Source organism: Demequina silvatica (assembly GCF_000971215.1).
In the GTDB taxonomy this organism is placed as follows: Bacteria; Actinomycetota; Actinomycetes; order Actinomycetales; family Demequinaceae; genus Demequina; species Demequina silvatica.
This window is the reverse complement of sequence record NZ_BBMA01000002.1, coordinates 225,478-338,905: the sequence shown is the minus strand read 5'-3', so window position 1 is coordinate 338,905 and position 113,428 is coordinate 225,478. Positions and strand designations below refer to the sequence as shown.

The window sequence follows — 113,428 nt, the reverse complement described above, 5'->3', positions numbered from 1 at the left end:
TCGGGTGACGCCGACTCGGAAGGGGTCGGGCTCGGTGTGGCGGGAGCCGGTGACGCGGCGATGATCTCGGCGCCGCCGACCGTCTCCTGCTGGTAGCTCAAGGCGACCGGTATCGCCACCGCAGCGCCCAGAGAGGCGAAGAAGCCTCCGATCATGACGCCCCCGATGACGATGAGCGCGACGCCCCACCCCGGGACGTCGCGGCGACGCTCAGTCGCCTCACCCATCACCGAGTGCGGGGGAGCCATCGCGACAGGGTCGGCGAACGGATCGTGGCTCATGGTTCCCCCAGGTGGAGCGGGCGTCGGCTGCTGCCGGGAGTCTAGGGCGCACCGACCCTCACGACGGACCGTCTCGCCGCTCGCGACCTCAGCGCGCGACGATCCCCTGCGCGACGGTGCGCGTGACGTCGGTGCAAGGCAACGAGGTGAGGTCTGCGGAGCCGTAGACGAACACCAGCGAGTCGCCCGCGTCGATCGTGACGAGGCAGTCGTGCGTCGGCCAGCCGTCGTACGTGACGTCGGCCTCGATCTCGTAGGCCGTGTAGCCCTGCGCCGTGGTCACGGCGCGCTCGGCCGTGACCTCCATCGAGTCGGCGTCGGTGACCCAGGTGTCGAGGAAGGTGTGCCCCTCGATCTCGGCGCCCGCGCTCGCGAGCGCATCGTGAGACGCGTAGATCTCGACCCAGGTGGCCGGGTAGTCGATGTCGCCGTCGGCGACCATGGACGCGACGGACTCGATCTGCCCCGTGAGGACGTTGCCCTCGTCGACGCTCGCGAAGTCCTCCCACTGCTCCCACGTCGGGTCGAACGAGTAGGCGAGCCGCCCGGACACGGAGTCCGCCTGATCCCAGCCCGCCGGCACGGCCTCGGACAGCGGCACGGCGTCGGGTGCGGGAGAGCTCGCGGCGGCGATCCCCTGCTCCACGCCCTGCATGAAGGGCACCGCCACCAGCGCGGAGGCGACCCCGAGGCCGCCCTGGAGCACCAGGCCGCCGACGACGATGAGCGCGACGGACCAGCCAGGGATGTCGCGGCCGGGACGCGGGGGCGGCGGCGCGTCGAGGTCGACCGGCGCGTGGCCCGGTTGCGCGGCCATGCGGCCCGAGGCCGCAAGGCCCGTGAACAGGTCGCTCATCAGATGTCGATGCGGTGGAAGTTCTGGAAGCTCTTCGACGCGGTGGGGCCCCGCTGGCCGCGGTAGCGCGATCCGTAGCGGTCCGAGCCGTACGGGTGCTCGGCGGGCGAGGACAGGCGGAAGAAGCACAGCTGGCCGATCTTCATGCCGGGCCACAGGTTGATCGGGAGCGTCGCGGTGTTGGACAGCTCGAGCGTGACGTTGCCCTCGAAGCCGGGGTCGATGAAGCCGGCGGTCGAGTGGGTGAGGAGGCCCAGCCGCCCCAGCGAGGACTTGCCCTCGAGGCGGGCCGCGATGTCGTCGGGGAGCGTCACGGACTCGTAGGTGGACCCGAGCACGAACTCGCCGGGGTGCAGCACGAACGGTCCCTCGCTGATGTCGACCAGGCGCGTGAGCTCGGGCTGCTCGGCGGCGGGGTCGATCGCCGCGTACTTGTGGTTGTCGAACACGCGGAAGTAGCGGTCGAGGCGCACGTCGATGGAGGAGGGCTGGATCATGTCGGGGTCCCACGGGTCGAGGGCGACCCTGCCCGCCGTGATCTCAGCGCGGATGTCGCGGTCCGAGAGCAGCATGGTGCCCAACCTAGTGCGCGCGCCCGGACGATGCGAGGACCGCCGGAGATCGGGGCGACCGTCAGGGCGATCCCCGATGCGGCGGGACGGCGTCCTTGGCTACGGTCTCCCCGTGCAGCCGGTCCTCCTGTCCTTCCTCCGTGTGGTGTTCACCGCGTGGGTCGCGCTCATCCTTGGCGGGCTGACCCCGGTGGCGCAGGGTGTGCTGCCCGATGAGGTGGCGTCGCTCGCCAACTCGGTCGCCGGGTGGACGGTACCTACGGCGGCGCTCGTCTGGTGGCTCGCTCGCTCGCGCGTCGAGGCCGCCTTGGGCGGCGCGGTCGCGTTCGTGGCGCTCACGCTCGGCTACTCCGTGGTGTCCGACTGGCGCGGGGAGCACTTCGATCCGACCTTCTGGGCGACGCTCGGGCTCGTGGCGGGTCCCGTGATCGGGCTCGCGGCTCACGCGCTGCGGAGCACCGCGCGGGAGGCGGCGGTCGGCGCCGGCGTGCTGGCCGGGGTGCTGATCGGAGAGGCGGTCTACGGCCTCACCGTGATCGCGGACACCACCAGTCCGGTGTTCTGGTGGATCTGCGCTGCCGCCGGGGTGGTCCTGCTGGGCGCGATGTGCGTGAGGCTCGCGCGCCCGGGCGTCATCCTGCTGGCGTGCGTCACCACCGTGGCCTTGGCGGGGGCGTTCGTGGTCGCGTACCGGATGCTCGGAACAGTCGGCACCTGACGGTCGCGCCGCGAGATGGCTACTCGCCGCCGAGCCGCCGGCGCCGCTGCTGCTCGTTCAGCCACACCTGGTAGGCGGGGTCGTCATCGGGGGCGATCGGCGCGGGCGGCCGCGGGCGCTGCGTGGGTCCGCCGAGCATCCGCAGCAGGATCCACGCGCCCGCGCCCACCCACGGCACCAGCAGGATGATGAGGATCCACGCCGCCTTGGGCAGGTGCTGCGGGTGGTCGGACGGCTGCTGGACCACATCCGCGAGCGCGTAGACCGTCATCGCGATGTACAGCAGCACGGGTAGCAGGCGCATGATCGGAATGTAGCGCCCCACTCCGCCTCTGACCAGGGACGTTCGTGGCGGGACGCGCGCGCCCCGGACCGAGGCCCGGGGCGCGCGTGCAGGGATCAGGCGTGCCTGACGCCAGGGAGGTCGGGCTCGTCGGCGGCGGGACGGGCGTCGCGCCCCGCTCCCGCCTCGACCGCCGCCCGCCCGGCGGCGGCACCGCCCACCGCGCCCTTGATGAGGTCGCTGATGCCGAAGCCCGTGACGGACGTCATGACCTCCTCGGTCTCCGTGAAGAGGTTCGCGGCCTGGCGGGTGACCGCCGACGCGCCCTCCGTCGAGACCACGGTGAGGCTGTCGATCGACGCCATCGCCTTGCCCATCTCGCCCACGATCGCGGGCATGCCGTCGAGCGCGATCTCGAGCACGCCCACCTGCGGCATGTTCTCGTACGCGGCCTTCTTGGCGTCGATGCCCTCCGCCTCGGCCTTGCCCTTGGCGGCGATCGCGGTGGCCTCCGCCTCGCCCTTCGCGCGCACGGCCTCCGCCTCGGCGAGTCCCGTCGCCTGGACCACGCGTGCGGCCGCGGATCCGCGGGCCTCGTCGGCCGAGGCCTCCGCACGGCCCCGAGCTTCCTCGGCGGCCGCCTCCGCGCGGCCCCGCGCCTCGAAGACCGCGGCGTCGGAGAGGCCTCGAGCCTGGTTCGCGGCAGCCTCCGACTCGCCCGCCTGGCGCGTCGCCTCGGCGACGCCCTTGGCCTTGGAGATGGCGGCCTCGCGCTCGGCCTCCGCCTCCACCTTGGTGGCGTACGCGGTCGCGTCCGCGGGCTTGCGGACCTCGGACTCGAGGCGCATCTCGGTCACCTCGGCGCGCTTCGCCTCGGCCAGGCGCTCCTGCTCGTAGATCTCGACGTTGCGCTGGGCCTCGGCGATGGGGCCGGCGGCCTTCGCGTTGGCCTCCGCGGTGTCCGTGTCCTGCTGGATCTCCGCCATGCGGAGCGCGAGGGTGCGGTTCGCCTCGGCGATCTGCTGCTCCGCGGCGGCGCGCTTCTGCTCGGACTCGCGCCGCGCCTCGGCCTCGGCGATCTCGGCGTCGCGTCGCGCGATCGCCGCCTGGCGACGGCCCAGGTCCTGGATGTACCCCGACGGGGTGGTGACGGACTGGATGTTGAGGCCCTCGAGCACGAGCCCCCACTCCGAGCACGCCTCGCCCGTGACCTTCATGACGCGGTCCTTGAGCGCCTCGCGGTCGGAGTTGATGTCCTCGACGGACATGGTGCCCACGATGGCGCGCATGTCGCCTTCGATGTTCTGCTGGACGAACCCCTCGATGTTGGCGGGGTTGACGTTGAAGCGCTCGATCGCGGCGCGGACGGACGCCTCGTCGCCGCCGATCTTCACGTTGGCCACGCCCTCGAGGTTCACCAGGATGTTCTGGTTCGACGGCGACTCCTGGACCTTCCAGTAGATCTGGCGCGTCTCGAGCGAGATCTTGTTGTAGCGCTGGGTGAAGGGCACCACGAACACGCCGCCGCCGCCGAGCACCACCTTCGACGGCACCGGACGCGACTCGTGCGTGACGGTGCCGTCAGCCGCGCGGATCGCGACCTGCGTCTTCGACTTCGAGCCGGACACCACGAAAGCCTCGTCCGGGTCGGAGACCTTGTAGCGCGACGCGATGGCCCAGACGACCACCACGGCAGCGACCACCGCCGCAGCGATCGCGATCAGAGTGAGCGCGTCTCCGTCGAGACCGAACATGTACTGCCCCCTTGGTGAGTGACGGCTCCCTAGCCGGAGTGGCGGGAGACCTTGATCTGGTGGGTCGAGAGCACCGCGTCGATGACCACGTCGTCACCGACCGCCAGCTGCTCGTCGCTGCGGAAGCCCATGCGGCGGTTCTGCCCGAGGAACGGGACCAGCGCGGTCCCCAGGCCGCCCGGCGTCGCGGGTGCCTCGATGACGGTGACGACGCGGCCGACGACGGTGCCGAGGTCCGTCGCGCCGTCCTCCTGCTCCTGGCCGCGGAACACCCGATGGGCGCCGAAGGCCAGCAGCCAGCCGGCGATCGCGCCCGCGAGGCCGATGGCGATGACGGTGCCCAACCCGGCGTCGTCGATCCCGAACGCCGCGGCGGCGCCCGCGAACCCGAAGCCCGCGACGGTGGCCGCGATGGTGGTCGAGCTCAGCGCGCCGTCGGGCAGCACGTCGAGCGCGACGTCGAAGAGGTCGCCGACGATGGCGGAGACCAGCGCGAGGATCAGGGCGAGCCCTCCGAGCCCCAGCAGCATGTAGCCGACGGTCGCGGTCTCGAATCCCATGTCGCTCGCCTCTCGAATGCGGCCGGTGCGCCAGCGCCCCCGCGCGGCCGGGCCTGCCCGAACCCTAGCGTCGCGCCTGGTCCTCACGTGGCACGCCGCGCCCGCGGCCCACCGGCCCCGCGCGAAGGGACGATGCGCCGGTCACCCGGTGCGCGCATCGTCCCCCGGCCGTGTGGCGGGCCTCCCCGCCCGGCCGCGCGAACTCGTGAGAGCGCTCTCTCGCATTTAACGAATCGTTTCGATAAGGTGGATCCCGACACTCAGCCGGAGGCGCCGCACGGATGCGCGCGCCCCGACACGAAAGGCACCGCCCATGCAGTTCGGCCACTTCGACGACGAGGCCCGCGAGTACGTCATCACGACGCCGCACACCCCCTACCCGTGGATCAACTACCTGGGCGCCCAGGACTTCTTCGGGCTCGTGTCGCACACGGGCGGCGGGTACAGCTTCTACCGCGACGCGAAGCTGCGCCGCCTCACGCGCTACCGATACAACAACGTGCCGGTGGACGACGGCGGCCGCTACTTCTCGATCAACGACGGCGGCGACGTGTGGAGCCCCGGCTTCCGCCCGTACAAGACGGAGCTCGACAGCTTCGAGACGCGCCACGGCATGGGCTACACGCGCATCACTGGCAGCCGCAACGGCCTCGAGGCCTCGGTGCTGCTCTTCGTGCCCGTGGACGTCAACGCGGAGATCCACCGCGTCGCGCTGACCAACACGAGCGACGCCCCTAAGAGCTTCTCGCTGTTCAGCTTCCTTGAGTTCAACCTGTGGAACGCGGAGGACGACCAGACCAACTACCAGCGCAACCTCTCGATCGGCGAGGTCGAGGTGGTCGACGGTGCGATCTATCACAAGACCGAGTACCGCGAGCGTCGCGACCACTACGCGGTCTACGGCGTGAACGCGGAGATCGCGGGCTTCGACACCGACCGCGACACGTTCCTCGGGTTCGGCAACGGCTTCGACGAGGCCGCCGTCGCGCACGCGGGCAAGGCTCAGAACAGCGTCGCGTCGGGCTGGTACCCGATCGCGTCGCACCAGCTCGAGGTCACCCTCGAGCCCGGCGAGTCGAAGGCCTTCACGTTCGTGCTCGGCTACCTCGAGAACCCGCGCGATGACAAGTGGGAGGCGCCCGGCGTCATCCGCAAGGACGGCGCGCGCGAGCTGCTCGCGAGGTTCGCGACCGACGAGCAGACGCTCGCGGAGTTCGCGAAGCTCAACGAGTACTGGGACGGCCTGCTGGGCTCGTACACGGTCGAGTCGGGCCACGAGAAGCTCGACCGGATGGTCAACATCTGGAACCAGTACCAGTGCATGGTGACCTACAACATGTCGCGCTCGGCCTCGTTCTTCGAGACCGGCATGGGCCGCGGCATGGGCTTCCGCGACTCGTCGCAGGACCTCCTCGGCTTCGTGCACCTGGTGCCCGAGCGCGCCCGTGAGCGCATCATCGACATCGCGTCGACCCAGTTCGAGGACGGCAGCGCGTACCACCAGTACCAGCCGCTCACCAAGCGCGGCAACCACACGCTGGGCTCCGGCTTCAACGACGACCCGCTGTGGCTGATCCTCGGCGTCGCCGCCTACATCAAGGAGACCGGCGACTTCGCGATCCTCGACGAGATGGTGCCGTTCGACAACGACGAGTCCAAGGCCGCCTCCCTCATGGAGCACCTCAAGCGCTCGTTCGACCACCCGCTCAACAACGTCGGTCCGCACGGCCTGCCGCTCATCGGCCGCGCCGACTGGAACGACTGCCTCAACCTCAACTGCTTCTCCACCGAGCCCGGCGAGTCCTTCCAGACCACCGGCAACCGCACCGGCGGCGTCGCCGAGTCGATCTTCATCGCGGGCATGTTCGCGGCGATCGGCCCGGACTACGCGGCGCTCGCGCGCCGACGCGGGGACGATGCGGAGGCCGAGCGGGCGGAGAAGGCCGTCGAGGAGATGAGGGCCGCCGTCATCGAGCACGGCTGGGACGGCGAGTGGTTCCTGCGCGCCTACGACTACTTCGGCAACAAGGTGGGCTCGGCCGAGAACCCCGAGGGCCAGATCTGGATCGAGCCGCAGGGCTTCTGCATCATGGGCGGCATCGGCGTCGAGGAGGGCCTCGCGGAGAAGGCGCTCGACGCGGTGGAGGAGCGGCTGGGAACCGACCACGGCATCGTCCTGCTCAACCCCGCCTACACCGAGTACCACGTCGAGCTGGGCGAGGTCACGTCCTACCCGCCGGGCTACAAGGAGAACGCGGGCATCTTCTGCCACAACAACCCGTGGGTGATCATCGCGGAGACCGTGGTGGGCCGCTCCGAGCAGGCGTGGGACCACTACAAGCGCATCACCCCCGCGTACCGCGAGGAGATCTCCGAGGTCCACCGCCTCGAGCCCTACGTCTACGCGCAGATGATCGCCGGCAAGGACGCGGTCCGTCACGGCGAGGCCAAGAACTCGTGGCTGACCGGCACCGCGTCGTGGAACTTCGTCACCGTGTCCCAGCACCTGCTGGGCGTGCGTCCGGACTACGACGGCCTGGTGGTCGACCCGTGCATCGGCGCCGAGGTGTCAGAGTTCACCGTCCGCCGTGTGGTCCGCGGCGCGACCTACGTCATCAAGGTCGCCAACTCCGGCGGCAAGGGCGCGTCCCTGGTGGTCGACGGCGAGGCCATCGAGGGCTCGCTGGTGCCGTACGCGGCGCCGGGCTCCGTGGTCGAGGTGGTCGCCACGGTCTAGCAGTTCCTTCTCGGGTCGCGAGGGCGTCGCAGCGGGTGCGGCGCCCTCGCTCATACCCCCAGGGGGTGCCGGGTCCCGGTGCGGGCGTGGCACACTTCGCGTGAACAGGGAGGGTCATGGTCGAGCCGAACGTGGAGGAGGCGTACCGGGAGTCCGGTGCGCTGGTCCACACGCTCGCGCTCCGGGCGCTCGGCTCGGTCGAGGAGGCCGAGGACGTGGTGCGCCGCGTCTTCGCGTCCGCCGCGGCCGGAGGATCTCTCGACCCGCAGGACCTGCTGCGCGACGCCGCCGACCGCATCACGGGCGACCTCGAGCGCCGCGTGCGCGCCAAGCTCGTCGCGCTCGACGACGCGCCGGTCACGGCCGAGGGCGTCACCGATGACCGTGCCGTGATCGCGGAGGCCGACCGCATCCTGGTGCGCGCGTCGCTCGACCGCCTCCCCGGGGAGGACCGCGACGCGCTCGAGCGCGCCCTGATCCACGGCGTGCCGCGCTACGAGCTCGCGCTCGCTACGGGAGTCTCCGAGGAGGAGCTGGAGGTGCGGCTGCGGGACGCCCTGCTCGCGCTGTGGCACGGACGCGCCCCCGGCGAGGGGCACGCGCCGATCGAAGGTCTCGCGTCGCGCGCCCTGGGGATCCGGATCGCCGACGGCGGCCAGCAGCACATCTCCGGGTGCGCCGAGTGCCGCGCCGCGTGGCGGTCCCTCAACGACCTGGTGGGCTCCGTCACGCGGCTCCCCGCGACGGGTCCCGTGGTGGAGCCGCGCGCCGGGCTGTGGGACGAGGTGCGGCGGGCCGTCGACGCCGGACCGCCCGAGCCCGAGGCCGACTGGCGCGAGGAGGCGCGCGGCGACGCGCGCCGCGCGCAGCGGCGGCGCACCCTCGTCATGGCGGCGGCCGTGGTGGCCGCGAGCGTGTTCGCGGGCGTCGCCGTGGCGCTGTCGCAGCTGCTGACCGAGCCCGAGGCCGCCGCGATCGCCCAGGCGACGCTGGAGGACCCGCGTTCGGGCGGCACCGACGCCGGCACCGCGCGGCTGGTGGAGACGGACGATGGCTCCCAGGCGATCGTGGTCGACGGGCCCTACTCGGAGTACCCGGACGCGAACCTCGAGCTGTGGGTGACGCCCGAGGGCGGCGAGGCCGTCTCGCTGGGCCAGGTGACCTCGGGCCACTACGAGGTGGCGCTGCCTCCGGGGCTCAGCGTCGGGGACGGCACCGTGGTCGAGATCAGCCGCGAGCCGTGGGACGGCGACCAGTCGCCGAGCGGTGACGTGATCGCCCGCGGCGTGCTCGAGCCCTGACCCGCCGCCCGCCACCCAGGTTCGCTCAGCACGGTCTGACGCCCGACACGCGGGGGCGACCCGCGCATCGTCCCCTCGCAAGCCGCGTGTCGCCGCCGGGACCGTGCGCAGCGAACCGTGGGGGCGCCGAACATGATGTTCGCCATGAGCGAAATCTCGGCGACCGTGCATCCGTGGCGGCCCCTCGGCCGGAAGTACGGGGTGACGGCACGCCGCACCCCGGCGGCGGCCTCGACGGAAGGAGCAGGACATGCGCACCTCGATCCTCGCCGGCATCGCCGCCGGCACGCTGCTCGCGGCGGGCACCGCGGCCCCCGCGCTCGCGGTGGACGACGGGATGGCGGACCTCTCGGTCCTCCACGGCGTCCCGGATCTCACCGTCGACGTCTACGTCGACGGCGAGCTCACCCTCGACGACTTCGCGCCCGGCGACCTGGCCGGCCCGCTGTCGCTCGCCCCAGGCACGTACTCCGTGGCGATCACGGCATCCGATGCTGCAGACGACTCGGAGCCGGTGCTCGGCCCGATCGACCTGCCGCTCGAGGAGGGCATGAGCTACACCGCGGTGGCGCACCTCGATGAGGGCGGCGACGCGACGGCGACGCTGTTCACCAACGACATCTCGGCGACCGCCTCGGGCGAGGGGCGCCTCACGGTCCGCCACGTGGCGGCCGCGCCAGCCGTGGACGTGTGGGCGGACGGCGACGTGGTGTTCGAGAGCCTCGCGAACCCTGACGAGGTCATGGCGGACCTTCCCGTCAACACCTACTCCGCCGCGGTGTCGGTGGCCGGCGAGGAGGACCCGGTGCTCGGCCCGACGGACGTCGCGATCGAGGAGGCCGTCAACACGATCGTGTACGCGTGGGGCTCCGCCGAGGACGGCACGCTGGCCGTCGCCGCTCAGACCGTAGCGACCCACTCCGACATGCCGGGCGCGGTCGCTGCCGGCACCCAGGGCCTCGCGGCTGACGATCCGGGCGTGCCCGCCGCGGCGATCGTGATCGCCGTGGTCGCGCTCGCCGGCGCCGGCCTCGCGACGCGCGCGGTGCTCGCGCGCCGCTGACGTCCCCTCCCGGGGCGGGGCGCGACACCCCCTCGTCGCGCCCCGCCCCGACCTTCACGCCTGAGGAGGATCCGATGCTCAGCATCCGATGCGCCGTCGCTACCGTCCTGATCGCGGCGGCGATCGCCGCGTGCACGCCGGCGGGCGCCCAGGTCGAGCCCGCGCTGCACCGGTCCCCGTCGGACGTGGTGCTTGAGGCGGCGGCGCCGACCCCGGCCTCGGCGGGCGCCGAGCCGGGCGCCCCTCCACGCTCCCCGGCCCTCGGGACCATCCCGGTCCGGTCCGCCGACGCCGCCGCGCTCGCCCCCGCGCCGCACCCCGAGCGGCTGCGCATACCCCGGCTCGGCATCGACATGACGGTTCAGGGCGTCGGGATCGACGCGGGCGGCGCGATGGAGCTGCCCGCGAGCGCCGAGGTCGCGGGCTGGTTCCGCGCCGCGGGCAACCCGGGCGGCGGCCCGCGCGCGGGCCGGAACGCGGTGATCGCCGCGCATGTGGACGATGCGGTGGTGGGCCTCGGGCCCTTCGCCCGCCTTCGCGAGGCGCGCCCGGGCGACGCGGTCCGGGTGCGCCTCGACACGGGGCGCGTGGTGGTCTACCGGGTCGCGGCGATCGAGCAGACGGACAAGCGCGAGGTGGACCTCGCGGCCGCGTTCGCGGGCCCGGACGGCGCGCTGGTGCTGGTCACGTGCGGTGGACGGTGGGATGCCGACGTGCGACATTACGAGGACAATGTCCTCGTCTGGGCCTACCCGGAGGGCACTGCACGGTGAGCGTGAGGACGGCGATGGTGGCGGTGGCGACGGAGCGCGGCGACGCGTCCGACGGCCTCGACCACGCCTTCGCCGCGGGCGTCGACGGCTCGCTGGAACGGCTGTACCGCGAGACCTCGTCGCTGGTCTTCACGCTCGCGCTGCGGGCGCTGGGCGACCGTGCCGAGGCGGAGGACGTCACGCAGCAGACCTATGTCGCGGCGTGGCGCGGCCGTGCAGGCTACGACCCCGAACGAGCGCCGGCCCGTGCGTGGGTGGTCGGCATCGCGCGCAGGACCATCGCCGACGCGCTCGCCGCGCGCGGGCGGGAGAGGCGGCGGCTCGAGGCGGTGCGCGACGTCCCGGCGGCCGTCGAGCCGGATCCCTGGGCGGGCGAAGCGGAGCGGATCGTGGTGCGCTCCGAGGTCGAGAGCCTGGGGCCGCCGCGCTCGACGATCGTCGCGCTCGCGTTCTTCGAGGGGCGCACCCACGAGCAGATCGCGGCGGAGCTCAAGATGCCGCTCGGAACGGTCAAGAGCCACCTGCGGCGGTCCCTGCTGGCGCTTCGACACGGATTGGAGGCAGCCGATGCAGCACTGTGACGACGAGTCCCTCGCCGCGATCGCGCTCGGCGAGCCGCTCAGCGCCGCCGACGGCGAGCACGCCGCCACGTGCGAGCGGTGCGCGAGCGAGGTGGAGGCGCTGCGCGCGACGCTCACCCGCGCGGGCCTGGGCGCCGGCGTCGAGCTGGTGGCCCCTCCCGCGCGAGTGTGGGCGGGCATCGAGGGGGAGATCGCCGCGGAGGACGATGCGCCGGCTGGCGCGGTCGTGCCGCTCACCCGCGCGCGCGGGCGGCGCGAGCGCCGCGTGCCGGGCCACACGTTCCGCGGCTGGGTGGTCGGTGCGGCCGCCGCGGTGGGAGTCGTGATCGGCGGGGTCGGCGTGGCGCTCCTCGGCCTCGGTGGAGACGGGTCGGGAGGCGACACGGTGGTCGCGCAGGCCGCCTTGGCCGACCTCGCGACCGAGGCGGACGCGGGCACGGCGCGCGTCGAGCAGCGCGCGGACGGCACCGAGGTCCTGGTGGTCGACACGGTCTACGACGCGTCCGCCGACGGAGCGCTCGAGGTGTGGCTGATCGATCCCGACGTGATCGGGATGGTGTCGGTCGGCTTCCTCACGGGCGACCACGGCGAGTTCGAGATCCCTGCGGGCTACGACGTCGCGAGCTTCCCGATCGTGGACATCTCCGTCGAACCGGCGGACGGCGACCCGACGCACTCCGGAGACTCCATCACCCGCGGCGTGCTGGAGACCTGACCCGCCGCCCGCCACCCCGGTTCGCTCAGCACGGTCTGACTCCCGACACGCGGGGGCGACCCGCGCATCGTCCCCTCGCAAGCCGCGTGTCGCCGCTGGGACCGTGCGCAGCGAATCGCGGGGAGGCTACGGGCGCTGCGAGAAGCGCTCGAGCAGCTCGCCCTCGCCCGCGACCACCAGCAGGTCCTCGGGGCCCACGAGCGTGTCGGGGGTGGCGTACTCGAACTCCTCGCCCGCGCGCTTCACGCCGATGACGTGCACGCCGTACGCCGCCTGCAGGCCGAGCTTGTCGAGCGTGAAGTGGTGCGTCTCCTTGGGGGCGCGCATCTTCACGACGGTGAAGCCGTCCTCCACCTCGATGTAGTCGAGCATGTTGCCGCCGACGGAGTGGGCGATGCGGGCGCCGGCCTCCGCCTCGGGCAGGACCACGTGGTGGGCGCCGATGCGCTCGAGGATGCGCTTGTGCTCGACCGAGGTCGCCTTCGCCCAGATCTCGGGGATGCCGATGTCGACCAGGTTGCCCGTGATGAGCACGGACGCCTCGAGCGAGGTGCCCACGCCCACCACGGCGGCCGCGAAGTCCGCGGCGCCGATCTGCTCGAGGGCGCGCGGGTCCGCGCCGTCCGCCTCGACGCAGGGGATGCGCTTGGACCACCGCTCGACGACGTCGGCGTCGCGCTCGACGCCGAGCACCTCGACGTCCATGTTGTCGAGCGTGTCCGCGATCGCGGAGCCGAACCGGCCGAGCCCGAACACCAGGACCCCGGCGCGGGACGAGTCGTTGCTAGCCAATGATCGGCCTTTCTGACGGGTACCGGATGACCCGGCGCTGGCGGTTGAGCATGAGGGCGGAGGCGAGCGTGAGCGAGCCCACGCGGCCCAGGTACATGGTGATGATCAAGGTCATCTTCGCATCGGCGTCGATGCTCCCCGTGATGCCGGTCGACAGGCCGCAGGTCGCGTACGCGGAGACCACCTCGTAGAGGGCCCTGTCGAGCGCGATGTCCGTCTGCCACATGAAGATGCCGGTGCCCACGATCACGACGAGCAGTCCGAGCAGCGTGATGGAGACCGCGACGCGCAGCACCTCGGTGCCGATGCGCTTGCCGAACGCCTCCATGTCGCGACGTCCGCGCGCCTCGGCCCATGCGGCGAGCACCAGCACCGCGAGCGTGGTCACGCGGATGCCGCCCGCCGTCGAGCCGGAGCCGCCGCCGATGAACATGAGCACGTCCTCGAGCAGCCACGTCTGCTCGCGCGCGAGCCCGATGTCGAAGGACGCGAAGCCGCCGGATCTCTGGTTGATCGACTGGAAGAACACGTTTCCGATGGTCTGGGCCGTGCTCGCCGACCCGAGCGTGTCGGGGTTGGTCCACTCGAACAGCGCGAGGAACGACGCCGAGATGAAGGAGAGCACCGTGATGGTGACCAGCGTGAGCTTGGTGTGAAGCGACCACTTCGTGGGGTTCCGCTGGCGCAGCACGTTGAGGTAGACGGGGTAGCCGAGCGCGCCGATCAGGACGCCGAAGCCGATGGGCACCAGCATCCACAGGTCGCCCGCGTACGGGTACAGGCCCACCGGGTCCGGGCTGAAGCCGGCGTTGTTGAACGCGGAGACGCCGTAGAACAGCGAGTAGCCCACCGACTTCGCCCAACCGTAGTCGAGCGTGAGGAAGCGGGGGATGAGGATGGCGGCGATGGTCAGCTCGACCGTGGTGGACACGATCACCACGGTGCGCAGCAGCGAGCCGAGGTCGCCCAGGCCCGAGGCACGCGACTCGCCCGCGGCGAGGATGCGCTGGGTGAGGCCCAGGCGGCGCGAGACGGCGAGGCCCGCGAGCGATGCGAGCGTCATGATGCCGAGACCGCCCACCTTGATCCCGAGGCCGATGATCGCGAGGCCCCACGGCGACCAGTAGGTGCCCGTGTCGACGGTGCTGAGGCCCGTGACGCAGACCGCGGAGGTGGCGATGAACAGCGCGTCGATGAACGGTGCCGACTTGCCGTCCGCGGTCGCGAACGGGAGCTTGAGCAGGCCCGTGAACAGCAGGATGGTGAGGGCGAAGGCGCCGAGGGTGAGGCGTGCCGGCGACTCGAGCGCGACGCGGTCGAACCACTCGCCGACAACGTCGCGAGCCGTGCGCAGGCTTGCCATCGATCTCCTCACCGCCGGGGCGTGTCCGCCCTGCTTGATGCCCCGCGCGCGAGCCTATCCCTCACCACCATCTTCGGCAGGTTCCCCACACTTCACAATGGTCACTTCTGCCCCTACAGTTGAGAGTGCATCCGGCCGATGAATGCGCAGGACGCTTCGAGAGGGACGAGACGACATGGCCGAATCACCGCGCACCACCTTTCTCACCGTTGCCGAGGTGGCCGAGATGGTGAGGGTGTCGCGCATGACGGTGTATCGCTGGGTGCACTCGGGCGAGCTGCCCGCCGTGCGCTTCGGCCGGTCGTTCCGCGTCCCCCAGCAGGCCGTCGAGCAGTTCATGGAGCAGGCGGCCCTCGCGGGCGGCTACATCGTCGAAGATGACGACAAGGGCACCGGCACGGTAGGCTAGGTCCTTGTCTGTCGCGTCCAGCGCGGCCTGGACGCCGGCGTGCTACGGCACGCCTCGCACTTAGTGTCAAAGAACGAGGTAGGTTCCGTGGGTTCCATCATCAAGAAGCGCCGCAAGCGTATGTCGAAGAAGAAGCACCGCAAGCTGCTTCGCAAGACGCGCCACCAGCGTCGCAACAAGAAGTAAGCGCCTCGCGCTTCGCACGCCCGTTCCACCTCACGGTGGGGCGGGCGTTTCGCGTTTCCGGGGCGCAGGCGGGCGCCTCTCCACCAGGGACGATGCGATGGCGGGCTCGGGCGGACGTGTGCCGTTCACATCGGGCGGGTCGTGTGGAGCAGTGTCCGATCCGTGTGGATGAGCGCCCGGGGCCGGGGCGCCGGGCCGGCTACAGGTCGCGGGCGGCCTCGGCGTGGGAGTCGGTCCCGGGGGAGCGGCGCGGCCTGCGCAGCAGCCCGCGGCAGGCACCCTTGACGCCGCGCGTGACCTGGATGGTCACCCAGGCGGCGCCCGTGACGGAGGACTTCACGATCCCGCGGCGGCCGCTCTTGCGGCGCTTGCGGAACTCACGCGACGGCCAGCCGCGCTCGGCGGCGAGGCGCCGCATCTTCGGGTCGGGGTTGATGGTGCACGGGTGGCCCACCACCGCGAGCATCGACGCGTCGTTGACCGAGTCGCCGTACGCGTAGCTGTCCTCGAGGGACAGTCCGCGCTCCTCGGCGAGCGCGCGCACGGCCTTCGCCTTGGCGGGTCCGTGGAGGAAGTCGCTCTCGAGCTTGCCGGTGTAGTGGCCGCCCGTGTGCTCCGCGACGGTGCCGAGCGCCCCGGTCGCGCCGATGCGCCGCGCGATGAGCCGCCCGATCTCGACGGGCGAGGCGGTCACGAACCACACCTCGTGGCCCTGCGCGAGGTGCTCGTCGATGATCGCCTTGGTGCCGGGGTAGACGCGGCTGGCGAGCAGCTCGTCGTAGACCTCCTCGGCGACCGCGGTCATCTCCGCGACGGACCAGCCCTTGATGATGTCGAGGCCGTGCTCGCGGATCCGGTCCATCTGGTCCTTGGACTCCCCGAACAGCACGTACGTCGACTGCTCGTAGAACAGCGCGAGGATGTCCTTGAGGCTGAAGTAGTCGCGCTGCCACAGGCCGCGCGCGATGTGGAACGAGCTCGCGCCGCGGATCACCGTGTTGTCGACGTCGAAGAACGCGGCGACCCGGGTGCCAGCGTTCTCGTTGTCCGGGGTCACGCCTCAACTGTAGCGAGACGCGCGGGGAGTGCCCGTGCGGTCCTTATCCTGGACGCATGCCCGCCCGCGTCATCCTGTACACCCGCGAGGGCTGCCATCTGTGCATCGACGCCCGCCGCATCGTCCGCGAGGTCTGCGAGGAGGCGGGGGAGGACTGGGCCGAGGTCGACATCGACTCGGACCCGGCGCTGCGCGCCCGCTACACCGACGACATCCCGGTGGCGACGGTCGACGGGCAGACCGTGGGCTTCTGGCGCATCGACCCCGACCGGCTGCGCGGAGCGCTCGCGTAGCCGGGTGACAATAGGACGCATGTCCCGCGTGCACGTCCTCCGCCACGGCCATGTCCACAACCCCGACGGGGTCCTGTACGGCCGGCTGCCGGAGTTCCGCCTCTCCGAGACCGGGGAGCGCATGGCGCAGGCGGTCGCCGACCACCTGCTCGCCACCGGCGCGCAGGTGGGCCGCGTGATCGCCTCCCCGCTCCTGCGTGCGCAGCAGACCGCGGCGCCGGTCGCGGCCGCCTACGGGCTCGAGATCGTGACCGAGGACCGCGTCATCGAGGCCGACAACGCCTTCGCGGGCGGGCCCACGCCGTCGCCGCGCACCCTGCTGCACCCCCGGAACTGGTGGCTGCTGCGCAACCCGTGGAAGCCGTCGTGGGGCGAGCCGTACAAGGAGCAGGCCGCGCGGATGCGCGCCGCGATCATCGACGCGGCCGCCGCCAACCCCGGCTCGGAGACCGTGATGGTGAGCCACCAGCTGCCCATCTGGGTCGCCCGCTGCTCCGCCGAGGGCCGCTCCTACCTTCACGATCCGCGCTCGCGCGAGTGCGCCCTCGCGTCGCTCACCACGTTCGAGGTCGACGGCGACGCCATCCGCTTCGCGGGCTACCAGGCGCCGGCCGCCCACATCGAGGTGCCCAGGTGAGGCCCGCCGCGCGCCTCGCGATCTTCGCGGCGGTCCTGCTCGCGATCGTGCTCACGCTGGTGGGCTGCGCCCCCGGCGACGCCACGGAGTCCCCCGGCTACGTCTCGGGCGACGGCACCGTCACCGTGATGGACGACGGCCCCGTGGTCGAGCTCGCCGGCACGGACTTCGCCGGTGAGCCCGTCGACATCGCGGACTACCGCGGCCAGGTGGTGCTGGTGAACGTCTGGTACGCGTCCTGCCCGCCGTGCCGTGCGGAGGCGCCGGACCTCGCGGAGCTCGACGCGCGCGAGGACGTCCAGCTGATCGGCGTCAACGGCCGGGACGATGCGCCCACCGTCGACGCCTTCGACCGCACCTTCGGCATCGAGTACCCGTCGATCGACGACACGGACGGGGCCGCCACCGCGACGCTCCAGGGCCTGGTCGCGATGAACGCGGTGCCCACCACGCTGGTGGTCGACCCCGCGGGGAACCTCCACGCGCGCGTCATCGGCACCGCCGACCCGTCGACGCTCAAGTCCCTCATCGAGGAGGCCGCCGGGGGCGCGGCTGAAGCGGCCGCCGAGGGCGCCGCGTGACGCCCCTCGCCGCCGACGCGACCTTCTCCGGCATCGCGCTCTCGGGCTCGATGCTGCTCGCGATCCCCGTCGCGGTGCTCGCCGGGCTGGTGAGCTTCGCGTCCCCGTGCGTGGTGCCGCTGGTCCCCGGCTACCTGGGCTACGTCTCCGGCATGGCCGGCGCCGGCGGCACGGGCAAGGCGTCGAAGCCCAGGCTGGTGATCGGCGCGCTGCTCTTCGTGCTCGGCTTCTCGGCTGTGTTCGTCACGTTCGGCTTTCTCGCGTCCTCGCTGGGGGCGGCACTCGCGCCGTACCTCACGCTCATCACCCGGCTGCTCGGCGTGGTGATCATCCTGCTCGGCTTCGCGTTCATGGGCGCGCTGCCGTTCCTCCAGACGGAGAAGCGCCTGCACGTCAGCCCGACCGCAGGCCTCGCGGGCGCCCCCGTGCTCGGCGTGGCGTTCGGGCTCGGCTGGACGCCGTGCATCGGCCCCACGCTCGCCGCCGTGTACACGCTCGGCCTGTCCGAGGCGACCCAGGGTCGCGGCGTCGCGCTCGCGGTGGCGTACTGCGTGGGTCTCGGCCTGCCCTTCGTGCTGCTCGCCGTGCTGTTCGAGCGCTCGGGCAAGGTCCTGGGCTGGCTGCGCCGCCACCGGCTCGCGCTCATGCGCATCGGCGGCGCCATGCTGATCGTCCTCGGCGTGCTGCTGGTGACCGGCATGTGGGACAGCCTCACCGCTGAGCTGCAGGGCTGGATCGACTCGTTCTGGGTGGCCGTCTGATGGCGCGCGTCAAGCTCGACAACTACGTGGTGCCCGCCGCGCCGCGCCTGGGCTTCAAGGGCTGGCTGCGGTGGATCTGGCGCCAGGTCACCTCGATGCGCGTCGCGCTCATCCTGCTGCTCCTGCTCGCGCTCGCGTCGATCCCCGGCTCGGTGCTGCCGCAGTGGCCGCAGGACGCCGCGGCCACCCGCAACTTCATCGCCGAGAACCCGTTCTGGGGCCCCGTGCTCGACGCCACCGGCTTCCTCGACGTGTTCGGCTCTGCCTGGTTCACGGCGATCTACCTGCTGCTGTTCGCGTCGCTGATCGGCTGCATCGCCCCGCGCGCGCTCCACCACTGGCGCGAGCTGCGCCGCCCCATCGCCGCCACCCCGCGCTCGCTCGCGCGCTACACGGGCGCCGGTCCCGAGGCCGCCGAGGTGACGGTGGACGATGCGCTGGGCAGGGCACGCGCCGAGCTCCGCCCGCGTACGGGCAGGCTGGGGGCGCTCACCGGCTACCGCGTGCGGATCGATCGCCGCAAGGACGGGTCGGTCGCGCTCGCGGCGGAGACGGGCCACGTGCGCGAGCTCGGCAACCTGGTGTTCCACGCCTCGCTGGTCGCCGTGCTGATCGCCGTCGCGTACGGCACTCTCTTCACGTACCGCGGGCAGGCGATCGTGGTGGAGGGGCGCTCCTTCACCAACGCCGTCGCGGCGTACGACACGTTCTCCTCCGGCTCGCTGTTCGACCCCGCCGACCTCGACCCGTTCACGCTGCGCCTCGACTCGCTGGACGCCGAGTTCTCCGACACGGGCCGCCCCCTGCACTTCCAGGCGAACGTCACCTTCACCGAGCCCGGCGAGCAGGCGGTCGCGGAGACCATCGCGGTCAACCACCCGCTCGAGTCGGGCGACGCCAAGATCTACCTCCAGGGCAACGGCTACGCGCCCGTCATCACGGTGCGCGACGCGTCGGGGGAGATCGCGTTCTCGGGTCCCGTGGTGTTCCTCGCGCAGGACGCCGCGTACACCTCGACGGGCGTCATCAAGGTGCCCGACGTCACCACCGGCGAGCAGCTGGGCTTCAAGGCGACGCTCTACCCGACCTTCCTCGAGGGGCCGTTCGCGGTCGCCTCGATCCACCCGGACCCCGCCAACCCGGTGATCGAGATGCTCGCGTACACCGGCGACCTGGGCCTCGACGAGGGTGTCCCGCAGAACGTCTACACGCTCGACGAGTCGCAGCTCAGCCCCGTGCAGGACGAGGACGGCCAGCCGGTGACCCTGCGCCTCGCGCTGGGCGAGACCGTCGAGCTCCCCGACGGCCTGGGCACCGTCAGCTTCGACGAGCTGCCGCGCTACGGCGCGTTCGACCTGCGGGCGGACCCGTCGCTGCCGTGGCTGCTCGCCGCGGCCGTGCTGACGCTCGCCGGGCTCGCGACCTCGCTGTTCGCGTCGCGCCGCAAGATCTGGCTGGTGGCGACGTCGGAGGACGGAACTACAGTGGTCACCGGAGCCGCCTACGCCCCCGCGCATGACACGGGGGTCGGCACGGTCCTCGAACGCGCGTTGGCCGCGGCCGTGGGCCGCGCGCCCGCCCCGGGCGCGCAGGAGAGGGAAGACGCATGAACAACCTGAGCGACCTGAGCGTGATGGCGCTCGGCGGCGCCACGGTGCTGTACGCGATCGCGATGGTCGCGCACGCGATCCGGCTGGCCCGCGTCGCCGACGACAAGGCGGCGGCCCGCGCCGCCGCGCGCGAGACCGTCGCCGTCGGGGGCCCGACCCCCGACCAGGGGCTGCCGGTCGCGGAGGCGCCCGCCGCATCGTCCCCCGCGAAGCGCGCCGCGAAGGCGGCCGGCATCGCCCGGGCGACCACCTTCATGGGCGCCGTGCTGCACGGCGTGGGCCTGGTCGCCCGCGGGATCGATGCCGGTCACGTGCCGTGGTCGAACATGTACGAGTACACGATCTCGGGCTCGTTCTTCGCGGTGGTGGCGTACCTGGTGCTGCAGCGCAAGCGCGACGTCGCGTTCCTGGGCGCCGGCGTGACGGGCCTCGCGACGGTGTCGCTGGGGCTCGCGCTCACGGTCCTGTACAAGGACGTCGACACGCTGCCGCCGGCCCTGCAGAGCTACTGGCTGGTCATCCACGTGTCGATCGCGACCATCGTGACGGGCATCTTCGCGGTGTCCTTCATCGCGACCGTGCTGCAGCTGATGCGGGACTCCCGCGACCGCGGCGTGCGGTGGCGCGGGACGCGTGCGCGGTGGCTCGAGGCGGTGCCGTCCGCGGCGAACCTCGAGGCGCTGTCCTTCCGGCTCAACGCCGTCGGGTTCGTGCTGTGGACGTTCACCGTGATGGCCGGCGCGATCTGGGCCGAGCACGCATGGGGCCGCTACTGGGGCTGGGACCCCAAGGAGGTCTGGTCCTTCGTCATCTGGGTGCTGTACGCGGCGTACCTCCACGCGCGCACCACGCAGGGCTGGGCCGGGCGGCGCAGCGCATGGCTCGCGATCGCGGGTTTCACGGCGCTCATCATGAACTTCACCGTGGTCAACCTGTTCTTCCAGGGCCTTCACACGTACGCGGGGTCCTGATCGCATGAAGATCGCGCTGGTGCTGGACGACTCGATCGACCGGCCCGACGGGGTGCAGCAGTACGTGCTCACGCTCGCGGGGTACCTGACGCGGGCCGGCCACGAGGTGCACGTGCTGTGCTCCTCGGCGTCGCCGCGCTCCGACGTCACGGTGCATTCGGTCGCACGGAACGTGGGCGTGCAGTTCAACGGGAACGGGCTGCGGATCCCGCTGCCCACGTCGCGGAAGGCGATCCGCGTGCTCCTGGAGCGGGAGCGCTACGACGTCATCCACGTCCAGATCCCGCACTCGCCGCTGTTCGCGGCGCGCGTGGTGGACGAGGCCCGGCGCCTGCAGGCGCGGTCCGTGCGGATCGTCGGGACGTTCCACATCCTGCCGGACGGCGCGGTGTCCTCGTGGGGCACGCACGCGCTCGGGCGGTGGCTACGGGGCAACCTGCGGAGGTTCGACGCGTTCATGGCCGTTTCCGAGCCGGCGCGCGAGTTCGCCGCCTCCGCGTTCGGGATCGCGCCCGTGGTGGTGCCCTGCCCGGTCGACGTCCAGGGGTTCGCGGCGGCGGCCGGGGCGGCGGCGCCGGTGCCGGGCGACGACGGCAGGCTGGTGATCGCGTTCCTGGGTCGGCTGGTCGAGCGCAAGGGCGTGCTCGAGCTGGTGCACGCGCTCGACGCGCTCCCGGTCGAGGTGCAGGAGCGGCTCGAGGTGCGGATCGGCGGCCGCGGGCCGCTGATGGGGGCGGTCGAGTCGGCGGTCGAGGTGAGCGCGCTTGAGCGGGTGTCGCTGGTCGGGTTCGTCGCCGAGGAGGACAAGGCGGCCTTCTACGCGGACGCGGACATCGCGGTGTTCCCGGCGACGGGCGGCGAGAGCTTCGGGATCGTGCTGGTGGAGGCGATGGCGTCGCTGGCGGGTCGCGGCGACGGCGTGGTGCTCGCGGGAGCGAACCCCGGGTACCTGTCCGTGATCGGGGCGCGGCCCGAGGTCTCGGTGGATGCGCGCGACGCCAACGCGTTCGCGGAGGCGCTGCGGACGCTCATCGAGGATCCCGCGCTGCGGGCCGAGATCCACGCCGAGCAGGCGGAGCACGTGCAGCAGTTCGACGTCGAGGTGGTCGGCGCGCGGGTGCTGGAGGTCTACCGGGGCTGAGCGCGGTTGCGCGCGGCGACGGCGTCGCTCAGTTCCCCGCAGCGCGCGAGCATCTGCCGAAAGCGTTACTGGCTTCCCCATGGCGCGCCCGGGCGGGGTCGAGGCGGGGGAGGCGTCAGCGGGGCGGGGCCGTCGAGCCTCGCACCACCAGCTCCGTGTCCATGCGGACGTGCTGCTCGCACTCCTCGCCGCGGACCAGCAGGAGCAGCATCTCCATCGCCTCCGCGCCCATGGCCTGCAGCGGCTGACGCACGGTGGTGAGCGGTACGGGCGCGCCGGCTGCCTCGGGGATGTCGTCGAAGCCGACCACGGAGAGCTCGTGGGGGACGGAGATCCCGAGATCCGCGGCCACGTCCATGACCGCGAGGGCCGTGGTGTCGTTGGCGGCGAAGATCGCGGTGGGCGGGTGCGGGAGGCTGAGCATCGACTCGGCGGCCGCGGCGGCGAGCTCGGGCTCGTAGCTGGTCTCGACGGCGAGGTCCTCGTCCACCTCGACGCCCGCGGCGGCCATGGCGTCGCGGAAGCCGTCCTCGCGCCGGCGGCCCGAGTCGAGGTCGCGGCGGCCGCCCAGGAAGCCGATGCGCCGGTGGCCCAGCGCGAGCAGGTGCTCGGTGGCGGCTCGCGCGCCGCCGTAGTTGTCGGAGTCGACGGTGGGCAGCGACGACGGCCCGTAGTGGGGGTCGATCGCGACCACGGGCACGCCGGTCGCGGTGTTGAGCACCGTCGGGGTCACCAGGATCGCTCCGTCGATGAGCGTGCCGCCCAGCCGCGCGAGCGAGCGGCGCTCCCAGCCGTGGCCGTGGCCCCCGGAGTGGGCGAGCAGCTCGTAGCCGCTGCCCTCGGCGCCGGCCCAGGCGCCCTTCATCAGCTCGGCGGAGAACGGCTCGAAGCCGCCCACGAGGATGCCGAGCACGTTGGTGCGCTGACCGCGCAGGGCGGCGGCGGAGAGGTTGCCGGCGTAGCCGAGCTCGTCGATCACCTGCTGGACGCGGGCGATGGTGTCCTTCGAGACGCCGTAGCGGCCGTTGACCACCTTGGACACGGTCGCGACCGAGACCCCGGCCCTGCGGGCGACGTCGGCGAGCTTGACGCGGGCGACCGGTTCCATGTCCGCATGCTACCTGGCATGGGGGCCCGGCAATGCGCCCGCAACCACCGTTGCGAAAACGTTATCGATAACGTTTGACCAACGCGACGCGGAGGTGCCACACTCGCCACTGTTCGGCCTGAGTCAACGACGACTGAAAAGGGGAGATCATGGCGAACATGCGACGAGCCGCTGCAGGGGCAGCGGTCGCGGCATCCATGGCGCTGCTGGCAGCGTGCAGCTCGAGCGACCCGGAGGGTCCCGGCACGTCCGCGGACGCCACATCCGGCGGATCCGGAGACGCACCGGTCACCCTCACGTGGTGGCACAACGGCGTCGCCGGCGACACCGGCGAGAACTCGCTGGGCGACTACTGGGACAAGGTGGCGGCCGACTACACGGCCGAGCACCCCAACGTCACCATCGAGATCGAGCAGATCCAGAACGAGGACCTCCAGCGCACGCGCATCCCCACCGCGCTGCAGTCGGGCGACGCGCCCGACCTGTTCCAGCAGTGGGGTGGCGGCGAGATGGCCGCGCAGGCCGAGGCGGGCTACCTCATGGACCTGTCCGAGACCCTGTCCGCGGACATCGAGCGCCTTGGCGGCGGTGTGGCCCCGTGGCAGGTGGACGGCACCACCTACGGTCTGCCGTTCCAGTTCGCGGTCGAGGGCATCTGGTACCGCCCCTCGCTCTTCGAGGAGGCGGGTATCACCGCCGAGCCGACCACCATGGCGGAGCTCGCGGACGCGGTGCAGAAGCTCAAGGACGCCGACATCGTGCCCATCGCGGTGGGCGCCTCGGACGGATGGCCGGCCGCGCACTGGTGGTACAACTTCGCGCTGCGCTCCTGCTCGCAGGACGTGGTGGCGAACGCCGGCACCAGCCTCGACTTCACGGACCCGTGCTGGCTCGACGCCGGCACGCAGCTCGAGGACTTCATCGGCACCGAGCCGTTCCAGCCGCAGTTCACGTCGACGGTCGCGCAGACCGGCGCGACGTCCTCGGCGGGCATGGTCGCGAACGGCAAGGCCGCCATGGAGCTCATGGGCCAGTGGAACTACTTCGTGTACGAGGGCTTCACGGACGGCTCGGAGGAGGCCATCGCGGCCCTGCACGAGGACCTCGACTGGTTCCCGATGCCCGCGACCGAGGGCGGCTCCGGTGACCCGTCGGCCGCCATGGGCGGCGGTGACGGCTTCTCCTGCTACGTGGACGCCCCGGTCGAGTGCGCGGACTTCCTCGCGTACATCGTCAGCGACGACGTCCAGCGCGGATACGCCGAGGCCGTCGGCGGACTGCCCGTGGCCCCGGCCGCGGCGGACGCCATCACCGACCCGGTGCTGCAGAAGATCGCGCAGACCACGTCCAGCGCCGCGTACGTCCAGCTGTGGATGGACACGCTGCTCGGCCCGAACGTCGGTGGTGCCATGAACGACGGCATCGTCAACATCTTCAACGGCACGGGCGACGCCCAGGGCGTTGTCGACGCGATGATCGCCGCCGCGGCCACCGCCTGACCGATCGCTCCCGAGACCCAAGAAAGCGAGGCTCCCTGGTGACCGCACTGGAGGCCTCGGGTCGGAGCGCGAGCCCCGCCGTCGACAGCTCGTCGGCGGCGGGGTCGCGCCCCGTGACCCCTGCATCCGAGCACACCCGTCGCGCGACGGTCCGCAAGTGGGCGGAGATCGCCCTCTTCGTGGGACCCGCGATGGTGCTGTTCCTCACCTTCGTCGTCTACCCGGTCGTGTCCGCGGCCCGGTTCAGCCTGTACAAGTGGAACGGCGTCTCGCAGTTCTCCGACGCCGAGTTCATCGGCCTCGAGAACTATGCGCGGGCGCTGTTCGGCGGCACCGACCCCGTCACGCAGCAGGCGTTCACCACCGCGTACTCCCAGCCGTTCTGGGAGGCGCTCAGCCACAACGTCGCGATCATCTTCCTGTCGATGGCGGTGCAGCTGCCCATCGCGCTCATCGTCGCGCTCACCCTCAACCGCAGGTTCCGCGGCCGCGCCTTCACGCGCGTGGTGATCTTCGCCCCCTACGTGCTGAGCGAGGTCATCGCGGGCACCATGTGGCTCATCATCTTCGACCCCAACGGCATCGCCACCGAGCTGATGCGCTCCGTCGGGCTCGACATGCCCGCCGGCGGCTGGTTCGAGGACCAGACCTGGGGTTTCTGGACCGTCTTCTTCATCATCACGTGGAAGTACGTGGGCCTCGCGATCATCCTGTTCCTCGCCGGCCTGTCCGGCGTGAGCGAGGACCTGCAGGAGGCCGCGGCCATCGACGGCGCGAGCTGGTGGCAGATCCAGTGGCGCATCAACATCCCGCTGATCGGCCCCACCATCCGCATCTGGGCGTTCCTGTCGATCATCGGCTCGATCCAGCTGTTCGACATGGTGTGGGTGCTCAACCGCGGCGGCACCGCGGGCCAGTACTCGACCATCGCGAGCTACATGATGGAGATCGGCTTCTTCCGGGCGGACTGGGGCTACGGCTCCGCGATCGCCGTGATCATGTTCTTCCTCTCGTTCGTCATCGCGCTCGCCTACATGGCGACCATCCTGCGCCGCGACAACGCGCACCCCCGAAAGGCCCGGTGACCACGATGTCCGTCGACACGTCGACCCGCGCAACCCCCGCATCGTCCCCCCACCGCCGTCGCCAGGGGCTGCTGCCCGAGGGCTCCACCTACGTGGCCGTGGGCATCGCGCTCGTGGGGGTCGGGCTCACGCTCGGCCCGATCCTGTACCTGATCCTGGGCGGCTTCCGCACCCAGGGCGACCTCGCGGCGAACCCCACCGGCCTGCCCGACCCGTGGATGTGGCAGAACTACTGGGAGATCCTGTCCCAGCCGCTGTTCTGGCGGCAGCTGCTCAACTCGACGCTGGTGGCCGTCGCGACCACCGCGGGCGTGGTGCTGTTCGGGACCATGGCGGCGTACCCGCTCGCGCGGTACTCGTTCAAGGGTCGCGAGCTGGTGTTCGTCATCTTCACCACGGGCCTGATGTTCCCGCTCACCGTGGCCGTGCTGCCGCTGTACCTGCTGCTGCGCGACATGGGCATCAGCGGGCTGTGGGGGCTGGTGATCCCGCAGATCGCGTTCGGGCTGCCGGTGACCATCATCATCCTGCGCCCGTTCCTCGCGGCGCTGCCCAAGGAGCTCGAGGAGGCGTCCTTCATGGACGGCATCTCCCGGATCGGGTTCTTCTGGCGCATGCTGCTGCCGCTCGCGCGGCCCGCGATGGTGACGGTGGGCGTGCTCGCGTTCATCGGCTCGTGGAACGCGTACCTGCTGCCGCTGCTGCTGCTCACCGGCGACCCGGCGGGCATGACGCTGCCGCTGGGCGTCACCACGTTCCAGGGCCAGCACTCCGCCGCGACCACCATGATCATGGCGTACACGTCGCTGGCGATGCTGCCCGCGCTCGCGTTCTTCCTGCTCATGGAGCGGCGGATCGTGGACGGTCTCACCGGGGCGGTGAAGGGATGACCGCGGTGGACGCGCGCGTGTCCGGCCGGGTGGCCGCCCTGGTCGCGGAGATGACGCTCGAGGAGAAGCTCGCGCAGATCACCGGATTCTGGGAGGACGAGAAGGGCGACGTGGTCGCGCCCCTCCAGGGCGAGGTGTCCGTCACCGGCGGCCTGGACGATGCGACGGCTCACGGCATCGGCCACTTCACCCGCATCTACGGCACCACCCCGGTGGACGCCGATGCGCGGGCACGGGTCCTCTGGGAGCGCCAGCGGGCGCTGGTGACCGGGACCCGGCTGGGCATCCCCGCGATCGTGCACGAGGAGATCCTCACCGGGCTGTCCGCCTGGAAGGCCGCGACGTACCCCGGCCCGCTCACGTGGGGCGCGGCGTTCGACCCGGAGCTGGTGGCGCGCATGGGCGCGCTGATCGGCCGCGACTGCCGTGCGCTCGGGATCCACCAGGGCCTCGCGCCGGTGCTCGACGTGGTGCGCGACCCGCGCTGGGGACGCACCGAGGAGTGCATCGGCGAGGACCCGTACCTGGTGGCCGAGATCGGCACGTCCTACGTCGAGGGCGTCCAGTCCGAGGGGGTCGACGCGACCCTCAAGCACTTCGTCGGCTACTCCGCGTCGCAGTCCGGGCGGAACTTCGGGCCCGTCGCGATGGGCCCGCGCGAGCTGCGCGACGTCATGATGGTGCCGTTCGAGATGGCCGTCATCGACGGCGGCGTCCGCTCCGTCATGCACGCCTACACCGAGATCGACGGCGTGCCCACGGCCGCCGACGGGTCCCTGCTCACCGGCGTCCTGCGCGACGAGTGGGGCTTCGACGGCGTGGTGGTCGCCGACTACTTCGGGGTCGCCTTCCTCCACCTGCTCCACGGCGTGGCAGCCGACCTGGGCGAGGCCGCGGGCCTCGCGCTCGCGGCCGGCGTCGACGTCGAGCTGCCCACCGGCGACGCCTACCTCGCGCCGCTCGCGGCCGCCGTGCGGTCCGGGGCGGTGCCCGAGGAGCTGGTCGACCGCGCCGCCGGACGCATCCTCGCGCAGAAGGAGCGGCTGGGCCTGCTCGACGCGTCCTTCGACGGACCCGCGCCGTCCGGCATCGAGCTCGACGGGCCCGAGCACCGCGAGGTCGCCCGCCTGCTCGCCGAGCGCGGCGTGGTGCTGCTCGCCAACGACGGCACCCTGCCTCTCGAGGCCGACCCGGCCCGCGCATCGTCCCCCTCGGGCGCCCCGCGCATCGCGGTGATCGGCCCCAACGCGGACCGCTACCAGGCCATGTTCGGGTGCTACTCGTTCGCCAACCACGTGCTCGACAAGCGGCCGGGCACCGAGCTGGGCCTCGACGTGCCGACCGTGCTCGACGCCCTCCGCGACGAGCTGGGCCCGGTGCTCACCGCGCACGGCTGCGACGTCCAGGGCGACTCGCGCGAGGGCTTCGCGGAGGCCGTGTCCGCCGCGAGCGCCGCGGACGTCGCGGTCGTGGTGGTCGGGGACCAAGCCGGATTGTTCGGTCGCGGCACCTCCGGCGAGGGCTGCGACACGGACTCGCTCGAGCTGCCCGGCGTCCAGCGCGCGTTGGTCGAGGAGGTCCTCGCGACGGGCACGCCGGTGGTGCTGGTCCTGGTGACGGGGCGGCCCTACGCGATCGGGTGGGCGCTCGAGCGCTGCGCCGCGGTGGTGCAGGCGTTCTTCCCCGGCGAGGAGGGGGGACGCGCGATCGCGGGCGTCCTGTCGGGGCGCGTCAACCCGTCGGGCCGCCTGCCCGTCTCGATCCCGCGCGACACGGGCGCGCAGCCGCACACGTACCTCCACCCGCGCCTGGGTGAGGACTCGGACGTCACCAACCTGTCCTCGGCGACGCCGCGGACGTTCGGCGAGGGGCTCTCGTACACGACCTTCGCATACGCGGGGTTCTCTGCGACGGGCGCCGCCTGCGACGGGACGATGCGGGTGTCGGTTCGCGTCGAGAACACGGGCGAGCGTGCGGGCGACGAGGTGGTGCAGGTCTACGCGCGGGTGCGCCGGGGGTCCGTCACCCGGCCGGTCGCGCAGCTGGTGGGGTTCGCGCGCGTGCCGCTCGCTCCGGGCGAGGCGCGCGACGTGGTGCTCGACATTCCCGCGGCGCGGCTCGCGTTCTCGGGGCGCGACCTGATGCGGGCGGTCGAGCCCGGCGAGGTCGAGCTGTGGGTGGGAACGCCGCGCGTCCGTCAGGCGGAGGCCGTGGTGGCGCTCACGGGTGAGCGGACCCCGGTCGGGCGCGAGAGCGCGAGGCGGGTGCGCGTCGAGGTGAGGTGAGGGCGGGCGTCGGGCGCGTCAGCGCCCCTCGCCGCTCTGCTTCTTGCGGCGCGCCTGGTCGCGCAGCCAGGCGAGGTACTCCGGGTCGTCGTCGGGAGCGACGGGCTCCGCGCGGCGCTCGGAGCCGCTGTCGGGGCGGAGCCGGCTGAGCAGGATCCACCCGATCGCGCCAACGAAGGGCAGCAGCACGATGATCGCCGCCCACATCCACTTGGACACGCCGTACGGGGCCTTCTCGGGGCGCTGCAGCGCGTCCGAGAGGGCGTACGTGACGAGGCCCAGGTAGACCAGGAGGGGAAGGATGCGGCCCATCGGTCAAGCCTACGCCGGGTACCGTTGAGGCATGAGCGTTCTCGCGTACTGGGGTGTCCGCACGGGCATCTTCGCCACCATCGTGTTCGGCCTCTGGCTGGTCGGATGGTGGGACGTCATCGCGATCATCGCCGCGTTCGTGCTCGCCTGGCTGGTGTCCTACCTGATGCTGCCCGGACTGCGGGTGCGTGCCGCCCAGCAGATGGACGGCTGGATCTCCCGCGGCGAGAAGGGCCTGCGCGAGGCCGACGCGGAGGAGGACGCGGAGATCGGCGCGGACGCCGACCGCGACGCCGACGCGAAGAGCTGACCTACAGCGCCAGCCCGACCGCAATCAGCAGGCCGTAGGCCAGGCCCACGCCGCTGATCCCCTGGAACATCACGCCGAAGTTCCTGCCGGACGCCCCCATCCGCATCCCGAACGCGATCACCACGGACGGCAGCGCCACCACGGTCGAGATCAGCACCCACGGGTGCGCGAACGCGACCACCACGGACAGCACGATAGGCAGCGTCACGGACGCCGCGAACAGCTGGCGCGCGCGCAGCTCGCCCACCTTCACGGCGAGCGTCCGCTTGCCCGCGAGGGCGTCCGTCTCGAGGTCGCGGATGTTGTTGACCAGCAGCAGCGCGACCGCGTACAGCCCCACCCCGGCGGAGGCCACGGCCGCCCACCAGGTGACGTGTCCGGCCTGGGTCAGCATGGTGCCCAGGAGCGCGACCGGACCGAAGAAGATGAACACGCTGATCTCGCCGTAGCCCGCGTAGCCGTAGGGACGCGAGGACCCGGTGTACGTCCACGCCGCCACGATCGCGATCGCACCCACGGCCAGCAGCCACCACATCTCGACGTAGACCACCAGCGCGAGACCCAGCAGGGCGCCCACCGCGAAGGACAGGTACGCGGCGCGCTTCACCGAGGACGGCAGCGCCTTGCCCGACGCCACCAGCCGCTCGGGGCCGATCCTGTCGATGTCGGTGCCGCGGATCCCGTCCGAGTAGTCGTTCGCGTAGTTGGACCCGATCTGCAGCGCGAGCGCGACGCCCAGCGCGAGCAGCGCGGGGACCAGCCGGAAGCCGCCCTCCGCGATGGCGGCGGCGGTGCCCACGATCACGGGCACGGCGCCGGTCCACAGCGTCCGTGGGCGGGCGCCCGCGATCCAGTCGGCGGTGGTGGTCATCGGTCCTCCTCGCTTGCCAGCGCACGCGCGGCCGGCCGGTCAATCTTCCCACCCGCGGTGCGCGGCACCCGCGCATGGACGATGCGCTTGGGACGCTCGTACGAGGCGAGACCTTCCAGCGCGGCGGCGACCGCCGCATCGTCCACCCGTCCCTCGACCACCGCGACCACGGCCTCGCCCCACTCCGCGTCGGGAACCCCGACCACCGCGACGGCGGTCGCGCCGGCGCGCTCGAGAGCGAGCTCGATGCGCTGCGGGTGCACCTTGACGCCGCCGGTGTTGATGGCGTGGTCCGCGCGGCCGAGCACGGTCAGCCGCCCGTCCGGCCGCCGCTCGCCCAGGTCGGAGGTGCGGAACCAGCGCACGCCGTCGATGTCGAGGAAGTCGGAGGCGTCGCCGTCCGCGTAGCCGGCCGCGAGGGTCGGGCCGGACAGCAGGATGCGGCCGTCCTCCTCGATCCGCACGCCCACGCCGTCGAGCGGGACGCCGTCGTACACGCAGCCGCCGGACGTCTCGCTCATGCCGTACGTGCGCACCAGGTTCGCGGGCGCGTCGTGCTCGGGCAGCGCCGCGCCGCCCACCAGCACCGCGTCGTAGGTGGCGAGCGCGTCGCGGCCCGCGGGGTCCGCGAGCAGGCGGCGCACCTGGGTGGGGACCAGCGACACGTGACGGCGGCCGGCCGGCAGGGCGGCGGTCGCGTCCGCGAAGGACGATGCGGTGAACGGCCCCGCGGGCAGGGTCGCCAGAGGCGTCCCGGCGAGTCGGGCGCGCGCCACCACCATCGCGCCGCCGATGCGCGTGGGCGGGATCGCGAGCAGCCAGGACGCGTCGCCGCCGAGCCTCGCGGCGGTCAGCTCCGCGGAGGCGCGGATCGCGGTTCCCGGTATGAGGACCTCGCGCGGCGCGCCCGTGGACCCGGACGTCGCGGCGGCGACGCCGTCCGCCCGCCCGGCCAGCGCATCGTCCACCGCGGCGAACGGATCGTCGGCGAGGCGCGCGTAGGTCACGCGGATCAGCCTACGGCCGTGCCTACACTCGTCGGCATGATGACCACCCGCCTCGCCGGCGCGCTCGCGGCCGCGGCCGCCATGGTGACCCTCGCGGCGTGCTCGCCGTCCTCGCAGAGCGGGCCCACCTCGACGGTCTCGATCGACTCGTCGCCCGCGGTGTCCGCCGTCGCGCTGCCGCCCGCCCCCGAGGACCCGCGCCCCGAGGTCGCGTGGCCGCTCACGGGGCTGGACGCGTCGAAGGCGAGCAAGGCCGCGCTGTCGCGTCCGGCGCTGTCGATCAAGATCGAGAACACGGTCGAGGCGCGCCCGCAGGAGAACCTCGACAAGGCGGACGTGGTGTTCGAGGAGTACGTCGAGTACGGCATCTCGCGGCTCATCGCGGTCTACCAGTCCGAGTACCCCGAGTCGGTGGGCCCGATCCGGTCGATGCGGCCCATGGACCGCAACATCATGGGATCGTTCGCGGGTCCGCTGGTGTTCTCGGGGGCGCAGCCGCGGTTCATCGCCGACACGGCCAACTCGGGCCAGGTCATGGTGACGGAGGACCTGGGCGACTACGGCTTCTACCGCAGCTCCGACAAGGCGGCCCCGCACAACCTGCACGGCTACCCGACGGACTTCGCCGCGCAGTCCGAGGGCGCGAAGGCGCCCGACCAGCAGTGGGACATCGCGTACCCGGCCTCCGAGGCGACGGCGCGCGAGTCGGGCAAGAAGGCGTCCACCATCGACATCACCATGTCCTCGATGGCGCACCCGCAGTGGCGGTGGCACGCGGCGTCGAAGACGTGGAAGCGCTACGAGGCGGGCACGCCGCACGTCACCACCGACGGCACGCAGCTGTCCGCGACCAACGTGGTGATGCTGTGGGTGACGGTGCAGTACACGTCGGGCTCGTCGACGTCCTCGGTGCCGGAGACGCTGGTCGCGGGTCGCTCGGGTGAGGGCTACGTCGCGACCGGGAACTCGTACATCCCGATCACGTGGAGCAAGAAGGGCCAGTACGACCCGTTCGTGCTCACCACCACGAAGGGCGACCCGGTCGAGCTCGCCGCGGGCCAGACCTGGTTCGAGCTCATCCCCAACGAAGGCATCTACAACGCGACGTCGATCAACATCTCGTAGCCGGGGCGGCCGTCTTCGGCGCTTGGTCGCGCGCGGTCAGCGCGGTCAGCGCGCGTAGTAGGACGTCCAGGCCTTCTTCTGCACCAGCAGCGCGTTGCCGTGGAACTTGACCGCGACGCGGCCGGCGGGCAGCTTCCACGTGGTGATCTTCGCCTTGTAGACGGACCCGGACCTCACCAGCGTGACCTTGCCCGACACGGCCTGCTTGCCCACGGAGACCTGCACCTGGCCCGTCTCCGGGGCGACGCCGCTGGCGACGGTGGCCACGAACGTGGCGCGCGCACCCTTCCGGATCGCGGTCTTCCTGACCGCGGTGACCTGGGGCTGCGCCTTGATGACGGTCGCCTTCACCGTGGTCTCGGAGGGACGCGAGGCGAGCGAGCCTCCGTAGCTCGCGGTGAGCGTGCGGGTGCCGGGCTTCCACGTCTTGGGCAACGCGAAGGTTGCCCTGCCGGAGCCGTTGAGGGTCTTGGTCCAGGTCTGCGATCCGGAGGAGAGCGTGACCTTGCCCGTCGCGCGGTACGCGCCCGCGACCGCGACGGTGACCTTGCCCGCAGTGCCGAAGGCCGCCGTGGTCGCGGTGGCCTTGGTGGCGGACCACTTGCGCGGGCCCGGCGTGATCGCGACGGTCGCGGCCTCGGCGGTCAGCGAGGTGATGTCGAGGGTGAAGCGGCCCATCGGGTCCACGAAGGTATCGCCCGCGCGGAACGACGTCCGAAGGGTTCCCGTTCCGTTGTCCTCGCCGATGAGGAGCTGCTCGTTGTAGCCCGGGTCCATCGCGGTGATGACCACGCCGGGGGCGTAGCGCGCGACATACCCGCTGGCCGGCCTCAACCAGGAATCGGCGGCGGCGAAGAACGCGCCCGCGTCGGTGCCGGCGCCGTCGCGGTACTCGAGGAAGTACTGGAGGCCCTGGTCGTCGGCGAAGGTCACAGCGGAGATGCCCTCCGTCGCGTCCGAGGTGCCCAGGGTGATCACGGACGGCTCGGTGCCGCCGGGCTCGAGCGTGACGGTCTGCGTCTGGGCCTCGGCGCCGGGGAGGTCGAGGAACGAGCGGTAGCCCGCGTCCAGATCCGCGGGGTCGTAGGTGCCGATCGCGCCCGCCATCGGGCTGTACACGCCGTAGTACTCCGCGAACCCGAAGTCGGAGCCGAAGCCGTCGCCCCACACCAGGCTGCTGTGCCCGAGGCCCAGGTTGTGCCCGATCTCGTGCGCGGTCACCGCGAGTCCGCGGTCCGCGATGTGGACGAAGCCGCCCCGCGCCATGGTGCCCACGTTCGCAACACCCGCGTAGGGGTAGCTGCACGTGGTGGGCGTGTACACGATGAGGTGGTTGCGCTCTGCGGAGAAGGTCACGTCGGGGAACAGCGCCGCGGCCTTGTTCCACAGGGCCTGGTAGCCCGCCTCGCACGAGTACTTGAGATTCAGTGTCGCGGACGCCGCGAGGTCGAAGGTCGGGATCGCGCCGCGGCTCTCGCGGACCCAGTAGCCCAGCGCCGCCTCCGCGTCCGCCGTGGCGTCCGCGAGCGCCACATCGCCGGTCACCGTGGTGTCGTCGACCGTCACCACGTACGCGGCGTGGTCCGCGATCGTCGCGGTCGCCTCGACGGGCTCCACCACCGTCGCGGCGAGCACCTCGGTGCCGTCGACGGTCTCCTCGACGGTCGCGCGCACCTCGGAGCCGGACTCGATGTCCTCGAGCGCCTCGCCCTCGACCTCGGTCACCGTGCCGCCGGCGTCCACCAGGACGTGCCCGGTGGTGCTCTCGCCCTCGGTCTCGATGACCACCTCGAGCAGCTCGCCGTTCACGGTCTCGGGGCCCTCGGTCGCGAGGTCGCGTGCCGAGGCGCTCGCCACCGCGGTGGCGGTCAGCGCGAGCGCGACGGTGGCGGACAGGAGGGTGCGGGCGGCGGGCCGGGCGGTGCGGGTCACGCGCCGAGGCTATCGGCATCCCGAACAGGGGTGATGCACGGTGTGGCGCATGCCTCACCCGGCGTCAGCGGGCGTAGAGGCCGGTGGCTGCGCGCTTGTGCTGAAGGAGAGCGTTGCCGGAGTACTTGATAGCGATCCGTCCCTCGGGCAGCTTCCACGTGCGGAACCGCACCTTGTAGACGGAGCCGGACCTGACCAGGGTCACCTTCGCGGAGACGGGCTTGTCGCCCACGTAGGCCTGCACCTGGCCGGTCTCGCGCGCGACGTCGCTCGCCACTGTGGCCACCAGGGTCGAGCGGGAGCCCTTCGCTACCGCGGTCTCACGCACCGCGGTGACCTTCGGTGCCGCCTTGGTGACCGTGGCCGTCACCGTCGTCTGCGAAGGGAGCGACGAGAGCGACCCCGTGTAGTCCACCTGGAGCGTGCGGGTGCCGGGCTTCCACGTCTTCGGCAGCGTGACCGTCGCCGTGACTCCCGGGAGCGACAACGAGGCGTCGCGGCTGAACGACCCGCTGGTCACGGTGACGTCGCCGAGAGGAACGGCCGCCCCCTTCACGGTGACGTCGACCGTGCCGGGGGTGCCGTAGGTGGATCGGGCGACGGTCGCCTGGGTGGTCGTCGCCTGAGCGGTCATGACCTGGATCGTGGTCTCCGCGTACGAACCGACGATCCCCGGAGCCCCGTAGTAATACGCGGTGTAGTTGACCTCCGGCCCGCCGTGGACCGGCGGCAGCAGGACCATCCCTTGGCCGTCGGTCAGGGTCGCCGAACCGACCAAGAGGACGCCCTCGATGATGATGCCGACCGAGCCGGTGACGGGAGCCTCCGACGTGACCTGGACCCGGGCGATGGGGCGTTGCCCCTCGTAAACGTCCCCGATCTGCACCGTGGTGGTCGAGGCGACGGACGTGACCTCCGAGGTCACCTCGCCCGTGGCGAGCTCGACGGGTGCGGCGACGGCGGCCGGCGCGCCGGGCAGCGTTGCGGCGACGGCGAGCGCAATCGCAGCGGCTGCGCTGACGGTGGCGCGGGACGGATGCCAGGAGCGGAGGGCCATGCTCGGAGGCTAGCGGGTCGGGGCGAGGATCCTTACCGCGCCCCTCGCGCCGACCAGCGACGATGCGACGGCGTGGCGGTTCGCCGGGCTCTGCGCACAATGGAGACGTGATCACCGTCCTCACGGGCGCCGGGCTGTCGACCGGCGCGGGCATCCCCGACTTCCGCGGCCCCGACGGCGTGTGGACCCGCCACCCCGAGAAGGCGCGGCTGCTCGAGCTCGACGTGTTCGTCGGCGACCGCGACGCGCGCATCGAGGGCTGGCGGGACTGGGCCACGCACCCGGCGTGGGAGGCGCGGCCGTCTCCCGCGCATCGTGCCCTCGCGAGCCTGGTGGACGCGGGCGCCTGCCGGACCGTGCTCACCCAGAACATCGACGGCCTTCACCAGGCCGCCGGCACGCCGGACGATGCGGTGGTCGAGATGCACGGCGCCCTCGCCACGACCTCGTGCCTGGGATGCGGGTTCGGGCTGCCCACTCGCGAGGTGGTGGCGCTGCTCGAGGTCGACCCGGACCCGCGGTGCCCGTACTGCGGCGGGATCCTCAAGCCGGACGTCGTGTACTTCGGGGAGGCGCTGCGCGAGGCCGACCTCGACCGGGCGTCGCGGGAGGCGCGCGGCTGCGACCTCTTCGTCGCGATCGGCACCACGCTGCAGGTGTACCCGGTCGCGATGTTCGCGGGGTCGGCGCTCGCGGCGGGCGCGTCCCTGGTGATCGTCAACGCGTCGCCCACGGCCTACGACGCGGAGGCGTCGCTGGTGGTGCGGGAGCCCATCGAGGAGGCCGTGCCGGCGCTGGTCGAGGAGTGGCTGGGCATTTGATCCACACCTTCTGCCACGGCGGTAGCACCAGAGTAGGATCGCGGTATGGCCGTCAAGTTGAGCATCAGCCTCCCGGAAGATGACATCAAGGTTCTCGACGCGTTGGTCGCCGCCGGCGCGGCCTCGAACCGGTCGGCAGCGGTCCACTCCGCGATCGAGCGATTGGTCGAGGCCGAGCGCGAACGCGAGCTCGAGGCTCAGCTGATCGACGCGATGCGCGAGTGGAAGGACTCGGGTGAGCATGCGGCGTGGGACGGCGTCGCGGGGGACGGCGTGTGAGAGGCGAGATCTGGCGGGCCGACCTCGATCCCGTGCGAGGTTCCGAGGCGAGCAAGGTGCGCCCAGTGCTGATCGTGGGGCGTCCCCGACTTGTCGAAGCGGCGATGCGGTGGGGTGGCAATGTCACGGTGCTGCCCGTGACCTCGACCGTCGATCGTGTCTTCGACTTCCAGGTTCCGATCCCCGCTGGCGTGGGCGGGCTCGACGTCGATTCCAAGGCACAGGCCGAGCAGATCCGCACGTTGAGCGTCGAGCGGCTGCTGGTGCGGATGGGTGTGGTGCCGCACACCGTGTCTGATCGCGCCGATGCTGCGATCAGGCTCTATCTGGGCCTCTGACCGCGGTCAGTACGCGTACGGGAAGCGCGTCCAGTCGGGGTCGCGGCGCTCGAGGAACGCGTCGCGACCCTCCTGCGCCTCGTCCGTCATGTAGGCCATCCGCGTCGCCTCGCCGGCGAACACCTGCTGGCCAGCGAGGCCGTCGTCCGCGAGGTTGAACGCGAACTTCAGCATCCGGATCGCCTGCGGCGACTTGGTCGCGATGACCTTCGCGTATTCGAGCGCCGTGGCCTCCAGGTCCCCGTGCGGGACGGACTCGTTGACGGCCCCCCAGGCCGCCGCATCGTCCGCCGAGTACTCCCGGGCGAGGAAGAAGATCTCCCTCGCCCGCTTGTCGCCCACCTGGCGCGCGAGCAGCGCGCTGCCGTACCCGGCGTCGAAGCTGCCGACGTTGGCGTCGGTCTGCTTGAAGCGCGCGTGCTCGCGCGAGGCGATCGAGAGGTCCGCGACCACGTGCAGCGAGTGCCCGCCGCCGGCCGCCCACCCGTTGACCGCGGCGATGGTGACCTTGGGGGAGTTCCGCATGAGGCGCTGCACCTCGAGGATGTGGAGGCGGCCGCCGTATGCGGGGGCATCCTGCGCGGTGCCCTCGTAGAGGTAGCCGTCCTTGCCGCGGATCCGCTGGTCGCCGCCCGAGCAGAACGCGTGCACGCCGTCCGCGGCCGGCCCGTTGCCGGTGAGGATGATCGCCGCGACGTCCACCGTCTGGCGCGCGTGGTCGAGCGCGCGGTACAGCTGGTCCACCGTCTGCGGGCGGAACGCGTTGCGCACCTCGGGCCGGTTGAAGGCGATGCGCACGGCGGGCAGGTCGCGCTCGCCGTCCTCGGTCCGCGACACCCACCGGTGGTACGTGATGTCCGCGTCGGGGAAGCCCTCGATCGCGCGCCACTGGGTGGGATCCATGAGGTCGGAGACCTGCGCCGGGATGTCGCTCATGGTCTCCGAGCGTAGTGCGGCGGGCGGCCGCCCTAGGCTGAGCCCATGGAGTTCCGCCCCTTCCGCGTCGCGCTGTCGACGCGCTTCCGCGGCGTCACCGAGCGCCACGGCGTCCTCATCCGCGGCACGGGACCCGACGGCGAGGACGCCTGGGGCGAGTACTCCCCGTTCGACGACTACACCCCCGAGCGCGCCTCCCGCTGGTGGGAGGCCGCGATGGAGGCCGCGCGAGGCGAGTGGCCCGCCGCGGTGCGCGACACGGTGCCGGTCAACAGCATCGTCCCCGAGCTGCCCTCGGGCCGTGCCGCCCAGCTCGCCAAGGCGGGCGGCTGCACCACCGCGAAGGTCAAGGTCGCGGGCACCGTCTCGCTGAGGGACGATGCGCGGCGCGTCGAGGCCGTGGCCGTCGCCTTGGGCCCGGAGGGCCGGGTACGGGTGGACGCCAACGGCGCGTGGGACGTCGACACCGCCGTGAAGGCGCTCAAGGAGCTGGATGCCGCCGCCCGCGCCGGCGGGGGACCGGGCCTCGAGTACGTCGAGCAGCCCTGCCGCACGGTCGCGGAGCTGGCGCAGGTGCGCCGCCGCACCGACGTCCTGGTCGCCGCGGACGAGTCGGTGCGCCTGCCCGGCGACGCCGACGAGGTCATGCGCGCCGCCGCCGCCGACATCCTGGTCCTCAAGGTCGCCCCCATGGGAGGCGTGCGCCGCTGCCTCGACGTGGTGGACCGCTACAGCGTGCCGATCGTGGTCTCCAGCGCGATGGAGTCCTCCGTCGGGCTCGCCGCGGGCGTGGCGCTCGCGCGCGCCGTCCTCGAGCTGCCGTACGCGTGCGGGCTGGGCACCGGCGAGCTGCTCGCGGAGGACACGGTCCGCGACACGATCGTGCCCCGCGACGGGGTCATCGGCGACTTCACGCTGGACGTGATCGCGTGAGCGAGCACCCCTCCGGCGCGTTCGCGCGGGCGCTCGTGGCGGCGCTCGTCGAGCGGGGCGTCGAGGACTACGTGCTCAGCCCCGGGTCGCGGTCGGGCCCGCTCGCGCATGCGCTCGCGGAGGCCGGCGCCCCCAACCCCCCGCTCGGCGCGCCCAAGGTGGACCTCCACGTGCGCATCGACGAACGCAGCGCCGCCTTCCTCGCGCTCGGCATCGCGCGCGGCCGCGCCGCTGCGGGCGGCCCGCGACCCGTCGCGATCGTCACCACCTCCGGCACCGCCGTGGGCAACCTCATGCCGGCGGTCATGGAGGCGCACCACTCGGGCGTCCCGCTGCTGCTCCTCACCGCCGACCGTCCGGCCGAGCTGCGCGGCGTGGGCTCCAACCAGACCACCGACCAGGTGGGGCTGTTCGGCGCGTTCGTGCGCTGGCAGGCGGACGTGCCCGCCGCCGCGCTGGGCGAGCACCCCGACCGCGCCACCGCGCTCGCGGACCGCGCCGTCGCGGCGGCCCTGGGCGACCGCGCCCGCGAGGACATGGCCGCCGCGCCCGGCCCGGTCCACGTCAACGTCGCGTTCCGCGAGCCGCTCGGCGCCGACGGCGGGGTCTGGGCGGACCCGCCGCGCCTGCCCACCCCGACCGGCGGCATCCCCCTCGTCACGCCCGCCGACGAGCCCGCGCCGCTCCCGCCGGTCGCCCGCGGCGTGGTGATCGCGGGCGACGGCGCCGGAGACGTCGCGCGCGAGGTCGCGGAGGCGCACGGCTGGCCGCTGCTCGCCGAGCCGACCTCGCTCGCGCGCTCCGGCTCGCACTGCATCCCCGACTACGTGCGGCTGCTCGAGTCGCCCCAGGGCGAGGACCTCGCGGCACGCGTGCACCAGGTGGTGGTGATCGGCCGCCCCACGCTCACCCGCCCCGTCCAGGCGCTCATCAGGCGCGCGCCCGCGCTGATCGTCGCGCGCTTCGGCGCGCGGTGGCGCGAGGCGCCGCACCACGCGCAGGCGGTGCTGCGCGACGTCCCCGCGACCTGGCTGTGGTCCGCCGCCCCGGACGATGCGGATCCCGCCTGGCTCGCCGAGTGGCGGTCCGGCGGTGGCCGGGTCCACGCCCCCGAGGGCTGGGGCCCGCGCGTGGTGGCAGCCGCTTTCGCGGACTCGCTCACGCCCGAGACCTGGGGCTTCGTCGGATCGTCGGGACCCGTGAGGTCGCTCGACCGGCTGATGCCGGCGGCCCCGGCCGGGCGGGCGCCGCTGCTGCTCGCGAACCGGGGGCTCGCCGGCATCGACGGGACCCTGTCCACCGCGGCTGGCGTCGCGTTCGGCTCCGGGCGGCCCGTCCACGCGCTCATGGGCGACGTCACGTTCCTCCACGAGGCCGGCGGGCTGCTCATCGGGCCGCGCGAGGCGCGCCCGCGGCTACGGATCCTGGTGGTCAACGACGGCGGCGGCACCATCTTCTCGGGCCTCGAGCACTCGGCGGCGCCGCCGGAGAACCTCGAGCGCGTGTTCACCACGCCCCACGGCGCGGACCTCGCGGCAATCTGCGCCGGCTACCGGGTGCCGCACGCGTCGGTGCGGTCGCGCCCGGAGCTGGAGGCGGCCCTCGCGGCGCCGGTCACGGGCCTCGAGGTGGTGGAGGCGCTGGTCTAGGCGCCCCCTGGTTCGCTGCGCACGGTCTCAGGACCGACACGCGGTGGATCGTGGCACGATGCGCGGGCCGGCTCCGCGTGTCGCGGTTCAGACCGTGCTGAGCGAACCCGGGCACCGTGCTGAGCGAACCGGGGCGGGGCGGCGCGGTTCAGCCGTGACGGCGCGCGATCAGCACCGAGTCGCGCCACAGCCGCTCCGGCCCGCCCTCGGGGCGGGTGGTGCGCTCGCGCAGGGTCGCCGAGACCTCCCAGTCCTCGCGCGCGAGCACGTCCGCGACGTCCTCCGCCGCGAAGGCCGCGTCGCGGAGATCCGGATGCGACGCCGCGTGCGGGTCGGTCGGGTGGTGGCCCACCACCAGCAGCATGCCGCCGGGTGCGACGGCGGGGGCGAGCGTCTCGACCAGCCACCGCCCGCCCTGCTCGGGATGGGTGTACTGCGAGGTCACCAGGTTCCATGGCTCGTGCGCGGCGAGCACGTCCGCGAGCTCCGCGTCCGTGAACTCGATGTGCGCCGCGACGCCGGAGGCCTCCGCCTGCGCGCGCCCGCGCTCGAGGGCCGTGACGGACAGGTCGACGGCGGTCACCAGCCACCCCAGGTTGGCGAGCCACACGGCGTCGGCGCCCTCGCCGCAGCCGACGTCGAGCGCGCGGCCGGGCTGCAGCGTCGCGGTCTCGTCGACCAGCTGAGCGTTCGGATGCCCGCTCCACACGGCATGGCGCGTCCGGTAGCGCTCCTCCCACGCGTCGCGTCCGAAGTCGCGCGTGGGCGCGGCCTCCTGGTGGTCGTGCGCTGCATGCATGGCGCCTCCTTCGGGCCGTCCGCTCAGACGTCTCTCATTCTGCGCGCATGCCCAGCGCGCGTCGCATCGGCTCGAGCTTCGCCTCCGACTCGGCCCACTCGGACGCGGGCTCGGACGCGGCCACGATCCCGCAGCCGGCGAACAGCCGCAGCTCGCGCGGGTCTTCGCGCGACACCTCCGCGGAGCGCAGTCCGATGCACCACTCGCCGTCCCCGCCCGCGTCGATCCACCCCACCGGACCCGCGTAGCGGCCGCGGTCCAGGCCCTCGAGCTCGTCGATCACCCGCGCGGCGCCCAGCGTGGGCGTCCCGCACACCGCCGCGCTCGGGTGCAGCTCGCTCACCAGCTCGAGCGCCGCGACGTTGTGCGACAGCACGCCGGTGACGTCGGTGGCCAGGTGCATCACGTTGGGCAGGTGCAGCACGAAAGGCTCGTCGGGCACGTTCACCGATCCGCAGTGCGCGGCCAGCGCCTGCGTCACCGAGCGCACCGCGTACTCATGCTCCTCGCGGTCCTTGGAGGACCGCGCGAGCGCGCCGGCGCGCGCGAGGTCGCGCATGTCGTCGCCCGTCATGCGGATGGTGCCGGCCAGCACGCGCGACGTGACCAGGCCGTGGTCCACGCGCGCGAGCAGCTCGGGGGTCGCGCCCACCAGCCCGTCGACGTGGAAGGCCCAGCACGTCGGGTAGTCGGCCGCGAGCCGGGACAGCAGCACGCGCACGTCCACGGGACGCTCGGCTCGCGCGGACACGGCCCGCGCGAGCACCACCTTCTCCAGCTCGCCGCCGCGGATGCGCGCGACGGCCGCGTCGACCGCGCCCGCCCACGCCGCCTCGTCGCCCGCCGACACCGCGACCTCGCCCGGACCCTCGGCGGGAACCGCGGAGGCGAGCGCCTCCTCCAGGGTAACCGGCGCATCGTCCTCACGCGAGATCGTGGTGAACCACGCGCGCCCGTCGCGACGCCCCAGCACGAACCTCGGGACCACCAGCGACCCGCCCGCCGCGGACGAGTCCGCGAACGCGAACGAGCCGAACGCGACCAGGCCGGTGCCGCGCACCCGGACGTCGTCATGGACCACGGCGTGGCGGCACAGCAGGCGCCACCAGTGCTGCGCGGCGTCGATGCGGTCCGCACCCGAGGAGTCGAGCCGGGCGGCCTCGCCCCACGCGACCATGCCCTCGCCCCGCCGCACCCAGGAGATCCCGGCCTCCGGCAGCGCCGCGATGAGGTCGCCGGGGTCCGCGACGTCGACGGTGCGGACGGTGAGGGGTCCCGGGGAGGCGCTATGGACGGTCACGTCTCCACAGTAGGGCCGTTCCGGAGGGGGACGATGCGCGGGCCGGGCGGCCGGCCCGCGTCACCTCGCGACGCGCACGCCGGAGCGGATCAGGTAGTCGTTGACGAACCGCCCGTCGGGGTCGAGCGACTCGAACAGCTCCCGCGCGTCGGCGAGCCGCGGGTGCACGCGGGCGATGTCCGCGGCGGTGAACGCGTGCCACTTGCCCCAGTGGGGGCGCGCGTCGAACGGCGCGAGCGCGCGCTCGATCGTGGGCAGGACGGCGCGCACCGCTTCGGGCTCGAGGGCCCACGTGAAGTGGATCGCGAGGGTGTCGCGGCCGTACGCGCCCGACAGCCACAGGTCGTCCGCCGCGACGGCGCGCAGCTCGGACACCAGCAGCAGCGGGGTGATGAGGTCGCCCAGCGCGCGCACCGCGGCGAGCGCCTCGCCCGCGACCTCCATGGGCACGAAGTACTCGGTCTGGATCTCCGCCCCGTTCGACGGGGTGTGCGTGAGGCGGAAGTGGGGGAGGCGGTCGATCCACGGGCCCGGCTGCCCGCCCTGCGGCGTGAGCGCGTCCGGGTCGCCGTCGACCAGGCGTGCGTCGGAGGCGGGGCTGCGGACGGCGCCGTGCCACTCCTCGGGCGGGGTCTTGTCGAGGCCCATGCCGCTCTTGCGCCAGATCTGCTGGACGGTGGGCTCGGTCCACGTGGTGAAGATCGACACCGAGTACGCGTCCGCGAGGATCGCGGGCGTCTCGGACAGCAGGTGCTCCCACGGCATGCCGGTGTAGACGTCCTGGCGGATGTCGTACGTGGGCTGGATGCCCAGCGTCACCTCGGTGATGACGCCGAACGCGCCCAGCCCCACCGCCAGCCCCTCGAAGCCGGGCTGTCCGGCGCGCGCGGTGTGCTGTTTGCCGTCCGCGCCCACGTACTCGATGCGGCACAGCGCGGTCGACTGGCAGCCGTTGCGCGCGCCCGAGCCGTGGGTGCCCGTGGCGGTGGCGCCCGCGACGGAGATGTGGGGGAGCGAGCCGGTGTTGTGGAGCGCCCAGCCGCGCTTCTGGAGCCACCCGCCGAGCACGCCGTAGCGCATGCCCGCGGGCGCGTTCACGGTGGGGGTGGAGGGGCTGGTGAGGTCGATCAGCGGCGCGGCGTCGATGCCCGTCACGCTGATGAGCGTGCCGTCCGTGTCCGCGATGTCGTTGAAGCTGTGGCGCGTGCCCAGCGCCTTCACGCGGCCCGGCGCCTGGCGCACCGCCCGCCGCACGTCGTCGACGGTGCTCGCCTCCACCAGCCGCTCCGCCCCGAAGGTGTGGGTCCCCGCCCAGGTGACGCCCGCGTCGCTCATACCGTCACCGTACCCACCAGGAGGGACGATGCGGTGGTCACGCGCGCATCGTGCCCCTGCCGTGACCTTCGCGACATGGGGGGACGATGCGGGGGTCGGGTCCCGCACGGAGCACCCCGTGCGTGCACCTACCCTTGTCGGGTGCGTACTGAGGCCGATGTCATCGTGATCGGGGCGGGGCCCGGAGGGGCCGCCGCCGCCCGCTACCTCGCCGTCGAGGGCTTCGACGTGATCGCCCTCGAGAAGTCGAGGTTCCCCCGCGAGAAGGTGTGCGGCGACGGCCTCACGCCGCGCGCCGTGCGGGAGATCGACCTCATCGGGCTGCCGACGCCGCGCGAGGAGGGGTGGATCCCCAACCACGGGCTGCGGATGGTCGGCGGCGGGCATCGCCTCGAGTTCCCGTGGCACGAGCTGGAGAGCTTCCCCAACTACGGGCTGTCGCTGCCGCGCGCCGCGTTCGACAAGCGCCTCGCGGACCACGCGCGGGCCGGCGGCGCGGACGTGCGTGAGGGCTGGCACGTCGAGTCCGTGCTCCGCGACGAGCGTCAGGCCGGGTACGCCGGCGGCGGCCGCGTGGTGGGGGTGGTGGCCCGCGAGACCGACGAGCGCGGCCGCAAGGTGGGCGACCCGGTCGAGTTCCGCGCCCCGCTGGTGATCGCCGCGGACGGCGTGAGCGCGCGGCTCGCGCTCGGCATGGGGATCGAGCGCAAGGACAACCGCCCGCTCGGCGTCGCGGTGCGCACGTACTTCACCACCCCTCGTCACGACGAGGAGTGGATGGAGGGCCACCTCGAGATCTGGGACGGTGAGCGCGGCGCGTCGAACCTGCTGCCGGGCTACGGGTGGATCTTCCCGCTGGGCGACGGCACGGCGAACGTGGGGCTCGGCACGCTCAGCGCCAAGGGCACGCCGCCCAAGCTCGACCACCGTGCGCTGCTGCGCGACTGGCTCGACCACTCGGCCGAGGACTGGGAGCTGGGCGAGCAGGTGGGCGACATCAAGGGCGCCGCCATCCCCATGGCCTTCAACCGCCAGCCGCACTACGTCCCGGGCATGATGCTCGTGGGCGACTCGGGCGGCATGGTCAACCCGTTCAACGGCGAGGGCATCGCGTACGCGATGCAGGCCGCGCGCCGCGCCACCGAGGCCGCTGTGGCATCGCGTGCCGCAACCGGCGCGCGCGATCAGGAGGCCGCGCTGGCGTCCTACGCGCGCATGATGAAGGACGACCTGGGCGGCTACTACTCGCTCGGGCGCGTGTTCGCGTCGCTCGTCGAGCATCCGACGGTCATGAAGGTGTGCACTCGCTACGGTCTTCCTAGTCCTTTGGTCATGGAATTCACGTCTAGACTGCTGGCAGATGTGTACGAGCCTCGCGGCGGGAACTGGGCTGACAAGCTGCTCGCCGCCCTGACGAGGGTCGCACCCGCGGCCTGAGGGCGTCCGCGACCTCGATGAAGACGGAAGGAAACTCCCGGTGAATCCGTACGTGCCGATCATCGTGATGATGGTGATCGCGGGACTGCTCGCAGGCGCCGGCCTGTTCGTCAGCTCGATCGTCGGGCCGAAGCGAGCGAACGCCGCGAAGCTCGACCAGTACGAGTCGGGACTGCAGCCGACCCCCGGCGCCGCCGGCGGCGGACGCGTCCCGATCAAGTACTACCTGGTCGCGATGACCTTCATCATCTTCGACATCGAGGTCGTGTTCCTCTACCCGTGGGCCATCGCGCATGACGCGCTCGGCTGGTTCGGGCTGATCGCGATCATGACCTTCCTCGCCCTCATCACGATCCCGTTCGTGTACGAGTGGCGCCGCGGCGGATTCGAGTGGGACTGATTCATGGGTATTGAAGAGAGCGCACCTCCGTTCATGCTGGGCATGGTCGAGGACTTCGTCGGCTACATGCGGGCGGGATCCCTCTGGCCGGCCACGTTCGGCCTCGCGTGCTGCGCGATCGAGATGATGGCGACGGGCACCCCGCGCTTCGACATCTCGCGCCTGGGCTCCGAGGTCTTCCGCGGGTCTCCGCGCCAGGCCGACATGATGATCGTCGCGGGCCGCGTGTCCAACAAGATGGCGCCCATCGTCCGTCAGGTCTACGACCAGATGGCGGAGCCCAAGTGGGTCATCTCGATGGGCGTGTGCGCCTCCTCGGGCGGCATGTTCAACAACTATGCGATCGTGCAGGGCGTCGACCACGTGGTCCCCGTCGACATCTACCTGCCCGGCTGCCCGCCGCGCCCCGAGATGCTGCTCCACGCGCTGCTCGAGCTGCAGCAGCAGGTGCGCGACACCCCCATGGGCCGCAACCGCCGCGAGATCGCCGCCGCCGCCGAGGCCGCCGCGCTCGCCGCGACCCCCACCTCCGACATGAAGGGTCTGCTGCGTTGAGCGAGTCCCAGGACCTCACCGGCACCGGCGACGCCCAGGGCGGCCTCCAGCCCGGCGAGCGCGAGACCATCACGCTGATCAACGTCCGCGAGGGCATGTTCGGCGCCCAGGGCGACACCTCCGGCTACGACCTCCTGGTCAAGCCCGTCGAGATGCCCGGCGCCACCGAGCGCCCCTACGGCGAGTGGTTCGACGGCGTCGTGGACGTCCTCGAGGAGCTGCTGGGCGAGGACGCGGACGCGGCCATCGAGCACGTGGTGGTCGACCGCGGCGAGCTCACGCTGTACGTCGCGCGCGAGCACCTGCCCGCGGTCGCGCGGCACCTGCGCGACGACCAGGACCTCCGCTTCGAGATGTGCCTGGGCGTGTCCGGCGTGCACTACCCGGCGGACGCGGGCCGCGAGCTCCACGCCGTCTACCCGATGCAGTCGATCACGCATAACCGCCGCCTCCGGGTCGAGGTCGCCGTGTCGGAGCAGGACCCGCACATCCCGTCGATCACCGGGATCTACCCGATGAACAACTGGCACGAGCGCGAGACCTGGGACTTCTTCGGGATCGTGTTCGACGGCCACCCGTCGCTCGCCCGCATCGAGATGCCCGACGACTGGGTGGGCCACCCGCAGCGCAAGGACTACCCGCTGGGCGGCATCCCCGTGGAGTACAAGGGCGCGGAGATCCCCTCGCCCGACAACCGGAGGCAGTACCGATGACCCAGACTGCACCCCACGCGACCGGCGCGTTCGTCGAGGACCCCGACGCCCCCGAGTACAGCGCCTACGGTGGCGACTGGTCGGAGATCGCCGACGAGGCCGCGCGCCTCGCGCAGCAGCGCATCGTGGTCAACATGGGCCCCCAGCACCCGTCCACCCACGGCGTGCTGCGCGTCATGCTCGAGCTCGAGGGTGAGGTGGTGACCGAGACCCGCGCGGGCATCGGCTACCTCCACACCGGCATCGAGAAGAACATGGAGTACCGCACCTGGACCCAGGGCGTGACCTTCTGCACCCGCATGGACTACGTCGCGTCCATGTCGCAGGAGGCCGTGTACTGCATGGGCATCGAGAAGCTGCTCGGCATCACGGACGACGTCCCGGAGCGCGCGAACATCCTGCGCGTCCTCATGCTCGAGCTCACCCGCATCGGCTCGCACCTGGTCGCGATCGGCACCGGCGGCAACGAGATGGGCGCGACCACGGTGATGACCACCGCGTTCGTCGCGCGCGAGGACACGTTCCGCGTCATCGAGAACATCTCCGGCCTGCGCACCAACAACGCGTACATCCGTCCCGGCGGCGTCGCCCAGGACACCCCCGAGGATGCGGTCGCGCTCATCCGCAAAGTGATCCCGCAGATCAAGCAGAAGCTCGACGAGCTCGCGGACCTGCAGCTCGAGAACCCGATCTTCAAGGGCCGCCTCCAGGGCGTCGCGAACCTCGACCTGGCGGGCTGCATGGCGCTGGGCATCACCGGCCCGATCCTGCGCTCGGCAGGCCTGCCGTACGATGTCCGCAAGGCGGACCCGTACTTCGGCTATGAGACTTACGACTTCCAGGTCCCCACCTCGACCGACGCCGACGCGTACTCGCGCGTGGTGCTCCGCCTCGAGGAGTGCTACGAGTCCCTCAAGATCGTCGCGCAGTGCGCCGACCGCCTCGAGGCGACCGAGGGCCAGCCCGTGATGGTCGCGGACAAGAAGATCGCGTGGCCCGCGCAGCTGTCCGTCGGCTCCGACGGCCAGGGCAACTCGCTCGACCACATCCGCCACATCATGGGCGAGTCGATGGAGTCGCTCATCCACCACTTCAAGCTCGTGACCGAGGGCTTCAAGGTTCCCGCGGGCCAGGTGTACTCGGCGATCGAGGGCCCCAAGGGCCTGCTCGGCGTCCACCTGGTGTCCGACGGCGGCACCAAGCCCTGGCGCGCGCACTTCCGTGACCCCGGATTCAACAACCTGCAGGCGCTGGGCATCCTCACCGAGGGTGGCCAGGTCGCCGATGTCGTGGTGGCGATCGCCACGATCGACATGGTGCTGGGAGGCGTCGACCGATGACCTATGACGAGACCACCCTCGTTTCCCTGACCGAGGACGCGGCCGCGATCATCGCCCGCTACCCGGTCAAGCGCTCCGCGCTGCTGCCGATGCTGCACCTGGTGCAGTCGGTGGACGGGTTCGTGAGCCCCGACGGCATCCAGTTCTGCGCGGAGCAGCTCGAGCTGACCGCCGCCGAGGTGTCCGCCGTCGCGACGTTCTACACGCAGTACAAGCGCCGCCCCAACGGCGAGTACCAGGTGGGCGTGTGCACCAACACGCTGTGCGCCGTCATGGGCGGCGACCGCATCTGGGACGAGCTGTCCGAGCACGTGGGCGTCGGTCACGACGAGACCACCGAGGACGGCAAGGTCACCCTCGAGCGCCTCGAGTGCAACGCCGCATGCGACTACGCGCCCGTGATGATGGTCAACTGGGAGTTCTTCGACAACCAGACGCCCGAATCCGCCAAGCAGGTCGTCGACGACCTCCGCGCGGGCAAGGACGTGGCCCCGAGCCGCGGGCCGGCGAAGGTGTGCTCCTTCAAGCAGGTCTCCCGCGTGCTCGCGGGCTTCGAGGACGGCCGCGCGGACGAGGACCAGGGCGCCGGCACGGCCACGCTCGCGGGCCTCGAGGCCGCGAAGGGCCAGGGCTGGACGGAGGGCGCCAAGTGACCGTCACGCTGACCCCCGTGCTGAGCGCCACCTGGGGCTCGGACAAGTCGTGGAGCCTCGACACCTACACCGAGGCCGGCGGCTACGCGCCGCTGAAGAAGGCCCTGGGCATGGCTCCCGGCGACCTCGTCCAGGCCGTCAAGGACTCCGGACTGCGCGGCCGCGGCGGCGCAGGCTTCCCCACCGGCATGAAGTGGGGCTTCCTGCCCCCGGACGACGGCGGCCCCCGCTACCTGGTGGTCAACGCCGACGAGTCCGAGCCCGGCACCTGCAAGGACATCCCCACCATGATGTCCGCGCCGCACGCCCTGATCGAGGGCGTGATCATCACGTCCTTCGCGATCGGCTGCAACCACGCGTTCATCTACCTGCGCGGCGAGGTGGTCCACGTGTACCGCCGCCTGCTGCAGGCCGTGCGCGAGGCATACGAGGCGGGCCACCTGGGCAAGAACATCCACGGCTCGGGCTTCGACCTCGACGTCACCGTGCACGCCGGCGCCGGCGCGTACATCTGCGGCGAGGAGACCGCGCTTCTCGACTCGCTCGAGGGGCGCCGCGGCCAGCCGCGCCTCAAGCCCCCGTTCCCCGCGGTCGCCGGCCTCTACGCCCGCCCCACCGTGGTGAACAACGTCGAGTCGGTGGCCTCCGTGCCCGCGATCGTCGACAAGGGCGTGGAGTGGTTCACGGCCATGGGCACCGAGCGCTCCAAGGGCATGGGCCTGTTCTCCCTGTCCGGGCACGTCACGCGCCCCGGCCAGTACGAGGCGCCCCTGGGCATCACGCTGCGCGAGCTCCTCGAGCTCGCCGGAGGGATCCGCGAGGGCCACGAGCTCAAGTTCTGGACGCCCGGCGGGTCCTCGACCCCGATCTTCACGCAGGATCACCTCGACACCCCGCTCGACTACGAGTCGGTGGGCGCCGCGGGCTCCATGCTCGGCACCCGCGCGCTCCAGCTGTTCGACGAGACCACCTGCGTGGTCCGCGCCGTGACCCGCTGGACCGAGTTCTACAAGCACGAGTCCTGCGGCAAGTGCACCCCCTGCCGCGAGGGCACCTACTGGCTCACCCAGATCCTCAAGCGCATCGAGGCCGGCCGCGGCACGCAGGCCGACATCCAGCAGCTGCTCGACACGTGCGACTCGATCGCCGGACGCTCGTTCTGCGCGCTCGGCGACGGCGCGACCTCGTCGATCATCAGCTCCGTCACGCTCTTCCGCGAGGAGTACGAGGCGCACGTCGAGCAGGGCGGCTGCCCGTTCGACCACGCGGCCTCGGCGCTCTTCGAGTACTCCGACACGCCCGCCACCGAGGAGGCGCACGCATGACCGCGACCGCGGACAAGCCGGCAGCGGCGGTGGTCGACACCGTCACCCTGACCATCGACGGCACCGAGGTCTCCGTGCCCAAGGGCACGCTCATCATCCGTGCCGCCGAGCAGGTGGGCATCGAGATCCCGCGCTTCTGCGACCACCCGGCGCTCAAGCCGGCCGGCGCGTGCCGCCAGTGCCTCGTCGACGTCGCGTCGCCCGGCCCGGACGGCAACCTGCGCGCGTTCCCCAAGCCCCAGGCCTCGTGCACCATGACGGTCACCGAGGGCATGGTGGTGAACACGCAGCACACCTCCGAGGAGGCCGACCGCGCCCAGAAGGGCGTGATGGAGCTGCTGCTCATCAACCACCCGCTCGACTGCCCGGTCTGCGACAAGGGCGGCGAGTGCCCCCTGCAGAACCAGGCGATGAGCCACGGCCGCCCCGAGAGCCGCTTCGTGGACGTCAAGCGTGTCTTCGAGAAGCCCCTCGCGCTCAGCTCCGAGATCCTGCTCGACCGCGAGCGCTGCGTCCTGTGCCAGCGCTGCACCCGCTTCTCCAAGGAGATCGCCGGCGACGCGTTCATCGACCTGCAGAACCGCGGCGCGCAGCAGCAGATCGGCACGTTCGACGAGGACGTGCTCGACTTCGACGGCTACCGCCCCGTGGGCGCCGCCACCGTCGACGAGGCCGGCAAGGCCTTCTCCTCGTACTACTCCGGGAACACGGTCCAGATCTGCCCCGTGGGCGCCCTGACCTCCGCCGCGTACCGCTTCCGCTCGCGCCCGTTCGACCTGGTGTCCTCGCCGAGCATCTCCGAGCACGACTCGTCTGGCTCCGCCATCCGGATCGACCACCGCCGCGGCAAGATCCTGCGCCGCCTCGCGGACAACGACCCGGTGGTGAACGAGGACTGGATCTCCGACAAGGACCGCTTCGCGTTCGCGTGGCAGAACCTGTCCGACCGCCTCACCCGCCCCATGGTCCGCAAGGACGGCGACCTGGTCGAGGTGTCCTGGCCCGAGGCGCTCGCCGCCGCCGCGGCGGGCATCAAGGCCGCCACCTCCGGTGAGGGGGACGATGCGCGGGGCGCCGCGGTCCTGACCGGCGGCCGGGTGACGCTCGAGGACGCGTACGCCTTCCAGAAGTTCGCGCGCGTGGTGCTCGGCACCAACGACGTCGACTCGCGTGCCCGCGCCGCAAGCGACGAGGAGCAGGCGTTCCTCGGCTCGCAGGTCGCCGGCACCGGCCTGGGCGTCACGTTCGGCGAGCTCGAGAAGGCCCCCGCCGTCCTGCTGGTCGGCTTCGAGGCCGAGGACGAGGGCGGCGTGGTGTTCCTGCGCCTGCGCAAGTCGCTCGGCCGTCAGAGGGTCGCCACGGTCGCACCGTTCCTCACGCGCGGCGCCGAGAAGCTCGGCGCGACGCTCGTGCCCGCGGCCCCCGGCCGCGAGGCCGCCGCGCTGGCAGACCTCCCCGCCGACGTCCGCGACGCCCTCGCCCAGCCCGGCGCCGTCGTCGTGCTCGGCGAGAGGGTCGCCGAGGCCCCCGGTGCGTTCGCCGCGGCCCTCGAGGTCGCATCGTCCACCGGCGCCCGCCTCGCGTGGATCCCGCGCCGCGCCGGCGAGCGCGGCGCCGTCGAGGCCGGCGCGCTGCCCGGCCTGCTGCCCGGCGGCCGCACCGCGACCCTCAAGGGCCCGCGCGACGCCGTCGCCAAGGCGTGGGGCGTCGACGCGCTGCCCGCGGCCAAGGGTCGCGACACCGCCGGCATCCTCGCCGCTGCCGCGGAGGGCGCCATCGGCGCGCTCGTGGTGGGCGGCGTGAGCGCCTCGGACCTCACCGGGGACGTGGCCGCCGCGCTCGAGGGCGCCGGCTTCGTGGTGTCGCTCGAGGTGCGCCGCTCCGAGATCGCCGAGGCCGCGGACGTGGTCCTGCCCGTCGCGCCGCCGTCGGAGAAGTCCGGCACGTTCGTCAACTGGGAGGGTCGCCTGCGCTCGTTCGCGACGGCCATCCGGACCGACGCGATGTCCGACCACCGCGTGCTCGACCTGCTCGCCCGCGAGTGGGGCGTCGAGCTCGGCACCGGCACCGTCGAGGCCGTCAACGCGGAGCTCGCGGCCCTGGGTGCCGCGAGCGACGCCGAGCGTCCCGCCGCCCCGAAGGCCAAGGCCGCCCGCAACCCGCGCGCCAAGAAGGGCACGGCCGTGCTCGCGACCTGGCACCAGCTGGTCGACGAGGGCGCGCTGCAGGACGGCGAGCCGTACCTGGCCGGCACCGGTCGCGTCGCGGTCGCCCGCATGTCCGCCGCCACCGCCGCCGCGCTCGGCGACGCCGTGAGCGTCGAGGTCTCCACGGAGGCCGGCGCGATCGAGCTGCCGCTCGTCGTCACCGACATGGTCGACGGCGTGGTGTGGGTGCCCGTGAAGTCCCCCGGCTCCTGGGTGGCGCGCGACCTGCGCGTCGCCGCCGGCGCCGTCGTCTCGGTGAAGGGAGCGGCGTGATGAGCGTCCTCGCGTCCGTCTCGGACGTCCCCGTCGCGGAGGCCCTGGCCGCCGACCCGCTGTGGCTGGTGATCGTCAAGGCCGTCCTCATCGTCGTGTTCCTGCTGACCTCCGTGCTGTTCGCGGTGTGGTTCGAGCGCCGCGTGATCGGCCGCCTGCAGGAGCGTCCCGGCCCGAACCGCCTGGGACCGTTCGGACTGCTGCAGTCCGTCGCCGATGCGATGAAGCTGCTGTTCAAGGAGGACATCACCGTCCGCCGCTCGGAGAAGGTGCTGTACATCGCGGCGCCCATGATCTCCGTGTTCTGCGCGTTGCTGATCTTCTCCGTGATCCCCTTCGGGCCGGTCACGCACATCCCCGGCACCGACATCTCGACGCCTCTGCAGCTCACCGACTTCTCCGTCGCCGTGCTGTTCATCCTCGCGTGCGCCGCGCTCGGCGTGTACGGCATCGTGCTCGGCGGCTGGGCCTCCGGCTCGACCTACCCGCTCATGGGCGCCATCCGCTCGACCGCGCAGGTGATCTCCTACGAGCTCGCCATGGGCCTGTCGCTCGTGACGGTGTTCATGCTCTCGGGCACCATGAGCACCTCCGGGATCGTGGAGGCGCAGACCGACCGCTGGTGGATCTGGCCGCTGTTCCCGGCGTTCATCCTCTACGTCATCTCCATGGTCGGCGAGACCAACCGCCTGCCGTTCGACCTCCCCGAGGCCGAGGGCGAGCTGGTCGCCGGCTTCATGACGGAGTACTCGTCCATGAAGTTCGCGTGGTTCTTCCTCGCGGAGTACATGAATATGATCAACGTCTCCGCCGTGGCGTCGACGCTGTTCCTGGGCGGCTGGCGCGCGCCGTGGCCCGCGTCGTGGGCCGGCGCGGAGTTCCTCAACAGCGGGATCTTCCCGCCCATCTGGCTGATCCTGAAGATCTGGCTGCTGATGTTCGTGTTCGTGTGGATCCGCGGCTCCGTGCTGCGCTTCCGCTACGACCAGTTCATGAAGTTCGGCTGGAAGATCCTCATCCCGGTGGGCCTGGGCTGGCTGGTCTTCTTCGCCGTCGGCCGTGCCGCGTTCGACCACTTCGGCCGCGACCTCAACGTGTTCGACGCCGTCGCAGGCGTCATCGCGATCCTGCTGGTGGTGGCGGTGTGGAGCTTCATCTCCGACGCCGCAGCCAAGGACGAGGAGGCCTCCGACGACGCCGAGCCCGAGGTGCTCGACGCGTTCGCCGGCGGCTACCCCGTGCCGCCGCTGCCGCACCAGGTCCTGCCCCCCTCCCCGCGCTCGGGCCGTACGGTCGAGGCGCATGCCGGTTCACGAGAGGAGGACTCCGAGTGAGCGGGTCCGACGAGGTCTGGAAGGTCAACCGCGAGCGCGACGCGCAGCGCGAGACCTTCGAGTCGAACCTCCCCAAGAAGGGACCGATCGGCGAGGCGCTCGCGCCCGTCGCCGGATTCGGCGTGTCCCTGCGCAACTTCTTCCGTCCCACCGTGACCGAGCAGTACCCCAAGGTCAAGGTGCCCACCATGCCGCGCTACCACGGCCGTCACCAGCTCAACCGTCACCCCGACGGTCTCGAGAAGTGCATCGGCTGCGAGCTGTGCGCGTGGGCGTGCCCCGCCGATGCGATCTACGTCGAGGCGGACTCCAACACGCCCGACCACCAGGTCAGCCCCGGCGAGCGCTACGGCCGCGTCTACCAGATCAACTACCTGCGCTGCATCTTCTGCGGGCTGTGCATCGAGGCGTGCCCCACGCGTGCGCTGACCATGACGAACGAGTACGAGCTCGCGGGCCCCACCCGCGAGGGCCTCATCTACGAGAAGCAAGACCTGCTCGCGCCGATGGGCAAGAACATGCTCGCGGCGCCGCACCCGATGGTGCCCGGCACCACCGACGGCTCCTACTACCGCGGCGAGGTCACCGAGCCCGTCGCGTCGCAGGTCGAGTGGGTGCGCGAGCACCGTCCGGACGACGCGACGCTTCCGGAGAACAAGGAGGCCACGATCTGATGGTCAACGCCGTCATGTTCTGGATCATCGCCGCGCTCACCGTGATCCCGGCGTTCTCGCTGCTGTTCGCGCGCAAGGCAGTCCACGTCGCGATGTCCGTGGTGCTCGTCATGGTGGGCCTCGCGGCCGCCTACGTGACGCTCGGCGCCCCGTTCCTCGGGATGGTGCAGATCGTCGTCTACACCGGCGCGGTCATGATGCTCTTCCTCTTCGTCCTCATGCTGGTCGGCGTCGACCAGCGCGAGGAGCTCAAGGAGACCATCAAGGGCCAGCGCTGGATCGGCCTGTTCACGGCCGCGGGCCTCGGCGCCTTCCTCGTGTCGATCGTGGTGCGCACCACGCTGCCCGTCGCGCCCACCGGCGTGCAGGGCGAGCCCGACGTCATCGCGATCATGCTGTTCGAGAAGTACGTCCTCGTGATCGAGGTGCTCGGCTTCCTGCTCATCACCGCGGCCGTCGGCGCGCTCGTGCTCACGCACACGCCCCGCCTCAAGCCGCGTCGTACCCAGCTCGAGGTCCAGCGCGACCGCGTGCGCGTGGGCGCGGACCCGGTCAACAAGCCCATGCCGGGCGTCTACGCGCGTCACAACGCGCTCGACGTCCCCGCGCTCGACCCCGAGGGCCGGCCCATCGAGCACTCGGTGTCCCGCGTGCTCAAGATCCGCAACCAGACGGTCGAGGGCGAGCAGTGGCGCGCCCAGCTCGAGGACCCGTCGCGCAAGGAGGGCGACCGCTGATGGACCCCATCAACTTCGTCATCCTCGCGAGCATCCTGTTCGCGATCGGCTCCGCGGCCGTCCTGCTGCGCCGCAACGCGATCATCGCGTTCATGGGCGTCGAGCTCATGCTCAACGCCGCGAACCTCGCGCTCGTCGCCTTCTCGCGCATCCACGGCGAGATCGACGGTCAGATCATGGCCTTCTTCGTCCTGGTGGTCGCGGCCGCCGAGGTCGTGGTCGGCCTCGCGATCATCATCGCCGTCTTCCGCGCGCGCCAGACCATCTCGCTCGACGAACCCGCTGAGCTGAAGGGCTGACCATGCTTGATCTCACCTGGCTTCTCATCGCCGTGCCCTTGGCGAGCAGCTTCGTGCTGCTCCTCGCGGGCAAGCGCGCCAACCCGTGGGGCCACTGGCTCGGGGTGGCCGCGTCGGGCACCGCCTTCCTGGTCGGCCTCCTCGCGTTCATCCAGATGCTCGGCCTCGACGAGCACGACCGCTCGCACGCCGTGCACCTGTTCTCCTGGATTCCCGGCGGCGAGCTCAACCTCGACGCCGGCCTCCTGGTCGACCCGCTGTCGATGACCTTCGTGCTGCTCGTGACCTTCGTGGGCACGCTCATCCACATCTACTCCGTGGCGTACATGGAGCACGACCCGGACCGCCGCCGGTTCTTCGCGTACCTCAACCTGTTCGTGGCCGCGATGCTGCTGCTGGTGCTCGCCGACTCCTACCTCCTGCTGTTCGTCGGCTGGGAGGGCGTGGGCCTCGCCTCGTACCTGCTCATCGGCTTCTGGAACCACAAGCCCGAGTACGCGACCGCGGCCAACAAGGCGTTCGTGGTCAACCGCGTCGGCGACATCGGGCTCATCCTCGCGATGGGCCTCATGTTCGCCTACCTGGGCGGCCTGGACTTCCAGACCGTGTTCGCGGCGGCGCCCGAGGCGACCACCGCGCAGCTCACCGCGATCGGCCTCATGCTGCTGGTCGCCGCCTGCGGAAAGTCCGCGCAGTTCCCGCTGCAGTCCTGGCTGGGCGACGCGATGGCCGGCCCCACGCCGGTGTCGGCGCTCATCCACGCGGCCACCATGGTCACGGCGGGTGTGTACCTCATCGTCCGGTCCGCGCCCGTGTTCGAGGGCGCGCCCGCCGCGCAGACCACCGTCGCGGCGATCGGTGCGTTCACGCTGATCCTCGGCGCCGTCATCGGCATGGCCAAGGACGACATCAAGAAGGCGCTCGCCGCCTCGACCATGTCGCAGATCGGCTACATGATGCTCGCCGCGGGCCTCGGCCCCATCGGCTACGCGTTCGCGATCTTCCACCTGGTCACGCACGGCTTCTTCAAGGCCGGCATGTTCCTCGGCGCGGGCTCCGTGATGCACGGCATGTCCGACCAGGTCGACATGCGCCGCTTCGGCGCGCTGCGCACCGCGATGGTCACCACCTGGGTGACGTTCGGGCTCGGCTGGCTCGCGATCCTGGGCGTCCCGCCGTTCTCCGGCTTCTGGTCCAAGGACAAGATCATCGAGGCCGCGTTCGTGGGCGAGGGCGCGCAGCCCTGGATCCTCGGCGGCGCCGCCCTGATCGGCGCGGGCCTCACCGCGTTCTACATGTCGCGCCTGTTCTTCATGACGTTCCACGGCAAGGCGCGCTGGACCGACGGTCAGCACCCGCACGAGTCGCCCGCGCTCATGACGGTGCCCATGATCATCCTCGCGGTCGGCTCCGCCTTCCTGGGCCTGTTCCTCGCGATGGGCGACCGCTTCAGCACGTGGCTCGAGCCGGTCACCGGTCACGCCGAGCACCACGAGCCCGTGCTGCCGGTGCCCGTGATCATGGTCGCGACGCTGCTCCTGGTCGCCGCCGGCGCCTGGTTCGCGTGGCGCAAGTACGGCGCGGCCGACGTGCCCGAGACCGCGCCCGCGGCCTCGCTGGCGACCATCGCCGCGCGCAACGACATGTTCCAGGACTCGGTCAACCGGGGCGTGTTCGAGCGCCCCGGCACCCACCTCACCCGCACGCTCGTCTACGCCGACGCGGCGCTCGTCGACGGCGCGGTGGACAAGACCGCCCACGGCTTCGCCCGTACCGGCGAGTCCGTGCGCAAGACGCAGAACGGTCAGGTGCGCTCGTACGCGCTGACCATGCTGGTGGGCCTTGTCATCGTCATCCTCGTCGTGGTGCAGGGGGGTCTCTAAACCATGTTCCCGATCCTTTCCGTCATGGTGGCGCTGCCCGCGCTCGGCGCCGTCCTGCTCTGGGCCCTGCCCGGCGGGGCGCGCGTCCGGGTGCGGGAGATCGCGCTCGCCATCACCGGAATCGAGCTGGTCCTCGCCGTCGTCCTGTTCCTGCAGTTCGACACCGGCGCCGCCGGCACCATCCAGTTCTCCGAGGTCTACCCGTGGATCCCGCAGATCGGCACCAGCTGGGCGCTCGGCGTCAACGGCATCGGCCTGCTGATGATCGTGCTGTCCGCGCTGCTGACCCCGCTGGCGATCCTCGCCGGCTGGTGGGAGGACAAGGACCCCGCTCGCCGCACCCACTACCTCGCGCTGATCCTGCTGAGCGAGGCGTTCATGATCGGCATCTTCGCCGCGCGTGACGTCTTCCTCTTCTACGTGCTGTTCGAGGCGATGCTCATCCCGCTGTACTTCCTCATCGGATCGTTCGGCGGCGGCCAGCGTCGCTACGCCGCGGTGAAGTTCCTGCTGTACTCGCTCGCGGGCGGGCTCATCATGCTCGTCGGCGTGGTCGCCCTGTACTTCCAGGGCCCCGGCGGCGAGGAGGCGTTCCTCACGGACAACCTCACGAACCTGCCGATGTCGACCACCGCGGAGCGGCTGATCTTCCTCGCGTTCTTCCTCGCGTTCGCGATCAAGGCGCCCATGGTGCCGGTCCACACGTGGCTGCCCACGGTCGCGGAGACGGCCCGCCCGGGCACCACCGCGCTGCTGGTCGCGGTGCTCGACAAGATCGGCACCTTCGGCATGCTCACGCTGTGCGTGGCGCTGTTCCCCGAGGCCGCGCAGTGGGCGGCGCCGGTGATCATCGTCTTCGCGGTCATCTCGGTGATCTACGGAGCGTTGCTCGCGATCGGCCAGAAGGACATGCTGCGCCTGGTGGCGTTCACCTCGGTGAGCCACTTCGGCATCATGGTGCTCGGCATCTTCGCCTTCACCCAGACCTCCGTCGAGGGCGCCGCGTTCTACATGTTCAACCACGGCCTCTCGACCGGCGCGCTGTTCTTCGTGGTCGGCTTCCTGATCCACCGGTACGGCACCGCGGACGTGACGGCGTACGGCGGTCTCCAGCGCATCGTCCCCGTCTTCGCGGGCACGTTCCTGGTGATCGGCCTCAGCGCCCTCGCGCTGCCGGGCCTGTCGCCGTTCGTCTCCGAGATCATGGTCCTCGTCGGCGCGTTCTCCGTGGCCAAGGCCGCGGTCGTCGTGTCCGCGGTGGGCGTGGTGCTCGCCGCGCTGTACGTGCTGCTGACCTACCAGAAGGTGTTCACCGGACCGGCTCCGGAGGGTCGCAAGCCGGTCCGCGAGCTCACGCGCCGCGAGCGCGTGGTGCTGTGGCCGCTCGTCGCGCTCATGCTGGTGCTCGGCTTCCTGCCCGGCATCGCGATCGACACGCTGCGTGAGCCCTCGGCCGACATCGTCGCCACCGTTTCCACCGAGGAGGCAGGTCAGTGAGCTTCACGACCCCCGAGATCGCCTGGGCGCCGCTCGCGCCCGTCATCATCGTCCTCGGCGCCGCCGCGGTCGCGATCCTGCTCGAGTCCTTCATCCGGAGCGCGGAGACGCGGCGGAAGGTGCAGCTGGGCGTCTCGCTCGTCGCGCTGATCGCCGCCGCCGGCACCGCGATCGCCCAGTGGGCCGCGCTCGAGGGCGCGGGCACGGTGGTGCTCGACGGCATGCTCACGGTCGACCGTCAGTCGCTCGCGTGGCAGGTGCTCATCGCCGTGTTCGGCACGCTCGGCGCGCTGCTGTTCGCCGCGCGCACCCGCGCCGGCGAGGAGGCGTTCACGCCGCTCGGCTCCGTCGCGCCCGGCTCCACCGAGGAGACCCTCGCGCGGCGCAAGGGCTTCCAGGTGACCGAGGTGTTCCCGCTCGCGCTGTTCGCGGTGGGCGGCATGATGCTGTTCACCTCGGTGACGGACCTCATCTTCCTGTTCGTCGCGCTCGAGGTGTTCTCGCTGCCGCTGTACATCCTGGTGGCGCTCGCGCGTCGCCGCCGGTTCCTCTCCCACGAGGGCGCCCTGAAGTACTTCCTGCTCGGCGCGTTCTCCTCCGCGATCCTGCTGTTCGGTGCGGCGTTCCTCTACGGCGCGACCGGGTCGACCTCCTACGCGGGCATCGCGGCGGGCGTCTCCTCCGTCACCGGCGTGGACGCGATGATCCTCGCCGGCGCGGTCATGGTCGTGGTGGGCCTGCTGTTCAAGATCGGCGCCGTGCCGTTCCACTCGTGGACCCCGGATGCCTACCAGGGCGCCCCGACCCCCGTGACGGCCTTCATGGCCGCGGCGACCAAGGCCGCCGCCACCGCGGCGCTGCTGCGCGTCGCGTACGAGGCGTTCTACGGGCTCGAGTGGGAGCTCAACTGGCTGATCTGGGCCGTCGCCATCGCCTCGATGGTGCTGGGCACCGTGGTCGCGCTGGTGCAGACCGAGCTCAAGCGCATGCTCGCGTACTCGTCCGTCGCGCACGCCGGCTTCATCCTGGTCGCGTTCGCCGGCTTCCCCGACGGCGCGCTCTCCGCGCTGCCGTTCTACCTCGCGTCCTACGGCGTCGCTACGCTCGGCGCGTTCGCGGTCATCACGCAGGTCCGCGAGAAGGCCGAGGACGGCACCGTCCTGGGCGAGGCCACGCGCCTCGGCCAGTGGGCGGGCCTGGGCAAGCGCTCCCCGTGGCTCGCGGGTGCGATGGCGCTGTTCCTGCTGTCCTTCGCAGGCATCCCGCTGACCGCGGGCTTCGTGGGCAAGTTCGTGGCGTTCGCCGCCGCGATCTCCGAGGGCGGCTGGCCGCTCGTGCTCATCGCCGTCATCGCCTCGGCCGCCGCCGCGTTCTTCTACGTCCGCCTGATCGTGCTGATGTTCCTCACGGACGTCCCCGACGGCCAGGAGGACGCGATCGAGATCGACCACAGCCCGCTCGCGCGCGTCGTCGTGATCATCGCGGTCGCCGCCGTGCTGCTGCTCGGCATCGTGCCCGGACCGGTGCTCGCCGCGTTCGAGAACGCCGGCGTGCTGCTGCTCGGAGCGGCGGGCTAGCCCATGGCCTCCCTGTCGATCGGCAACGAGGCTCTCGAGGCGGAGCTGCAGCCCCGCTTCGAGCTCGTCGAGGAGAGGCTGCGCGACGCCGTCGCGCAGTCGGACAAGCTCGCCGACGCCACGTCGCGCCACCTGGTCGACGCGGGCGGCAAGCGCCTGCGCCCGCTCCTCGCGCTGCTGTGCGCGCAGCTGGGCGACGGCTCGCGCCCCGAGGTCCTCGACGCCGCCGTGGTGGTCGAGCTCACCCACCTCGCGACGCTCTATCACGACGACGTCATGGACTCCGCGCCCACCCGACGCGGCGCCCCCGCCGCGCACGAGGTCTGGGGCAACTCCGTCGCCATCCTCACCGGCGATCTGCTGTTCGCCCGCGCGTCCACCGTGGTCGCCGGGCTCGGCCCGCAGGCGGTGCGCATCCAGGCCGAGACCTTCGAGCGCCTGTGCCTGGGCCAGCTCCACGAGACCGTGGGCCCAGCCGAGGACGACGACCCGATCGCCTTCTACCTCCAGGTCCTCGCGGACAAGACCGCCTCGCTCATCGCGACCTCCGCCCGCCTGGGCGCGATGTTCGGCGGCTGCCCGCCGCGCATCGTCCAGCAGGTCACGGCCTACGGCGAGGCCGCCGGCGTGGCCTTCCAGCTGGCCGACGACGTCATCGACATCCGCTCCGACGCCGCCACGACCGGCAAGACGCCCGGCACGGACCTCCGCGAGGGCGTCCCGACCATGCCGGTGCTCCTCCTGCGCCGCCGCATCGCGGCGGGGGAGGGCACGGCGGACGACGCCGCGCTGCTCGCCGACATCGACGGCGACCTGACGGACGATGCGGCGCTCGCCTCCGTGGTCGAGCGTCTGGCCGCGCACGTGGTGGTCGACGAGACCGCCACCCTCGCGCGCGCGTGGGCGCAGCAGGCGAAGGACGCGGTCGCCGCGCTGCCCGAGGGCGACGTGCGCGACTCCCTGATGGCCTTCGCGGACGCGCTGGTGGTCCGCGCGGCCTGACACCGCGTCCCGGCCCGGCCCTCCGCGCCGTGCCAGTCTCCACACGGATTCTGCAACTGCACGCCTCCTGGTCGGCCGACGCGACGCGAGTTGCAGCGCGAGAGCGCTTCCACCGGGACGCGCGTGTGGAAACTGGACGCGCCCGGGCCGGGAAGCCGCCCGGCTCAGACCGGCTCGGTCACCTCGCCGGACACGGCCGCCTCGGGATCCCGCACCCGCGACCGGGCCCGCCACGAGTCCACCGTGATGAGCACCAGCGCCACCCACACCAGCGCGAAGCCCGCCCAGCGCGCCGGCGGCATGGGCTCGTGGAAGTGCCACACGGCCAGCGCGAACGTCATGGTCGGCGCGATGTACTGCAGCAGCCCGGAGATGTTGAGCGGCAGCCTCCGCGCGCCCGCCGCGAAGATGAGCAGCGCGCCCGCGGTCCAGGTGCCGGTGGTGAGCATGAGCGCGTCGTGCCACCCGCCCAGCCCCTCGGCGCCGCGCGCGAACAGCGTCGCCTCGCCGGACGCCCAGACCAGCCCCAGCACGCCGAGCGCGACCGGCAGCTGCACCGCCGTCTCGACGGTCAGCCCCGTGAGCGCATCCACGCGATGCCCCACGTCCTTCTTGATGAACGAGTACACCGCGAAGGACACCGCCAGCACCAGCGAGATCCACGGCAGGCCGCCCATCTCGACGGCGAGCACCACCACGGCGAGCGCCGCGACCCCGATCGCGACCAGCTGCAGCCGCCGCAGCCGCTCGCCCAGCAGCACCACGCCCAGCGCGACGGTGAGCAGCGGGTTGATGTAGTACCCGAGCGAGGTCTGCGCGACCCGGTCCGTCATCACGGCGTAGACCATGACGCCCCAGTTGACCGCGATGACGAGCGACGCGAGGGCCAGGCGTGCGAGCACCCGGCGGTCCCTCACCACGGAGACGATGCGCGACCACCCGCGCACGAACGGCACGATCGCGAGGCACACCGCGAGCGACGAGATCGACCTCCACGCCACGATCTCGAGCGCGCCCGCCGGCTCGAGCGCGGCCATGAACAGGGGGAACAGCCCCCAGATGAAGTACGCGGTGGCGCCGTACGCGAGGCCGCGGCGGTCGAGGGTGGGGGTCACCACCCGATTCTCCCAGAGGCTGGCCCCCGCTCAGCAGGGCCAGTGCCGCACGGGTGGCACCTGGAAGCGGCAGCCGCTCACCCCGCCGCCGCGATCCACGCGAGCATCCACGCGCGCGAGTCGCCGTCGTCGATCGCGGTGTCGGGAAGCGCGAGCGCGGCGCTCCACGCCGCCGCCCGCTCGGCGTCCCCGGCGAGCGCCCGGTACATGAGCAGGTAGTCGGCGAACTGGTCCGGCGTCGACGTCCCCCACGCCTCGGCGACGGAGGAGACGATGCGCCGGTCGGGCACCGCGTCGAGGTACGCCATGGCCGCGGGCTGGCCCGGGATGAGCTGGATCCCGAGCATCGCCGACGGCTCCGCGCTGAACCACGTGGCGTAGTCCCGCTTGGCCCCCCACTGGATCGCCACCACCGAGTGCCCGTACCCCTCGAGGCCCGTGAGGTCGGGTGCGAGCCACAGCCGCGTGGCGGCCTCCGCCTCCGCGGACAGCATCCAGCGCGCGGAGGCGCCCAGCGCATCGTCCCCCCGCAGGTCCGCCCATAGGGCGGCCGCGTTCCACGCGAGCACCGCCTCCGAGCTCGACTCCTGGTTGTTGCCGTCCGCGAACGGGCTGATCCCCGACGCCCACGAATGCCCCTCGACCGGGTCGAACACGCGCCGCACGGGGAACGCATCCGAGGTGCCCGGGGCGGCGATGTCCTCCGCGACCAGGTCCATCACGGGCCCGATGCGCGCGGCGAGCTCCGGGTCCCGTGCGCCCGCCACCGCGGCGGCGTACAGCAGGTAGCCGTAGTGGAAGTGGTGGTCGTTGAACTGCTCGGAGCCGAAAGCGGTCGCGAGCCCCACCACCCCGCGAAGGGTCGCGTCGTAGGTGAAGCAGCGCTCGGCGCGCTCGCCGCACCCGTCCGCCTGCCCCCACAGGTCGAGCTGCTCGGCGAGCGTGCCCGCGAGCTGCTCCGCGACGGCCTCCTCGCCGAGCGCGTCCGCGAGCTGCAGCAGGTTCGCGAGCCGGTACAGCGCCTTGGCCCCGAAGTACGTGTCCGCGGGCAGCTCGGGCGCGACGCCGGCGTCGGCGGCCAGCGCCGCGGCGATCGCGTCGCGCTCCGGGTCGGTGATCCCCGACAGGTCGAGGGCGGCGGTGGGCTCGGTCAGCGGCACGTCCCACGAGAGGGACGATGCGGCGCACACCTCGTACGGGCCGGCGATGGTCGCGTACGTGCCCAGCCCGCAGTCGAGCCCGGCCGCGCGGGCGACGGGGACGGCGACCACGGTCGGCTCCGCGGCGTACGTCACGGTGGTGGTCGCGACGTCGCCGAGCGCGAACGCGGCGTCCGCGCCCCGGGCGATCGGGCCGAGCGCCGCGGCGAAGGCGCCGGCGGACCCCCCGTCAGGCACGGCGAACAGCTGCGCAGTGCCTCCCGGGTCGACGTCGAGCGTCGTCCCGTCGACGCTCGCGCGATCGAGCGCGATGCCGTAGGTGGTCGAACCCACGGTCGCGACGGCGAGCCCGTCGCCGGCGGGCTCGAACGCGACCGACAGGGTCGCGGTCCCGCCGCCGTCCGAGGAGAGGGCGACCACCGGCACCCCCTGCGCGAGGCTGACCTCGACCGGTCCGGTCGCGAGGGTCACGGCGACGGGCGTCGCCTCGACCACCTCGCCGTGGCCGGTGGCGCCGTCGAAGGTGACGGTGACATCCGCCACCGCGGGCGCCATGATCGCGTTCTCCTGCGGATCCGGTCGGGTCAGGCCCATGGCGAAGCCGCCCTCCACCGTCTGGAAGGACAGCGGCTTCGGGAACACCGGGAGGCCGGGCTCGCCGAACGCGAGCGAGGAGTACCAGCGGTTGGTCGGCGGCACCACGCCGTCAGCGAGGCGCGTGGTCACGGCGGCGTCGGCGGCCGCCGGCAGGATCGACGGGTCGGGCCCGTCCGCTCGCGTGGCGGGGCCGGCGGACACGCTCGCGCTGCCCAGCGCCTCGGGCTCACCCGAGCAGCCCGCCATCGCGAGCACGCCCGCCGCCAGCGCCGCCGCCACGGCTCGCCTCACAGGCCCACCTTGCGCGCGAGGTCCCCGAGCGCGTCGGTCACCCCGGCGAGCGGACCGTCGTCGCGCAGGTGGAGCGTCGCCTGGACAGGTGTGCCCGCCTGCATGAGCGTGCCGTCGGGGCTGTCGACCAGCGCCTCCGAGTCGATCCGGACGGTGACCACCGCGGCGCCCTCGACGGTCTCGACGGACAGGTCCGTCACGGTGCCCTCGAGCACCGAGTCGTCGGGAAGGCGGAGCTCGGCCACCGCATCGTCCCCGATGCGGCCGAAGTCGCGCGGGGTGAGCACGAACTCGGCCTCGGTGTAGAGGCTGTCGCGCTGGTCGATCGCCGCGATGACCGCGCCGGTCCCCGCGAAGCTGCCCACGTCCGCGGTGATGTCCTCCACGGAGCCGCCGATCGCGGCGCGCACGGTGACCGTGCCGTCCTCCGAGAGCGCGCCGGGCACGGCCTCGAGCAGCCCCTGACGGATGTCGCGCGCGAGGATCGGGCTGTCGATGGCGAACAGCTTCGCGCCCTTGGTGACGCGCTCGCCCTCCTCGATGTACCGCTCGATCACGAGCCCACCGTAGTCGGTGCCAACGTCGTACCTGGCAGCCTTGATGGTCGCGGTCGAGCTCAGCACCTCGGTCTGCCGGCGGTTGAACAGGATGGTCGAGGCGGCGACCACCAGCAGCACCGCGATCGCGCCCACCACCAGCTTGAACCGGTTGCCCCATGTCATGACGCGAGCTCCCGGCGGGCGCGGCGCCCGAGCGTCGCGGGAAGGGCCGGGCGGACGATGCTCGTGTGCGCCTCGGCGCGGGGCGTCGCCTCGCGCGCGGGGGTGCGTTCGCCGCTGGCCTCGGCGGTCGGCGCGCCGACGGCGACGAGCACCGGGGCGAAGACGCGCTCTGGCTCGGGCTCAGGAACGGCGACCACAGGAGCGGGCTCCGGCGCCGCGACCGGCGTCGCCACGATCGTCGGCGCCTCGACCGGCGTCCACGGCGTGCCCACGGACGCCACGGGCAGGGCCTGGCGCGCCGCGATCGCCGCGGCGACCTCGACCGGCCGGGCCACCACCACGGTGGGCTCGGCTGGCACCTCGGGCGCGTCGGTGCGGGCGGGCGCGAGGCCTCGTCCGCGGCGCAGGGCGCGCGCCTCGCGGCGGGCCGCCAGCAGGAACGCGCCCAGGATGAGCGTGTTGGTGAGGTTCCATGCCGTGGCGAGCGTCACCACGCCGTTGTCCCAGTCGCGCCACACCGCGACCACCGAGGTGAGCGCGAGGAACAGGAAGAACAGCACCTGCGGCACGATGAAGTTGAACGGCGACCGCGCCTTGGTGCTGCCGGTCGACGTCCAGCCCACGTCGCGGCTGGTCATCGCGTTGACGAGCGCCTTGAGGTAGATGGGGAAGGAGACCGTGGCGAGGGTGAGCGTCTGCCACCGGAATGTGCCGAGCGTGAACCACGCGAGCCCGATCTGCATCACGTAGAAGCCGGCGTAGAACACCAGCCAGGTGGTGACGGAGATGGACAGCGACATGGGCCGCAGGTCGAAGTAGATCTCGAGCGGCGGCACCAGGAGCAGCAGCAGCGGCGTGATGCCCGTGAGGTAGAAGGTCGCGGTGACGAAGTACTGGATGCGCTGGTCCGCGGTGAGGCGGCGGCGCGGGCTCAGCGGGTTGTGGGTGAGCAGGATCTCGAAGCCGCCCGTGGCCCACCGCAGCTGCTGCTTCGCGTACGCCTCGACGGTGTCGGGGGCGTCCCCGATCGCCAGCACGGTCGGGATGAACACCGTCCGCCAGCCGCGCTCGTGCATGAGCAGCGACGTCCACACGTCCTCCGACTTCGAGTCCGTGTAGATGCCGCCCACGTCCTCGACCGCCGTGCGGCGGAACACCACGTTGGTGCCCACGCAGAACGCCGCGTTGAAGCGGTTCCGCCCGGGCTGCACGAACCGGTAGAACACGGTCTGCATGTAGCCGGCGCCCTTGGCGATGGTGGTGTGGAGGTTGCCGTACGTCTGCGGGGTCTGCACGAACGCGACCTGCGCGTCCGCGAAGAACGGCACCGTCTCGAGCAGGAACCGCCGGTCGGGCACGAAGTCCGCGTCGAAGACCGCGAAGAACTCGCCCTTCGCGAGCGTGAGCGCGTGGTTGATGTTGCCCGCCTTCGCGCCGCTGTTGCCCAGCCGGCGCACGTACCGCGCGCCCAGGTGGGCGGCGATGTCCCGGACCTCGTCGGAGTCGCCGTCGTCGAGCACCCAGGTGCGGTGCCGCCCGTCCATGGCGAGCGCGCCCGCGATGGTCCGCCGCACCACGTCGAGCGGCTCGCCGTAGACCGTGATGAACACGTCCACAGTGATCCGCCGGCCGCCCAGCTGGAGCGGCCAGTCGGTCGGGTCGCCCGTGGTCGAGCGGCCGAACAGCGACTCCCGTGCTTGGTGAAAGGCGAAGTCCCGCGGATCTACGGTGCCGGCGAGGATGGTCCACATCGACAGCAGCGCGTGGAACACCAGCACCGTCTCCGCGGTGATGACCAGCAGCCACGGGATCACGTCGCCGCGGTTGGCGGGGTTGAGCAGGAAGAACGAGTAGCCCAGGATCCCGATGGTCGCGAGGATCACCAGCAGCGTCATCACGGGCGACGGGCCCGCGGTGCGGGCGGGCGCGGCCACGGGCGCGCGGTGGGGGACGGCGGGGGGTGATGACACGATTCGGCTCCTGACGTCACGCGCGCGGCAGCGCACGGGCGGGTGGGAGGGCGGATCGGCGTCGTCGACGATGGCGCACCCGGTGACGGGGCACCCTGCGGGGTGATCTCAAGGATCGCGAGGCAGGCCCACTTTAGGCACGAAACGGACGAATCGGTCAACCCTTCACGCAGGGATCGTGCGCCGTGCGGCGCGCGTCACACCGGGGGCCTCTCGGGTTGCAAGCGCTTGCATTGCCCGCTACTGTCGCGAAAAGTCGGACAGACCAGCATCACGACGACGTGACCAGGCCACACCGCCGTGGCCCCGAACCTGGGAGACCTTCTTGTCGAAGCCGCTCGCCGCGCGACCCTTGGCCGCGCTCCTCCTGCTCGCCCTGACCCTCACCTTCGCCGCCTTCACCGGCGTCGCCGCGCCCGCCTCCGCGGCGGACCGCACCTTCGCCCTCGTGGGCTCCCTCCAGTCCGAGCTGGGCTGCGACGACGACTGGCGGCCCGAGTGCGCGGCCACCGAGCTCGCCGCCACCGGCACGGCGGACCTCTACGCCGCGGAGTTCGACGTGCCCGCCGGCTCCTACGAGTACAAGGTCGCCGTCGACGACGCCTGGGACGAGTCCTACGGCCTCGACGGCGGCGCCGCCAACATCCCGCTCGAGCTTCCTCACGCCGCGACGCTGCGCTTCCTGTTCGACGACGCGACCAAGCGCGTGGGCCTCGAGGTGGTCTCGATCGGGGCGGGCTACACCGCGGAGGACGATGCGCTGGTCGCCCCTCCCGTCCGCCAGGCCGGGTCGGGGGAGCAGTTCTACTTCGTCATGACGGACCGCTTCGCCAACGGCGACCCCTCCAACGACGAGGGCGGCCTCGCCGGCGACCGCCTCGAGACCGGCTTCGACCCCACCTCGACGGGCTTCTACAACGGAGGCGACCTCGCCGGCCTGCACAGCCGCCTCGACTACATCGAGGGGCTCGGCACCACCGCGATCTGGCTCACCCCGAGCTTCAAGAACCGCCCCGTCCAGGGCGCGGGCGCCGACGCGAGCGCCGGCTATCACGGCTACTGGGTCACCGACTTCACGCAGATCGACCCGCACCTGGGCACCAACGCGGAGCTGGAGGCGCTCATCGCCGACGCCCACGCGCGCGGCATCAAGGTCTACTTCGACATCATCACCAACCACACCGCGGACGTCATCGACTACGCGGAGGGCGAGTACTCCTACATCGAGACCGCCGACCAGCCCTACCGCGACGCGAACGGCGACGCCTTCGACCCGGGCGACTACGCGGGAACGGGCACGTTCCCCGCCCTCGACGCCGACGCATCGTTCCCCTACACGCCCGTCATCGCGGCGGGCGACGCGGACGTCAAGGTGCCCGCGTGGCTCAACGACCCGACGCTCTATCACAACCGCGGCGACTCGACCTGGACGGGCGAGTCCGTCACCTACGGCGACTTCGTGGGCCTCGACGACCTCATGACCGAGCACCCGACCGTGGTCGACGGCTTCGTCGACGTCTACCAGGGCTGGATCGACCTGGGCATCGACGGCTTCCGCATCGACACCGCCAAGCACGTCAACTTCGAGTTCTGGGAGCAGTGGTCCCAGGAGGTCCTCGACTACGCGCACGCGAACGGCAAGCCGGACTTCTTCATGTTCGGCGAGGTGTACGACGCGGACCCGGTCAAGCTCGCCCCGTACGTGCGCGACACGGACATGAGCTCGGTGCTCGACTTCACGTTCCAGTCCTCGGCGGTGAGCTACGCGAGCGGCAACTCCGCGCGGGGCCTCGCCACGCTGTACGCGGGCGATGACCGCTACACCACGGCCACCACGTCGGCCACGGCGCTGCCCACGTTCCTGGGCAACCACGACATGGGCCGCGTGGGCTACTTCCTGTCCGGCACCGACGCCCCGCTCGCGCGCACCGAGCTCGCGCACGACCTCATGTTCCTGGGGCGCGGCCAGCCGGTGGTCTACTACGGCGACGAGCAGGGCTTCGCGGGCGCGGACCCCGGCAACGACAAGAGTGCGCGCCAGTCGCTGTTCGCCTCGCAGGTCCCCGAGTACACGGACCAGACCCTGCTCACCGGCGAGACCGTCGGCGCCGTGGACCGCTACGACACCGACGCCCCGCTGTACCAGCACATCGCCGCGCTCGCAGCGCTCCGCGAGGAGTACCCGGCGCTCGAGACGGGCGCGCAGATCGAGCGCCTCGCCACCAACGGCGCGGGCGTGTACGCGTTCTCGCGGGTCGACCGCGACGAGCGCGTCGAGCACCTGGTCGCGCTCAACAACACGGGCGCCGACCTCACGGTCGACATCCCCACGCTCACGGCGGGCGCCACGTTCGGCGGGGTCTACGGCACCTCGGCGTCCGTGACGGCGGACGATGCGGGGGTCGCCTCGGTCACCGTGCCCGCCCTGGGTGCGGTGGTCCTGCGGGCGGACGCCCAGGTGACCGCGCCCGCGGCGGCGGCCGACCTCACGGTGACGGCGCCCCGCGCCGGTGCGGGCCTGTCCGGCCAGGCCGCGGTGAGCGCCGAGGCCGACGGCACGTGGCGCGAGACCTCCTTCGCGTGGCGCGTGGTCGGCTCCGACGAGTGGCACGCGCTCGGTACGGCCGAGGACACCACGCCGCGCGTGTTCCACGACGTGCGCGACCTCGCCCCGGGCACCCTGGTCGAGTACCGCGCGGTCTCCGTCGACGCGGCCGGTCAGGCCTCCGCGGCCTCGACGTACGCGTCCGTCGGGCACTCCGTCGCGATCACCGCGGAGGAGGAGCCCGAGCCGGGCATCACGTCCGTGACCATCGCGGGCAACCTCGACTCGGAGATCGGCTGCGCCTCCGACTGGGAGCCCGCCTGCGAGGCGGCGATGCTGACCGAGGGTCCCGCGGGCGTGTGGTCCGGCACGTTCGACGTCCCGGCGGGCGACTGGGAGTACAAGGTCGCGATCGACGGGTCCTGGACGGTCAACTACGGCGCGAACGGCGTCAAGGACGGGCCCAACATCGCGATCAGCCACGACGGCGGTCCGCTCACGTTCTACTTCGACTCGCGCAGCAACGTGGCGCAGTCGACCGCCGAGGGCCCGACCGTGACGCTGCCCGGCTCGTATCAGGACGAGCTCGGGTGCCCCGGCGACTGGCAGCCCGAGTGCATCGCGTCTCTCATGGCGGACGGCGACAGGGACGGGGTCTACGAGCTCTCGACCGCCGAGATCCCCGCCGGGGCCTACGAGGTGAAGGTGGCCCACGGTCTCGGCTGGGGCGAGAACTACGGCGCGGGCGGCGTGCCCGGCGGCGCGAACCTGTCCTTCTCGACCGACGACGGCGAGCTGGTGACGTTCCGGTACACCCTCGCGACGCACGTGCTCGAGATCGAGGTGGCGAACCCGCCGCTGCCGGGCGTGGGCGAGTCCCGCGCGTACTGGATCGACGAGTCCACCTTCGCGTGGCCCGCGGATCTGGGCGCCGGCGACTCGTTCACGCTGCACGGCTCAGGGGATGCCGCCCTCGCCGTGGTGGACGGTGCCGTCACCGGGGGCGAGGCGCATGATCTGACGGTGGTGCCTGGCGGCCTCACCGCGGAGCAGCTCGAGCGCTTCCGCGCCCTCGACGGCTACGTCGCGCTGCGGCTCGACGCCGACCGCGAGACGGTCGCCGCCCTGCTGCAGGGCCAGCTGGCCGTGTCGCAGTCCTCCGGCGACGCGCTCACGGCGTTCACGGGCGTGCAGGTGGCGGGCGTCCTCGACGACCTCTACGCGGACGCGGCCGAGGACACGGCGCTCGGCGCGGTCTACTCCGAGGGCGGCGTCGGGTTCACGGTCTGGGCGCCCACGGCGCAGAGGGCGACCCTCCTCACGTGGGAGCCGGGGGCGACGGGGGAGCCCGCGCGCCACGAGGCGACGCTGGACGCCGCGACCGGCGTGTGGTCCGTGGCCGCCGACGCCTCGCTCGACGGCGCGGAGTACCTCTGGGAGGTGGATGTCTACGCGCCTTCCACCGGGGCCATCGAGACCAACCGCGTCACCGACCCGTACTCCGTGGCTCTGACGCTCAACTCCGAGCGCTCGGTAGCGGTGTCCCTCGCGGATCCGCAGTGGCGCCCGCGGACCTGGGCGCGCACGCCGTCGCCCGTGGTCGCGCGCGCCGTGGACCAGACCATCTACGAGCTGCACATCCGCGACTTCTCGATAGGCGACAGGTCGGTGCCCGCGGCCAAGCGCGGCACCTACCTCGCGTTCGCGGAGAAGGGCGCCGGGCGGGCGCAGCTGCGCCAGCTCGCGGACGCGGGCATCACCACGGTGCACCTGCTGCCCTCGTTCGACCTCGCGACCATCGAGGAGGACCGTGCCGCGCAGCTCGAGCCCGACTGCGACCTCGCGTCGCTCGCGCCCGACTCCGCCGAGCAGCAGGCCTGCATCGCCGCCGTCGCGGACGAGGACGGCTTCAACTGGGGCTACGACCCGTACCACTACACGGTGCCCGAGGGCTCGTACGCGGTGGACGCCGACGGCGGGGCGCGCGTGAGCGAGTTCCGGACCATGGTGGGCGCGCTGCACGCGGACGGTCTCCAGGTGGTCCTCGACCAGGTGTTCAACCACACCGCGGCGTCGGGTCAGGCGGAGACGTCGGTCCTCGACCGGATCGTCCCCGGCTACTACCAGCGGCTCAGCGCGACCGGGTCCGTCGAGACCTCGACGTGCTGCCAGAACGTCGCCACGGAGAACGCCATGGCCGGCCGGCTCATGGTCGACTCGGTGGTGACCTGGGCGCGCGACTACAAGGTCGACGGCTTCCGGTTCGACCTCATGGGCCACCACTCGCGCGAGAACATGCTCGACATCCGCGAGGCGCTCGACGGGCTCACCCTCGCGGAGGACGGGGTCGACGGCTCGGCCGTCTACCTGTACGGCGAGGGGTGGAACTTCGGGGAGGTCGCGGACAACGCGCTGTTCGAGCAGGCGACCCAGGGCCAGCTGGGCGGCACCGGGATCGGCACGTTCACCGACCGGCTGCGGGACGCGGTCCACGGCGGCAGCCCCGTCGACGGATCCTCGACCTTCCAGCAGGGCTTCGGCACCGGGCTCGGCACCGACCCGAACGGCGCCCCGATCAACGGCACCACCGAGGAGGCGCTCGCGGACCTCGCGCACCAGACGGACCTGGTCAAGCTGGGGCTCGCGGGCAACCTGCGCGACTACCGCCTGGTGAGCTCGGACGGCGTCCTGGTGAGCGGCGACGAGCTCGACTACCGCGGCTCGCCCGCCGGCTACGCGGACCAGCCTGACGAGGTGGTGACCTACGTCGACGCGCACGACAACGAGACGCTGTACGACCTGGGGGTGCTCAAGCTGCCCACCGACACGTCGATGGCGGACCGCGTGCGCATGAACACGCTGTCGCTCGCGACCACCGCCTACGCCCAGACGCCGTCCTTCTGGCACGCGGGCACGGAGCTGCTGCGCTCGAAGTCCCTCGACCGCAACAGCTACAACTCGGGCGACTGGTTCAACCGCATCGACTGGACCGGCCGCCAGTCGACCTTCGGGTCGGGCCTCCCGCCCGCCGCGGACAACGAGTCCAAGTGGTCCGTGATGGCGCCGCTGCTCGCGGACCCGTCGCTCAAGCCCGCGGCGGCCGACATCGCGAAGGCCGAGCCCGCGGCGCTCGACCTGCTGCGCGTGCGCTCCGAGGTGCCGCTCCTGCGCCTAGGCTCCGCGGAGCTCATCGAGGAGAAGGTGACCTTCCCCGGTTCGGGGGCCGAGGCGACGCCGGGGCTCATCGTCATGCTGATCGACGACCTGGTGGGCGAGGACGTCGACCCGCGGCTCGCGGGCGCGCTCGTAGTGTTCAACGCCTCCCCGGACGCGATCACGGAGTCGATGCCCGCGCTCGCGGGGCGGAGGTTCGCCCTCACGCCGGCGCTCGCCAAGGGCTCCGACGCGGTGGTCCGGTCCACCACGTGGTCGGCCGGAACGGGCACCGTGACCATCCCGGCCCGCACGGTCGCGGTGCTGGTCGAGAAGGAGCAGCGCGGCGGCGGTCACGGCCACGGCGGCGGTCACGGCAAGCCGGGCCTGTCCTGACACGGCCGCGGCGCCCACGGTCCGAGACCGTGGGCGCCGCGCATCGTCCCTCCGCCGTGAGGCTCAGGCGACGTGGATGCCGCACTCCGTCTTGTCCTGGCCGGCCCAGCGGCCCGCGCGGCGGTCCTCGCCGGGCGCGACCTTGCGGGTGCAGGGGAAGCAGCCGATGCTCGGGTAGCCCTGAGCGACCAGCGGGTTGCGGGGGAGGCCGTTGCGGTCCTCGTACGCATCCACCGCCGCGTCGTCCCACAGCGCGAGCGGGTTGATCTTCACCAGGCCGTGCTTGGCGTCCCAGGACACCACGGGCAGCTCGGACCGGGTGACGGCGTCGACGCGTCGCGCGCCGGTCACCCACGCGGAGTAGCCCTCGAGCGCGCGGCGCAGGGGGTCCACCTTGCGCATCTGGCAGCACAGGCCGGGGTCGCGGGCGAACAGGTCCTTGCCGTACGTGGCGTCCTGCTCCGCGACGGTCTGCTCGGGCATGACGTTCACCACCGTGATGGGGAACGCGATCGCCGCGGCGTCGCGCGTGTCGATGGTCTCCTGGAAGTGGTAGCCGGTCTCGAGGAACAGCACGTCCACGCCCTCGCGGCGGGTGCCGAACATGTGGGGGAGGATCGTGTCCTGCATCGAGGCGGCGATCGCGATCGAGTCGCCGAACGTGGCGACGGCCCAGTCCGCGATGTGCTCGGCGGAGGCGGTGAGCAGCCGCGCGTTGACCTCGGCGCAGGTCTCGGCGTTCCACTCGGTGGGGTTGAGCAGCGTCAGGGACGCGGCTCCCAGCACGTTCATCGGATCAGCTCCTCATCCACCCGGAACGCCCAGTCGGCGAACTGCTCGCCGGCCTCGCGCGTGTCGAGGTAGTTCTGTGTAACGCGCTCGACGTACTCGGGCATTCCGTGCTGGGTGACCTTGTGCGCGCGGATCTTGCGGCCGAAGTCGTTGTCCTCACCGCGGCCCAGGCGTCCGCCCAGGTGGACCTGGAAGCCGGGCACCTGCTCGCCCGTCTCCTCGTCGAGCACCAGCTGTCCCTTGAAGCCGATGTCCGCGATCTGCACGCGGGCGCAGGAGTTGGGGCAGCCGTTGACGTGCACGGTGATGGGGTTGTCGAGCGTGGGGAACTTGTCGTCGAGGATCTTCACCACCTCGCGGGCCGTCGCCTTGGTCTCGACGATCGCGAGCTTGCAGTACTCGATGCCGGTGCAGGCGATGACGTTGCGGTGGAACTCGCCCGGGTCGGACTCGAGCTCGAGGGCGCGCAGGCCGTTGACCACGTCGCTGACCTTGTCCTCGGGGATGTCGAGGATGAGGATCTTCTGCAGCGGGGTGAGGCGGATGCGGTCCGAGCCGGCGGCCTCCGCGATCGCGGCGATGGTCTGGAGCTTCTCACCGGAGATGCGGCCCGCGACGGGGGCGACGCCCACGTACCAGTTGCCGTCCTTCTGCTCGTGGATGCCCACGTGGTCGCCGCGGTCGCCCGGCGTCGCGGTGCGCGGCGCGGGTCCCTTGGGGAGCTCGTAGCCCAGGTAGTCGTCCTGCAGGACCTGGAGGAACTTCTCCGCGCCCCAGGCCTTGACCACGAACTTGAGGCGGGCGCGGGTGCGCAGACGGCGGTAGCCGTGGTCGCGGAAGATGCTGATGACGCCCTTCCACACCTCGTGAGCGATCTCCGGCTTCACGAACACGCCCAGCCGCATGCCGAGCATCGGGTTGACGGACAGGCCGCCGCCCACCCACAGGTCGTAGCCGATCCCCAGCTCGGGGTGCTCGACCGCGCAGAACGCGATGTCCTGCACCTCGTGGAGGATGTCGGGGACCGGCTGGCCGGTGAACGCGGTCTTGAACTTGCGCGGCAGGTTCGAGAACTCGGGGGAGCCGATGTACAGCTCCTTGATCTGCTCGATCTGCGGCGTCGGGTCGATCAGCTCGTCCTTGGACACGCCCGCCACGGGCGAGGCGAGGATGACGCGGGGCACGTCGCCGCAGGCCTCCTCGGAGCCGAGCCCGACCGCCTCGGTGCGGCGGAAGATCTCCGGCACGTCCTCGATGCGGATCCAGTGGAGCTGGATGTTCTGGCGGTCTGACACGTCCGCCGTCTCGCGGCCGAACTCGCTCGAGATCTGCCCGATCCCGCGGGCCTGGGCCACGGACAGCTGGCCGCCGTCGGAGCGGACGCGGAGCATGAAGTACTCGTCGTCGAGCTGGTGCGGCTCGAGGATCGCGGTCTTGCCGCCGTCGATGCCGGGGCGGCGCTGCGTGTACAGGCCCCACCAGCGGAAGCGGCCGCGGAGGTCCGTGGGCGGGATCGACCAGAAGCCCCACTTGGAGTACATGTTCTCGATGCGCTGGCGCACCTCGAGCGGGTCGCCCGTCGACTTGAACTCCTCGTTGGGGTTCAGCGGCGTGCGGTCTCCGGACGCCCACTGGCCGTCCTTCGCCGCGGTGTCCTTGCGCGCCGCCGCCTCACGGGTGCGGATGAGGCGCGCCTCCTCGCGGTGACGGCGGCGCTCCTCGGCGTCGGTCAGCGCAGCAGGGGTAGGGGTGGCCGAGCCGGAACTGTCGGTGGTGGTGCTCACCGCTCCTCCAGTGGTCTTGCGGGGAGCTGCGGCGTGGCGAGATCGCGCTCGTCAGGCCGAGCGCCCTGGATTGTTTGGGGACGATCCGTGGGCGACTAGGCCGACAGACACATGGCACAGCAGACGCAGCACGCGAGGGTGCCGGTGGTCGCCGAGGTTGCCATGGGCGAGATGATGACACATCACCCGGGACCTTGGGAACCCCTCCGCGCCCGATTTGCCCGTATACCCGGGAGGGCATCTACCAGCCCACATGCCCCCCGGGGTGTGCGGCGGGCGGCTTGACGGGAGCCCGTAACGCCGTGTCTATACTCTGGAACCGTTCGCCCGGAGCGGGCGTGGCGAGCGCGCACCCCTCTTCGGATTCCCCGCCCAGAAACGCTGAGGAGACCGCCGTGACCACCGAGCGTCCGCTCCGTGTCGCCATCATCGGAGCCGGCCCCGCCGGCACGTACGCCGCCGACATCCTGACCAAGACCGACCTCAACGTGTCGATCGACATCATCGAGCGCCTCCCCGCGCCGTTCGGCCTCGTCCGCTACGGCGTGGCGCCCGACCACCCGCGCATCAAGCAGATCATCGTCGCCCTCGCGAACGTGATCGGGCGGGGCGACATCCGCCTCCTCGCCAACGTCGACGTGGGCACCGACATCACCCTCGACGAGCTCCGCGAGCACTACGACGCGGTGATCTTCGCGACCGGCTCCTTCAAGGACGCCTCGCTCGACATCCCTGGTATCGACCTGGATGGTTCGTACGGCGCCGCCGACTTCGTGTCGTGGTACGACGGCCACCCGGACGTGCCGCGGACGTGGCCTCTCGACGCCAAGGAGGTCGCCGTCCTGGGCGTCGGGAACGTCGCCCTCGACGTCGCTCGCATCCTCGCGAAGCACGTCAAGGACCTCATGCCCACCGAGATCCCGTCGAACGTGGTCGAGTGCCTCTCGCAGTCGCCCGTGACGGACGTCCACGTCTTCGGTCGCCGCGGCCCCGCGCAGGTGAAGTTCTCGCCGCTCGAGCTCCGCGAGCTGGGCCACGTGCCCGACGTCGACATCGTGGTGTACCCCGAGACGGACTACGAGTTCGACGAGGCCTCGATGGAGGTCGCGGAGAACAACAAGCAGCAGAAGCAGGTCGTCAAGACCCTCACCGAGTACGCGATGAAGGAGCCGGGCGACGCCTCGCGCCGCATCCACCTCCACTTCCTGCAGAGCCCTCACGAGGTGCTCGGCGAGGACGGCAAGGTCGTGGGTCTGCGCGTCGAGCGCACCGAGCTCCAGGGCGACGGCAACGTCAAGGGCACCGGCGAGTTCATCGACTACCCGGTCCAGGCCGTGTACCGCGCGGTGGGCTACTGGGGCACCGAGATCGACGGCATCCCGTTCAACGCGGAGAGGGGCACCATCCGCAACGAGGGCGGCCGCGTGGTCGACGCCTCGGGCGAGCACCTCCAGGGCTACTACGCGACCGGCTGGATCAAGCGCGGCCCCGTGGGCCTCATCGGCCACACCAAGTCGGACGCGTCGGAGACCATCGCCAACCTGGTCGAGGACGCCGCGACGCTCTACGAGCAGTCCAAGGCGACCCCCGCCGGCCTCAGCCCCGACAACATCCTGCGCCTGCTCAAGTCGCGGGGGGTCCCGGTCATCCAGTGGGAGGATTGGGAGATCCTAGACTCCCACGAGCGTGCGATCGGCGAGCCCCACGGCCGCGAGCGCATCAAGGTGGTCCCGCGCGAGGACATGACCGAGATCGCGCTCAGCCGCATCACCGACAACGTCTCGCCGTGACGCGAGCCGGGGGATCCCGCTGACGCATTCAAGTCGTGAGGCCGGGGAGACGGGTGAGCCCGTCTCCCCGGCCTCACGCGTCTCCCCTGGCAGAGTCCGCGACGGCGGCCTTCCACGCGTGCGGGCATGGCGGCGGGACGATGCGCGGGAGGCGGCCGCGGTCGGGCGCCTGGTGGGCGACTACCTGGTCGCGACCGAAGGCGAGAAGGGCGCCCCGGTGACCCGCGCATCGTCCCTTCCCGAGCGCTACCGGCGCGAGGCCGCCGACCCGGTCGCGGCCTTCGCGGGAGCCTCCGTCCTGGTCGCCGTCGACGGCGCGGACGTCCCCGTCGGGTGCGCGATCCTCGGGCCCGCGCGGCAGCGGCGCGGCGAGCTCAAGCGCGTATGGGTGGACCCCGCCCACCGCGGACAGGGCCTCGCGGGCGCGCTCGTCGACGCGGCGATCGCGGAGGCTCGCGAGTGCGGCGATGTCGCGCTGCGGCTCACGGTGTGGGACTGGCGCGAGGGCGCTGTGGCGCTCTACCGGCGGCGCGGATTCGTCGACGCGGAGCCGTGGGACGCCCGCCCGCGGCTGCTGTGCCTCGAGCGGGCGATCGATCCGCGGACCCGCTCGCGCTGACACGGCGTGCCGGATCGGCATGGCACGATTCACCTTGGGGGAACCGCGGCGCGCCTGCGCGCGTTCTCCGACCGGGACGATTCGGAGGACACGTGGGCAGGAAGTACTTCAACGGGCTGAAGACGACTGGTCTGTTCGTGCTGCTGTGGGCGGTGATGCTCACGCTGGGCGTGTTCATCGGCAACGGCCAGTACCTGTGGCTGTTCGCGCTCCTGTCCGTGGCCGGCACCGCGTTCGGCTACTGGAACTCCGCGTCGTTAGCGATCCGCGCGATGCACGCACGCCCGGTCACCGAGGTCGAGCAGCCGGCGATGTACCGGATCGTGCGCGACCTCAGCCGCGAGGCCAACCAGCCCATGCCGCGGCTGTACGTGTCGCCCACCGCGGCGCCCAACGCGTTCGCGACGGGCCGCAACCCGCAGAACGCCGCCGTGTGCTGCACCGAGGGAATCCTGGGGCTGCTGGACGAGCGCGAGCTGCGTGGCGTCCTCGGCCACGAGCTCATGCACGTCTACAACCGCGACATCCTCATCGGCTCGGTGGCGGCCGCCTTCGCGGGCATGATCACCGCGGTCGCGCAGATGCTGTTCTTCTTCGGCGGCGGCAACAGCAACCGCGAGAACCCGCTCGGCGCGATCGGCCTGCTCGCGATGCTGATCCTCGCGCCGCTGGCCGCGTCGCTCATCCGCATGGCGATCTCCCGCACCCGCGAGTACGACGCGGACGAGGACGGCGCGACCCTCACCGGCGATCCGCTCGCTCTCGCCTCGGCGCTGCGCAAGCTCGAGCAGGGCGTGAAGGCGCGCCCGCTCAAGGACTCGCCGCAGCTGGAGAACGTCTCGCACATGATGATCGCGAACCCGTTCCGCGGCGAGGGCCTCGCGAACCTGTTCGCCACCCACCCGCCCATGGACCAGCGCATCGCGCGCCTCGAGGACATGGCGCGCACGCGGGGCTACCTGCGCTGACGCGGGCGCCGCTCAGCGCGGCGGCCGCGTGAAGGTCACGTGCGTGACGCCGCTGGGCGTGCTCACGGCCTCGACCTCGAAGCGGTCCTCGACGCCCTCGAGCCCTTCCCACAGGCTCACCCCGCGACCGAGGACCACCGGCACCACCACCACGTGGAGCAGGTCCACCAGGTCCGCGGCGAGGAACTGGCGGACCGTGGTGGGTCCGCCGCCCAGCCGCACGTCGAGGCCCGGCGCCAACGCGCGGGCCGCGGCAAGCGCATCGTGCGGCGACGCGTCGAGGAAGTGGAACGTGGTCCCGCCCATCGCGAGCGGCTCGCGCGGGTGGTGCGTGAGCACCACCACCGGGGTGCGGAACGGGGGCTCCTCGCCCCACCAGCCGCGCCACTCCGGATCGTCCTGCCACCCCGGTGGGCCGAACTTGCCGGCGCCCATGATCTCCACCCCGATGCCGTCGCGCCAGCGCGAGGCGAACGCGTCGTCCGGGGTGGGCGGCGCATCGTCCACCCCCAGGTTCGCGGCGAACGTCGCGGTCGCCTTGAACCACTCCATCAGCCTCATGCCGGCGTGCCCGAAGGGCGCGTCGAGGCTCTGACCGGCGCCCGTGGCGAAGCCGTCGAGCGAGACCGCGAGGTTGTGCACGCGCACCAGGGACATGCCTGAAGTGTGCCACCGGGCGCACCCCGGCGCGCGGGGGGATGATGGCGAGGAGGGGGCGCTCGCGCGGTCCGCCGGGGCTCCCGCCACGAGGAGGTGGTCGCGGTGCACGACGTCGAGAGGCTGGAGCGCGAGGCATGGGAGGCCGCGTCGGGCGGCGATCCGCGGGAGTTCTTCGGGCGGGTGCTCGCGCCCGGCGCGGTGATGGTGCTGCCCGAGGTGGGCGTGCTGGACCGCGAGGAGGCCGTCGAGTCGATGGCGACCACGCAGCCGTGGGACGTCCATTCGCTGGAGGACGTGCAGGTGATCGAGCCGTCCGGCGTGATGGCGGTGGTGGTCTACCGCGCCCGCGCGATCATCTGGGACACCGAGCGCGTCTCCTACATCACGAGCGCGTACACCCGCATCGACGGGGAGTGGCGGCTGCTGGTGCACCAACGCACGCCTGCCGCGCACCCGTCCTGAGACGGGGCGCGACTCCGCGGGCGCTGGGTCACGGGCATCGCTCGGTTAGCATCTACAGAAGTTGATCTAAAACACTTTTGCATCAAGCATCATTGATCTAAAGTTTTCTGCATGTCGATGACCCCGATCCCCGTCAAGCGCTCCATGCGCACGATCGGGCAGAACCTCGCGAACCAGCGCAAGCTTCTCGGCCTGACGGCCAAGATGGTGGCCGAGCGCGCGGGCACGACGCCGCCGACGATCAGCAAGCTCGAGAACGGTGACGGCACCTCCCTGGAGATCACGCTGCGGGTCATGCGCGTCCTGGGGCTCATGGATGCTGTGGTCGCTGCGACCGATCCGTTCGCCACCGAGCGCGGCCGCCTGATGGTCGACGAGAAGCTTCCCGAACGCGTGCGGGTGCGCAGCGATGACTGACGTCTACGACGTGACCACGGTCATCGGGCGCGACGAGGTGCTCGCGGGCCGCCTCTACCGCACGCGGACCGCCGGCTCGTTCGAGTACGACTCCGGCTATCTGCGCAGGCGCGACGCGTTCGCGCTCGCCCCAGCGCTGGCATTGTTCCCCGGCGCCCAGCCGCTGCTGCCGGCCAACCCTTTCAGCGACTCGGCGCCGGACACCTGGGGTCGCAAGGTGCAGAATCGCGCGGCAGGACGTCGGCTCGACGAACTGACCCTGATGCTCGGCGTCAACGATGAGGGTCGCCAGGGAGCCACGCGTTTCTGGACGGACGGGGTCGCGGTGACCGCCGGTGACGGTGTGCCCGTCGAGGCGGAGCTCGCCGACATCATCCATGTCGCCGACCAGATCGAGCGCGGTGAGACCGCCATCGACGATGTCGCGGTACGACGGCTCTTCCGTGCGACCGGATCCCTGGGCGGCGCGCGCCCTAAGGCGAACGTGCGGATCGGCGCGCACCTGTGGCTGGCGAAGTTCCCGAAGCCGGTCGGTGATGACTGGAACGTGATCGCGTGGGAAGCCGCGATGCTGGATGCGATGGCGACGGTGGGGATCGACACCCCGGCGCATACATCCAAGCGCGTCATCGTCGACGGCTCGGAGCGCACCGTCCTGTTCCTGCGTCGATTCGATCGCACGGAGGACGATGTCCGTGTGCCCTACATCTCCGCGATGACAGCGCTTGAAGCCGTCGACGGCGATGGAGGCGACTGGGTCGACCTGGTCGACTTCGCCCGACTCGCTGGAGCCGACAGCGCCGAGCTCTGGCGCCGGGCGGTGTTCGGTGCGCTGGTCGGCAACCTCGACGACCATCTCCGCAACCACGGCTTCCTCCGCCGGGGGCCGGCGTGGAAGCTCGCGCCCGCCTTCGATGTGAACCCCGAACCGCTTGACGACGGCCACGCGCATCAGCTGGCGCTTTTCGGCACCGGCGAGCTCGAGCTCGCATCCTTCACGACGAAGGACGCGCTCGGCCTTTTCGGCGTCAAGCCGGCCGGGGCGGATGCGTACATTCGACGGCTGCGGCCCGTCATGGCGACCCTGCCCGCGGCGGCGGCCGCACACGGGGCCGATGCGTTCTCGGTGAGCGTGATGAGCTCCCGCGTTGAGTCCGCTCTCGCCGCGATCTCCTGAGAGGCGCCCGCAGCGAGCCGGCACTACCTCAGGCCCCGGAAGCCCCACGATCATGGGGCTTCCGGGGTTGTCGCGAGACGGGGTTCGTGGACTCCCTGCGGACCCGCGCCAAGAACTCCTGCGCTGAGGAGCGCGTCAGCGGAAGTTGACGAACTGCAGCGCGGCGTCCACGTCCGCGCCCTTGAGCAGCGCGATGGTCGCCTGGAGGTCGTCGCGCGACTTCGAGGTGACGCGGAGCTCGTCGCCCTGGATGAGCGCGCGCACGGACTTGGGGCCCTCGTCGCGGACCAGCTTGGTGAGCTTCTTCGCGACGTCCTGCGCGATGCCCTCCTTGACCTTCGCGACCAGGCGGTACTCCTTGCCGGACTGCACCGGCTCGCCCCACTCGAGCGCCTTCATCTCGATCTGGCGCTTGGCGAGCTTGGAGATGAACACGTCGAGCACGGCCTTGACCCGCTCCGGGCTGTTCGCCTTCATGAGGATGTCCTCGCCCGAGAACTCGATCGAGGCGTCGACGCCCTTGAAGTCGTAGCGCTGCGCGATCTCCTTGTGGGCCTGGTTGAGGGCGTTGTCGACCTCCTGGCGGTCCACCTTGGACACCACGTCGAAGCTGCTGTCGCCTGCCATCTCTCCTCCTCGGAGGCGCCGCGCGGGCGGCGCTGTCGGGTCCTGTCGCGAGGCCCGGGACGCGATTCGCGTTCGGCCTTCAATCCTTGCTATCCTTCCATGCGCGCCGCACTGCGGCGCACTGGCGGGTTGCCCGAGCGGCCAAAGGGAGCTGACTGTAAATCAGCCGTCAACGACTTCGGGGGTTCGAATCCCTCACCCGCCACGTCGTGCGAAGCGCCCCTCCTCCGGGAGGGGCGCTTCCGCGTTTCCGGGCACGTTCCGGGGCGGCCCGGCCCGAGCCCTCAGACTTCGAGCTCGCGGTGGATCAGCGACGTCATGAAGGCGTAGCCCGCGGCCGTCTGGTGGATGTTGTCCGTCGACACCAGGTCCAGCGGGTCGCCTCCCGGCACCCCGGACGCCTCGTACGCCCCGGAGAGGTCGAGGCACAGGCGCGACGCGGGCGCCCTGCCCGCGACCCGACGCAGCGCGGCGCCGTACGCGGACCACGCGTACGTGGGCGAGGCGACGTCGAGCCGCTGGTACGCGTGCACCAGGACGTGCACCACGGGGGAGGGCAGTACCCCGTCGAGGTAGGCGAGCCGCGCCACCAGGTCGGACTCGTAGTTCGCGGGCGTGCGCTGCGCGTTGAAGTCGTTGGACCCGACCATGTGGAACATCACCGCGGGCTTCACGCCGGCGATCGCGTCGCACATGGCGTTGGTGAGGTAGTCGTTCGCGCGCGTGTTCACGATCCCGCAGTTGTAGGCGTGCACGCCGGCGCCCGTGCGCCGCGTGAAGTCCGCGCTGGTCGACACCTGGATCGCGCTCTCGCCGCCCGCCGTCGCGTACTGCGACCGGACCCGCGTCACGAACCGCGCGACCCATCCCGTCGCGGTCGAGTTCGCGGTGGTCGACGAGCCCGCGAACACCATCGCGACCGGCGCGGACTCCCACGTCGCGAGGCCGGCCCGCATGATGTCCGCGGCGCTGCGCCGCGCGACATAGGTCGCGGTCATCGAGTCGTCGTTGATGAACGCCGGCAGCAGCACGAACGTGGTGCTGCCGTCCCCGATCCGGTACTTCCCGGTGTCCGTCTCGTAGCCCGGCTCTCCCGCCGCGAGCACGGGGTTCGCCGCCTGCCACTGCGCCCATGTGCCGCGCCTCAGCTTGATCGTCGTCATCCGTGGATCCCCCGTGCCCAGCCCGCCCCGCTAGGGGCAACCGCCGTCGATCTCGTCACCCGGCGCATCGTCCACCGCCGCGTCCGCCGGCGCAGGGATGCCCGCGACGGCCGCGCCGCCGCCCACCACCAGCGCCGCGAGCACCAGCCGCCGCCCGATCACGGCGTGCCTCCGTCGATCACCGTGGGGGTGCCGCCGCTGCCTCCCTGGAGGCTGTCGAGCCACTCCTCGGCGGTGCCGTCGAAGCCCGCGGCGACCGCGACCTCGTAGGCCGACTGCCCCGTCGCGCCGGTGTAGCCGCGGGGACCGCGCTGGTTGATGACCTTGCGCTTGGCGGTGCCCGGGCAGGACCCCTTCGCGGTGGGCGTCACGATCTTGTTGCTGACGGTGTCCACGCAGGCGTACACCGTGGCGGTGGTGGTCCCGGCGCTCGCGGCGAGCGCGCCACCGCCGGCCAGGCCCACGGCCATCGCCGCGCCCAGCGCGACAACCCCCCAGGTTCTGCGCATGAGCGGAACATACCGCGCGTCATACCCACCCCGCTAGGGGCTTTTCTCCCGGGGACGATGCGCGGGCCGGGCGGGCGGGCGCCTCACCTGGCCGCCGGGTCAGGAGGTCGAGGCGGCGTTCTCCACGGTGTGGGCGTTCGCGTCGTCCCGCATGTCCTCGAGCTCCACGCCGCGGGTCTCCGGGACCCGGGAGGCCACGAAGAAGAAGGACAGCAGCGCCATCGCGGCGTAGAAGCCGTAGGCCAGGACCAGCGAGATGTCCGCGAGGCCGGGGAAGGTCACGGTGATGAGGAAGTTCGCGCCCCACTGCGCGGCGGCGGCGACCGCGAGGGCCGTCGCGCGCATGTGGTTGGGGAACATCTCGCCGAGCAGCACCCACACCACGGGGCCCCACGAGGCGGCGAAGAACACCACGAACGCGTTGGCGGCGATCAGCGCGGCCGTGGCCCAGCCGCCCTCGAGCGCGGTCTCGCCCGCGGCGTCGGTGGTGGCGTTCGCGAACGCGATCGCCATGGTCGCGAGCGAGACGAACATGCCCGCGGAGCCGATGAGCAGCAGCAGCCGCCTGCCGATCCGGTCGACCAGCGAGATCGCGATGATGGTCGCGACGATGTTGGTGAGCGACGTGATGGTGGACGTGGTGAACGCGTCCGACTCGTCGAACCCGACCGACTGCCACAGCGTGGTCGAGTAGTAGAAGATCACGTTGATGCCCACGAACTGCTGGAACATCGACAGCAGGATTCCGGTCCACACGATCGGGTGGAGCCCGCCCTTGGGGCCGCGGAGGTCGCGCATCGAGCGGCGCTCGTCGGAGCCGAGCGAGGTGCGGATCTGCGCGATCTTGCGCGCCGGGTCCTGCTCACCCGTGTACTCGGCCAGGATGTGCGAGGCCTCGTCGTCGCGGTGCTTGGACACCAGGTACCGCGGCGACTCGGGCAGCCGTATGGCCGCCACGCCGTAGATGATCGCGGGGATCGCGGCGGCGAGGAACATCCACCGCCAGGCCTCGAGGCCCAGCCACAGCTCCCGGTCGGCGCCGCCGGCGGCGGATGCCAGCATCTCGTCGCTCAGCAGGGCGGCGAAGATGCCGAGCACGATCGCCATCTGCTGGAGCGAGCCGAGCCGGCCGCGGAACGCCGCGGGCGCGACCTCCGCGATGTACGCGGGCGCGATCACCGAGGCCGCGCCGATCGCGAGGCCGCCCAGGACGCGCCACGTGATGAGGTCCCACACCCCGAACGCGAATCCCGAGCCGAGCGCGGAGAGGAAGAACAGGATCGCGGAGATCACCATCACCCGGATGCGGCCGTACCGGTTCGCGAGGCCGCCCGCGAACCAGGCGCCCACCGCGCAGCCCAGCAGCGCGGACGCGACCGCGAAGCCCGTGAACGTGTCGCCCAGGTCGAACTCGCCCTGGATCGAGTCGACGGCGCCGTTGATCACCGAGGAGTCGAAGCCGAAGAGGAAGCCGCCCAGGGCGGCTCCGATGCTGATGGCGACGACCCGGCCGGTGAGCCGGGGCGTGGCGGGGGTGGTGTGCTGCGAGGTCACGATCTGCTCCATTCGTGGGACGCGCACTCGCGTCCCGCCCAGTCGGGTGCCGCGCCACGGCGCTGTGACGTCGTACAGGTGAAACTATCCCGAACCAGGCGCGAGCGCGCCTGGAACGGCCCCGACCGCGCGGCGTGTCGTGACGAGGGACGATGCGCGGGCGGGGGGACCGCTCAATGGCCGCCAGTGAGGGGCGCCATGAGGCGTCCGGCGACGCTCTCGCGGCCGGTGAGGCGCTCCTCGCCGTCCGCGACCGACATCGCGCGCAGGCCGGCGTTGACCCCGACCCATCGGGCAGGCTCGGGCTCCCAGCGCGGCGAGCGGTGGCCCACCCACGGCAGGGCGGTGAGCTCGGTGGCCTCGCCGAGGATCAGGTCGCGCAGGGTGCGGCCGGCGAGGTTGGTGGTGGTGACGCCGTCGCCCACGTAGCCGCCCGCCCAGCCCATCCCGGTGGCGGGGTCGAGCCCCACCGAGGCGTGCCAGTCGCGGGCGATGCCGAGCGCGCCGCCCCAGGCGTGGGTGATCTCCGTGTCGCGCAGCACGGGCAGCAGGTCCACGAGCGTGCGGTGCAGCTGGCGGTGGACGCGGTCCGCCGCGCGCCGGTCGAGTCGCACCGAGGACCCGATCCGGTAGGGCGCGCCGCGGCCGCCGAACACGATCCTGTCGTCCGCCGTGCGCTGGCCGTAGATGATGAGGTGGCGCCCGTCCGTGAACGTCTCGCGCCGCGACAGCCCGATCCGGTCCCACGTGGCGGCCGGCAGGGGCGCGGTGGCGATGATGAGCGAGTGCACCGGCACCACGTCGCGCTCATGGCCGGGCAGCCCCGCCGTGTAGCCCTCCGTTGCACGGATCACGTGCTGCGCGGTGAGGGTGCCGCCAGGGGTCTCCACGCGGTGGGGCGCGATCCTGGTCGCCGGCGTGAGCTCGTGGACCCGCACCCCGCGCTCGCGGACCGCCCTCACCAGGCCGCGCACCAGCCGGCCCGGGTGCACGGCCGCGCAGTCGGGCGTGTAGGTGGCGCCGAGCACGCCGGTCGCGTTGAGCCGCGCCTGGGCCTGCTCCGCGTCGAGCAGCCGCAGGTCGTCCTCCCCGCGGCCCCACGCGCGGGCGTCCTCGACCTCGGCGCGGGCGCGCGCGAGCTGGGTCTCGGTGCGGGCCAGCGTGATGGTGCCGCCCTTCGCGAGCCGAGCGTCGATGCCTGCCTCCGCCGCGGCGCGGACCACCTCGTCGACCGAGGCGCGCATCGCCGCGTGCTGACGCAGCGCATCGTCCCTGCTGCTGTCCGCCGCGAGCGTCGCGAGCGAGCTCGGGAACAGCGCCGACGCCCACCCGCCGTTGCGGCCCGACGCGCCGAACCCGGCGATCTCGCGCTCGACGATCGCGACGCGCAGGTCCGGCCGCGCCTGCGCGAGGTAGTACGCCGTCCACAGCCCGGTGAAGCCCGCGCCGACGATAGCGACGTCGACCTCGCGGTCGCTCTCGAGGGTGTCCGCAGCGATCAGATCGTCGCCCGCCGTGTCCAGCCATAGCGACACGGAGCGGTAGGCGCGAGCGCGGGACGCGGGGTCGCCAGGGGCGGGGGTCATCATGAAGCAAGTGTGGGGAGCACCCTCCTCGAAACATCGTTGCAACATCGATGCTCGGACAAGTCGTTTCGTGCGCGTAAATTCTTCGGCCAATCCGGCCGATAACGGCCGTCCACCTGCCGTTCACCTCTTGTTGAGCCCCAGGGGGCATGCCACTATCACGGTCATCGGGGCGCCGGACGGCGGCCCGGACCGAGGAGGCGAATGTGGCGGACCCGTCTGTGCCCCGCGGTGGCGTGAGCCGCCGCAACATGCTCCTGGGCGGTGCGGTGGGCGCGGCGAGCCTCGCGACGCTGCCGCTCTTCTCGACGCCCAGCCGTGAGCAGGACCCCCTGAACTGCGTCGCGACCGACGTGTCGGACTCCGACCGCCGGCTGATCATCTCGAACTGGCCCGAGTACATCGACGAGGACACCAAGAAGTACAAGTCCACGATGACCCGGTTCCAGGACGAGTACGACGTCAAGGTCCGCTACGTGCCCGACGTCAACGACAACATCGAGTTCTTCTCGAAGGTGGTCAACCAGCTCGGCGCGTGCGAGCCCACGGGGCGCGACATGTTCGTGCTCACCGACTGGATGGCCGCGCGCATGATCCAGATGGGCTGGATCCAGAAGCTCGACAAGGCCAACGTGCCGAACCTCGACAAGAACCTCATCTCCTCGCTCCAGGGTGTCGGATGGGACCCCAAGCGCGAGTACTCGGCGCCGTGGCAGACCGGCTTCTCCGGCATCGCGTACAACAAGTCGCTCGTGGGCGAGGTGCGCACCATGGACGAGCTCCTCACGCGGCCTGACCTCAAGGGCCGCGTCACCATGCTCACCGAGATGCGCGACACCATGGGCCTGCTGCTCCTCAGCGAGGGCGCCGATCCCGCGAACTTCAACGACGACGAGTGGAACCGCGCGCTCGACAAGCTGAGCAGGGCGCGCGCCGACGGCCAGATCCGCGCCTTCACCGGCAACGAGTACATCAACGACCTCGCGAACGGCAACATCGCCGCGTGCGTGGCCTGGTCGGGCGACGTCGCCGCGGCAGGCGACGAGAACCTGGTGTTCCTGCCGCCGGACGAGGGGATGATGGTCTGGTCGGACAACATGATCGTCCCCAACCTCGCCCAGCATCAGCGCAACGCCGAGCGCTGGATCGACTGGTACTACGAGCCCAAGATGGCCGCGCTCCTCGCCGCCTACGTCTGGTACGTGTGCCCGGTCGAGGGAGCGCGCGAGGAGATGGAGAAGATCGACCCGTCGCTGGTCGACAACCCCCTCATCTTCCCCACCGAGGAGTTTCTGGCGTCGACCCACGGGTTCATGGCGCTTGAGGAGTATCAGATCCGCGAATACGAAGGAGCCTTCTCTGATGTCACAGGTGTCTAGCGGGACCGGGCGCGATCTGCGCCTCGTCGGGCTCCACAAGACGTACCCGAACGGCTTCACCGCGGTGCACGATCTCGACCTGGTGGTCCCGCAGGGGTCGTTCTTCGCACTCCTCGGCCCGTCGGGTTGCGGCAAGACCACCACGCTGCGCATGGTCGCCGGCCTCGAGACGCCCACCGCGGGCACCATCTCGATCGGCGAGTCGGAGATCACCGCGACCAAGCCGTACAACCGCCCCGTCAACACGGTGTTCCAGAACTACGCGCTGTTCCCGCACCTGTCGATCGCGGAGAACGTCGAGTTCGGCCTCAAGCGCCGCAAGGTCTACGACTCGGGCAAGCAGGTCAAGGAGATCCTCGCGCTGACGGAGCTCGAGGAGCAGGCGAACAAGCGTCCCGGCCAGCTGTCCGGCGGTCAGCAGCAGCGCGTCGCGCTCGCCCGCGCGATCGTCAACCGCCCCGAGGTGCTCCTGCTCGACGAGCCGCTCGGCGCGCTCGACCTCAAGCTGCGCCGCGCGATGCAGGTGGAGCTCAAGCGCATCCAGGAGGAGGTGGGCATCACCTTCGTCCACGTCACCCACGACCAGGAGGAGGCCATGTCGATGGCCGACACCGTCGCGGTGATGAACCAGGGCGTGATCGAGCAGCTCGGGTCGCCGTACGACCTCTACACCAACCCCCACACCACGTTCGTCGCGAACTTCCTGGGCCGCTCCAACCTCATCAAGGGGACCGTCGTGGGCCGCGAGGGCACGGGAGACGATGCGGTGGTCAAGGTCGACATGCACGGCACCATCGCCTCGATCAAGGCGAGCAAGGTCCACACCGACTCGAAGGACGGCTGGCTGGGCATCCGCCCCGAGAAGGTGCTGATCCAGCCGGAGGGCACCGCGATCGACGCCCCCGGCAGCTCGATCCCCGGCTGCGTGGTGACGGACGCCAGCTACCTGGGCGTCTCGACGGACTACACGGTGCGCATGCCGTGGGGCCAGGAGATCATCTGCTTCGAGCAGAACACCGGCCGGCGCGGCGGGCTCATCCCCGTCGGCACCAAGGTCGACGTGTCCTGGCGCCCGGAGTTCGCGTTCCTGCTCGACGCGTCGCAGGACGCCGGCGCCGGACGCCAGGAGGACTAGCGTGATCGCCACCGCACGTAAGCGCACCGGCTATCTGCTGATCCTGCCGGCTGCCGTCTGGCTGGCCATCTTCTTCGTCGTCCCGTTCTACTCGCTGCTCGCGACGTCGCTGTTCGACCCCGAGGGCTCGGTGCTCACGGGCTACGACGTGACGTGGCACTTCGCGAACTACTGGGACGCGCTGTCGGAGTACGGCACGGTCATGCTGAGGTCGCTCTGGTACGCGGCCATCGCCACCTTCTTCTGCCTCATCCTCGGCTACCTGCTGTCCTACGCGATCGCGTTCAAGGCGGGCCGCTGGAAGACCGTGATGCTGGTGCTGGTCATCGCGCCGTTCTTCACCAGCTTCCTCATCCGCACGCTCGCGTGGAAGATGATCCTCGCGGACGACGGCTTCGTGGTGAACGCCCTCCAGGCCGTCCACTTCCTGGGCGACGACGGACGCCTGCTCGCGACCCCGGTCGCGGTGGTCGCGGGCCTCACGTACAACTTCCTGCCGTTCATGATCCTGCCGCTCTACACGAGCCTGGAGAAGATGGACCCGAAGCTGAACGAGGCCGCGGCGGACCTGTACGCGAACCCCTTCACGCGGTTCTGGAAGGTCACGTGGCCGCTGTCGCTGCCGGGCGTGGTCGGCGGCACGCTGCTGACGTTCATCCCGGCCGCGGGCGACTACATCAACGCGGAGCTGCTCGGCAGCCCGAACGAGCGCATGGTCGGCAACGTGATCCAGAGCCTCTTCACCACCCAGGGCAACTACGCCCTCGCGGGTGCGCTGTCGGTGTCGCTCATGGTGATCATCGTCACGATGGTGCTGGTCTACGTCCGCCGGGCGGGAACGGAGGAGCTGCTGTGATGACGCGCATCGGCCGCTGGATCGGGAGCCACCTGGTCCTCACGGGCGGGCTCCTGGTCCTGCTCTACATGTACATCCCGAACATCATCGTCGCGATCATGTCCTTCAACGACTCGAGCGGCGCGCGCAACCTCTACGCGTTCCAGAAGTTCACGTGGGACAACTGGCTCAACCCGTGCAAGCCGGACAACCTGTGCTCCTCGGTGGTGACCAGCATCGAGATCGGCCTGCTCGCGACGCTCGGCGCGACGGTGATCGGCACGTTCGCGGCGTTCGGCCTGGTGCGTCACCGCTTCCGCGGGCGCACCGCGATGAACCTGGTGCTGTTCCTCCCGATGGCGACGCCCGAGATCGTCATGGGCTCCTCGCTCCTCGCGCTGTTCGTGGCGGCGGGCCTGGGCGGTCAGCTGGGCTTCTGGACCATCCTGCTCGCGCACATCATGTTCTGCATCTCGTTCGTGGTGGTGACCGTGAAGTCGCGCCTGGCGGGTCTCGACGGCAACCTCGAGCAGGCGGCCGCCGACCTCTACGCGAACGAGTGGCAGACCTTCTGGAAGGTCACCTTCCCGCTGGTCTTCCCCGGCATCCTCGCCGCGGCGCTGCTGGCGTTCAGCCTGTCGTTCGACGACTTCATCATCACCAACCTCAACTCCGGCCAGACCGTGACGTTCCCCATGTACGTGTGGGGCGCCTCGCAGCGCGGAGTGCCGATGCAGGTCAACGTGATCGGCACGCTGATGTTCATCGTGGCGCTCGCAGCGGTGATCATCGGCGAGCTGGGCGCGCGTCGCCGTCGCAAGGCGATCGCCTCGCGCTGACCCGCTGCTCGGACGCGAGACGGGCCCCGATCCGCAAGGATCGGGGCCCGTTCTGCGTGTCATCCGCGGGACTCCCCATGACACTTGTGACGGAAGCGCACCCGTGGGGCTGATGCGACAGCCACATCCTTCACGCGAGGATCATCGCGTCACAAGCGTCATCGGGAGTCTCCGCCGTGTCAGAGCAGCGCGTACGCCCGCCCGATCACGTCGCGCAGGATGCGCTCCATCTCGTCGAACTCGGTCTGACCGATGACCAGCGGGGGAGAGAGCTGGATGACCGGGTCGCCGCGGTCGTCGGCGCGGCAGTACAGGCCGGCCGCGTAGAGCTCCTTCGACAGGAAGCCGTGCAGCACGCGCTCGCACTCCTCGGCGGTGAGCGACTCCTTGGTCGACTTGTCCTTGACCAGCTCGATGCCGTAGAAGAACCCGTCACCGCGCACGTCGCCCACCATCGGCAGGTCGAGCAGCCGCTCGAGCGTGGCTCGGAACGCGCCCGAGTTGTCACGCACGTGCGCGAGCACACCCTCGGACTCGAACAGCTCGAGGTTCTTGAGCGCGACCGCCGCGGCGACCGGGTGGCCGCCGAACGTGTAGCCGTGCGCGAACATCTCGCCCTTCTCGAGGAACGGCGCCATGAGGCGGTCGGACGCGATCATCGCGCCCATGGGCGCGTAGCCCGAGGTGAGGCCCTTGGCGGACGTGATGATGTCCGGCTCGTAGCCGAACCGCGTCGCGCCGAACATCTCGCCCAGGCGCCCGTACGCGCAGATTACCTCGTCCGAGACCAGCAGCACGTCGTAGCGGTCGCAGATCTCGCGCACGCGCTGGAAGTAGCCCGGCGGCGGCGGGAAGCAGCCGCCCGCGTTCTGCACGGGCTCGAGGAACACCGCGGCCACGGAGTCCGCGCCCTCGTTGAGGATCGCGACCTCGATCTGGTCCGCCGCCCAGTGGCCGAACGCCTCCGGGTCGGAGCCGTCGTGCAGGCCGTGGGTGATCTCCTCCGCGCGGTACGTGTTGGTGTTCGGCACGCGGAACGTGGACGGCACCAGCGGCTCGAACTGCTGCTTGAGCCCGGGCAGTCCCGTGATCGACAGGGCGCCGTGCGGGGTGCCGTGGTACGCCACGTTGCGGCTGATGACCTTGTGCTTCATGGGCTTGCCCACGAGCTTGAAGTAGTTCTTCGCGAGCTTCCAGGCGGTCTCGACGGACTCGCCGCCGCCGCTGGTGAAGAACACGCGGTTGAGCTCGCCGGGGGCGTAGGACGCGAGGCGCTCGGCGAGCTCGATCGCGGCGGGGTGCGCATAGGACCACAGCGGGTGGAACGCGAGCTCGCGCGCCTGCGCCGCGCCCGCCTCGGCCAGCTCGGTGCGGCCGTGCCCCAGCTGATTCACGAACAGCCCGGCGAGGCCGTCGAGGTAGCGCCGTCCCTGGGCGTCGTAGAGGTAGGCGCCCTCGCCCCGCACGATGATCGGGACGTCGGCGTGCTCATATCGCGAGTGCTCGGTGAAGTGCATCCACAGGTGGCGCTTGGCCGCCTGCTGCAGCTGTGAATGATCCATCCGCCCATGGTTCCGGCCCGGACGCGCCCGGCGCAAGCGACGAACCGTCCGGCGCCTCCTACGCGGCGGACACCGCGGCGGACAGCGGCCCGGCCAGGTCGCCCCGCGACGCCACCTCGATCGCGTCCAGCCCCAGCCAACCCGCCATCACGCCCAGCTCCGCCGCCAGCGCCTGGGCGACCGTGGCATCGTCCCTCCGTCGCGCCCCGGGCGCCCGCCCGGGCTCCCGCCACGCCGCCTCGACCGCGAGGACGCCCTCCTTGCGGCGCGCCTTGAGGTCCACGCGCGCCTCGAAGCGGTCGCCCAGCAGGAACAGCAGGCAGTAGTAGCCGAACTCGCGCTTCGCGGCCGGCGTGTAGATCTCGATGCGGTAGTCCACCCCGAACAGCCTCTGGAGCCGCGGCCGGTACCAGCACACCGGGTCGAAGGGGCTGAGGAGGGACGATGCGGTGGCCCGGCCGGGGTCCGAGGCGGCGGCGGACAGCAGGGCCGGTTCCTTCCAGCCCTCGACCTCCACCCATGAGGCGAGACCGCGCTCCACTGCGGACTTCGCCCAGGCGCCGGCGCCGGCCGCGGCGCCCTTGCGGTGAGAGTCGTCCCGGGGCGAACGCGGGAGCCGGAAGTGGTCCGCCAGGTCCGCGGGCGTGCCCAGGCCGGTCGCGAGCAGCGCGCGGTCGAACAGCGCCTGGTGGGCCGCGGGTGCCGGCAGGCCCCACGTGCGCGCCGAGGCCGGCGGCAGCCCCCACGCCCGCTCTGGGGCGTCGTAGGTGCGCCGGAAGTGAGGTCCGCGCGAGGCGGCGACCTCGCCGGTGATGAACAGGTACTCGAGCGCGTCCTTGACGTGCGAGGTGTCCCACCACGTGCCGCGGGCGCCCTCGCGTGGCGACAGGTGCTCGAGCTCCGTGGCGGTGACGGGGCCGTTCGCGGCGACGGCCGCGCGGACCTCCTCGAGCAGCCATGGCCGCTCCCGCTCGAGCCGCTCGCGGTGGTAGCCCTGCCACGACGCGCGCTCCGTCATGCGGTGGTGCAGCGCCGGAAGCAGGTCGCGCGGCATCACGGAGGCCTCATGCCCCCAGTGCTCGAACGCGTGCTCGCCCGACCACAGCCAGCGGTCGAACCGGTCGCGGTCGTACGGCCCGAAGCGGGAGTACACCGGGACGTGGTGGGCGCGCGCGAGCACGTTGACCGAGTCGAGCTGCAGGATGCCCTGGCGCTCGAGGTACTCGCGGAACCGTGCGGGACCGGGGCGGCCGGCGGGGCGGCGGCGCGCGAGGGAATGCGCGGCCAGGTGGATGCGGCGGGCCTCGGCGGCGCTCAGCGACGGCGTCATGCGCGCCACTCTAGGGGCGCCCTCCGACACTCTGCCGGGCGGTTCGGGGCCGATTTTTGTTTTGGGCCCGAGTCCGTGTAACCTATTCCGGCCAGCCCCGATAGCTCAGTCGGCAGAGCGTTTCCATGGTAAGGAAAAGGTCCAGGGTTCGATTCCCTGTCGGGGCTCCAAGTCCGTCGTCACGTACGATGGATCGCCGCCTCCGGGCGGCACGCGGCGGGGTAGCTCAGCTGGTTAGAGCGCACGACTCATAATCGTGAGGTCGCGGGTTCGAGCCCCGCCCTCGCTACGGATTCAGGCAGAACGCCTGCATCATGCGCCTTCGCAAGGCGCGTCCCTACAAGGCTGGGAGAGAACCATGGCCAAGAACGACGTTCGTCCGAAGATCACGCTCGCGTGCACCGAGTGCAAGGACCGCAACTACATCACGCGGAAGAACCGCCGCAACAACCCTGACCGTGTGGAGCTCTCCAAGTTCTGCCGGAAGTGCGGCAAGCACACCGCGCACCGCGAGACGCGCTGAGCATCAGCTTCGACCGAAGGCCCGTCGCCCCTCCCGGGGGCGGCGGGCCTTCCTCGTTCCCGCGCGCGACGTTCCATGTGGGGCGCCGCGCGGGTCAGGCGAGGTCGACCCCGGCGACGGCCGAGGCCGAGTCGAGGAACGCCTCGCGCATCGACTCGGCGCCGTCCAGGTAGCCGCCCACGAGCGCCGCGTCGCGCAGCATGACCAGAGAGGCGGCCACCCGCTCGGGATCGGACGCTCCCGCGCCCGCCGCGGCCTGCGTGAGGACGCCGCGGAACCACGCGCGGTGCGTCGCGATGAGGCGGCGCACGGCGCTCGCCTCGTCGGGGTACTCCGCCGCCGCGTTGATGAAGGGGCAGCCGCGGGTGTGACGCCGGGCCACGTCCTCGGCGATGCCCTGCACCGCGGCCCGCAGGGGATCGGGGCTGCCGCCGGCCGCCGCCACCTGCGCGCGGATGGTGCGGTCCTCGCGCTCGAGGTAGGCGACCACCAGTTCCTCCTTGCCCGCGAAGTGGCGGTACATGGTCGCGCGCGACATGCCCGCCTCGGACAGGATGCGGTCGACGCCCACGGAGTGGATGCCCTCGCGGTAGAAGAGGTCGGAGGCGGTCGCCGCGAGGCGCTCGCGGGCGTCCTGGGCGGGGGCTGTGGGGGTGGTCATCTCGGTCACCCTAACGGAACGCTCGTTCCCCTTGGATCATGCCCGGAAGAAATTTCTGTGGAGTCGGGAATGAAACCGGCGAGAACGATCGTTCTCTCTGGCGTCCGGGTCGAGCGATCCGGCGAGACCCGACAAGGAGACCATCATGACCACCACGCTCACCGCCCAGGAAGTCCGCGAGATCGACGCCGCCAACGCCTCCGGCCGCCCCACCGCCCTCCTCATCCACGGGCTCTGGCTGCTCGCGAGCAGCTGGGACGCCTGGCAGGAGAAGCTCGAGGGAGCCGGCTACGCCGTGGTGGTCGCCCGCTGGCCCGAGGAGCCCGCGGACGTCGAGGACGCGCGCAACCGACCCGAGGCCTTCGCCGGCGTCGGCGTGCAGGAGGTCACCGACCACGTGGCGCAGATCGCCCGCGAGCTCGACCGGCGCCCTCTCGTGATCGGCCACTCGTTCGGCGGCCTGCTCGCCCAGCGGGTCGCGGACCTGGGCCTCGCCGCCGCGACCGTCGCGATCGACCCGGCCCCGTTCAAGGGCGTGCTGCCGCTCCCGGCCTCCACCCTGAAGGCCTCGTTCCCGGTGCTCGGCAACCCGGCCAACCGCACGCGCACCGTGACCCTCACCTTCGACCAGTTCCGCTATGGCTTCGCCAACGCGGTGAGCGAGGACGAGGCCCGCGCGCTCTACACCGAGCACCACGTCGCCGCCCCCGGTCGCCCGCTGTTCCAGGCCGCCACGGCGAACCTCACCGCGGGCGCGGCCACCCGGCTCGACCCCCGCAACCCCGCGCGCGGACCGCTGCTGGTGATCTCCGGCGAGAAGGACACCATCGTGCCCCGCGCCATCGCGCACGCCGCGTACCGCCTCCAGTCGCGCAACGGGTCCGCCACGGAGTTCGTGGAGATCCCCGGTCGCGGCCACTCGCTGGTGATCGACAGCGGCTGGGACCAGGTGGCCGACGTCGCGCTCGCGTTCGCCGCGCAGCACCTCGACGCACGCGTCGCGCGCTGACCGCGACGCGAGACCACGGGCGTCGCCCCCGATCCGCGGGGGCGACGCCCGTCGCGTCCCGGCGGGCCTGCGTCCCGCCTCGCCTGCCGTGTGGGAGGCTCGCGCCCGTGGACGATGCGGGGGCGGGCCGGGCGCGCCGGTTGACCTGGCGCGGGGTCGCCCTGGTGGGCGGCTGGCTCGCGCTCGCGGCGCTGGCCGTGCCGGTGGCGGTGCGGCTCACGGGCTGGGAGCGGGGGCCGCTCGCCTACGTGGTCCCGCTGGTGCCGTGGGTGGTGCTGGCGGCGCTCGTGCCCCTCGCCCTCGCGCTCTTGACGCGCGTGTGGGCGCTCGCCGGGGCCGCCGTCGCCATCGCCGTGCTCTGCGCGGCGTGGACCGCGCCGCTGTTCACGTCCGCGGCGGCGTCGGGCGACGCGACCCTCACCGTCGCGACCGCGAACCTTCTCACGGGCCAGGGCGACGCCGAGGTGGTGGTCGCCATGGTGCGCGACCACGACGTGGACGTGCTGTCCCTCCAGGAGCTCACGCCCGGGGCCGCCGACGCGCTGATCGCGGCGGGCCTCGAGGACCTGCTGCCGCACGCCGCGGCGCTCCCGGACGCGATCTGGTCCGGGACCGGGCTGTGGTCGCGCTACCCCATCACGGGCTGGGAGGGCCTCGACGACTACACGTTCCGCCAGGTTCTCGCGCAGGTGGAGCTGCCCTCCGGATCCACCACGGTCCTCGCGATCCATCCGGCGGCGCCGCAGCTGCTGGTCCACCGTGCGTGGTCCGAGGAGACGCGCCGGCTCACCGACGTGCTCGACGCGGTCGAGGGCCCCGTGATCGCCGCGGGCGACCTCAACCTGGTGCGCGATCACCGCGCGTTCCGCGAGCTCGAGTCGCGCGGCTACGTCGACGCCGCCGACGAGGCGGGCGCGGGCCTGGTGTCCACGTTCCCTCAGGACCGCACCCCGCCCACGCTGGTCGCGCTCGACCACGTGGTCACGCGCGACCTGCCGCTCGCCGCGGTGGATGTCGACACGGTGGTGGTGCCCGGATCCGACCACCGCGCGCTCGTGGTGAGGTACGCCTCGCGCTGACGCGCCTGTCCGATTCGTCCGGTCCATGGCAGACTCCCGTCATGGGGGAGCAGGGGGTCGACACGCGCGAGGGTTCCGGCCCGTCCGCGCTGTCCTCCCTGGGTCGCGGGCTCACCGCGATCGCCCGGGTGCTCGCGTTCCTCGCGCTGCTCGCGGTCTTGGTGCCCGTGACCGCGCGGCTCACCGGGATCGAGGCCGGGCCGCTGGCGGTGCTGGTCTCGCTGATGCCGTGGGTCACCCTGGCCGTCGCGGTGCCGCTCACGCTCGCGCTGCTCGCGCGCGCCTGGGTGCTGCTCGGCGTCAGCGTGGCGGTCGCGGCGCTGTGCCTGTGGTGGATCGCCCCGGTCTACGTCGCCACGTCCGCGGACGGCGACGTCGCGCTGCGGGTCGCGACGTTCAGCCTCGCGAACGGCCAGGCCGACGCGGAGGCGGTGGTCGAGCTCGCGCGCGAGAGCGACCTCGACGTGCTCGTCCTCACCGAGCTCACGCCGCATGCCCTCGAGCGGCTCGAGGAGGCGGGGCTGGCCGAGGTGATGCCGTACAGCGCGGCGTACCCCGGCGACTGGAAGTTCGGCACGGGGCTGTGGTCCACCCGCCCGATCACCGAGGCGGAGTCGCTGCCCGGCTTCACCGCGCAGGCCATCCGCGCCCAGGTGGGCACCGGCGACGCGCGCCTCACCGTGGTGGCGGCGCACCCCGAGTCGCCCGGCGTGATCGACCACGCCGACTGGGACGCCGACCTCGCCGCGCTGGTCGACGTGCTCGCCGCCCAGGAGGGCCCCGTGGTGGTGGCGGGGGACCTCAACACCACCCGCGACCACGCCGGGTTCCGCGGGATCGAGGCGCTCGGCTACGCCGACGCCTCGGACCAGGCGGGGATGGGCGTGAATGCGACCTACCCGAACGGTCCCATGGGCCTCCATCACGGCCCACCGATGTGGCTCAGCCAGCCGCTGGTCGCGATCGACCACGTGCTCGCGCGGGACACCGGGATGGTGGCCGCCGAGGTCGTCACCGTGGCGATGCCGTGGTCCGACCACCGCGCCCTGGTCGCGACGTACCGGTGGCCGTGACGCCCACCCGGCCCGCGCATCGTCCCCACGCGCGCGGCGGCGCGCCCTTCCTGGATAGGGTGGCACTGTGCCAGTGAACATCGACGCCGTGGGTCGCGCGTACGGCCCCCACGAGCCCTACGAGGTCACGCGGATCAAGATCCGCGAGTTCGCCGACGCGGTGGACGCCCGCTCCTTCGCGCACCGCAGCGAGGAGGCGGCCCGCGCCGAGGGCTACCCCGACGTGGTCGCGCCCACCACCTTCGCCGTGGTGATCGCCCAGCAGGCCGAGTTCCACGTGGTGGTCGACCCCGAGGTGGGCGTCGACTTCTCGCGCGTCGTCCACGCCGACGAGCGCTTCACTCACCACCGGCCGATCATCGCGGGGGACCTCATCTCCGCGACCGTGCACATCGACGACATCAAGCAGCGCGGCGGCATCTCGATGGTCACCACCCGGACCGAGCTGTCGGACGAGGACGGCTCGCCCGTCTCCACCGTGACCAGCACCCTCGCGGTGCGCGAGGAGGCCTGATGAGCACCGAGAACGGCCCGTCCTTCGACGGTCTCGAGCTGGGGGAGGTGGTCGCCGAGCGTCAGGTCGAGCTGTCGCGCGACAGCCTGGTGCGCTACGCGGGCGCCTCCGGCGACTTCAACCCGATCCACTACAACGAGGTGGTCGCGGAGTCCGTGGGCCTGCCCGGCGTCATCGCGCATGGCATGCTCACCATGGGCACCGCGGCGTCCGTGGTGGAGGAGTGGGCCGGGCCCGGCAACGTGGTCGACCTCCAGACCCGCTTCACCCGTCCCATCCCGGTGCCCGCGATCGGCGAGGCCACCGTGAGCTTCACCGCGAAGGTGGGCGCGCTCGACGCGGAGGCCCGCACGGCGCGCATCGACATCACGGTCGAGAACGACGGCCAGAAGGTGCTGGGGAAGGCGCAGGCGGTCGTCTCCTGCGCGTGAGTTGCGTCACCGGGTGACGCGAGTGTCATCGGTCCCGCCCGCGACCCGGTAGGGTGACCGCGCGAGATCCGGTCGCGCGTCCATGGCGCATGCGGCTTTAGCGTCGCTCCCCCGGGATCGCACCATCCCCGGGAGAGCGTCGATGACGCGCGCTCTCCCCTGCGTGAGAGAGGACGCATGAGCGCAACCACCGAGGAGCGGACCGGTATCACCGGCCGTCTCGACTCGTACTTCGAGATCACCAAGCGTGGCTCGAGCTTCGGCCAGGAGATCCGCGGCGGTCTCACCACGTTCTTCACGATGGCCTACATCGTGGTGCTGAACCCGATCATCCTGACGAGCGTCCCGGACAGCACCGGCATGTTCATCGGCGGCACCACCGACCCCGACGTCGCCCGCGCGCTCGTGGCCGCGGCGACCGCCCTGGTCGCGGGCCTGCTCACCATCCTCATGGGCGTGTGGGCGCGGTTCCCGCTCGCGCTTGCGGCCGGCCTGGGCCTCAACGCGTTCGTCGCGTTCGGCATCGCGACCCGCGAGGGCATGACCTGGCCCGCCGCCATGGGCTTCGTGGTGATCGAGGGCCTGGTCATCACCCTGCTGGTGCTGTCGGGCTTCCGCCGCGCGGTGTTCGCGGCCGTGCCGGCGTTCCTCAAGCAGGCGATCGCCGTGGGCATCGGCCTGTTCCTCGCGTTCATCGGCCTGTTCGACGCGGGCATGGTCCGCATCCCGGCGTCGGGCGCGACCCCCACCGAGTTCGGCATCGGCGGCTACATCGGCTCGTGGCCGATGGTGGTGTTCGTGGTGGGCCTGTTCACCGCGGTCATCCTCATGGTGAAGAAGGTACGCGGCGCGCTGCTCATCTCGATCGTGGTCGCCACCGTGGTGGCGTTCCTCATCCAGTCCTTCGCGAACCTCGGCTCGGACGTCGCCGTCGCGAACGACTGGGCGCTGGTGGTGCCCGCGGTTCCCGACGCCATCGCCTCGGTGCCCGACTTCTCGCTCGTGGGCCAGGTCGACCTGTTCGGCGGCTTCACGTCGCTGCCCGTGCTGACCGCCCTGCTGCTGGTGTTCTCGCTGCTCATCGCCGACTTCTTCGACACCATGGGCACCATGACCGCCGTGGGTGCCGAGGCCGGCCTCAACGACGAGCAGGGCAACCCCCCGCGCTCGCAGCAGATCCTGCTGGTCGACTCGATCGGCGCCGCCGCGGGCGGCTTCGGCTCGGTCTCCTCGAACACGTCCTACATCGAGTCCGCCGCCGGCGTGGGCGACGGCGCGCGTACCGGTCTCGCGTCCGTGGTGACCGGAATCGCGTTCCTGCTGTCGACGTTCCTCACGCCGCTGTACGCGATGGTGCCGTTCGAGGCCGCGACCCCCGTGCTCGTGGTGGTCGGCTTCCTCATGGTGTCGCAGGTCGCGGGCATCGACTGGAAGGACTTCCGGATCGCGATCCCCGCGTTCCTCACGTTCATCCTGATGCCGTTCGGCTACTCGATCTCCGTGGGCATCGGCGCCGGCTTCATCTCCTACGTGGTGCTGCAGGTCGCGACCGGCGGCGCCAAGAAGGTGCACCCGCTCATGTGGGGCACCGCGGCGGCGTTCGTCCTGTACTTCGCGATGGGGCCGCTGCTCACCGCGCTCGGCTGACCCGCGCATCGTCCACCGCGGCCCCGGTCCTCCACGCGAGGCCCGGGGCCGCGGTGCGTCCGGGCGCGACGCGAGTGCGCGTCCTGCATGCAGGTCCGCCGGTTCAACAACCCTGCATGCGAGGCGCGGCGTCCCGTATGCAGGATCGAATGGGTCGCGTGCCTGCTTGCAGGACGGGCAGCCCCGGGCGCGAGGCGGGGGCGCGCGGCCTCAGCGCGGCGCGGGCGCCGTGGTGGACCCGATGCGCAGCTCGAGCGGCATCACCACCGGCGCGGGCGACTCGCCGCGCAGCAGCGCCGCCACCTCGGCGGCGAGCGCGTGGCCCTTGGCCTCCGCGTCCTGGACCTGGGTGGTGAGCTCGTGCGGGGCGATCCACGGCAGCTCGATGCCGTCGAAGCCGGTCACCGACAGCTGCTGGGGTACCGGGATCTCGAGCTCGCGTGCCGCGATGATCGCGCCACCGGCGAGCAGGTCGGACTGGCACACGAGCGCGGTGGGCCGCGGCTCCGACGCGAGCGCGAGGTGCGCCGCCGCAATGCCCTCCGCGACGATCGACGCGCGCGCCTCCACCACCACGCACGGCTCGACGCCCGCCTCCGCGAACGCCTCGAGCCGGCGGTGGACGGGGGTCCAGGCCGTCTTCGCGAGCGCCTCGTCGAGCGGGACCACGCGCGTCTCGCCGTCGAGCCCCGCGGGCAGCGTGATGGTGCCGATCCGCGTGTGACCCAACGACACCAGGTGGCGGATCAGCTCAGCGGTCGCGCCGCGGTCGTCGATCTCGAGCACGCCCGCGCCGGCGGGGGCCTCGCCCTCCATCACCACCATGGGCAGGCCGCGGCGGCGCAGGATGTCGATCGCCGGCTCGCCGTCGTGATCGCGCACGCGCAGCAGCACGGCGGCGTCCATGGCGGCGGTCTCCAGCAGCGACCGCTCCCCGGGCTCGCCCGTGGGGGTGGGGATGAGCAGCACGCCCAGGCCCATCTGGCCGAGGTCGCCCACCAGCCCGTCCATGATGCGCAGCATCAGCGGGTCGCGGAAGGACAGCTGGAGGCGCTCGTGGATGACCACGCCCACCACGCCGGTGCGGCCCGAGCGCAGCGCCCGCGCGTGCGGCGCGGGACCCGCGTAGCCGAGCTCCTCGGCGGCCTTCTCGACCTTCGCGCGGGTCTCGGCGGACAGCGGTCCGGCGCCCGAGTAGGTGAGGGATACAGTGGACAGCGACACGCCCGCCTTCGCGGCGACGTCGGCCATCGTCGGTCGGCGTGTGCGCGTCACGCGGCTCTCCCTCGGCTCGGTCAGACCCCAGGTTAGCGCCGCCCGCCCGACCATCCGCGCCACGGCCGCGCCGCGCATCGTCCCGAGGGAGCCATGACCCAACGCCCTGCCCGCACCGCGGCCGCCCGCCGCGGCGTGCTCGCCCTGTTCTGGATCATGGGCGTCTTCATGGCGACCCAGGTGTCGCGCTACCCGACCATCACCGAGCTGCTCGACGTGAGCACGGGCGAGCTCGCGCGACTGCTGCTGTTCGGCGCGCTCGGCGCCCTGTGCGCGCTGCTCGTGACCGGCTGGATGGTGGCGCGGTTCGGCACGCGGGCGCTGCTGTGGTGGTCCTCGTTCGGGTTCCTCGCCGCGATCGTGCTGCTGGGTGCCGCGACCGCGTGGGGATCGCAGGCCTGGTTCGCGGTCGCGTCGTTCCTGGTTTCCGTGGGCTTCGCGTTCACCAACGTCAGCATGAACGCGGAGGCGGCGGCGGTCGAGCGCGCCATGGGACGCGCGGTGCTGCCGCAGTTCCACGCCGCCTTCTCCGTGGGCATGGCGATGGGGCTCGCGCTCGGCGCGTGGATCTCGCACCTCGGCATCGCGCCCGTGTGGCACTTCGCGGGCGTCGGGATCGCGCTGACCGCGCTCCGTCTCGCGGTCCTGCCGGCGGCGGTGATGGACGGGCGGCCGCGCCCGGACGATGCGCGGCCCGGCCTGGGCGGCCCGTTCGCCGCCGCGCGGGACGAGTACCGCGACAGGCGCGTGGTGCTCATCGGCGTGATCGTGTTCTGCGCTTCGACCATCGAGGGCGCGGCGGCGCAGTGGGCGTCGCTGGCGGTGGTCGAGGCCTTCGACCAGCCGGAGGCGGTGGGCGACCTCCTGTACTGGGTGTTCGTGGTCGCGATGGTGACGCTGCGGTGGAGCGGCGCGGCGGTCATCGGGCGCCTCGGGCGCGTGGTGACGCTGCGGGTCTCCGCGGCGCTCGTGATCGTGGGCGTGAGCCTGTTCGCGTTCGCGCCGGGCCTGTGGCTGGTGCCCGTGGGCATGGTGCTGTGGGGCCTGGGCGCCGCTCTCGGCGTCCCGATCGGCTTCTCCGCCGCCTCCGACGAGCCCGATCGCGCCGCCGCGCGCGTCGCGGCCGTGTCCTCGTTCTCCACCATCGCGGGGCTGGTGATGCCGCAGGTGATCGGCCACCTGGGCGACGTGGTGGAGCTGCGTCGCGCGCTGCTGGTCACGGTGCCCGCGGCGCTGATCTCGTTCCTGCTCGCGCGCGCGGTGCGCGCCGCGGGACCGCTATTCCGGTCCCAGCGCGCGCTGGCGCGGCGGGAACGCGCGGCCGCGGTCTCGATCGACGCCGAGGCCGATCGCGACGCCGCCGCCGCGGTGATCGCGGACGGCGTGGAGCCCGTTCAGGCGCTGCCCGAGGAGGGGGCGCCCACCCGCGAGGAGCGGCGGCGCGGCGCGGATACCCTGGGCGCATGAATCTTGCCGCGTTGACCACCCTGCGCGTCGGGGGCCCGGCTCGCGAGCTGCGCGAGACGGACAGCGAGGCCGAGCTCATCGACGCCGTCCGCACAGCCGACACCGACGGGGCGCCGCTCCTGGTGGTCGGGGGCGGCTCCAACCTGCTGGTCGCCGACGAGGGCTTCGACGGCGTGGTGGTCCGCGACCGCCGCGAGGACGTGTCGCTGGTCAACGACGGCGCGTGCGGCGGGCTGTCGATCACCGCCGCGGCCGGCACCCCGTGGGACACGCTGGTCGCGCAGGCGGTCGCGTCGAAGTGGAGCGGCTTCGAGGCCCTCTCCGGCATCCCCGGCTCGACCGGCGCCACGCCGGTGCAGAACGTCGGCGCGTACGGCGCGGAGGTCAAGGACATCGTCGCCGTGGTGCGCACGTGGGACCGCGAGGCAGGCTCCGTCAAGACGTTGCCCCTGGTCAAGGCCGAGTTCGGCTACCGCGACTCGATGCTCAAGCGCACCATGACGCACGGCCCGTGGGGACCCACGCCGCGCTACGTGGTGCTCGAGGTCACCTTCCACACGCGGATGGCGAGCCTCTCGGCACCCGTGCGCTACCAGCAGCTCGCGACGGCGCTCGGCGTGGAGCTGGGCGCCCGCGTGCCCATCACCGACGTCCGCGAGGCGGTCCTCGCGCTGCGCGCCTCGAAGGGCATGGTCCTCGATGCCGCCGACCACGACACGTGGAGCGCCGGCTCGTTCTTCACCAACCCGATCGTGCACGCGGAGGCCGTCCCCGCCGACGCACCGCGCTACCCCGCCGCCGAGGGCCTGGTGAAGACCTCCGCGGCCTGGCTCATCGAGCACGCGGGCTTCGCGCGCGGCTTCGCCGTGAGGGACGATGCGCGGGCCACCTTGTCGACCAAGCACACCCTCGCGCTCACCAACAGGGGAGCGGCGACCGCCGCCGACGTCGTGGAGCTCGCGCGCGCGGTCCGCGACGGCGTGCGCGACGCCTTCGGGATCACGCTGGTGCCCGAGCCCGTCGCGGTGGGCGTCGAGATCTAGACCGGACGCGAGCGGCCCCCGGGGTTCGAGTCCCCGGGGGCCGCCGCATCGTCCCGCGCTTCGCGGGCCGCCCGTCAGCCGTCGAAGGCGATCGCCTGCAGGATGTCGAGCTTGGCCGCGCGGCGCGCGGGCGACATGGCCGCCACCACGCCGGCGATGATCGCCAGCACCATGTAGATCCCGAGCCATGTCCACGGGATCGCGACCGAGGAGAAGCCGAACTCCTCGAGCGCCCGCACCAGCGCCACGCCCAGGCCCACGCCCAGGATCATGCCGAGGATGGTGCCGAAGATCGCCATGACGAGCGACTCGATGCGGATCATGCGGCGGATGGAGCGCCGCCGGACGCCCACCGCGCGGAGCAGGCCGATCTCGCGGGTGCGCTCCGTCACCGAGAGCAGCAGCGTGTTCGCCACGCCCAGCACTGCGATGATGAGCGCCGCGCCGAGCATCGCCGAGATCACGCCGAGCAGCAGGTCGATGAACTGGTTCGCGAACTGCGCGAGCTCGTCGGGGGCCTGGAGCACCACGAGCGGGTAGTCGGCCGCGAGGGCCTCCGCCAGCTGCTCCTGCGCCGCGGCGGCGTCCACGCCCTCGTCCAGGACCACCATCGCCTGGACCACGTCGTACTCGCCGAACAGCTCCGCGCCGGTCGCCTCGTCGACCCAGAAGTTGGCGTCGCCCTCGTTGAGGTAGAGGCCGGTGACCTCCAGCGTCGCCGAGCCCTCGGCTCCCTCGAGGGTCACCTGGTCGCCCACCTCGACGCCGAGCTCCTGGATGACCGGGTCGATGAAGACGCCGCCGTCGAGCTCGGTGAACGCGGGCTCGTTGTTGTAGTCGAACGCCGCCTCCGCGGTCACGGGGTCGATCGACGCGACGGCGTAGCCCGTCCCCTCGAACTGCGCGGAGTCCACGCCGAGCGACGTGACGAAGTCGACGCCGTCCTCAGACTCGAGCGTCTCGATCGCGCCGGCCGGGATCGCGCCCTGGGTGGAGAGGACGAAGAAGTCCGCGTCGCTGCTCGCGAACTGGTCGGTGACCACGCTCTTGAGCGACTCCGTGAAGGTGGAGACCAGCGCGAGCAGCATCACGCCGATCATGAGCGCGGCCGCGGTGTTGGCGCTGCGGCGAGGCTCGCGGCGGATGTTGTTGGCGGCGAGCTTGCCGTCCACCCGGAACAGCCGCGTGAGCAGCGACTTGAGGCCGTACGCGAGCGGCACCAGGACCTGCGCCGCGAGCAGCGTCACGCCGATGATGAGCACCATCGCGCCGGCGCCCACGTACACGTACGGACGCGGGACGTCCATGTAGAGACCCACGACGATCGCCAGCACGCCGAGCAGCGCGAGCGCGCCGCCGACGATGTTGCGCAGCCGCAGCGGCTTCTTGGACTCGGTCGCGGACTCGCGCAGCGCCTCCATGGGCGAGATGGTCGACGCGTGGATCGCGGGCATGAGCGCCGCGATCAGCGTGACCAGCGCGCCGAGCGCGTAGCCCCACAGCAGGGCGTCGATCGGGAGGGTGACGGTGCCGAAGATGTTGCCCGACACCGCTTCCACCAGCGCGGAGAGCCCGAGCGCGCCCAGGTAGCCCAGCGCGATGCCCACCGTCGACGCGACCACCGCGATGACGAGCGCCTCGAGCAGGATCATGGTGCGCAGCTGGCGGCCGCTCACGCCGATCGCGCGCAGCAGCCCGAACTCGCGGGTGCGCTGCGTGACGATGATCCGGAACGTGTTGACGATGATGTACGAGCCGACGAACAGCGCGATGAGCGCGAACGCGATCGCGAAGATGTCGATGTACTGGAGCAGGTCGTCGAGCTCCTGCGCCTGCTCCGCGGCCTTGTCCTCGCCCGTGATGGCGCGGGTGCCGTCGGGGATGACGTCGGAGATCGCGGTCGCGACCTCGTCCTTGTCCGCGCCGTCCGCGACCAGCACGGAGATGCTCTGGTAGCCGTCGGACTGCGCGAGCTCCCACGCGGTTGCCTCGGTCATGTAGCCGAGCGTCGCGCCCTGCAGCGAGTTGGACTCGCCGAAGCGGACGAGGCCCACGAGCTCGAGCTCGGTGACGCCCGAGTCGGTCGCGACGGCCACCTGGTCGCCCAGCTCGTAGCCCAGGCGCGGCGCGCTGTCGACGTCGAGGACCATCTGGGTGTCGGTCTCCGGTCCGTGACCCTCGACCAGCGTCGACTGGTCGATGCGGGGCTCGCCCGACCAGTTGAACAGCTGGCTGGGGGCGCCGCCGGCCGTGAGCTCGCCCGTGGGCTCGAAGTCGGCGGGCAGCACCGCACCCATGACCTGGATCCCGCCCACGGCGAGGCCGACGCCATCGACCGCCTGGACGGCGGCGAGGTCGTCGGTGGAGAACACCGAGTCGCCTGCGGCGAACTGGTCGCCCTCCTCCTCGGACTCGGACGGCGCCTCCTCGACGATCACGTCGGTGCCGGAGTAGATCTCCTCGAACAGCTGGTGGAAGCCGCCCGAGAGCGCGTTGGTGAGGGTGAACGTGGCCGCGGCGAGCGCGACGCCCAGGGCGACGGCGATCGCGGTCAGCACCAGCCTCTTGGGGTTGTGCTTGACGGACTTGACGGCGAGGCGGAACATCAGTGCCCCATCTGCTTCATGCGGTCGAGCACGCGGTCGGCGGTGGGCTCGCGCATCTCGTCCACGATCCGGCCGTCGGCGAGGAACAGCACGCGGTCCGAGTAGGACGCGGCCGACGGGTCGTGGGTGACCATCGCGATGGTCTGGCCGAACTCCTTCACGGCGCGGCGCATGAAGCCGAGCAGCTCCGCGCCGGAGCGCGAGTCGAGGTTGCCGGACGGCTCGTCCGCGAAGATCAGCTCGGGGCGCGCGACCAGCGCGCGGGCGACCGCGACGCGCTGCTGCTGGCCGCCCGAGAGCTCGGCGGGCAGGTGCGTGAGGCGGTCCGCGAGGCCCAGGATCCCGATGATCTCGTCGAACCACGCCGGGTCGATGTCGCGGCCCGAGATGTCGAGCGGCAGCGTGATGTTCTCGCGCGCGGTCAGCGACGGGATGAGGTTGAACGCCTGGAAGACGAACCCGATCTTGTCGCGGCGCACCTGCGTGATCTTGTCCTCGGACAGGCTCGAGATCTGCTGGTCGCCGATCCAGGACTCGCCGGCGGTGAGCCGGTCCAGGCCTGCGAGCGTGTGCAGCAGGGTCGACTTGCCCGAGCCCGACGGGCCCATGATCGCCGTGAACTCGGCGGCCGCGATGTCGACGTCGATGCCGTCGAGCGCGCGGACCGCCGCGTCGCCCGAGCCGTAGTCCTTGGTGCCGCCGCGCATGGACGCGGCGAGGGTGACGGTGGTGGTCATGATGGATGCCCCTCGTGGATGGGTGGTGTCGTGGCCAGTCTGGCGAAGCGCGCGCGCCGCGGTCATCGTCCGCGAGGACGGTTCCGGCGGGTCCGCCTCAGGGATGACCCCGGAGGGACGATGCGCGGGCCGGGTCTGCGGCGCAGGCTCACGGCCGCGGCAGCACGATCCCGGAGTCGTAGGCCTCGACCACCGCCTGCACGCGGTCGCGCACGCCGAGCTTGGTGAGGATGTGGCTGACGTGGGTCTTCACCGTGGTGGAGGACACGTACAGCTCCGCCGCGATCTCCTGGTTCGACAGGCCGCGCGCCATGAGGCGCAGCACCTCCACCTCGCGGTCGGACAGGTCGCCCACGGCCTCGGGGGAGGGGGTGTGGTCCTCGGGCGCGACGGGGGCGGTGCGCGCGAACTGCTCGATCACGCGGCGCGTCACCTCGGGAGCGAGCAGCGCCTCGCCCGCCGCGACCACGCGCACCGCGCTCACCAGCGCGTCGCCGTCGACGCTCTTGAGCAGGAACCCGGACGCGCCGGCTCGCAGCGCCTCGTACACGTACTCGTCGTCGTCGAAGGTGGTCAGGATGACGATGCGCGTGCCGGGGTGCGCGGCGAGCACCTCGCGCGTGGCGGTGAGGCCGTCCATGCCGGGCATGCGGACGTCCATGAGCACCACGTCGGGGGCGTGCTGGGCGACTATCCCGGCCGCCTCCGCGCCGGAAGTCGCCTCGGCGACCACGCTGATGTCCTCCTCGGACTCGAGGATCATGCGCAGCCCCACGCGCACCATCGCCTGGTCGTCGACCAGCGCCACCCGGATCATCGTCCACCCTTCGCCGTGCCGGCGGACCGGCGGCCCACCTGGTCGTCCGCCGACGGCAGCACCGCCCGCACCCGGAAGCCGCCGCCGCTGCGCGGTCCGTACTCGAGCGAGCCGCCGAGCGCGTGGACGCGCTCCGCCATCCCGCGCAGCCCATGGCCGCCGCTCTGGCGGGCCGCGTCGGAGATGATGCCGCGGCCATCGTCCTCGACCAGGACGGTGACCTGGCCGGGACGGCGCACCACGGTCACCTGCGCGTGGGCGCCCGGGCCGGCGTGCTTCATGGCGTTGGTGAGGGCCTCCTGCACCACGCGGTACGCGCTGAGCTCCACCCCGGCGGGGACGTGCGCCGTCCCCTCGACGCTGAGCTCGACGGGAAGCCCCGCGTCCTCGACCTGCTGCGCGAGCGCGGGCAGCGCGGCGAGCGCCGGCATCGGCTCGAGCTCCGCGAGCGCGCGGTCCCGCTCCGCGGTGTCGACCGCGTCCTGCTCGGTCGCGCGCAGCACGCCGATCATCCGCTGCATCTCCGCGAGGCCCGTGCGGCCGGACGCCGCGATGGTCTCCAGCGCCTCGGACACCCGCGGATCGCTCTCGCGGGCGAGGCGGCGCGCGCCCTCCGCCTGCAGCGTCATCACGGTGATCTCGTGCGCGACCACGTCGTGCAGCTCGCGCGCGATCCGCGCGCGCTCCGCCCGGACGGCGTCCGCCGCGACCACCTGCTGCGCCTGCTCGCGCCGCGCGTGCTCGAGCTCGAGCTCCGTGATGCGCTCGCGGCGACGGAAGTCGACGAACCCGATCATCATGGGCACCACCACGGCCAGCGTGACCGCGATGAGCGACGTCCACTGGACGAAGTCGGTCGCGAAGAGCCCCACGACCGTCCAGGAGAACATGAGCAGCAGCACCGCGGCCCCGTGGAGCAGCGCGGTGCGCCGTGGCACGTAGGCGGCGAGGCCGTACAGCGCGACGTAGATGCCGAACATCGCCGCGGTGTCGGGGTAGCCGAGGCCCACCGCGACGACCCACGGCATGAGGATCGCCCACACGACCACGCGCGGGTGCCGCTGGCGCCACACGAGCGGGACCACCTGCGCGACGATCAGCAGGTAGCCGAGCGCGTCGTACTCGCGCGGCGCGGGCCCGAAGGAGGCGGCGCCCCGGGTGCCGATGAGCGCGAGCACCAGCAGGGACGCGGCGATCGCGACGTCACCCCAGCGCGGCCCCTTGGCGTCCATCAGGCCAGCGTAGGGCGTGGGCCGGGCGCCGGCATCGTCCGAAGGGACGAGCGCGCCGTCAACCGTGGAAGCGGTACCCGACTCCCCTGACCGTCTCGATCGCATCCGCGCCGAGGTGGGTGCGGAGGTAGCGGATGTACACGTCGAGGACGTTGTCTCGCGCCGCGGAACCCCACACCTCCTCGAGCGCGCGTGCGCGCGTCACGACCTCGCCGGCGTTCGTCATGAGCAGGTGGGCGAGCTGGAGCTCGCGCGGGCTCAGCGGCACCTCCTCGTCATCGCACGTGAGCCGCCGGGCGACGGGGTCGAGCGCGCAGCGGCCCACGCGCACTGTCGGGTCGGGCGCGGGGCTGTCGCGCCGCGCGCGAAGACGGATGCGGGCGACCAGCTCGTCGAAGGAGAACGGCTTGGGCATGTAGTCGTCGGCGCCGCGTTCGAGCCCTCGCACCGTGTCCTCGGCGGAGGTGCGGGCCGTCAGGATGATGACCGGGAGGTCGGAGCCGGCCGCCCGCAGGCGCCGCAGCACGGTGAAGCCCTCCTGATCGGGCAGGCCGATGTCGAGCACCATGACGTCGTGGGAGCCTGCGAGCGCGAGCGCCAGCCCCTCCCGGCCGGTGCGCGCGTGGTCCATCTCTATGCCGACGGTGCGCAGGCCGTCGCGCAAGCTCGCCACGAGCCGCGGCTCGTCCTCGACCAGCAGGATCTTCACGGCTCCTCCCGCCACGGCACCCGGATGACGAACGTGGACCCGTGGCCCGGCGTCGACGCGATCTCGAGCTCGCCCCCGTGGGCGTGCGCGATCGCGCCCACCAGCGGCAGCCCCAGGCCGAGGCCCTCCGCGTCGGGGTCGAGCCGCACGAATCGCTCGCGGACGGACTCGAGGTCCGCGGGAGCGATGCCTCGACCCTCGTCCGACACCCAGGCCAGCAGATCGGTGCCGTCGCGCGCGCTGCCCACGCGCACGGCCGATCCGTCCTCCGAGAACTTCACCGCATTGGCCGCGAGCTGCATCCACGCCTGGGTGAGGCGCTGCGGGTCGACGACGGCGGTGCCGTCCGCGCGCGACTCGACGCTCCACGCACGGTCTCCTAGCGTCGCCATGCGATCCGCGACGGCATCGGTGAGTTCAGCCAGCGGGGTGGGTGCGAGGCGCAGGAACTCGGGACGGTCGGCCTTGGCGAGCGTGACCAGGTCCTCGACCAGCCGAGTCATGTCCGCGGTCACGGCGAGTAGCTCGTCCCGCGTCGCCTCGACCTGGTCCGCGTCGCGCGGTTCGAGGAGCTCGAGACGCGTGCGGACCACGGTGAGCGGGGTGCGGAGCTCGTGCGAGGCGTCGTCGAGGAGCCGCCGCTGGTCGGAGAACGCCCGCTCGAGCCTGTCGAGCATCGCGTTGACGGTCCGCGACAGGCCCGCGAGGTCGTCGTCTCCCACGATCGGCACGCGTTCGCCGAGGTCGGTCTCGTTGATGCGCCGCGCGGTGCGGTCGAGCAGCCGCACCGGCTCGAGCAGGCGACCCACGGTGACGAACCCCAGCGCGCCGATCGCGATGGTCGCCACGATCGCGACGATCGCGTACACGGTGAAGGTGTCGACGAGCTCGCCCACGCGCGCGCCCTCGTCGATCGCGATGGCGAGGACCGCGACCCGCGTCCCGGCCGCGTCGATGAACGGCATCGCCGCGTATCCGTAGCGCGCGCTGGACGTCTCTGCGCGGCGCACCTCGACCGCCGTGGTCGTGTCGGACCACAGCAGGTCGAGCAGCTCCTCATCGTCCTCCAGCCGGAGCCGGCCCTCGCTGGCGGGGACATAGCGGGCGCGCCCGTCGACGAGCGCGACCGCGCCCTCGTCCTCGGTGCCGGTGTACCGGGCGACCGCGTCCCGCATGAGGGCGTCGATCCCCGTCGGCTCGGTCTCGGCGATCCATCGGAGGTAGTCGTCCGCGATCGCGGAGAGCTCGTCGGTGACGCCTCGCTCGACCGCGTCACGCTCGATGAGGAAGGCCGTGGTGCCGGCGACCGCGAGCGCCACCCCGGTGAGGGCCACCAGGTAGATCACCACCCGGGCGCGGACGGAACCCGCGCGAGCGCCGGACTGCCCGAACCATGAGGTCATCGTCACCTTCCGGCGCCACGCTATCGGGTTCAGTCGTCCTCGTGCTCGCTCTCGTCGGCGGAGTCGTCCGAGCCGTCATGGCCCGAGCTGCCGCCCTTGTCGTCGGTGGCGTCCTCGGCGGAGTCGTGACCCGAGTCGTCGGTGGTGGCGCGGTCGCCTCCCTTGTCGTCGGTGGCGTCCTCGGCGGAGTCGTGACCCGAGTCGTCCGCCTCGTCGTCGACACGGGTGTCGCCGGGTGGGAGCGCGATGCTGTCGTCTTCGACGTCGTCGCTCACGTCGTCCGGGCGGTCGCC

The 113,428-nt window shown here is 71.9% G+C and carries 105 protein-coding genes, 3 tRNA genes and 2 pseudogenes (2 of these 110 running past the window's edge); 67 read left to right on the top strand and 43 right to left on the bottom strand.

Features of this window, described 5'->3' with window-relative positions; translation table 11 throughout:
• The 3 genes from AOM05_RS01625 to dcd form a co-directional block, all read right to left on the bottom strand.
• Window positions 1-155: the 5' portion of a hypothetical protein gene (locus AOM05_RS01625; RefSeq protein ID WP_156164985.1), read on the bottom strand. It extends 571 nt beyond the left edge of the window; the window shows 155 of its 726 coding nt (coding positions 1-155); it begins with the start codon at window positions 153-155; its stop codon lies off the left edge, out of view.
• Window positions 156-369: 214 nt separating this feature from the next.
• Complete coding sequence (locus tag AOM05_RS01620) at window positions 370-1,137, bottom strand: hypothetical protein (RefSeq protein ID WP_062518871.1); 768 nt, start codon at window positions 1,135-1,137, stop codon at window positions 370-372.
• On the bottom strand, window positions 1,137-1,709 hold the full coding sequence (gene dcd / locus AOM05_RS01615) for a dCTP deaminase (RefSeq protein ID WP_062518870.1): 573 nt from the start codon (window positions 1,707-1,709) through the stop codon (window positions 1,137-1,139). Before dcd ends, AOM05_RS01620 begins: the two co-directional genes overlap by 1 nt.
• A gap of 112 nt (window positions 1,710-1,821) precedes the next feature.
• On the opposite strand from dcd, the gene AOM05_RS01610 reads away from it, so the two are divergent.
• On the top strand, window positions 1,822-2,427 hold the full coding sequence (locus AOM05_RS01610; RefSeq protein ID WP_062518869.1) for a DUF6518 family protein: 606 nt from the start codon (window positions 1,822-1,824) through the stop codon (window positions 2,425-2,427).
• 19 nt (window positions 2,428-2,446) lie between these two features.
• Here AOM05_RS01610 and AOM05_RS01605 read toward each other — a convergent pair whose 3' ends face one another.
• The 3 genes from AOM05_RS01605 to AOM05_RS01595 all read right to left on the bottom strand — a co-directional run bounded on the left by AOM05_RS01605 (window position 2,447) and on the right by AOM05_RS01595 (window position 5,024).
• Window positions 2,447-2,731, bottom strand: a complete 285-nt coding sequence (locus tag AOM05_RS01605) for a PLD nuclease N-terminal domain-containing protein (protein WP_062518867.1) — start codon at window positions 2,729-2,731, stop codon at window positions 2,447-2,449.
• Between the two features lie 95 nt (window positions 2,732-2,826).
• Complete coding sequence (locus AOM05_RS01600) at window positions 2,827-4,464, bottom strand: SPFH domain-containing protein (protein WP_062518865.1); 1,638 nt, start codon at window positions 4,462-4,464, stop codon at window positions 2,827-2,829.
• 29 nt (window positions 4,465-4,493) lie between these two features.
• Complete coding sequence (locus AOM05_RS01595; protein WP_062518864.1) at window positions 4,494-5,024, bottom strand: hypothetical protein; 531 nt, start codon at window positions 5,022-5,024, stop codon at window positions 4,494-4,496.
• Between the two features lie 313 nt (window positions 5,025-5,337).
• Between AOM05_RS01595 and AOM05_RS01590 the strand changes: the two genes are divergently transcribed.
• The 6 genes from AOM05_RS01590 (at window position 5,338) to AOM05_RS01565 (ending at window position 12,194) form a co-directional block, all read left to right on the top strand.
• Window positions 5,338-7,761: a glycoside hydrolase family 94 protein gene (locus AOM05_RS01590; RefSeq protein ID WP_062518863.1), complete on the top strand. Its 2,424-nt coding sequence runs from the start codon at window positions 5,338-5,340 to the stop codon at window positions 7,759-7,761.
• Window positions 7,762-7,877: 116 nt separating this feature from the next.
• Complete coding sequence (locus AOM05_RS01585) at window positions 7,878-9,062, top strand: anti-sigma factor domain-containing protein (protein ID WP_062518861.1); 1,185 nt, start codon at window positions 7,878-7,880, stop codon at window positions 9,060-9,062.
• A gap of 250 nt (window positions 9,063-9,312) precedes the next feature.
• Window positions 9,313-10,125 (top strand): DUF4397 domain-containing protein, encoded by an 813-nt coding sequence (locus AOM05_RS01580; RefSeq protein WP_062518859.1) that lies wholly within the window; start codon window positions 9,313-9,315, stop codon window positions 10,123-10,125.
• 74 nt (window positions 10,126-10,199) lie between these two features.
• A complete protein-coding gene (locus AOM05_RS01575; protein ID WP_062518857.1) occupies window positions 10,200-10,898 on the top strand; it encodes a class F sortase in 699 nt (232 codons plus the stop codon).
• The gene (locus AOM05_RS01570) at window positions 10,895-11,479 is read left to right on the top strand and encodes an RNA polymerase sigma factor (RefSeq protein WP_228373171.1); all 585 of its coding nucleotides are present in this window, start codon (window positions 10,895-10,897) and stop codon (window positions 11,477-11,479) included. The genes AOM05_RS01575 and AOM05_RS01570 overlap by 4 nt, the downstream gene beginning before the upstream one ends.
• Window positions 11,466-12,194, top strand: coding sequence for an anti-sigma factor (locus tag AOM05_RS01565; protein ID WP_062518851.1), 729 nt, complete (start codon window positions 11,466-11,468; stop codon window positions 12,192-12,194). Before AOM05_RS01570 ends, AOM05_RS01565 begins: the two co-directional genes overlap by 14 nt.
• A 126-nt stretch (window positions 12,195-12,320) precedes the next feature.
• On the opposite strand, the gene AOM05_RS01560 is transcribed toward AOM05_RS01565, so the two are convergent.
• Together AOM05_RS01560 and AOM05_RS01555 are read right to left on the bottom strand one after the other, a co-directional pair.
• Window positions 12,321-12,986, bottom strand: a complete 666-nt coding sequence (locus AOM05_RS01560) for a potassium channel family protein (RefSeq protein ID WP_062518849.1) — start codon at window positions 12,984-12,986, stop codon at window positions 12,321-12,323.
• On the bottom strand, window positions 12,979-14,349 hold the full coding sequence (locus AOM05_RS01555) for a TrkH family potassium uptake protein (protein ID WP_062518846.1): 1,371 nt from the start codon (window positions 14,347-14,349) through the stop codon (window positions 12,979-12,981). The genes AOM05_RS01560 and AOM05_RS01555 overlap by 8 nt, the downstream gene beginning before the upstream one ends.
• A gap of 175 nt (window positions 14,350-14,524) precedes the next feature.
• Between AOM05_RS01555 and AOM05_RS01550 the strand changes: the two genes are divergently transcribed.
• Window positions 14,525-14,758, top strand: coding sequence for a helix-turn-helix domain-containing protein (locus tag AOM05_RS01550; RefSeq protein WP_062518844.1), 234 nt, complete (start codon window positions 14,525-14,527; stop codon window positions 14,756-14,758).
• Between the two features lie 87 nt (window positions 14,759-14,845).
• Window positions 14,846-14,944, top strand: a complete 99-nt coding sequence (locus tag AOM05_RS13895) for a 30S ribosomal protein bS22 (protein ID WP_074789180.1) — start codon at window positions 14,846-14,848, stop codon at window positions 14,942-14,944.
• Window positions 14,945-15,143: 199 nt separating this feature from the next.
• Here the strand turns inward: AOM05_RS13895 and AOM05_RS01545 are convergent, their stop codons facing one another.
• Window positions 15,144-16,001 (bottom strand): HAD family hydrolase, encoded by an 858-nt coding sequence (locus AOM05_RS01545; protein ID WP_082097172.1) that lies wholly within the window; start codon window positions 15,999-16,001, stop codon window positions 15,144-15,146.
• A 56-nt stretch (window positions 16,002-16,057) separates the two neighbouring features.
• On the opposite strand from AOM05_RS01545, the gene AOM05_RS01540 reads away from it, so the two are divergent.
• From AOM05_RS01540 to AOM05_RS01510, 7 genes are read left to right on the top strand one after another with little or no spacing between them, the layout of a single operon-like run.
• Window positions 16,058-16,294, top strand: coding sequence for a glutaredoxin family protein (locus tag AOM05_RS01540; protein WP_062518843.1), 237 nt, complete (start codon window positions 16,058-16,060; stop codon window positions 16,292-16,294).
• 19 nt (window positions 16,295-16,313) lie between these two features.
• Window positions 16,314-16,931 (top strand): histidine phosphatase family protein, encoded by a 618-nt coding sequence (locus AOM05_RS01535; protein ID WP_062518842.1) that lies wholly within the window; start codon window positions 16,314-16,316, stop codon window positions 16,929-16,931.
• Complete coding sequence (locus tag AOM05_RS01530; RefSeq protein WP_082097171.1) at window positions 16,928-17,512, top strand: TlpA family protein disulfide reductase; 585 nt, start codon at window positions 16,928-16,930, stop codon at window positions 17,510-17,512. The genes AOM05_RS01535 and AOM05_RS01530 overlap by 4 nt, the downstream gene beginning before the upstream one ends.
• Window positions 17,509-18,273 carry a cytochrome c biogenesis CcdA family protein gene (locus AOM05_RS01525; protein ID WP_369401106.1) on the top strand — a complete coding sequence of 255 codons (765 nt, stop codon included), beginning with the start codon at window positions 17,509-17,511 and terminating at the stop codon, window positions 18,271-18,273. The genes AOM05_RS01530 and AOM05_RS01525 overlap by 4 nt, the downstream gene beginning before the upstream one ends.
• Window positions 18,273-19,883, top strand: coding sequence for a cytochrome c biogenesis protein ResB (resB, locus tag AOM05_RS01520; RefSeq protein WP_062518841.1), 1,611 nt, complete (start codon window positions 18,273-18,275; stop codon window positions 19,881-19,883). Before AOM05_RS01525 ends, resB begins: the two co-directional genes overlap by 1 nt.
• Window positions 19,880-20,854 carry a c-type cytochrome biogenesis protein CcsB gene (gene ccsB / locus AOM05_RS01515; protein ID WP_062518840.1) on the top strand — a complete coding sequence of 325 codons (975 nt, stop codon included), beginning with the start codon at window positions 19,880-19,882 and terminating at the stop codon, window positions 20,852-20,854. The genes resB and ccsB overlap by 4 nt, the downstream gene beginning before the upstream one ends.
• 4 nt (window positions 20,855-20,858) lie before the next feature.
• Entirely contained in the window at window positions 20,859-21,995 is a 1,137-nt protein-coding gene (locus AOM05_RS01510; protein WP_062518839.1) for a glycosyltransferase family 4 protein, read from the top strand.
• A gap of 115 nt (window positions 21,996-22,110) precedes the next feature.
• Here the strand turns inward: AOM05_RS01510 and AOM05_RS01505 are convergent, their stop codons facing one another.
• On the bottom strand, window positions 22,111-23,103 hold the full coding sequence (locus AOM05_RS01505) for a LacI family DNA-binding transcriptional regulator (protein WP_062518838.1): 993 nt from the start codon (window positions 23,101-23,103) through the stop codon (window positions 22,111-22,113).
• Window positions 23,104-23,252: 149 nt separating this feature from the next.
• On the opposite strand from AOM05_RS01505, the gene AOM05_RS01500 reads away from it, so the two are divergent.
• Genes AOM05_RS01500 through AOM05_RS01485 form a run of 4 tightly spaced genes read left to right on the top strand, consistent with a single transcriptional unit; the run spans window position 23,253 to window position 28,862 of the window.
• Window positions 23,253-24,602: an ABC transporter substrate-binding protein gene (locus AOM05_RS01500; protein WP_062518837.1), complete on the top strand. Its 1,350-nt coding sequence runs from the start codon at window positions 23,253-23,255 to the stop codon at window positions 24,600-24,602.
• Window positions 24,603-24,640: 38 nt separating this feature from the next.
• Window positions 24,641-25,687: a carbohydrate ABC transporter permease gene (locus AOM05_RS01495; protein ID WP_062518836.1), complete on the top strand. Its 1,047-nt coding sequence runs from the start codon at window positions 24,641-24,643 to the stop codon at window positions 25,685-25,687.
• Window positions 25,688-25,692: 5 nt separating this feature from the next.
• Window positions 25,693-26,577 carry a carbohydrate ABC transporter permease gene (locus tag AOM05_RS01490; protein WP_156165019.1) on the top strand — a complete coding sequence of 295 codons (885 nt, stop codon included), beginning with the start codon at window positions 25,693-25,695 and terminating at the stop codon, window positions 26,575-26,577.
• Complete coding sequence (locus AOM05_RS01485) at window positions 26,574-28,862, top strand: beta-xylosidase/alpha-l-arabinosidase (RefSeq protein ID WP_062518834.1); 2,289 nt, start codon at window positions 26,574-26,576, stop codon at window positions 28,860-28,862. Before AOM05_RS01490 ends, AOM05_RS01485 begins: the two co-directional genes overlap by 4 nt.
• A gap of 18 nt (window positions 28,863-28,880) precedes the next feature.
• On the opposite strand, the gene AOM05_RS01480 is transcribed toward AOM05_RS01485, so the two are convergent.
• The gene (locus AOM05_RS01480; protein ID WP_062518833.1) at window positions 28,881-29,174 is read right to left on the bottom strand and encodes a PLD nuclease N-terminal domain-containing protein; all 294 of its coding nucleotides are present in this window, start codon (window positions 29,172-29,174) and stop codon (window positions 28,881-28,883) included.
• A gap of 31 nt (window positions 29,175-29,205) precedes the next feature.
• Here AOM05_RS01480 and AOM05_RS01475 point away from each other — a divergent pair, with 31 nt between their 5' ends.
• The gene (locus AOM05_RS01475; protein ID WP_062518832.1) at window positions 29,206-29,484 is read left to right on the top strand and encodes a DUF4229 domain-containing protein; all 279 of its coding nucleotides are present in this window, start codon (window positions 29,206-29,208) and stop codon (window positions 29,482-29,484) included.
• Window position 29,485: 1 nt separating this feature from the next.
• Here the strand turns inward: AOM05_RS01475 and AOM05_RS01470 are convergent, their stop codons facing one another.
• Together AOM05_RS01470 and AOM05_RS14365 are read right to left on the bottom strand one after the other, a co-directional pair.
• Window positions 29,486-30,355 carry a 1,4-dihydroxy-2-naphthoate polyprenyltransferase gene (locus tag AOM05_RS01470; protein WP_062518831.1) on the bottom strand — a complete coding sequence of 290 codons (870 nt, stop codon included), beginning with the start codon at window positions 30,353-30,355 and terminating at the stop codon, window positions 29,486-29,488.
• Window positions 30,352-31,362, bottom strand: a complete 1,011-nt coding sequence (locus AOM05_RS14365; RefSeq protein WP_169746706.1) for an AMP-binding protein — start codon at window positions 31,360-31,362, stop codon at window positions 30,352-30,354. The genes AOM05_RS01470 and AOM05_RS14365 overlap by 4 nt, the downstream gene beginning before the upstream one ends.
• A 36-nt stretch (window positions 31,363-31,398) precedes the next feature.
• On the opposite strand from AOM05_RS14365, the gene AOM05_RS01460 reads away from it, so the two are divergent.
• Window positions 31,399-32,487 carry a DUF3048 domain-containing protein gene (locus AOM05_RS01460; protein ID WP_062518830.1) on the top strand — a complete coding sequence of 363 codons (1,089 nt, stop codon included), beginning with the start codon at window positions 31,399-31,401 and terminating at the stop codon, window positions 32,485-32,487.
• Between the two features lie 45 nt (window positions 32,488-32,532).
• On the opposite strand, the gene AOM05_RS01455 is transcribed toward AOM05_RS01460, so the two are convergent.
• Window positions 32,533-34,419, bottom strand: coding sequence for a zinc metalloprotease (locus AOM05_RS01455; protein WP_062518829.1), 1,887 nt, complete (start codon window positions 34,417-34,419; stop codon window positions 32,533-32,535).
• Between the two features lie 64 nt (window positions 34,420-34,483).
• The gene (locus AOM05_RS01450; RefSeq protein WP_062518828.1) at window positions 34,484-35,476 is read right to left on the bottom strand and encodes a hypothetical protein; all 993 of its coding nucleotides are present in this window, start codon (window positions 35,474-35,476) and stop codon (window positions 34,484-34,486) included.
• A 107-nt stretch (window positions 35,477-35,583) separates the two neighbouring features.
• On the opposite strand from AOM05_RS01450, the gene AOM05_RS01445 reads away from it, so the two are divergent.
• The 3 genes from AOM05_RS01445 to AOM05_RS01435 are packed head-to-tail and all read left to right on the top strand — an operon-like array spanning window position 35,584 to window position 36,914.
• Window positions 35,584-36,297: an SIR2 family NAD-dependent protein deacylase gene (locus AOM05_RS01445; RefSeq protein WP_228373170.1), complete on the top strand. Its 714-nt coding sequence runs from the start codon at window positions 35,584-35,586 to the stop codon at window positions 36,295-36,297.
• A 45-nt stretch (window positions 36,298-36,342) separates the two neighbouring features.
• Entirely contained in the window at window positions 36,343-36,576 is a 234-nt protein-coding gene (locus AOM05_RS01440; RefSeq protein WP_062518827.1) for a ribbon-helix-helix domain-containing protein, read from the top strand.
• Window positions 36,546-36,914 carry a type II toxin-antitoxin system PemK/MazF family toxin gene (locus AOM05_RS01435; protein WP_369401105.1) on the top strand — a complete coding sequence of 123 codons (369 nt, stop codon included), beginning with the start codon at window positions 36,546-36,548 and terminating at the stop codon, window positions 36,912-36,914. The genes AOM05_RS01440 and AOM05_RS01435 overlap by 31 nt, the downstream gene beginning before the upstream one ends.
• 6 nt (window positions 36,915-36,920) lie before the next feature.
• Here AOM05_RS01435 and AOM05_RS01430 read toward each other — a convergent pair whose 3' ends face one another.
• The gene (locus tag AOM05_RS01430) at window positions 36,921-37,850 is read right to left on the bottom strand and encodes a 1,4-dihydroxy-2-naphthoyl-CoA synthase (RefSeq protein ID WP_062518825.1); all 930 of its coding nucleotides are present in this window, start codon (window positions 37,848-37,850) and stop codon (window positions 36,921-36,923) included.
• Window positions 37,851-37,895: 45 nt separating this feature from the next.
• On the opposite strand from AOM05_RS01430, the gene AOM05_RS01425 reads away from it, so the two are divergent.
• Both AOM05_RS01425 and menD read left to right on the top strand, forming a co-directional pair.
• Window positions 37,896-38,783, top strand: a complete 888-nt coding sequence (locus AOM05_RS01425) for an o-succinylbenzoate synthase (RefSeq protein WP_062518824.1) — start codon at window positions 37,896-37,898, stop codon at window positions 38,781-38,783.
• Window positions 38,780-40,432 (top strand): 2-succinyl-5-enolpyruvyl-6-hydroxy-3-cyclohexene-1-carboxylic-acid synthase, encoded by a 1,653-nt coding sequence (gene menD, locus AOM05_RS01420; protein WP_062518823.1) that lies wholly within the window; start codon window positions 38,780-38,782, stop codon window positions 40,430-40,432. Before AOM05_RS01425 ends, menD begins: the two co-directional genes overlap by 4 nt.
• Window positions 40,433-40,580: 148 nt before the next feature.
• Here menD and AOM05_RS01415 read toward each other — a convergent pair whose 3' ends face one another.
• The 3 genes from AOM05_RS01415 to AOM05_RS01405 are packed head-to-tail and all read right to left on the bottom strand — an operon-like array spanning window position 40,581 to window position 43,866.
• Complete coding sequence (locus tag AOM05_RS01415) at window positions 40,581-41,231, bottom strand: class I SAM-dependent methyltransferase (protein ID WP_062518822.1); 651 nt, start codon at window positions 41,229-41,231, stop codon at window positions 40,581-40,583.
• Between the two features lie 34 nt (window positions 41,232-41,265).
• Window positions 41,266-42,531 carry an isochorismate synthase gene (locus tag AOM05_RS01410; RefSeq protein ID WP_062518821.1) on the bottom strand — a complete coding sequence of 422 codons (1,266 nt, stop codon included), beginning with the start codon at window positions 42,529-42,531 and terminating at the stop codon, window positions 41,266-41,268.
• Between the two features lie 60 nt (window positions 42,532-42,591).
• Window positions 42,592-43,866, bottom strand: coding sequence for a D-arabinono-1,4-lactone oxidase (locus AOM05_RS01405; RefSeq protein ID WP_062518820.1), 1,275 nt, complete (start codon window positions 43,864-43,866; stop codon window positions 42,592-42,594).
• Window positions 43,867-44,007: 141 nt separating this feature from the next.
• On the opposite strand from AOM05_RS01405, the gene AOM05_RS01400 reads away from it, so the two are divergent.
• From AOM05_RS01400 to AOM05_RS01325, 16 genes and pseudogenes are all read left to right on the top strand, one after another.
• Window positions 44,008-45,303, top strand: coding sequence for a geranylgeranyl reductase family protein (locus AOM05_RS01400; protein ID WP_062518819.1), 1,296 nt, complete (start codon window positions 44,008-44,010; stop codon window positions 45,301-45,303).
• A gap of 40 nt (window positions 45,304-45,343) precedes the next feature.
• Window positions 45,344-45,703 (top strand): NADH-quinone oxidoreductase subunit A, encoded by a 360-nt coding sequence (locus tag AOM05_RS01395; RefSeq protein WP_082097168.1) that lies wholly within the window; start codon window positions 45,344-45,346, stop codon window positions 45,701-45,703.
• A gap of 3 nt (window positions 45,704-45,706) precedes the next feature.
• Entirely contained in the window at window positions 45,707-46,258 is a 552-nt protein-coding gene (locus tag AOM05_RS01390) for an NADH-quinone oxidoreductase subunit B (RefSeq protein WP_062518818.1), read from the top strand.
• Window positions 46,255-46,971, top strand: coding sequence for an NADH-quinone oxidoreductase subunit C (locus AOM05_RS01385; protein ID WP_062518817.1), 717 nt, complete (start codon window positions 46,255-46,257; stop codon window positions 46,969-46,971). Before AOM05_RS01390 ends, AOM05_RS01385 begins: the two co-directional genes overlap by 4 nt.
• Window positions 46,968-48,311 (top strand): NADH-quinone oxidoreductase subunit D, encoded by a 1,344-nt coding sequence (locus tag AOM05_RS01380; protein WP_062518816.1) that lies wholly within the window; start codon window positions 46,968-46,970, stop codon window positions 48,309-48,311. The genes AOM05_RS01385 and AOM05_RS01380 overlap by 4 nt, the downstream gene beginning before the upstream one ends.
• Window positions 48,308-48,949: pseudogene (nuoE, locus tag AOM05_RS01375) on the top strand (NADH-quinone oxidoreductase subunit NuoE); the annotation flags it as partial. The gene AOM05_RS01380 and the pseudogene nuoE, both read left to right, overlap by 4 nt.
• Window positions 48,950-48,960: 11 nt before the next feature.
• Entirely contained in the window at window positions 48,961-50,289 is a 1,329-nt protein-coding gene (gene nuoF / locus AOM05_RS01370; protein WP_062518814.1) for an NADH-quinone oxidoreductase subunit NuoF, read from the top strand.
• Complete coding sequence (locus tag AOM05_RS01365; RefSeq protein WP_062518813.1) at window positions 50,286-52,769, top strand: NADH-quinone oxidoreductase subunit G; 2,484 nt, start codon at window positions 50,286-50,288, stop codon at window positions 52,767-52,769. Before nuoF ends, AOM05_RS01365 begins: the two co-directional genes overlap by 4 nt.
• Window positions 52,769-54,103 (top strand): NADH-quinone oxidoreductase subunit NuoH, encoded by a 1,335-nt coding sequence (gene nuoH, locus AOM05_RS01360; RefSeq protein ID WP_062518812.1) that lies wholly within the window; start codon window positions 52,769-52,771, stop codon window positions 54,101-54,103. The genes AOM05_RS01365 and nuoH overlap by 1 nt, the downstream gene beginning before the upstream one ends.
• A gap of 86 nt (window positions 54,104-54,189) precedes the next feature.
• Entirely contained in the window at window positions 54,190-54,777 is a 588-nt protein-coding gene (nuoI, locus tag AOM05_RS01355) for an NADH-quinone oxidoreductase subunit NuoI (protein WP_228373195.1), read from the top strand.
• Window positions 54,777-55,514 carry an NADH-quinone oxidoreductase subunit J gene (locus AOM05_RS01350; RefSeq protein WP_062518810.1) on the top strand — a complete coding sequence of 246 codons (738 nt, stop codon included), beginning with the start codon at window positions 54,777-54,779 and terminating at the stop codon, window positions 55,512-55,514. The genes nuoI and AOM05_RS01350 overlap by 1 nt, the downstream gene beginning before the upstream one ends.
• Complete coding sequence (nuoK, locus tag AOM05_RS01345) at window positions 55,514-55,813, top strand: NADH-quinone oxidoreductase subunit NuoK (RefSeq protein ID WP_062294135.1); 300 nt, start codon at window positions 55,514-55,516, stop codon at window positions 55,811-55,813. Before AOM05_RS01350 ends, nuoK begins: the two co-directional genes overlap by 1 nt.
• A 2-nt stretch (window positions 55,814-55,815) precedes the next feature.
• Complete coding sequence (nuoL, locus tag AOM05_RS01340; protein ID WP_062518809.1) at window positions 55,816-57,696, top strand: NADH-quinone oxidoreductase subunit L; 1,881 nt, start codon at window positions 55,816-55,818, stop codon at window positions 57,694-57,696.
• Window positions 57,697-57,699: 3 nt separating this feature from the next.
• Window positions 57,700-59,193, top strand: coding sequence for an NADH-quinone oxidoreductase subunit M (locus tag AOM05_RS01335; RefSeq protein ID WP_062518808.1), 1,494 nt, complete (start codon window positions 57,700-57,702; stop codon window positions 59,191-59,193).
• Window positions 59,190-60,770 carry an NADH-quinone oxidoreductase subunit NuoN gene (gene nuoN, locus AOM05_RS01330; RefSeq protein ID WP_062518807.1) on the top strand — a complete coding sequence of 527 codons (1,581 nt, stop codon included), beginning with the start codon at window positions 59,190-59,192 and terminating at the stop codon, window positions 60,768-60,770. The genes AOM05_RS01335 and nuoN overlap by 4 nt, the downstream gene beginning before the upstream one ends.
• 3 nt (window positions 60,771-60,773) lie before the next feature.
• Window positions 60,774-61,772, top strand: coding sequence for a polyprenyl synthetase family protein (locus AOM05_RS01325; protein ID WP_062518806.1), 999 nt, complete (start codon window positions 60,774-60,776; stop codon window positions 61,770-61,772).
• A 164-nt stretch (window positions 61,773-61,936) separates the two neighbouring features.
• Here the strand turns inward: AOM05_RS01325 and rarD are convergent, their stop codons facing one another.
• From rarD to AOM05_RS01305, 4 genes are all read right to left on the bottom strand, one after another.
• Window positions 61,937-62,887, bottom strand: coding sequence for an EamA family transporter RarD (rarD, locus tag AOM05_RS01320; protein WP_062518805.1), 951 nt, complete (start codon window positions 62,885-62,887; stop codon window positions 61,937-61,939).
• 77 nt (window positions 62,888-62,964) lie between these two features.
• Window positions 62,965-64,935 (bottom strand): glycosyl hydrolase, encoded by a 1,971-nt coding sequence (locus AOM05_RS01315; RefSeq protein WP_156164981.1) that lies wholly within the window; start codon window positions 64,933-64,935, stop codon window positions 62,965-62,967.
• Window positions 64,932-65,657 (bottom strand): HlyD family secretion protein, encoded by a 726-nt coding sequence (locus AOM05_RS01310; protein WP_062518803.1) that lies wholly within the window; start codon window positions 65,655-65,657, stop codon window positions 64,932-64,934. Before AOM05_RS01310 ends, AOM05_RS01315 begins: the two co-directional genes overlap by 4 nt.
• Window positions 65,654-67,627: a glycosyltransferase family 2 protein gene (locus tag AOM05_RS01305; RefSeq protein ID WP_228373169.1), complete on the bottom strand. Its 1,974-nt coding sequence runs from the start codon at window positions 67,625-67,627 to the stop codon at window positions 65,654-65,656. The genes AOM05_RS01310 and AOM05_RS01305 overlap by 4 nt, the downstream gene beginning before the upstream one ends.
• Window positions 67,628-67,952: 325 nt before the next feature.
• On the opposite strand from AOM05_RS01305, the gene pulA reads away from it, so the two are divergent.
• Entirely contained in the window at window positions 67,953-73,721 is a 5,769-nt protein-coding gene (pulA, locus tag AOM05_RS01300; protein ID WP_062518802.1) for a pullulanase-type alpha-1,6-glucosidase, read from the top strand.
• Window positions 73,722-73,784: 63 nt separating this feature from the next.
• On the opposite strand, the gene AOM05_RS01295 is transcribed toward pulA, so the two are convergent.
• Window positions 73,785-74,513, bottom strand: coding sequence for a phosphoadenylyl-sulfate reductase (locus AOM05_RS01295; protein ID WP_082097167.1), 729 nt, complete (start codon window positions 74,511-74,513; stop codon window positions 73,785-73,787).
• Window positions 74,510-76,198, bottom strand: coding sequence for a nitrite/sulfite reductase (locus AOM05_RS01290; protein ID WP_062519592.1), 1,689 nt, complete (start codon window positions 76,196-76,198; stop codon window positions 74,510-74,512). The genes AOM05_RS01295 and AOM05_RS01290 overlap by 4 nt, the downstream gene beginning before the upstream one ends.
• Window positions 76,199-76,692: 494 nt before the next feature.
• Here AOM05_RS01290 and AOM05_RS01285 point away from each other — a divergent pair, with 494 nt between their 5' ends.
• From AOM05_RS01285 to htpX, 3 genes are all read left to right on the top strand, one after another.
• Window positions 76,693-78,087, top strand: coding sequence for an FAD-dependent oxidoreductase (locus AOM05_RS01285; RefSeq protein ID WP_062518801.1), 1,395 nt, complete (start codon window positions 76,693-76,695; stop codon window positions 78,085-78,087).
• Between the two features lie 118 nt (window positions 78,088-78,205).
• Window positions 78,206-78,706, top strand: coding sequence for a GNAT family N-acetyltransferase (locus tag AOM05_RS01280; protein ID WP_169746705.1), 501 nt, complete (start codon window positions 78,206-78,208; stop codon window positions 78,704-78,706).
• 92 nt (window positions 78,707-78,798) lie between these two features.
• On the top strand, window positions 78,799-79,674 hold the full coding sequence (htpX, locus tag AOM05_RS01275) for a zinc metalloprotease HtpX (RefSeq protein WP_062518799.1): 876 nt from the start codon (window positions 78,799-78,801) through the stop codon (window positions 79,672-79,674).
• Window positions 79,675-79,686: 12 nt separating this feature from the next.
• On the opposite strand, the gene AOM05_RS01270 is transcribed toward htpX, so the two are convergent.
• Window positions 79,687-80,331, bottom strand: coding sequence for a dihydrofolate reductase family protein (locus AOM05_RS01270; RefSeq protein WP_062518798.1), 645 nt, complete (start codon window positions 80,329-80,331; stop codon window positions 79,687-79,689).
• Window positions 80,332-80,436: 105 nt separating this feature from the next.
• On the opposite strand from AOM05_RS01270, the gene AOM05_RS01265 reads away from it, so the two are divergent.
• The 3 genes from AOM05_RS01265 (at window position 80,437) to AOM05_RS01255 (ending at window position 82,390) form a co-directional block, all read left to right on the top strand.
• Window positions 80,437-80,796, top strand: a complete 360-nt coding sequence (locus tag AOM05_RS01265) for a nuclear transport factor 2 family protein (protein ID WP_169746704.1) — start codon at window positions 80,437-80,439, stop codon at window positions 80,794-80,796.
• Window positions 80,797-80,907: 111 nt separating this feature from the next.
• Complete coding sequence (locus AOM05_RS01260) at window positions 80,908-81,213, top strand: helix-turn-helix domain-containing protein (protein WP_062518796.1); 306 nt, start codon at window positions 80,908-80,910, stop codon at window positions 81,211-81,213.
• Window positions 81,206-82,390, top strand: coding sequence for a type II toxin-antitoxin system HipA family toxin (locus AOM05_RS01255; RefSeq protein WP_062518795.1), 1,185 nt, complete (start codon window positions 81,206-81,208; stop codon window positions 82,388-82,390). Before AOM05_RS01260 ends, AOM05_RS01255 begins: the two co-directional genes overlap by 8 nt.
• A gap of 135 nt (window positions 82,391-82,525) precedes the next feature.
• Here AOM05_RS01255 and AOM05_RS01250 read toward each other — a convergent pair whose 3' ends face one another.
• The gene (locus AOM05_RS01250; protein WP_062294102.1) at window positions 82,526-83,017 is read right to left on the bottom strand and encodes a YajQ family cyclic di-GMP-binding protein; all 492 of its coding nucleotides are present in this window, start codon (window positions 83,015-83,017) and stop codon (window positions 82,526-82,528) included.
• 123 nt (window positions 83,018-83,140) lie between these two features.
• Here AOM05_RS01250 and AOM05_RS01245 point away from each other — a divergent pair.
• A tRNA-Tyr gene (locus AOM05_RS01245) sits at window positions 83,141-83,222 on the top strand.
• Between the two features lie 79 nt (window positions 83,223-83,301).
• On the opposite strand, the gene AOM05_RS01240 is transcribed toward AOM05_RS01245, so the two are convergent.
• The 5 genes from AOM05_RS01240 to AOM05_RS01225 all read right to left on the bottom strand — a co-directional run bounded on the left by AOM05_RS01240 (window position 83,302) and on the right by AOM05_RS01225 (window position 87,832).
• Window positions 83,302-84,180 carry a hyaluronate lyase N-terminal domain-containing protein gene (locus tag AOM05_RS01240; RefSeq protein ID WP_062518794.1) on the bottom strand — a complete coding sequence of 293 codons (879 nt, stop codon included), beginning with the start codon at window positions 84,178-84,180 and terminating at the stop codon, window positions 83,302-83,304.
• 30 nt (window positions 84,181-84,210) lie between these two features.
• Entirely contained in the window at window positions 84,211-84,342 is a 132-nt protein-coding gene (locus AOM05_RS14670) for a hypothetical protein (protein WP_267127693.1), read from the bottom strand.
• Window positions 84,339-84,689 carry a hypothetical protein gene (locus AOM05_RS01235; RefSeq protein ID WP_062518793.1) on the bottom strand — a complete coding sequence of 117 codons (351 nt, stop codon included), beginning with the start codon at window positions 84,687-84,689 and terminating at the stop codon, window positions 84,339-84,341. The genes AOM05_RS14670 and AOM05_RS01235 overlap by 4 nt, the downstream gene beginning before the upstream one ends.
• 99 nt (window positions 84,690-84,788) lie before the next feature.
• On the bottom strand, window positions 84,789-86,246 hold the full coding sequence (locus AOM05_RS01230) for a sugar porter family MFS transporter (protein ID WP_439644556.1): 1,458 nt from the start codon (window positions 86,244-86,246) through the stop codon (window positions 84,789-84,791).
• 170 nt (window positions 86,247-86,416) lie between these two features.
• Window positions 86,417-87,832, bottom strand: coding sequence for an NAD(P)/FAD-dependent oxidoreductase (locus AOM05_RS01225; protein ID WP_228373167.1), 1,416 nt, complete (start codon window positions 87,830-87,832; stop codon window positions 86,417-86,419).
• A 203-nt stretch (window positions 87,833-88,035) separates the two neighbouring features.
• On the opposite strand from AOM05_RS01225, the gene AOM05_RS01220 reads away from it, so the two are divergent.
• Genes AOM05_RS01220 through AOM05_RS01205 form a run of 4 tightly spaced genes read left to right on the top strand, consistent with a single transcriptional unit; the run spans window position 88,036 to window position 92,017 of the window.
• Window positions 88,036-89,208, top strand: a complete 1,173-nt coding sequence (locus tag AOM05_RS01220; RefSeq protein ID WP_228373166.1) for a polyamine ABC transporter substrate-binding protein — start codon at window positions 88,036-88,038, stop codon at window positions 89,206-89,208.
• The gene (locus tag AOM05_RS01215) at window positions 89,192-90,343 is read left to right on the top strand and encodes an ABC transporter ATP-binding protein (RefSeq protein WP_062518791.1); all 1,152 of its coding nucleotides are present in this window, start codon (window positions 89,192-89,194) and stop codon (window positions 90,341-90,343) included. The genes AOM05_RS01220 and AOM05_RS01215 overlap by 17 nt, the downstream gene beginning before the upstream one ends.
• Window position 90,344: 1 nt before the next feature.
• Window positions 90,345-91,199 (top strand): ABC transporter permease, encoded by an 855-nt coding sequence (locus AOM05_RS01210; RefSeq protein WP_062518790.1) that lies wholly within the window; start codon window positions 90,345-90,347, stop codon window positions 91,197-91,199.
• Window positions 91,199-92,017, top strand: a complete 819-nt coding sequence (locus AOM05_RS01205; protein WP_062518789.1) for an ABC transporter permease — start codon at window positions 91,199-91,201, stop codon at window positions 92,015-92,017. Before AOM05_RS01210 ends, AOM05_RS01205 begins: the two co-directional genes overlap by 1 nt.
• 179 nt (window positions 92,018-92,196) lie before the next feature.
• Here the strand turns inward: AOM05_RS01205 and AOM05_RS01200 are convergent, their stop codons facing one another.
• Window positions 92,197-93,579, bottom strand: coding sequence for an aspartate aminotransferase family protein (locus AOM05_RS01200; RefSeq protein ID WP_062518788.1), 1,383 nt, complete (start codon window positions 93,577-93,579; stop codon window positions 92,197-92,199).
• A gap of 58 nt (window positions 93,580-93,637) precedes the next feature.
• Window positions 93,638-94,909: a winged helix-turn-helix domain-containing protein gene (locus AOM05_RS01195; protein WP_062518787.1), complete on the bottom strand. Its 1,272-nt coding sequence runs from the start codon at window positions 94,907-94,909 to the stop codon at window positions 93,638-93,640.
• A gap of 94 nt (window positions 94,910-95,003) precedes the next feature.
• On the opposite strand from AOM05_RS01195, the gene AOM05_RS01190 reads away from it, so the two are divergent.
• The 3 genes from AOM05_RS01190 to rpmG all read left to right on the top strand — a co-directional run bounded on the left by AOM05_RS01190 (window position 95,004) and on the right by rpmG (window position 95,432).
• Window positions 95,004-95,079, top strand: a tRNA-Thr gene (locus AOM05_RS01190).
• Window positions 95,080-95,124: 45 nt separating this feature from the next.
• A tRNA-Met gene (locus AOM05_RS01185) sits at window positions 95,125-95,198 on the top strand.
• A 69-nt stretch (window positions 95,199-95,267) separates the two neighbouring features.
• Entirely contained in the window at window positions 95,268-95,432 is a 165-nt protein-coding gene (rpmG, locus tag AOM05_RS01180) for a 50S ribosomal protein L33 (RefSeq protein ID WP_042213233.1), read from the top strand.
• A 94-nt stretch (window positions 95,433-95,526) separates the two neighbouring features.
• Here rpmG and AOM05_RS01175 read toward each other — a convergent pair whose 3' ends face one another.
• Window positions 95,527-96,093 (bottom strand): TetR/AcrR family transcriptional regulator, encoded by a 567-nt coding sequence (locus tag AOM05_RS01175; RefSeq protein WP_062518786.1) that lies wholly within the window; start codon window positions 96,091-96,093, stop codon window positions 95,527-95,529.
• Window positions 96,094-96,238: 145 nt separating this feature from the next.
• Between AOM05_RS01175 and AOM05_RS01170 the strand changes: the two genes are divergently transcribed.
• From AOM05_RS01170 to AOM05_RS01145, 6 genes are all read left to right on the top strand, one after another.
• Window positions 96,239-97,102 (top strand): alpha/beta hydrolase, encoded by an 864-nt coding sequence (locus AOM05_RS01170; protein ID WP_062518785.1) that lies wholly within the window; start codon window positions 96,239-96,241, stop codon window positions 97,100-97,102.
• 107 nt (window positions 97,103-97,209) lie between these two features.
• A complete protein-coding gene (locus AOM05_RS01165; RefSeq protein ID WP_156164980.1) occupies window positions 97,210-98,181 on the top strand; it encodes an endonuclease/exonuclease/phosphatase family protein in 972 nt (323 codons plus the stop codon).
• Window positions 98,182-98,222: 41 nt separating this feature from the next.
• Window positions 98,223-99,254, top strand: a complete 1,032-nt coding sequence (locus AOM05_RS01160) for an endonuclease/exonuclease/phosphatase family protein (RefSeq protein WP_062518783.1) — start codon at window positions 98,223-98,225, stop codon at window positions 99,252-99,254.
• A 67-nt stretch (window positions 99,255-99,321) separates the two neighbouring features.
• Window positions 99,322-99,768 (top strand): FAS1-like dehydratase domain-containing protein, encoded by a 447-nt coding sequence (locus tag AOM05_RS01155; protein ID WP_062518782.1) that lies wholly within the window; start codon window positions 99,322-99,324, stop codon window positions 99,766-99,768.
• Complete coding sequence (locus AOM05_RS01150) at window positions 99,768-100,199, top strand: MaoC/PaaZ C-terminal domain-containing protein (protein WP_062518781.1); 432 nt, start codon at window positions 99,768-99,770, stop codon at window positions 100,197-100,199. The genes AOM05_RS01155 and AOM05_RS01150 overlap by 1 nt, the downstream gene beginning before the upstream one ends.
• Window positions 100,200-100,376: 177 nt before the next feature.
• Window positions 100,377-101,846 carry an NCS2 family permease gene (locus tag AOM05_RS01145; RefSeq protein WP_062518780.1) on the top strand — a complete coding sequence of 490 codons (1,470 nt, stop codon included), beginning with the start codon at window positions 100,377-100,379 and terminating at the stop codon, window positions 101,844-101,846.
• A gap of 210 nt (window positions 101,847-102,056) precedes the next feature.
• On the opposite strand, the gene AOM05_RS01140 is transcribed toward AOM05_RS01145, so the two are convergent.
• Entirely contained in the window at window positions 102,057-103,121 is a 1,065-nt protein-coding gene (locus tag AOM05_RS01140; protein WP_228373165.1) for a LacI family DNA-binding transcriptional regulator, read from the bottom strand.
• Between the two features lie 66 nt (window positions 103,122-103,187).
• On the opposite strand from AOM05_RS01140, the pseudogene AOM05_RS14710 reads away from it, so the two are divergent.
• The 3 genes and pseudogenes from AOM05_RS14710 to AOM05_RS01130 form a co-directional block, all read left to right on the top strand.
• A pseudogene (locus AOM05_RS14710) lies at window positions 103,188-103,583 on the top strand (MFS transporter); the annotation flags it as partial.
• The gene (locus tag AOM05_RS01135) at window positions 103,578-104,588 is read left to right on the top strand and encodes an MFS transporter (protein ID WP_369401112.1); all 1,011 of its coding nucleotides are present in this window, start codon (window positions 103,578-103,580) and stop codon (window positions 104,586-104,588) included. The pseudogene AOM05_RS14710 and the gene AOM05_RS01135, both read left to right, overlap by 6 nt.
• Window positions 104,585-105,631 carry a UDP-N-acetylmuramate dehydrogenase gene (locus AOM05_RS01130; protein ID WP_062518777.1) on the top strand — a complete coding sequence of 349 codons (1,047 nt, stop codon included), beginning with the start codon at window positions 104,585-104,587 and terminating at the stop codon, window positions 105,629-105,631. Before AOM05_RS01135 ends, AOM05_RS01130 begins: the two co-directional genes overlap by 4 nt.
• A 74-nt stretch (window positions 105,632-105,705) precedes the next feature.
• On the opposite strand, the gene AOM05_RS01125 is transcribed toward AOM05_RS01130, so the two are convergent.
• The 7 genes from AOM05_RS01125 to AOM05_RS01095 form a co-directional block, all read right to left on the bottom strand.
• Window positions 105,706-108,237 carry an ABC transporter permease gene (locus AOM05_RS01125; RefSeq protein ID WP_062518776.1) on the bottom strand — a complete coding sequence of 844 codons (2,532 nt, stop codon included), beginning with the start codon at window positions 108,235-108,237 and terminating at the stop codon, window positions 105,706-105,708.
• On the bottom strand, window positions 108,237-108,974 hold the full coding sequence (locus tag AOM05_RS01120; protein WP_062518775.1) for an ABC transporter ATP-binding protein: 738 nt from the start codon (window positions 108,972-108,974) through the stop codon (window positions 108,237-108,239). Before AOM05_RS01120 ends, AOM05_RS01125 begins: the two co-directional genes overlap by 1 nt.
• 148 nt (window positions 108,975-109,122) lie before the next feature.
• Window positions 109,123-109,791, bottom strand: a complete 669-nt coding sequence (locus tag AOM05_RS01115) for a response regulator (protein WP_062518774.1) — start codon at window positions 109,789-109,791, stop codon at window positions 109,123-109,125.
• Entirely contained in the window at window positions 109,788-111,023 is a 1,236-nt protein-coding gene (locus AOM05_RS01110; RefSeq protein WP_062518773.1) for a sensor histidine kinase, read from the bottom strand. Before AOM05_RS01110 ends, AOM05_RS01115 begins: the two co-directional genes overlap by 4 nt.
• 58 nt (window positions 111,024-111,081) lie before the next feature.
• Window positions 111,082-111,732, bottom strand: coding sequence for a response regulator transcription factor (locus AOM05_RS01105; protein ID WP_062518772.1), 651 nt, complete (start codon window positions 111,730-111,732; stop codon window positions 111,082-111,084).
• Entirely contained in the window at window positions 111,729-113,135 is a 1,407-nt protein-coding gene (locus tag AOM05_RS01100) for a sensor histidine kinase (RefSeq protein ID WP_062518771.1), read from the bottom strand. Before AOM05_RS01100 ends, AOM05_RS01105 begins: the two co-directional genes overlap by 4 nt.
• A gap of 29 nt (window positions 113,136-113,164) precedes the next feature.
• Window positions 113,165-113,428, bottom strand: partial view of a hypothetical protein gene (locus AOM05_RS01095; RefSeq protein WP_062518770.1) — the 3' portion only. The gene runs 261 nt beyond the window's last position; only the last 264 of its 525 coding nucleotides appear in the window; its start codon lies beyond the right edge, outside the window — the gene reads right to left on this strand; its stop codon occupies window positions 113,165-113,167.

Bases quoted from the DNA above. Each gene is read 5' to 3' on its own strand.
- AOM05_RS01130 (WP_062518777.1), top strand. From the start codon at position 104,585: ATGAATCTTGCCGCGTTGACCACCCTGCGCGTCGGGGGCCCGGCTCGC.
- AOM05_RS01175 (WP_062518786.1), bottom strand. From the start codon at position 96,093: ATGACCACCCCCACAGCCCCCGCCCAGGACGCCCGCGAGCGCCTCGCG.
- AOM05_RS01480 (WP_062518833.1), bottom strand. From the start codon at position 29,174: ATGGGCCGCATCCTTCCCCTCCTGGTCTACCTGGGCCTCGTCACGTAC.
- AOM05_RS01125 (WP_062518776.1), bottom strand. From the start codon at position 108,237: ATGTTCCGCCTCGCCGTCAAGTCCGTCAAGCACAACCCCAAGAGGCTG.
- AOM05_RS01250 (WP_062294102.1), bottom strand. From the start codon at position 83,017: ATGGCAGGCGACAGCAGCTTCGACGTGGTGTCCAAGGTGGACCGCCAG.
- AOM05_RS01565 (WP_062518851.1), top strand. From the start codon at position 11,466: ATGCAGCACTGTGACGACGAGTCCCTCGCCGCGATCGCGCTCGGCGAG.
- dcd (WP_062518870.1), bottom strand. From the start codon at position 1,709: ATGCTGCTCTCGGACCGCGACATCCGCGCTGAGATCACGGCGGGCAGG.
- AOM05_RS01550 (WP_062518844.1), top strand. From the start codon at position 14,525: ATGGCCGAATCACCGCGCACCACCTTTCTCACCGTTGCCGAGGTGGCC.
- AOM05_RS01160 (WP_062518783.1), top strand. From the start codon at position 98,223: ATGGGGGAGCAGGGGGTCGACACGCGCGAGGGTTCCGGCCCGTCCGCG.
- AOM05_RS01460 (WP_062518830.1), top strand. From the start codon at position 31,399: ATGATGACCACCCGCCTCGCCGGCGCGCTCGCGGCCGCGGCCGCCATG.
- AOM05_RS01600 (WP_062518865.1), bottom strand. From the start codon at position 4,464: ATGTTCGGTCTCGACGGAGACGCGCTCACTCTGATCGCGATCGCTGCG.
- AOM05_RS01590 (WP_062518863.1), top strand. From the start codon at position 5,338: ATGCAGTTCGGCCACTTCGACGACGAGGCCCGCGAGTACGTCATCACG.
- AOM05_RS01115 (WP_062518774.1), bottom strand. From the start codon at position 109,791: ATGATCCGGGTGGCGCTGGTCGACGACCAGGCGATGGTGCGCGTGGGG.
- AOM05_RS01390 (WP_062518818.1), top strand. From the start codon at position 45,707: ATGGGTATTGAAGAGAGCGCACCTCCGTTCATGCTGGGCATGGTCGAG.
- AOM05_RS01310 (WP_062518803.1), bottom strand. From the start codon at position 65,657: ATGACATGGGGCAACCGGTTCAAGCTGGTGGTGGGCGCGATCGCGGTG.
- AOM05_RS01475 (WP_062518832.1), top strand. From the start codon at position 29,206: ATGAGCGTTCTCGCGTACTGGGGTGTCCGCACGGGCATCTTCGCCACC.
- AOM05_RS01150 (WP_062518781.1), top strand. From the start codon at position 99,768: ATGAGCACCGAGAACGGCCCGTCCTTCGACGGTCTCGAGCTGGGGGAG.
- AOM05_RS01200 (WP_062518788.1), bottom strand. From the start codon at position 93,579: ATGGATCATTCACAGCTGCAGCAGGCGGCCAAGCGCCACCTGTGGATG.
- AOM05_RS01215 (WP_062518791.1), top strand. From the start codon at position 89,192: ATGTCACAGGTGTCTAGCGGGACCGGGCGCGATCTGCGCCTCGTCGGG.
- AOM05_RS01500 (WP_062518837.1), top strand. From the start codon at position 23,253: ATGGCGAACATGCGACGAGCCGCTGCAGGGGCAGCGGTCGCGGCATCC.
- AOM05_RS01555 (WP_062518846.1), bottom strand. From the start codon at position 14,349: ATGGCAAGCCTGCGCACGGCTCGCGACGTTGTCGGCGAGTGGTTCGAC.
- AOM05_RS01595 (WP_062518864.1), bottom strand. From the start codon at position 5,024: ATGGGATTCGAGACCGCGACCGTCGGCTACATGCTGCTGGGGCTCGGA.
- AOM05_RS01255 (WP_062518795.1), top strand. From the start codon at position 81,206: ATGACTGACGTCTACGACGTGACCACGGTCATCGGGCGCGACGAGGTG.
- AOM05_RS01405 (WP_062518820.1), bottom strand. From the start codon at position 43,866: ATGAGCGACGCGGGCGTCACCTGGGCGGGGACCCACACCTTCGGGGCG.
- AOM05_RS01485 (WP_062518834.1), top strand. From the start codon at position 26,574: ATGACCGCGGTGGACGCGCGCGTGTCCGGCCGGGTGGCCGCCCTGGTC.
- nuoL (WP_062518809.1), top strand. From the start codon at position 55,816: ATGCTTGATCTCACCTGGCTTCTCATCGCCGTGCCCTTGGCGAGCAGC.
- nuoK (WP_062294135.1), top strand. From the start codon at position 55,514: ATGGACCCCATCAACTTCGTCATCCTCGCGAGCATCCTGTTCGCGATC.
- AOM05_RS01505 (WP_062518838.1), bottom strand. From the start codon at position 23,103: ATGGAACCGGTCGCCCGCGTCAAGCTCGCCGACGTCGCCCGCAGGGCC.
- AOM05_RS01110 (WP_062518773.1), bottom strand. From the start codon at position 111,023: ATGGACGCCAAGGGGCCGCGCTGGGGTGACGTCGCGATCGCCGCGTCC.
- AOM05_RS01365 (WP_062518813.1), top strand. From the start codon at position 50,286: ATGACCGCGACCGCGGACAAGCCGGCAGCGGCGGTGGTCGACACCGTC.
- rpmG (WP_042213233.1), top strand. From the start codon at position 95,268: ATGGCCAAGAACGACGTTCGTCCGAAGATCACGCTCGCGTGCACCGAG.
- AOM05_RS01425 (WP_062518824.1), top strand. From the start codon at position 37,896: ATGGAGTTCCGCCCCTTCCGCGTCGCGCTGTCGACGCGCTTCCGCGGC.
- AOM05_RS01240 (WP_062518794.1), bottom strand. From the start codon at position 84,180: ATGACGACGATCAAGCTGAGGCGCGGCACATGGGCGCAGTGGCAGGCG.
- AOM05_RS01540 (WP_062518843.1), top strand. From the start codon at position 16,058: ATGCCCGCCCGCGTCATCCTGTACACCCGCGAGGGCTGCCATCTGTGC.
- ccsB (WP_062518840.1), top strand. From the start codon at position 19,880: ATGAACAACCTGAGCGACCTGAGCGTGATGGCGCTCGGCGGCGCCACG.
- AOM05_RS01605 (WP_062518867.1), bottom strand. From the start codon at position 2,731: ATGCGCCTGCTACCCGTGCTGCTGTACATCGCGATGACGGTCTACGCG.
- AOM05_RS01430 (WP_062518825.1), bottom strand. From the start codon at position 37,850: ATGAGCGACATCCCGGCGCAGGTCTCCGACCTCATGGATCCCACCCAG.
- AOM05_RS01145 (WP_062518780.1), top strand. From the start codon at position 100,377: ATGAGCGCAACCACCGAGGAGCGGACCGGTATCACCGGCCGTCTCGAC.
- AOM05_RS01585 (WP_062518861.1), top strand. From the start codon at position 7,878: ATGGTCGAGCCGAACGTGGAGGAGGCGTACCGGGAGTCCGGTGCGCTG.
- AOM05_RS01535 (WP_062518842.1), top strand. From the start codon at position 16,314: ATGTCCCGCGTGCACGTCCTCCGCCACGGCCATGTCCACAACCCCGAC.
- AOM05_RS01270 (WP_062518798.1), bottom strand. From the start codon at position 80,331: ATGTCCCTGGTGCGCGTGCACAACCTCGCGGTCTCGCTCGACGGCTTC.
- AOM05_RS01620 (WP_062518871.1), bottom strand. From the start codon at position 1,137: ATGAGCGACCTGTTCACGGGCCTTGCGGCCTCGGGCCGCATGGCCGCG.
- AOM05_RS01170 (WP_062518785.1), top strand. From the start codon at position 96,239: ATGACCACCACGCTCACCGCCCAGGAAGTCCGCGAGATCGACGCCGCC.
- AOM05_RS01295 (WP_082097167.1), bottom strand. From the start codon at position 74,513: ATGAACGTGCTGGGAGCCGCGTCCCTGACGCTGCTCAACCCCACCGAG.
- nuoH (WP_062518812.1), top strand. From the start codon at position 52,769: ATGAGCGTCCTCGCGTCCGTCTCGGACGTCCCCGTCGCGGAGGCCCTG.
- AOM05_RS01335 (WP_062518808.1), top strand. From the start codon at position 57,700: ATGTTCCCGATCCTTTCCGTCATGGTGGCGCTGCCCGCGCTCGGCGCC.
- AOM05_RS01135 (WP_369401112.1), top strand. From the start codon at position 103,578: ATGAACGCGGAGGCGGCGGCGGTCGAGCGCGCCATGGGACGCGCGGTG.
- AOM05_RS01380 (WP_062518816.1), top strand. From the start codon at position 46,968: ATGACCCAGACTGCACCCCACGCGACCGGCGCGTTCGTCGAGGACCCC.
- AOM05_RS01225 (WP_228373167.1), bottom strand. From the start codon at position 87,832: ATGATGACCCCCGCCCCTGGCGACCCCGCGTCCCGCGCTCGCGCCTAC.
- AOM05_RS01350 (WP_062518810.1), top strand. From the start codon at position 54,777: ATGGTCAACGCCGTCATGTTCTGGATCATCGCCGCGCTCACCGTGATC.
- AOM05_RS01580 (WP_062518859.1), top strand. From the start codon at position 9,313: ATGCGCACCTCGATCCTCGCCGGCATCGCCGCCGGCACGCTGCTCGCG.
- AOM05_RS01100 (WP_062518771.1), bottom strand. From the start codon at position 113,135: ATGACCTCATGGTTCGGGCAGTCCGGCGCTCGCGCGGGTTCCGTCCGC.
- AOM05_RS01120 (WP_062518775.1), bottom strand. From the start codon at position 108,974: ATGACCACCACCGTCACCCTCGCCGCGTCCATGCGCGGCGGCACCAAG.
- AOM05_RS01470 (WP_062518831.1), bottom strand. From the start codon at position 30,355: ATGACCACCACCGCCGACTGGATCGCGGGCGCCCGCCCACGGACGCTG.
- AOM05_RS01510 (WP_062518839.1), top strand. From the start codon at position 20,859: ATGAAGATCGCGCTGGTGCTGGACGACTCGATCGACCGGCCCGACGGG.
- AOM05_RS01260 (WP_062518796.1), top strand. From the start codon at position 80,908: ATGTCGATGACCCCGATCCCCGTCAAGCGCTCCATGCGCACGATCGGG.
- AOM05_RS01205 (WP_062518789.1), top strand. From the start codon at position 91,199: ATGACGCGCATCGGCCGCTGGATCGGGAGCCACCTGGTCCTCACGGGC.
- AOM05_RS01415 (WP_062518822.1), bottom strand. From the start codon at position 41,231: ATGCATGCAGCGCACGACCACCAGGAGGCCGCGCCCACGCGCGACTTC.
- AOM05_RS01490 (WP_156165019.1), top strand. From the start codon at position 25,693: ATGTCCGTCGACACGTCGACCCGCGCAACCCCCGCATCGTCCCCCCAC.
- AOM05_RS01195 (WP_062518787.1), bottom strand. From the start codon at position 94,909: ATGACGCCGTCGCTGAGCGCCGCCGAGGCCCGCCGCATCCACCTGGCC.
- AOM05_RS01440 (WP_062518827.1), top strand. From the start codon at position 36,343: ATGGCCGTCAAGTTGAGCATCAGCCTCCCGGAAGATGACATCAAGGTT.
- AOM05_RS01575 (WP_062518857.1), top strand. From the start codon at position 10,200: ATGCTCAGCATCCGATGCGCCGTCGCTACCGTCCTGATCGCGGCGGCG.
- resB (WP_062518841.1), top strand. From the start codon at position 18,273: ATGGCGCGCGTCAAGCTCGACAACTACGTGGTGCCCGCCGCGCCGCGC.
- AOM05_RS01450 (WP_062518828.1), bottom strand. From the start codon at position 35,476: ATGGCCCTCCGCTCCTGGCATCCGTCCCGCGCCACCGTCAGCGCAGCC.
- AOM05_RS01235 (WP_062518793.1), bottom strand. From the start codon at position 84,689: ATGCGCAGAACCTGGGGGGTTGTCGCGCTGGGCGCGGCGATGGCCGTG.
- AOM05_RS01325 (WP_062518806.1), top strand. From the start codon at position 60,774: ATGGCCTCCCTGTCGATCGGCAACGAGGCTCTCGAGGCGGAGCTGCAG.